Origin of the sequence: Martinezella lusitana (assembly GCF_014207095.1) — a bacterium.
In the GTDB taxonomy this organism is placed as follows: domain Bacteria; phylum Pseudomonadota; class Alphaproteobacteria; order Rhizobiales; family Rhizobiaceae; genus Rhizobium; species Rhizobium lusitanum_B.
Window position 1 is genome coordinate 54,735 of sequence record NZ_JACHBG010000008.1, and the last position, 111,196, is coordinate 165,930.

Annotated in this window: 114 protein-coding genes (2 of these 114 only partly in view); 63 read left to right on the forward strand and 51 right to left on the reverse strand. The window is 60.8% G+C overall.

The genetic code is table 11. The features are described 5' to 3' along the window. Positions 1-477 carry the 3' portion of a tRNA (N6-threonylcarbamoyladenosine(37)-N6)-methyltransferase TrmO gene (tsaA, locus tag GGD46_RS18105; RefSeq protein WP_184706372.1) on the forward strand. The gene continues 54 nt to the left of window position 1, outside the view, so the window shows 477 of its 531 coding nt (coding positions 55-531); its start codon lies beyond the left edge, outside the window; it ends in the stop codon at positions 475-477. A gap of 53 nt (positions 478-530) precedes the next feature. On the opposite strand, the gene GGD46_RS18110 is transcribed toward tsaA, so the two are convergent. The 3 genes from GGD46_RS18110 to GGD46_RS18120 all read right to left on the reverse strand — a co-directional run bounded on the left by GGD46_RS18110 (position 531) and on the right by GGD46_RS18120 (position 3,285). Beyond that, positions 531-740 carry a molybdopterin-binding protein gene (locus tag GGD46_RS18110; RefSeq protein WP_184706374.1) on the reverse strand — a complete coding sequence of 70 codons (210 nt, stop codon included), beginning with the start codon at positions 738-740 and terminating at the stop codon, positions 531-533. Between the two features lie 63 nt (positions 741-803). Further along, on the reverse strand, positions 804-2,318 hold the full coding sequence (gene betC, locus GGD46_RS18115) for a choline-sulfatase (protein ID WP_184706376.1): 1,515 nt from the start codon (positions 2,316-2,318) through the stop codon (positions 804-806). 19 nt (positions 2,319-2,337) lie between these two features. Continuing rightward, the gene (locus GGD46_RS18120; RefSeq protein ID WP_409527691.1) at positions 2,338-3,285 is read right to left on the reverse strand and encodes a choline ABC transporter substrate-binding protein; all 948 of its coding nucleotides are present in this window, start codon (positions 3,283-3,285) and stop codon (positions 2,338-2,340) included. Between the two features lie 99 nt (positions 3,286-3,384). Here GGD46_RS18120 and GGD46_RS18125 point away from each other — a divergent pair, with 99 nt between their 5' ends. After that, the gene (locus GGD46_RS18125) at positions 3,385-4,317 is read left to right on the forward strand and encodes a choline sulfate utilization transcriptional regulator (RefSeq protein WP_184706378.1); all 933 of its coding nucleotides are present in this window, start codon (positions 3,385-3,387) and stop codon (positions 4,315-4,317) included. On the opposite strand, the gene otsA is transcribed toward GGD46_RS18125, so the two are convergent. Continuing rightward, a complete protein-coding gene (gene otsA, locus GGD46_RS18130) occupies positions 4,295-5,671 on the reverse strand; it encodes an alpha,alpha-trehalose-phosphate synthase (UDP-forming) (RefSeq protein ID WP_184706380.1) in 1,377 nt (458 codons plus the stop codon). The genes GGD46_RS18125 and otsA overlap by 23 nt on opposite strands. 112 nt (positions 5,672-5,783) lie before the next feature. After that, positions 5,784-6,578, reverse strand: a complete 795-nt coding sequence (gene otsB / locus GGD46_RS18135; protein ID WP_184706382.1) for a trehalose-phosphatase — start codon at positions 6,576-6,578, stop codon at positions 5,784-5,786. Positions 6,579-7,127: 549 nt separating this feature from the next. Here otsB and GGD46_RS18140 point away from each other — a divergent pair. Then, positions 7,128-7,943: a class II glutamine amidotransferase gene (locus GGD46_RS18140; RefSeq protein WP_184706384.1), complete on the forward strand. Its 816-nt coding sequence runs from the start codon at positions 7,128-7,130 to the stop codon at positions 7,941-7,943. Here the strand turns inward: GGD46_RS18140 and coaBC are convergent. Continuing rightward, positions 7,930-9,141, reverse strand: coding sequence for a bifunctional phosphopantothenoylcysteine decarboxylase/phosphopantothenate--cysteine ligase CoaBC (coaBC, locus tag GGD46_RS18145; RefSeq protein ID WP_184706386.1), 1,212 nt, complete (start codon positions 9,139-9,141; stop codon positions 7,930-7,932). The genes GGD46_RS18140 and coaBC overlap by 14 nt on opposite strands. A 237-nt stretch (positions 9,142-9,378) precedes the next feature. Here coaBC and GGD46_RS18150 point away from each other — a divergent pair, with 237 nt between their 5' ends. Then, positions 9,379-9,825: an ester cyclase gene (locus GGD46_RS18150; protein WP_184706698.1), complete on the forward strand. Its 447-nt coding sequence runs from the start codon at positions 9,379-9,381 to the stop codon at positions 9,823-9,825. 160 nt (positions 9,826-9,985) lie between these two features. Here GGD46_RS18150 and GGD46_RS18155 read toward each other — a convergent pair whose 3' ends face one another. After that, the gene (locus tag GGD46_RS18155; protein WP_184706388.1) at positions 9,986-10,750 is read right to left on the reverse strand and encodes an SDR family oxidoreductase; all 765 of its coding nucleotides are present in this window, start codon (positions 10,748-10,750) and stop codon (positions 9,986-9,988) included. Positions 10,751-10,869: 119 nt separating this feature from the next. Here GGD46_RS18155 and GGD46_RS18160 point away from each other — a divergent pair, with 119 nt between their 5' ends. Continuing rightward, positions 10,870-11,793 (forward strand): LysR family transcriptional regulator, encoded by a 924-nt coding sequence (locus GGD46_RS18160; RefSeq protein ID WP_184706390.1) that lies wholly within the window; start codon positions 10,870-10,872, stop codon positions 11,791-11,793. A 44-nt stretch (positions 11,794-11,837) separates the two neighbouring features. On the opposite strand, the gene GGD46_RS18165 is transcribed toward GGD46_RS18160, so the two are convergent. Beyond that, positions 11,838-12,713 carry a LysR family transcriptional regulator gene (locus tag GGD46_RS18165; protein WP_184706392.1) on the reverse strand — a complete coding sequence of 292 codons (876 nt, stop codon included), beginning with the start codon at positions 12,711-12,713 and terminating at the stop codon, positions 11,838-11,840. 98 nt (positions 12,714-12,811) lie between these two features. On the opposite strand from GGD46_RS18165, the gene GGD46_RS18170 reads away from it, so the two are divergent. The 5 genes from GGD46_RS18170 to GGD46_RS18190 all read left to right on the forward strand — a co-directional run bounded on the left by GGD46_RS18170 (position 12,812) and on the right by GGD46_RS18190 (position 15,841). Further along, on the forward strand, positions 12,812-14,095 hold the full coding sequence (locus GGD46_RS18170; RefSeq protein WP_184706394.1) for an MFS transporter: 1,284 nt from the start codon (positions 12,812-12,814) through the stop codon (positions 14,093-14,095). 13 nt (positions 14,096-14,108) lie between these two features. Then, positions 14,109-14,495: a VOC family protein gene (locus GGD46_RS18175; RefSeq protein WP_184706396.1), complete on the forward strand. Its 387-nt coding sequence runs from the start codon at positions 14,109-14,111 to the stop codon at positions 14,493-14,495. A gap of 125 nt (positions 14,496-14,620) precedes the next feature. After that, positions 14,621-14,962, forward strand: a complete 342-nt coding sequence (locus GGD46_RS18180; protein WP_184706398.1) for an ArsR/SmtB family transcription factor — start codon at positions 14,621-14,623, stop codon at positions 14,960-14,962. After that, on the forward strand, positions 14,946-15,431 hold the full coding sequence (locus GGD46_RS18185; RefSeq protein ID WP_184706400.1) for an SRPBCC domain-containing protein: 486 nt from the start codon (positions 14,946-14,948) through the stop codon (positions 15,429-15,431). The genes GGD46_RS18180 and GGD46_RS18185 overlap by 17 nt, the downstream gene beginning before the upstream one ends. A 5-nt stretch (positions 15,432-15,436) precedes the next feature. Further along, complete coding sequence (locus GGD46_RS18190) at positions 15,437-15,841, forward strand: GFA family protein (RefSeq protein WP_184706402.1); 405 nt, start codon at positions 15,437-15,439, stop codon at positions 15,839-15,841. A gap of 8 nt (positions 15,842-15,849) precedes the next feature. Here the strand turns inward: GGD46_RS18190 and GGD46_RS18195 are convergent, their stop codons facing one another. The 9 genes from GGD46_RS18195 to ubiE form a co-directional block, all read right to left on the reverse strand. Next, complete coding sequence (locus tag GGD46_RS18195) at positions 15,850-16,518, reverse strand: spermidine synthase (RefSeq protein WP_184706404.1); 669 nt, start codon at positions 16,516-16,518, stop codon at positions 15,850-15,852. Positions 16,519-16,643: 125 nt separating this feature from the next. After that, positions 16,644-18,305: a urocanate hydratase gene (locus GGD46_RS18200; RefSeq protein WP_184706406.1), complete on the reverse strand. Its 1,662-nt coding sequence runs from the start codon at positions 18,303-18,305 to the stop codon at positions 16,644-16,646. Between the two features lie 42 nt (positions 18,306-18,347). Further along, the gene (locus GGD46_RS18205; RefSeq protein WP_184706408.1) at positions 18,348-18,677 is read right to left on the reverse strand and encodes a TfoX/Sxy family protein; all 330 of its coding nucleotides are present in this window, start codon (positions 18,675-18,677) and stop codon (positions 18,348-18,350) included. Positions 18,678-18,787: 110 nt separating this feature from the next. Beyond that, a complete protein-coding gene (locus tag GGD46_RS18210; RefSeq protein ID WP_184706410.1) occupies positions 18,788-19,909 on the reverse strand; it encodes a DUF917 family protein in 1,122 nt (373 codons plus the stop codon). A gap of 3 nt (positions 19,910-19,912) precedes the next feature. Continuing rightward, the gene (locus GGD46_RS18215) at positions 19,913-21,187 is read right to left on the reverse strand and encodes a Zn-dependent hydrolase (protein WP_184706412.1); all 1,275 of its coding nucleotides are present in this window, start codon (positions 21,185-21,187) and stop codon (positions 19,913-19,915) included. Further along, the gene (locus tag GGD46_RS18220; RefSeq protein WP_184706414.1) at positions 21,187-22,569 is read right to left on the reverse strand and encodes a dihydroorotase; all 1,383 of its coding nucleotides are present in this window, start codon (positions 22,567-22,569) and stop codon (positions 21,187-21,189) included. The genes GGD46_RS18215 and GGD46_RS18220 overlap by 1 nt, the downstream gene beginning before the upstream one ends. A 27-nt stretch (positions 22,570-22,596) precedes the next feature. Next, entirely contained in the window at positions 22,597-24,180 is a 1,584-nt protein-coding gene (locus tag GGD46_RS18225) for an aromatic amino acid lyase (RefSeq protein ID WP_184706416.1), read from the reverse strand. A gap of 338 nt (positions 24,181-24,518) precedes the next feature. Further along, on the reverse strand, positions 24,519-26,093 hold the full coding sequence (ubiB, locus tag GGD46_RS18230; protein ID WP_184706418.1) for a 2-polyprenylphenol 6-hydroxylase: 1,575 nt from the start codon (positions 26,091-26,093) through the stop codon (positions 24,519-24,521). A gap of 62 nt (positions 26,094-26,155) precedes the next feature. Then, positions 26,156-26,932, reverse strand: coding sequence for a bifunctional demethylmenaquinone methyltransferase/2-methoxy-6-polyprenyl-1,4-benzoquinol methylase UbiE (gene ubiE, locus GGD46_RS18235; protein ID WP_184706420.1), 777 nt, complete (start codon positions 26,930-26,932; stop codon positions 26,156-26,158). Between the two features lie 247 nt (positions 26,933-27,179). Between ubiE and mutM the strand changes: the two genes are divergently transcribed. The 3 genes from mutM (at position 27,180) to rpsT (ending at position 29,476) form a co-directional block, all read left to right on the forward strand. Further along, a complete protein-coding gene (gene mutM / locus GGD46_RS18240; RefSeq protein WP_184706422.1) occupies positions 27,180-28,070 on the forward strand; it encodes a bifunctional DNA-formamidopyrimidine glycosylase/DNA-(apurinic or apyrimidinic site) lyase in 891 nt (296 codons plus the stop codon). 52 nt (positions 28,071-28,122) lie between these two features. Continuing rightward, the gene (locus GGD46_RS18245; RefSeq protein ID WP_184706424.1) at positions 28,123-28,896 is read left to right on the forward strand and encodes an enoyl-CoA hydratase; all 774 of its coding nucleotides are present in this window, start codon (positions 28,123-28,125) and stop codon (positions 28,894-28,896) included. Positions 28,897-29,200: 304 nt separating this feature from the next. Continuing rightward, on the forward strand, positions 29,201-29,476 hold the full coding sequence (rpsT, locus tag GGD46_RS18250; RefSeq protein ID WP_184706426.1) for a 30S ribosomal protein S20: 276 nt from the start codon (positions 29,201-29,203) through the stop codon (positions 29,474-29,476). Between the two features lie 507 nt (positions 29,477-29,983). Here rpsT and GGD46_RS18255 read toward each other — a convergent pair. After that, on the reverse strand, positions 29,984-30,358 hold the full coding sequence (locus GGD46_RS18255; protein WP_184706428.1) for a hypothetical protein: 375 nt from the start codon (positions 30,356-30,358) through the stop codon (positions 29,984-29,986). On the opposite strand from GGD46_RS18255, the gene dnaA reads away from it, so the two are divergent. Further along, positions 30,347-31,897 carry a chromosomal replication initiator protein DnaA gene (gene dnaA, locus GGD46_RS18260; protein WP_184706430.1) on the forward strand — a complete coding sequence of 517 codons (1,551 nt, stop codon included), beginning with the start codon at positions 30,347-30,349 and terminating at the stop codon, positions 31,895-31,897. The two genes, GGD46_RS18255 and dnaA, sit on opposite strands and share 12 nt — an antisense overlap. Before the next feature lie 130 nt (positions 31,898-32,027). On the opposite strand, the gene gcvA is transcribed toward dnaA, so the two are convergent. Continuing rightward, a complete protein-coding gene (gcvA, locus tag GGD46_RS18265; protein ID WP_184706432.1) occupies positions 32,028-32,924 on the reverse strand; it encodes a transcriptional regulator GcvA in 897 nt (298 codons plus the stop codon). 155 nt (positions 32,925-33,079) lie between these two features. Between gcvA and GGD46_RS18270 the strand changes: the two genes are divergently transcribed. Then, a complete protein-coding gene (locus GGD46_RS18270) occupies positions 33,080-34,003 on the forward strand; it encodes a DMT family transporter (RefSeq protein WP_184706434.1) in 924 nt (307 codons plus the stop codon). A 15-nt stretch (positions 34,004-34,018) separates the two neighbouring features. Here the strand turns inward: GGD46_RS18270 and hemW are convergent, their stop codons facing one another. From hemW to rph, 4 genes are read right to left on the reverse strand one after another with little or no spacing between them, the layout of a single operon-like run. Beyond that, positions 34,019-35,194: a radical SAM family heme chaperone HemW gene (gene hemW, locus GGD46_RS18275; protein ID WP_184706700.1), complete on the reverse strand. Its 1,176-nt coding sequence runs from the start codon at positions 35,192-35,194 to the stop codon at positions 34,019-34,021. Positions 35,195-35,230: 36 nt separating this feature from the next. Further along, a complete protein-coding gene (rdgB, locus tag GGD46_RS18280) occupies positions 35,231-35,875 on the reverse strand; it encodes an RdgB/HAM1 family non-canonical purine NTP pyrophosphatase (protein ID WP_184706436.1) in 645 nt (214 codons plus the stop codon). An 11-nt stretch (positions 35,876-35,886) separates the two neighbouring features. After that, the gene (locus GGD46_RS18285) at positions 35,887-36,303 is read right to left on the reverse strand and encodes a VOC family protein (protein WP_184706438.1); all 417 of its coding nucleotides are present in this window, start codon (positions 36,301-36,303) and stop codon (positions 35,887-35,889) included. Positions 36,304-36,315: 12 nt separating this feature from the next. Continuing rightward, positions 36,316-37,032, reverse strand: coding sequence for a ribonuclease PH (rph, locus tag GGD46_RS18290; RefSeq protein ID WP_184706440.1), 717 nt, complete (start codon positions 37,030-37,032; stop codon positions 36,316-36,318). Positions 37,033-37,204: 172 nt separating this feature from the next. On the opposite strand from rph, the gene hrcA reads away from it, so the two are divergent. Beyond that, positions 37,205-38,293, forward strand: a complete 1,089-nt coding sequence (hrcA, locus tag GGD46_RS18295) for a heat-inducible transcriptional repressor HrcA (protein ID WP_184706442.1) — start codon at positions 37,205-37,207, stop codon at positions 38,291-38,293. 23 nt (positions 38,294-38,316) lie between these two features. Here hrcA and GGD46_RS18300 read toward each other — a convergent pair whose 3' ends face one another. Continuing rightward, entirely contained in the window at positions 38,317-38,751 is a 435-nt protein-coding gene (locus tag GGD46_RS18300) for a GFA family protein (protein ID WP_184706443.1), read from the reverse strand. A 216-nt stretch (positions 38,752-38,967) separates the two neighbouring features. Here GGD46_RS18300 and grpE point away from each other — a divergent pair, with 216 nt between their 5' ends. Then, entirely contained in the window at positions 38,968-39,609 is a 642-nt protein-coding gene (gene grpE, locus GGD46_RS18305) for a nucleotide exchange factor GrpE (RefSeq protein WP_184706445.1), read from the forward strand. Positions 39,610-39,790: 181 nt separating this feature from the next. Here grpE and ptsN read toward each other — a convergent pair whose 3' ends face one another. From ptsN to lptC, 6 genes are all read right to left on the reverse strand, one after another. Further along, complete coding sequence (gene ptsN, locus GGD46_RS18310; protein WP_184706447.1) at positions 39,791-40,255, reverse strand: PTS IIA-like nitrogen regulatory protein PtsN; 465 nt, start codon at positions 40,253-40,255, stop codon at positions 39,791-39,793. Positions 40,256-40,342: 87 nt separating this feature from the next. Further along, a complete protein-coding gene (gene hpf / locus GGD46_RS18315; RefSeq protein WP_004120733.1) occupies positions 40,343-40,918 on the reverse strand; it encodes a ribosome hibernation-promoting factor, HPF/YfiA family in 576 nt (191 codons plus the stop codon). Between the two features lie 250 nt (positions 40,919-41,168). Next, positions 41,169-42,737: an RNA polymerase factor sigma-54 gene (rpoN, locus tag GGD46_RS18320; protein ID WP_184706449.1), complete on the reverse strand. Its 1,569-nt coding sequence runs from the start codon at positions 42,735-42,737 to the stop codon at positions 41,169-41,171. A gap of 196 nt (positions 42,738-42,933) precedes the next feature. Then, positions 42,934-43,713 (reverse strand): LPS export ABC transporter ATP-binding protein, encoded by a 780-nt coding sequence (lptB, locus tag GGD46_RS18325; RefSeq protein WP_037152877.1) that lies wholly within the window; start codon positions 43,711-43,713, stop codon positions 42,934-42,936. A 43-nt stretch (positions 43,714-43,756) separates the two neighbouring features. Further along, positions 43,757-44,410, reverse strand: coding sequence for an LptA/OstA family protein (locus GGD46_RS18330; protein WP_184706451.1), 654 nt, complete (start codon positions 44,408-44,410; stop codon positions 43,757-43,759). Then, entirely contained in the window at positions 44,407-45,093 is a 687-nt protein-coding gene (gene lptC / locus GGD46_RS18335) for an LPS export ABC transporter periplasmic protein LptC (RefSeq protein ID WP_184706453.1), read from the reverse strand. Before lptC ends, GGD46_RS18330 begins: the two co-directional genes overlap by 4 nt. Positions 45,094-45,417: 324 nt before the next feature. Between lptC and sppA the strand changes: the two genes are divergently transcribed. From sppA to GGD46_RS18350, 3 genes are all read left to right on the forward strand, one after another. Continuing rightward, positions 45,418-46,374, forward strand: coding sequence for a signal peptide peptidase SppA (sppA, locus tag GGD46_RS18340; RefSeq protein ID WP_184706455.1), 957 nt, complete (start codon positions 45,418-45,420; stop codon positions 46,372-46,374). 27 nt (positions 46,375-46,401) lie between these two features. Further along, the gene (locus tag GGD46_RS18345) at positions 46,402-46,710 is read left to right on the forward strand and encodes an integration host factor subunit beta (RefSeq protein ID WP_007695350.1); all 309 of its coding nucleotides are present in this window, start codon (positions 46,402-46,404) and stop codon (positions 46,708-46,710) included. A gap of 157 nt (positions 46,711-46,867) precedes the next feature. Further along, entirely contained in the window at positions 46,868-47,200 is a 333-nt protein-coding gene (locus GGD46_RS18350; protein ID WP_184706457.1) for a lipopolysaccharide assembly protein LapA domain-containing protein, read from the forward strand. On the opposite strand, the gene GGD46_RS18355 is transcribed toward GGD46_RS18350, so the two are convergent. Beyond that, entirely contained in the window at positions 47,192-47,650 is a 459-nt protein-coding gene (locus tag GGD46_RS18355) for a GNAT family N-acetyltransferase (RefSeq protein ID WP_184706459.1), read from the reverse strand. The two genes, GGD46_RS18350 and GGD46_RS18355, sit on opposite strands and share 9 nt — an antisense overlap. Positions 47,651-47,685: 35 nt before the next feature. After that, positions 47,686-48,138 carry a carbon monoxide dehydrogenase subunit G gene (locus GGD46_RS18360; RefSeq protein WP_184706461.1) on the reverse strand — a complete coding sequence of 151 codons (453 nt, stop codon included), beginning with the start codon at positions 48,136-48,138 and terminating at the stop codon, positions 47,686-47,688. Positions 48,139-48,253: 115 nt separating this feature from the next. Between GGD46_RS18360 and GGD46_RS18365 the strand changes: the two genes are divergently transcribed. From GGD46_RS18365 to GGD46_RS18385, 5 genes are all read left to right on the forward strand, one after another. Next, positions 48,254-49,381, forward strand: a complete 1,128-nt coding sequence (locus GGD46_RS18365) for a class I SAM-dependent methyltransferase (protein ID WP_184706702.1) — start codon at positions 48,254-48,256, stop codon at positions 49,379-49,381. Next, on the forward strand, positions 49,378-50,238 hold the full coding sequence (locus GGD46_RS18370) for an RNA methyltransferase (protein ID WP_184706462.1): 861 nt from the start codon (positions 49,378-49,380) through the stop codon (positions 50,236-50,238). The genes GGD46_RS18365 and GGD46_RS18370 overlap by 4 nt, the downstream gene beginning before the upstream one ends. Next, on the forward strand, positions 50,235-50,753 hold the full coding sequence (lspA, locus tag GGD46_RS18375; RefSeq protein WP_184706464.1) for a signal peptidase II: 519 nt from the start codon (positions 50,235-50,237) through the stop codon (positions 50,751-50,753). The genes GGD46_RS18370 and lspA overlap by 4 nt, the downstream gene beginning before the upstream one ends. Before the next feature lie 55 nt (positions 50,754-50,808). Continuing rightward, entirely contained in the window at positions 50,809-53,100 is a 2,292-nt protein-coding gene (locus GGD46_RS18380; RefSeq protein ID WP_184706466.1) for a PAS domain-containing sensor histidine kinase, read from the forward strand. Between the two features lie 229 nt (positions 53,101-53,329). Next, the gene (locus GGD46_RS18385) at positions 53,330-54,208 is read left to right on the forward strand and encodes a GNAT family N-acetyltransferase (RefSeq protein ID WP_184706468.1); all 879 of its coding nucleotides are present in this window, start codon (positions 53,330-53,332) and stop codon (positions 54,206-54,208) included. A 69-nt stretch (positions 54,209-54,277) separates the two neighbouring features. On the opposite strand, the gene GGD46_RS18390 is transcribed toward GGD46_RS18385, so the two are convergent. Next, positions 54,278-55,687: an adenylate/guanylate cyclase domain-containing protein gene (locus GGD46_RS18390; protein WP_184706482.1), complete on the reverse strand. Its 1,410-nt coding sequence runs from the start codon at positions 55,685-55,687 to the stop codon at positions 54,278-54,280. Positions 55,688-55,756: 69 nt separating this feature from the next. Beyond that, positions 55,757-58,045: an NADP-dependent malic enzyme gene (locus GGD46_RS18395; RefSeq protein ID WP_184706484.1), complete on the reverse strand. Its 2,289-nt coding sequence runs from the start codon at positions 58,043-58,045 to the stop codon at positions 55,757-55,759. A gap of 112 nt (positions 58,046-58,157) precedes the next feature. Between GGD46_RS18395 and mutS the strand changes: the two genes are divergently transcribed. From mutS to GGD46_RS18505, 22 genes are all read left to right on the forward strand, one after another. Then, a complete protein-coding gene (mutS, locus tag GGD46_RS18400) occupies positions 58,158-60,899 on the forward strand; it encodes a DNA mismatch repair protein MutS (protein ID WP_184706486.1) in 2,742 nt (913 codons plus the stop codon). 27 nt (positions 60,900-60,926) lie between these two features. Beyond that, on the forward strand, positions 60,927-61,241 hold the full coding sequence (locus GGD46_RS18405) for a hypothetical protein (RefSeq protein WP_184706488.1): 315 nt from the start codon (positions 60,927-60,929) through the stop codon (positions 61,239-61,241). Between the two features lie 247 nt (positions 61,242-61,488). Beyond that, the gene (locus GGD46_RS18410; protein WP_184706490.1) at positions 61,489-64,404 is read left to right on the forward strand and encodes a [protein-PII] uridylyltransferase; all 2,916 of its coding nucleotides are present in this window, start codon (positions 61,489-61,491) and stop codon (positions 64,402-64,404) included. Then, positions 64,401-66,005 (forward strand): murein biosynthesis integral membrane protein MurJ, encoded by a 1,605-nt coding sequence (gene murJ, locus GGD46_RS18415; protein ID WP_184706492.1) that lies wholly within the window; start codon positions 64,401-64,403, stop codon positions 66,003-66,005. The genes GGD46_RS18410 and murJ overlap by 4 nt, the downstream gene beginning before the upstream one ends. A 55-nt stretch (positions 66,006-66,060) precedes the next feature. Beyond that, positions 66,061-66,525, forward strand: coding sequence for a GNAT family N-acetyltransferase (locus tag GGD46_RS18420; protein ID WP_184706494.1), 465 nt, complete (start codon positions 66,061-66,063; stop codon positions 66,523-66,525). A gap of 172 nt (positions 66,526-66,697) precedes the next feature. Then, a complete protein-coding gene (locus tag GGD46_RS18425; RefSeq protein WP_184706496.1) occupies positions 66,698-67,090 on the forward strand; it encodes a VOC family protein in 393 nt (130 codons plus the stop codon). 110 nt (positions 67,091-67,200) lie between these two features. Beyond that, on the forward strand, positions 67,201-68,265 hold the full coding sequence (gene trpS, locus GGD46_RS18430; protein WP_184706498.1) for a tryptophan--tRNA ligase: 1,065 nt from the start codon (positions 67,201-67,203) through the stop codon (positions 68,263-68,265). Between the two features lie 72 nt (positions 68,266-68,337). After that, positions 68,338-69,171 (forward strand): PhzF family phenazine biosynthesis protein, encoded by an 834-nt coding sequence (locus GGD46_RS18435; protein WP_184706500.1) that lies wholly within the window; start codon positions 68,338-68,340, stop codon positions 69,169-69,171. A 76-nt stretch (positions 69,172-69,247) separates the two neighbouring features. Then, a complete protein-coding gene (locus GGD46_RS18440) occupies positions 69,248-69,739 on the forward strand; it encodes a universal stress protein (protein WP_184706502.1) in 492 nt (163 codons plus the stop codon). 116 nt (positions 69,740-69,855) lie between these two features. After that, a complete protein-coding gene (locus tag GGD46_RS18445; protein ID WP_184706504.1) occupies positions 69,856-70,422 on the forward strand; it encodes a NifU family protein in 567 nt (188 codons plus the stop codon). A gap of 123 nt (positions 70,423-70,545) precedes the next feature. Further along, positions 70,546-71,202 (forward strand): tRNA (adenosine(37)-N6)-threonylcarbamoyltransferase complex dimerization subunit type 1 TsaB, encoded by a 657-nt coding sequence (tsaB, locus tag GGD46_RS18450; RefSeq protein ID WP_184706506.1) that lies wholly within the window; start codon positions 70,546-70,548, stop codon positions 71,200-71,202. Positions 71,203-71,204: 2 nt separating this feature from the next. Beyond that, positions 71,205-71,699, forward strand: a complete 495-nt coding sequence (locus tag GGD46_RS18455) for a GNAT family N-acetyltransferase (RefSeq protein WP_184706508.1) — start codon at positions 71,205-71,207, stop codon at positions 71,697-71,699. 120 nt (positions 71,700-71,819) lie between these two features. Continuing rightward, positions 71,820-72,248 (forward strand): Fur family transcriptional regulator, encoded by a 429-nt coding sequence (locus GGD46_RS18460; protein WP_037152890.1) that lies wholly within the window; start codon positions 71,820-71,822, stop codon positions 72,246-72,248. A gap of 30 nt (positions 72,249-72,278) precedes the next feature. Continuing rightward, positions 72,279-73,076 (forward strand): lysophospholipid acyltransferase family protein, encoded by a 798-nt coding sequence (locus tag GGD46_RS18465; RefSeq protein WP_184706510.1) that lies wholly within the window; start codon positions 72,279-72,281, stop codon positions 73,074-73,076. A 61-nt stretch (positions 73,077-73,137) separates the two neighbouring features. Continuing rightward, the gene (gene miaB / locus GGD46_RS18470) at positions 73,138-74,550 is read left to right on the forward strand and encodes a tRNA (N6-isopentenyl adenosine(37)-C2)-methylthiotransferase MiaB (RefSeq protein ID WP_184706512.1); all 1,413 of its coding nucleotides are present in this window, start codon (positions 73,138-73,140) and stop codon (positions 74,548-74,550) included. Between the two features lie 30 nt (positions 74,551-74,580). Continuing rightward, positions 74,581-75,633: a PhoH family protein gene (locus GGD46_RS18475; protein ID WP_184706514.1), complete on the forward strand. Its 1,053-nt coding sequence runs from the start codon at positions 74,581-74,583 to the stop codon at positions 75,631-75,633. 17 nt (positions 75,634-75,650) lie between these two features. Continuing rightward, complete coding sequence (gene ybeY / locus GGD46_RS18480) at positions 75,651-76,157, forward strand: rRNA maturation RNase YbeY (protein WP_184706516.1); 507 nt, start codon at positions 75,651-75,653, stop codon at positions 76,155-76,157. A 25-nt stretch (positions 76,158-76,182) separates the two neighbouring features. After that, the gene (locus GGD46_RS18485; RefSeq protein ID WP_184706518.1) at positions 76,183-77,355 is read left to right on the forward strand and encodes a hemolysin family protein; all 1,173 of its coding nucleotides are present in this window, start codon (positions 76,183-76,185) and stop codon (positions 77,353-77,355) included. A gap of 78 nt (positions 77,356-77,433) precedes the next feature. Next, on the forward strand, positions 77,434-79,035 hold the full coding sequence (lnt, locus tag GGD46_RS18490) for an apolipoprotein N-acyltransferase (protein ID WP_184706520.1): 1,602 nt from the start codon (positions 77,434-77,436) through the stop codon (positions 79,033-79,035). Positions 79,036-79,186: 151 nt separating this feature from the next. After that, the gene (locus tag GGD46_RS18495) at positions 79,187-79,606 is read left to right on the forward strand and encodes a helix-turn-helix domain-containing protein (protein ID WP_184706522.1); all 420 of its coding nucleotides are present in this window, start codon (positions 79,187-79,189) and stop codon (positions 79,604-79,606) included. Between the two features lie 190 nt (positions 79,607-79,796). After that, on the forward strand, positions 79,797-81,050 hold the full coding sequence (gene metK, locus GGD46_RS18500; RefSeq protein ID WP_184706524.1) for a methionine adenosyltransferase: 1,254 nt from the start codon (positions 79,797-79,799) through the stop codon (positions 81,048-81,050). Next, positions 81,047-81,748 (forward strand): tRNA (guanosine(46)-N(7))-methyltransferase TrmB, encoded by a 702-nt coding sequence (locus GGD46_RS18505; RefSeq protein ID WP_184706526.1) that lies wholly within the window; start codon positions 81,047-81,049, stop codon positions 81,746-81,748. Before metK ends, GGD46_RS18505 begins: the two co-directional genes overlap by 4 nt. A 261-nt stretch (positions 81,749-82,009) precedes the next feature. Here GGD46_RS18505 and GGD46_RS18510 read toward each other — a convergent pair whose 3' ends face one another. After that, complete coding sequence (locus tag GGD46_RS18510) at positions 82,010-82,267, reverse strand: DUF1150 family protein (protein WP_184706528.1); 258 nt, start codon at positions 82,265-82,267, stop codon at positions 82,010-82,012. 157 nt (positions 82,268-82,424) lie between these two features. Beyond that, positions 82,425-82,856 carry an Hsp20 family protein gene (locus GGD46_RS18515; RefSeq protein WP_004120834.1) on the reverse strand — a complete coding sequence of 144 codons (432 nt, stop codon included), beginning with the start codon at positions 82,854-82,856 and terminating at the stop codon, positions 82,425-82,427. A 225-nt stretch (positions 82,857-83,081) separates the two neighbouring features. Here GGD46_RS18515 and GGD46_RS18520 point away from each other — a divergent pair, with 225 nt between their 5' ends. Beyond that, the gene (locus GGD46_RS18520) at positions 83,082-84,026 is read left to right on the forward strand and encodes a nucleoside hydrolase (RefSeq protein ID WP_184706530.1); all 945 of its coding nucleotides are present in this window, start codon (positions 83,082-83,084) and stop codon (positions 84,024-84,026) included. Positions 84,027-84,095: 69 nt separating this feature from the next. On the opposite strand, the gene GGD46_RS18525 is transcribed toward GGD46_RS18520, so the two are convergent. From GGD46_RS18525 to GGD46_RS18535, 3 genes are all read right to left on the reverse strand, one after another. Beyond that, a complete protein-coding gene (locus tag GGD46_RS18525; protein WP_184706532.1) occupies positions 84,096-86,441 on the reverse strand; it encodes a methyl-accepting chemotaxis protein in 2,346 nt (781 codons plus the stop codon). A 193-nt stretch (positions 86,442-86,634) separates the two neighbouring features. Continuing rightward, positions 86,635-87,534: a ribokinase gene (locus tag GGD46_RS18530; RefSeq protein ID WP_184706534.1), complete on the reverse strand. Its 900-nt coding sequence runs from the start codon at positions 87,532-87,534 to the stop codon at positions 86,635-86,637. A gap of 101 nt (positions 87,535-87,635) precedes the next feature. Beyond that, the gene (locus GGD46_RS18535; protein ID WP_184706536.1) at positions 87,636-88,814 is read right to left on the reverse strand and encodes a DNA recombination protein RmuC; all 1,179 of its coding nucleotides are present in this window, start codon (positions 88,812-88,814) and stop codon (positions 87,636-87,638) included. 186 nt (positions 88,815-89,000) lie between these two features. Between GGD46_RS18535 and def the strand changes: the two genes are divergently transcribed. From def to arsC (GGD46_RS18555), 4 genes are all read left to right on the forward strand, one after another. Beyond that, entirely contained in the window at positions 89,001-89,516 is a 516-nt protein-coding gene (gene def / locus GGD46_RS18540; RefSeq protein WP_184706538.1) for a peptide deformylase, read from the forward strand. 183 nt (positions 89,517-89,699) lie between these two features. Beyond that, entirely contained in the window at positions 89,700-90,647 is a 948-nt protein-coding gene (gene fmt / locus GGD46_RS18545; RefSeq protein WP_184706540.1) for a methionyl-tRNA formyltransferase, read from the forward strand. Beyond that, positions 90,647-91,453, forward strand: a complete 807-nt coding sequence (gene truA / locus GGD46_RS18550) for a tRNA pseudouridine(38-40) synthase TruA (RefSeq protein WP_184706542.1) — start codon at positions 90,647-90,649, stop codon at positions 91,451-91,453. Before fmt ends, truA begins: the two co-directional genes overlap by 1 nt. Further along, a complete protein-coding gene (arsC, locus tag GGD46_RS18555; protein WP_184706544.1) occupies positions 91,431-91,832 on the forward strand; it encodes an arsenate reductase (glutaredoxin) in 402 nt (133 codons plus the stop codon). The genes truA and arsC (GGD46_RS18555) overlap by 23 nt, the downstream gene beginning before the upstream one ends. A 9-nt stretch (positions 91,833-91,841) precedes the next feature. Here arsC (GGD46_RS18555) and GGD46_RS18560 read toward each other — a convergent pair whose 3' ends face one another. The 3 genes from GGD46_RS18560 to dapD all read right to left on the reverse strand — a co-directional run bounded on the left by GGD46_RS18560 (position 91,842) and on the right by dapD (position 94,637). After that, a complete protein-coding gene (locus tag GGD46_RS18560; protein WP_184706546.1) occupies positions 91,842-92,441 on the reverse strand; it encodes a hypothetical protein in 600 nt (199 codons plus the stop codon). Next, positions 92,428-93,621 (reverse strand): succinyl-diaminopimelate desuccinylase, encoded by a 1,194-nt coding sequence (dapE, locus tag GGD46_RS18565; RefSeq protein ID WP_184706548.1) that lies wholly within the window; start codon positions 93,619-93,621, stop codon positions 92,428-92,430. Before dapE ends, GGD46_RS18560 begins: the two co-directional genes overlap by 14 nt. A gap of 158 nt (positions 93,622-93,779) precedes the next feature. Further along, positions 93,780-94,637, reverse strand: coding sequence for a 2,3,4,5-tetrahydropyridine-2,6-dicarboxylate N-succinyltransferase (gene dapD / locus GGD46_RS18570; protein WP_184706550.1), 858 nt, complete (start codon positions 94,635-94,637; stop codon positions 93,780-93,782). Positions 94,638-94,852: 215 nt separating this feature from the next. Here dapD and GGD46_RS18575 point away from each other — a divergent pair, with 215 nt between their 5' ends. Continuing rightward, on the forward strand, positions 94,853-95,740 hold the full coding sequence (locus tag GGD46_RS18575) for an LOG family protein (RefSeq protein ID WP_184706552.1): 888 nt from the start codon (positions 94,853-94,855) through the stop codon (positions 95,738-95,740). 116 nt (positions 95,741-95,856) lie between these two features. Here GGD46_RS18575 and GGD46_RS18580 read toward each other — a convergent pair whose 3' ends face one another. Both GGD46_RS18580 and GGD46_RS18585 read right to left on the reverse strand, forming a co-directional pair. Further along, on the reverse strand, positions 95,857-96,501 hold the full coding sequence (locus GGD46_RS18580) for an EF-hand domain-containing protein (protein ID WP_184706554.1): 645 nt from the start codon (positions 96,499-96,501) through the stop codon (positions 95,857-95,859). A gap of 113 nt (positions 96,502-96,614) precedes the next feature. Next, positions 96,615-97,319, reverse strand: coding sequence for a pyrimidine 5'-nucleotidase (locus tag GGD46_RS18585; protein WP_184706556.1), 705 nt, complete (start codon positions 97,317-97,319; stop codon positions 96,615-96,617). Between the two features lie 215 nt (positions 97,320-97,534). Here GGD46_RS18585 and GGD46_RS18590 point away from each other — a divergent pair, with 215 nt between their 5' ends. After that, positions 97,535-98,305: an isocitrate lyase/phosphoenolpyruvate mutase family protein gene (locus tag GGD46_RS18590; RefSeq protein WP_184706558.1), complete on the forward strand. Its 771-nt coding sequence runs from the start codon at positions 97,535-97,537 to the stop codon at positions 98,303-98,305. Here the strand turns inward: GGD46_RS18590 and GGD46_RS18595 are convergent, their stop codons facing one another. Next, positions 98,306-99,202, reverse strand: coding sequence for a LysR family transcriptional regulator (locus GGD46_RS18595; RefSeq protein ID WP_184706560.1), 897 nt, complete (start codon positions 99,200-99,202; stop codon positions 98,306-98,308). Between the two features lie 145 nt (positions 99,203-99,347). Between GGD46_RS18595 and GGD46_RS18600 the strand changes: the two genes are divergently transcribed. Next, positions 99,348-100,190 (forward strand): oxidoreductase, encoded by an 843-nt coding sequence (locus tag GGD46_RS18600; RefSeq protein WP_184706562.1) that lies wholly within the window; start codon positions 99,348-99,350, stop codon positions 100,188-100,190. Positions 100,191-100,252: 62 nt separating this feature from the next. Here GGD46_RS18600 and argB read toward each other — a convergent pair whose 3' ends face one another. Continuing rightward, entirely contained in the window at positions 100,253-101,140 is an 888-nt protein-coding gene (argB, locus tag GGD46_RS18605) for an acetylglutamate kinase (RefSeq protein ID WP_004120889.1), read from the reverse strand. 179 nt (positions 101,141-101,319) lie between these two features. Here argB and GGD46_RS18610 point away from each other — a divergent pair, with 179 nt between their 5' ends. The 3 genes from GGD46_RS18610 (at position 101,320) to GGD46_RS18620 (ending at position 103,236) form a co-directional block, all read left to right on the forward strand. Continuing rightward, entirely contained in the window at positions 101,320-101,862 is a 543-nt protein-coding gene (locus tag GGD46_RS18610) for a sigma-70 family RNA polymerase sigma factor (protein ID WP_184706564.1), read from the forward strand. Continuing rightward, a complete protein-coding gene (locus GGD46_RS18615; RefSeq protein ID WP_184706566.1) occupies positions 101,859-102,572 on the forward strand; it encodes an anti-sigma factor domain-containing protein in 714 nt (237 codons plus the stop codon). The genes GGD46_RS18610 and GGD46_RS18615 overlap by 4 nt, the downstream gene beginning before the upstream one ends. A 106-nt stretch (positions 102,573-102,678) precedes the next feature. Then, on the forward strand, positions 102,679-103,236 hold the full coding sequence (locus GGD46_RS18620; protein WP_184706568.1) for a fasciclin domain-containing protein: 558 nt from the start codon (positions 102,679-102,681) through the stop codon (positions 103,234-103,236). Positions 103,237-103,314: 78 nt separating this feature from the next. Here GGD46_RS18620 and yihA read toward each other — a convergent pair whose 3' ends face one another. Together yihA and GGD46_RS18630 are read right to left on the reverse strand one after the other, a co-directional pair. Further along, entirely contained in the window at positions 103,315-103,974 is a 660-nt protein-coding gene (gene yihA, locus GGD46_RS18625) for a ribosome biogenesis GTP-binding protein YihA/YsxC (protein ID WP_184706570.1), read from the reverse strand. 123 nt (positions 103,975-104,097) lie between these two features. After that, the gene (locus GGD46_RS18630) at positions 104,098-104,610 is read right to left on the reverse strand and encodes a DUF6428 family protein (RefSeq protein WP_184706572.1); all 513 of its coding nucleotides are present in this window, start codon (positions 104,608-104,610) and stop codon (positions 104,098-104,100) included. A gap of 42 nt (positions 104,611-104,652) precedes the next feature. Between GGD46_RS18630 and GGD46_RS18635 the strand changes: the two genes are divergently transcribed. Genes GGD46_RS18635 through arsK form a run of 4 tightly spaced genes read left to right on the forward strand, consistent with a single transcriptional unit; the run spans position 104,653 to position 107,335 of the window. After that, positions 104,653-105,006 carry an ArsR/SmtB family transcription factor gene (locus tag GGD46_RS18635; protein WP_184706573.1) on the forward strand — a complete coding sequence of 118 codons (354 nt, stop codon included), beginning with the start codon at positions 104,653-104,655 and terminating at the stop codon, positions 105,004-105,006. A gap of 25 nt (positions 105,007-105,031) precedes the next feature. Beyond that, positions 105,032-105,733, forward strand: a complete 702-nt coding sequence (locus tag GGD46_RS18640; protein ID WP_184706575.1) for an MIP/aquaporin family protein — start codon at positions 105,032-105,034, stop codon at positions 105,731-105,733. After that, positions 105,730-106,158: an arsenate reductase (glutaredoxin) gene (gene arsC, locus GGD46_RS18645; protein ID WP_184706577.1), complete on the forward strand. Its 429-nt coding sequence runs from the start codon at positions 105,730-105,732 to the stop codon at positions 106,156-106,158. The genes GGD46_RS18640 and arsC (GGD46_RS18645) overlap by 4 nt, the downstream gene beginning before the upstream one ends. Next, positions 106,115-107,335: an arsenite efflux MFS transporter ArsK gene (arsK, locus tag GGD46_RS18650; protein ID WP_184706580.1), complete on the forward strand. Its 1,221-nt coding sequence runs from the start codon at positions 106,115-106,117 to the stop codon at positions 107,333-107,335. The genes arsC (GGD46_RS18645) and arsK overlap by 44 nt, the downstream gene beginning before the upstream one ends. A 91-nt stretch (positions 107,336-107,426) precedes the next feature. Here arsK and yidC read toward each other — a convergent pair whose 3' ends face one another. The 3 genes from yidC to rpmH are packed head-to-tail and all read right to left on the reverse strand — an operon-like array spanning position 107,427 to position 109,790. Then, the gene (gene yidC, locus GGD46_RS18655) at positions 107,427-109,229 is read right to left on the reverse strand and encodes a membrane protein insertase YidC (protein ID WP_184706704.1); all 1,803 of its coding nucleotides are present in this window, start codon (positions 109,227-109,229) and stop codon (positions 107,427-107,429) included. Continuing rightward, positions 109,229-109,630, reverse strand: a complete 402-nt coding sequence (gene rnpA, locus GGD46_RS18660) for a ribonuclease P protein component (RefSeq protein WP_184706582.1) — start codon at positions 109,628-109,630, stop codon at positions 109,229-109,231. Before rnpA ends, yidC begins: the two co-directional genes overlap by 1 nt. A 25-nt stretch (positions 109,631-109,655) precedes the next feature. Further along, on the reverse strand, positions 109,656-109,790 hold the full coding sequence (gene rpmH / locus GGD46_RS18665) for a 50S ribosomal protein L34 (protein ID WP_041677194.1): 135 nt from the start codon (positions 109,788-109,790) through the stop codon (positions 109,656-109,658). Positions 109,791-110,192: 402 nt separating this feature from the next. On the opposite strand from rpmH, the gene GGD46_RS18670 reads away from it, so the two are divergent. Then, positions 110,193-111,196, forward strand: partial view of a methyl-accepting chemotaxis protein gene (locus GGD46_RS18670; protein ID WP_184706584.1) — the 5' end (the start) only. Its footprint extends 1,006 nt past the window's final position; the window shows 1,004 of its 2,010 coding nt (coding positions 1-1,004); it begins with the start codon at positions 110,193-110,195; its stop codon lies beyond the right edge, outside the window.

Genomic DNA, 111,196 nt, shown 5'->3' on the forward strand with positions numbered 1-111,196 from the left:
GCGTGCGATGCCGGTCTTACCTTTATCGGACGTATCTCGACGCCCTGGACATCGCGCATGGAAACGCCGCGCCAGGGCCGGCATGACGGCCCGCTCTGCCGGATCGAGATTTTCGAACCTTGGGTGGCGGCGTTGCAGGGCGTCGAAGCCTTTGAGCGGCTGGAAGTTCTTTATTGGCTGGATCGATCCCGGCGGGATCTCGTGCTGCAGAGCCCGGCCAACAGCGGCAAGGTACACGGCACCTTCTCGCTGCGCTCGCCGGTGCGGCCGAATCCCATCGGCACATCCATCGTCAAGCTGGAAGCCGTCGAGGGTGCGGTGCTTTTGGTGCGCGGCCTCGATTGTCTGGATGGCACGCCGCTGCTCGATCTGAAGCCGGACCGCACCCTGTTCAAACCGATCGCGCCGCCGCAGCCCGGAGATTTCCAGACCGGCGACGGCGAGACGGCGCATTATTGCCAGAAGCGGGATACCTAGACTGTTCACGCAGTTCCGGGCGGAAACCGCCTGGCAGTTTTCCTGGAACTGTTTCAGTCGACGGCGACCATGACGTCGGATGCCTTGATGACGGCATAGGCGGAAGAGCCCACCGTCAGGCCGAGTTCGTCAACCGCCTCATTGGTGATCGAGGAGGTGACGATGGAACCGTTGCCGATATCGATGCGGACATGCGCCGTCGTCGCGCCCTTGGTGACTTCGACGACCTTGCCCCTGAGGCGGTTTCTCGCGCTGATCTTCATGGATAGTCTCCCTTGTTGTCGGCGCGACAATACCGTCCTCCCCGGCGACGGGCCACCGAAATCCTATTCGCCTCGCGGATAGCGCTGGTTTTCCTCCAGCACGTTGAGGTCCATGTGGTTGCGCATGTAGCGCTCCGATGCCTTCTGCAGCGGCTGATAGTCCCACGGATAGTAAGCGCCGTTGCGCAGGGCGGCGTAGACGACCCATCGCCGTGCCTGGCTTTCGCGCACGGCGGCGTCGAAGCTCTCAAGGTTCCAGCGTTCCATGGCCTGTACCGTCAGGTGCTTCAGCGTTTCGGCATGGGCTGGATCGTGAGCGAGGTTGGTCAGTTCCTTCGGATCCGCGTCGATGTCGAAAAGCATCGGCGGATCCTTCTCGCAAAGGATCAGCTTGTAGCGGCCGTCGCGCAGACCCACGAGCGGCGCTTCCGAGCCCTCCGCCGCATATTCCATCGGCACGGCGCTGCGGCTTCCGGTGTTAAGAGCGAGCGGCGTCAAGTCCTCGCCATCGGTCCAGCGGCGCAGAGATGCGATGTCGATGCCGGCAAGGGCTGCCAGCGTCGGCGTCACGTCGAGCGTCGAAACCGGCTGGTCGATCCGCTTCGGCTGCCAGCCGGGGGCTGCGATCATCAGCGGCACGCGGGCGGAGCCTTCAAAGAAGTTCATCTTGAACCAGAGGCCGCGCTCGCCGAGCATGTCGCCGTGGTCGGAGACGAAAAGGATGATCGTGTTGTCGGCCATGCGACCGCGCTCGAGCGTTTCCAGGATCTCGCCGATCTTCTCGTCGACATAGGAGATATTGGCGAAATAGCCGCGCCGCGCCCGGCGGATCTGCTCAGGTGCGATGTCAAAGGCGGTGTGATCGCAGGCTTTCATCAGCCGCTGCGAGTGCGGATCCTGCTCATCAAAGGGGATTTCGCCCACTTCCGGGTCGAGCGCGGGGCAATCCTCATAGAGGTCCCAGAAGCGGCGGCGCGCGACGTAAGGGTCGTGCGGGTGCGTGAAACTGACCGTCAGGCACCAGGGCCGATCGTCTTGGCGGCGTGAGAGGTCGTAGAGTTTGCGGGTGGCGTGATAGGCGACCTCGTCGTCATATTCCATCTGGTTGGTGATCTCGGCAACGCCGGCCCCGGTCACTGAGCCGAGATTGTGATACCACCAGTCGATGCGCTCGCCGGGCTTGGTATAATCAGGCGTCCAGCCGAAATCGGCGGGATAGATGTCCGTCGTCAGGCGCTCCTCGAAGCCGTGCATCTGGTCCGGGCCGACGAAGTGCATCTTGCCCGATAGCGCCGTCTGGTAGCCGGCGGCGCGCAGGTGATGGGCAAAAGTCGGAATGTCCGAGCAGAACTCGGCCGCATTGTCATAGACGCGCGTTCGGCTCGGCAGCTGCCCGGACATGAAGGAAGCCCGCGCCGGTGCGCAGAGCGGGCTTGCCGTATAGCTGTTGGCAAAGCGCACCGAACGTTTCGCCAGGGCTTTCAGTACCGGCGCATGCAGGAACTCGGCCGGGCCGTCGGGAAAGAATGTCCCGTTGAACTGATCGACCATGAGGATGAGGATATTCGGACGGGACATGCGAGTCTGTTCCTTGAGATCAGAGGCCGATGGCGGCTTTGACGGCATCGAGGCCGGGTTTGCCGTCAATAGTGGTGACGCCGGCAAGCCAGGGCGTCAAGGCGTCCGGATGTGCCTTCAGCCAGGCGGTCGCTGCATCCTTGGCGCTCTCACCGCCGAGGATCGACCCCATCAGCGAATTCTCCATGCCGATGTCGAAGGTCAGATTATGGAAGAGCTTGGCAGCATTCGGGCATTGGGTGGCCCAGCCGGTGCGTGCCAACGTGTAGACCTCGGCGCCGCCATAGTTCGCGCCGAAATACGCATCGCCGCCGGAGAGATAGGCGATCTTGAAGCGTTCGTTCATGGGATGCGGCGCCCAGGCGAGGAAGACGATCGCCTGCTTGTCCTTTGAGGCGCGTTCCACCTGCGACAGCATCGCCTGCTCGCTCGATTCCACCAACTCCCAGCCTTTCAGGCCGAAGTCGTTGGCGTCAATCATCTTCTGGATATTGGTGTTGGCAGGCGCACCCGGCTCGATGCCATAGATCTTGTGGCCGAAATCGTCGCCATGCTTCTGCAGATCTGTGAAGTCCTTGATGCCCTTGTCGGCAGCATAGGTCGGCACTGCCAGAGTGAACTTCGCGCCCTGGAGATTGCGGTTCAACACTTCGGCGGCCTTCGCCTTGTTGAGATCGTCAACGAAAGCCTTTTGTGCCGGCATCCAGTTGCCGAGAAAGACGTCGATCTTGCCCGTCTTCATCGCCTGATAGCCGATCTGCACGGAAAGCGTCTTGATGTCGGGCTCGTAGCCGAGTGCGGTCAGCAATACGCCGGTTACGCCGTTAGTCGAGGTGATGTCGGTCCAGCCCGGGTCCGAGAGATGGATCGTCTTGCAGCTATCGTCATCGGCCCGGGCAATGCCGGCGAAGGAGAGGACGGAAAGAAGAGCGCCGGCGGTCAACCGACCCATTGCAGACACGCGCATGACTAAAGCTCCCTCTTGTTATTGGATTATTTTATTGAACATCACTAGAGTTCCTGCTGTGAAGCAGGCATTTTTCGATGGATGCCAAAAGGAAATTTTATGGCAGAACGTTTGGTCGATCTTGGCTGGCTGCGGATATTCATGGAAGTGGGGCGATCGGGCAGTCTCTCTGCCGCGGCCTCCGCGCTTGGCCTGACGCAGCCCGCCGTTAGCTATCAGATCCGCCGCATCGAAGAGCAGATGGGCGTCGCCCTGTTTCGGCGCCAGCATCGCGGTGTCGAGCTTTCGCCGGAGGGCCAGCGCCTGTTCGAGATCGTCGAGAAAGCAGTCGGTGGCGTCGATGGTCTGGTGCGCAGCTTCCGCGTCGAGGCGGAGCGACCGTCCGTCCGCTTGCGCACCGACTACGCCTTTTCCGCTCTCTGGCTGATACCCCGCATGCATGCCTTCAGGATTCTCCATCCGGAGGTGGATATCCAGATCGTCGCCACGCAGCGGCTTGATCGCGGCGCTCCGGAAAGTGGCGATATTGCCGTCTTTTTCGGCACGCGCGATGAGTTCGGCCCGGCTGCTACGCTGCTCCTGCCTGAGAAAGTCGTACCCATCTGCACCAGGGGTTTTGCGGAGCGTCAAGGCCCCTTTACCGATCCCGCGCAGCTGGCGCGCGCCACGCTGGTCCATCTCGATTCCGAAACGCCGTCGCCCTGGTTTGATTGGGAAAGCTATCTCTCCTCCTTCGGTATCGTCCGGGACACCTATGCCGGCCAAGGCGACCTGCGTTTCAATACCTATTCGCTGGTGGTGCAGGCCGCTCTCAGCGAGCAGGGGGTGGCGATCGGCTGGATGGGTCTCGTCGATACGTTGCTCGCGGCGCGCACTTTGGTCACTGCCGGTCCGATGCTGGAGGCGCCGGCGCGCGGCTACTGGCTGTTGCCTTCAGCCGCGCCAAGCCCGCATGCCGAGCGTTTGGCAGAGTGGCTGCTGGCGGAAGCCGCCGCCGAGCAAAGCTCATCTATTCCGCCATCAGGTCGTTGAGAAACGTCTCGCACCAATGCGATACGTCGTTCTCCAAAAGGTGATCCATCATGCCGCGCCAGCGTTCCTGCCGCTCCTGCAGTGGCATGTTGACGGCACGCGCCAGCGCATTGGCTGTGCCGTCGACGTCGTAAGGATTGACCAGCAAGGCGCCCTTGAGCTCGCGCGCAGCACCCGCAAAGCGCGATAACACCAGCACGCCGGGATCTTCCGGATCTTGAGCGGCAACGTATTCCTTGGCGACGAGGTTCATGCCGTCGCGCAACGGCGTCACCAGGCCTACCTTCGCGAGCCGGTAGAGGCCGGCCAGGATCGGGCGACTGATCGAGCGGTTGATGTAGCGGATGGGCACCCAGTCGACCGTGCCGATCGCGCCATTCACCCGGCCGGCCTGTTCGGCAACGGCATGCTGCATTGCCTCGTATTCCGGCACTTCGGAGCGCGACTTCGGGGTGATCTGCAGATAGGTGATGCTGCGCTGGTGCGCCGGATTGTTGGTGATGAAGCGTTCGAAGGCGTCGATGCGCTGCGTGATGCCCTTCGAATAATCGAGCCGGTCGACGCCGAGGATGAGGTCGCGCCCTTCGATGCTCTTCCGTACCTTCTGCACCATGCTGTGCGAAGCGGCCTTGCGGGCGAAGGCGGCAAAGCCTGCCGTTTCGATACCGATCGAATAGGCGCCGCCGCGAAAATCATGGCCATGCGCGCTGAAATGGCCGGGGCTCTTCTCGATGCCCATGCCTTCGCGTTTCAGGCAGCCCGCGAAATTTTCAAGGTCGTAGGCCGTCTGAAAGCCAAGCAGGTCGTAAGAGGAAAGGCCGCGCATGATCTCCTCATGCACCGGCATGGCCAGTACGACGTCGGCCGGCGGCCAGGGAATATGCAGGAAGAAACCGATGCGGTTCTTCAGGCCCATCTGCCGCAGCTCAGCCGCAAGCGGAATGAGATGATAGTCATGGACCCAGATGATGTCGTCCGGCTCGATGAACGGCGCCAACCGATGGGCAAAGAAGCGGTTGACCCGGAAATAGCCGGTCATTTCCTTGCGGGCATATTCCGCAAGATCGAGCCGGTAATGGCAGATCGGCCAGAGCACGCGGTTGGCAAAGCCCTGATAATATTCTTCGACATCCTTTTGCGTCAGATCCGTCAGGGCATAGGTGATATTGCCATCCTGCGTCATTTGCAGCGGCTCCGGCTCGACGTCGCCGCTCGATTGTCCGGACCAGCCCATCCAGATGCCGCCGCGCTCGGCAAGCGCAGCCTGCAGCGCCACCGCCAGACCGCCGGCGGCGGCTGCGCCCTTGTGATCGGGCACGGAAACACGATTGGAAACGATGACAAGACGACTCAACGAATTCTTCCTTTCGAGAAGACCAAAGCAACTCCGGGAAAAGCGCGCAGCCGTTTTCCGTTCGCAGTTGCGGCAAAACTAAAGGCTGGAGGGTGTCGAAGGGGTCGACGGATTACTTGACGAGAGTTTCCAGCACTTCTCTTAAACGCGCCGGCGAGCCAATGGATGCACGGGCCAGCGTTTTTCCATTGGCCTCACCAATGCGCACGGACTGGCCGCCGAGACGGTTTGCCGCGGCAAACATCGTCTCGTCGGTCACGTCATCGCCGATGGTGATCGGCCGTCGTCCTTCGAAAGGCGCTTCGGTCAGAAATGCCTCGATGGCATGCCCTTTGCTCGCATGAGCGGGGCAGATCTCGATCACCTTCTTGCCGTGTTGAAGATTCCAGTCGGGGCCGGCTTCCTCCAGATGGAACTGCATGGCTTCGCCGATCTCGACCTCGCTTGCGGGCGCGTGCCGGAAATGAACCGCGACAGCCGCTCCCTTGTCCTCGACAATGGCGCCGGGCCAAGCCAGAGCCTCCCGCTGGATGACTTGCTTCATTTCCTGGAAGGCGGGCGGAATATGCGCGCGCCGCAACCTTCCGGCGGCATCGCGCCGTTCCGCGCCGTGAAGACCGGCAACGGGGAAGCGGAAGGGAGCGAAGAGAGGATCGACAAATTCGATGGCGCGGCCCGTTACCAGTGCCAGTGCGCCGCCAAGCTGGCGCGAGAGCGTATGGAGTATACCGGGCAGATAGTCCGGAACGACGATCGCTTCCGGCGTTTCGGCAAGGTCGAGCAAGGTTCCGTCGATATCGAGGAACAAGGCCCAATCCTGCGGATACAATGAGAGTGCGGTAAGAGCCGGCTCTTTCAGCGGCCTCGGTTCGGCTTCGCCCTCGTTGGGCTGTTCCTGAGAAGACATGCAGGGTTAGCTAAGGCGCTCTTACCATTTGACAAGGCAAAAAACGAAAAGCTGAAAATCAAAAGGGGCCGCCTTAAGCGACCCCCCATGAGCTTTGGCCCGTAACTGGCCTGAAGCGAAGACCGCTTCGGGAAGGTGTTGATCAGAGCGAGGGCTGCCTCGCAACGTTCACGACCATTTCCATGCCGTATACCAAGACCGAAATCCCACTAGACATTGGATCACCTTCCTTTCGTTACGTTTCAGACCAGTGAAAGGTAGCTCAAATTCCGGCTGATGCAAGAGGCACCGTCCCAGAGAACTTCAAACTTATTATCGTTTTGAAATGTCCGGCCGCGCGAAATCTCGAGCAAAACTCGGTGGCGGCGGGGTTCACGAAGAAAACATGTCGATGACAAACGTGATCGGACGAAGCGTCAAATATCTGTCATCTTGCGCCGTACGGCATGGAAAATTAAGGCTTTATTACCCATTCCGAATAAACAATCGTCCAAGATTTGCCATTCTCCCGCGGGACAGGAAGACAGCGGGAATCGGAGTAAGAGACGCATGTGTCGTTGGGCAGCCTATCGTGGAGACCCCCTCTATCTGGAGGAGCTGGTGTCTTCGCCTGCCCACTCCCTGATCGAACAATCCCATTGCGCCACGCGCGCTAAGACGGCGACCAATGGCGATGGTTTCGGCATCGCCTGGTACGGTGACCGGCCGGAGCCAGGCCGTTATCGCGATATCCTGCCCGCCTGGTCCGATTGCAATCTGAAAAGCCTGGCGCGGCAGATCCGCTCGCCGCTCTTCCTCGCCCATGTCCGCGCCGCTACCGGCGGCGGCACGCGGCGCGACAATTGCCACCCCTTCGTCTTCGAGAACTGGTCGTTCCAGCACAATGGCCAGATTTCGAATTTCGATCGCCTGCGCCGGCCGATGGAAGCCATGCTCGACGACCGGCTGTTCCATGCCCGCAGCGGCACGACCGATTCAGAACTTCTTTTCCTGCTGGCCATGCAGTTCGGCATGGCGGTCAATCCGATCGCGGCGATGGCCGAAGCCATCGGCTTCGTCGAAGGCCTCTCGCTGCATCTGACAGGCTCGGTGCTGGTACGGTTCACATCAGCATTTTCCGATGGCAGGTCGCTCTATGCCATCCGCTATGCGACCGACCGCAAGGCTCCGACCCTCTATGCCTCGCCGGTCGGGTCAGGCAATTGCCTCGTGTCGGAGCCGCTGAACGACGATGTCGATGCGTGGCGTGAAATTCCCGATGGCAGCGCCGTCATGATCGACGATACCGGCGTGCATGTCAGCCCCTTCCAGCCGGAAGAGCGCGCCGCCGATGAGGCCCGGACGCCAGCCGCTATCTCTGCGTGATCTTCTCGGCGATCATGGCTGCAAGCCGTGTCGCCACCTCATCCTTATCGAGATCTGGCCATTGCTCGACACCGGCATGGCTGATGATCTTCACGCGGTTTCGCGTGCCTCCCATGATGCCGGTTGCCGGTGAGACGTCGTTGGCGACGATAAAGTCGGCGCCCTTGCGCTCCAGCTTCGCACGGGCATTGCTCTCGACATCCTGCGTTTCGGCGGCAAAGCCGATGACGAGTTTCGGCCGTTGGGTGTGGTGGCCGACGGTTTTCAATATGTCCGGGTTCTCGGTGAGCGCCAAAGTCGGGATCGACTCGCCTGGATGCTTCTTGATCTTCTGATCTGACGCGGAGGCGACCCGCCAGTCGGCGACGGCAGCGACCATCACGGCGACATCGGCGGGAAGGGCTGCCAGCACCGCATCGCGCATCTCGTCGGCTCGCTCGACATGCACGACCTTGAGGCCGGCCGGATCGGGTATCGTCACCGGGCCGGAGACGAGGGTAACATCGGCACCAAGCGCCGCAAGCGCTGCCGCAATGGCATGACCCTGCCGCCCTGAGGAGCGGTTGGCGATGTAGCGCACAGGGTCGATCGGCTCATGCGTCGGCCCGGAGGTGACGATCACCTTCTTGCCCGCAAGCGGCTTGGCGCCATTATCCAGTCGCATCTCTACGGCAGCCACGATATCGAGCGGTTCTGCCATCCGGCCGGCGCCGGCTTCTCCGCTTTCCGCCATCTCGCCGGTCATCGGCCCGATAAAGGCGATGCCGTCTCCACGCAGCGTCTCGACATTCCGCCTGGTCGCCGGATGCGCCCACATCTTCGGGTTCATGGCGGGAGCGGCGAGGACCGGCCGGTCCGTGGCAAGCAATATGGTCGAGGCAAGATCGTCCGCCAGCCCGTTTGCCATCTTGGCGAGCAGATCGGCGGTTGCCGGCGCGATCAGCACCAGGTCGCAGTCGCGCGCCAGCCTGATATGGCCGACATCCTGCTCGTCCTGGCGCGAAAACAGATCGGTGAAGACATGATCGGCGGCAAGCGCACCGACGGCGAGCGGCGTGATGAACTGTTGCGCGCCCGACGTCATGATGGGCCGCACCTTCGCGCCACGCTCGCGCAGCCGGCGGATGAGGTCGAGGCTCTTATAGGCCGCGATACCGCCGGAGATGATAAGAAGGATGCGCTTTCCTGCGAGAACCATGCCTGAACCCGTCGCCTGTTCTTTTGCACATAAGCCTAAGCCTTTGGCGGATAATAGGCAATCGCCGCATGCCCTCATGGCATCGATACCCCTGTGCGTGCAGCGCGGGCGAGCGGGCGCTTTCGTGTGGGCAAGCCGGGTGATCACATCGACATCAACTACTTGTCATTTGCGGGAGTCCCTCGGCTCGACAACATTGAACAGGTTAACGACCAAAGGAGTCTCGCCTTGAAACTGATGAAAGTCGCAATGATCGCCCTGCCAATCATGGCCGCCGCCATGCCGGCCTTTGCCGAGCGTGCCTATTCGCCGCAAGAGCTGAAGAACAAGGAGATCATTCTCGATTTCTACCAGAAGGCGCTGAACGACAAGGACTTCGATGGCGCTTCGAAGTATCTCGGCAAATACATCCAGCACAATCCGATGGCGGCCGATGGTCCGGAGGGGCTGCGCGGTTTCATCGATTATTTGAAGAAGAACTTTCCGCAGTCGAAGAGCGAGATCAAGCGCGTGATGGTCGACGGCGATTATGTGATCCTGCGCGTCCATGCCGTTCGTCAGCCTGGCGACCGCGGCAGCGCCATCGTCGATATCTTCCGCCTTGAAGACAACAAGATCCAGGAACATTGGGATTCGGTACAGCCGATCCCCGAGACGTCGAAGAACAAGAATACGATGTTCTAAGTGGACGAGCCGCAAGGGATGTAGATTCTGCTACGCGTCCTTATCCGTTCAAAGCAGTTCAACGACATGACCCCGCAACCAATTCATGCTGTGCGGGATCACGTCCGCGGTCCGAAGCCGCCGATGCTGGCAACGACAATCGAACCCTGAAAAGCGGCGATCAGGTACGCGTGATCGAGAGGCCGCCGTCGATGAGCGAAGCCGTGCCACTAACGAAGCTTGCGTCATCGGAGGCGAGGTAGAGAACCGAGCGCGCAATCTCTTCGGGGCGGGCGACGCGCTTCAGCGCATGCAGGTTGGTTATGAAAGCCTGCTTGTCGGACGTGTCGTTCATTTCGCGATACATGTCGGTATCAACAGCGCCCGGCAGTATGGCATTGACGCGCACATTCTGCGGACCAAATTCAGCGGCCAGCGTCTGCGTCAAGCCGATCAGGCCGGATTTGCTGGCGGCATAGGCGGCCACGCCCGGGAAGCTGACGGTATGGCCGACAAAGGTCGACGTGAAAATCACGGAGCCGCCGCCGTGCTTGATCATTTCGCCTATCTGGTGCTTGGCGGCTAGGAAGGATGCGGTGAGGTTGATTGCCAGCGCATCGGCAAAGCCAGCTTCAGAAACCCCGGTGCTGGGACCGGCTTCGCCGAGCGTACCGGCATTGTTGAAGGCGACATCGAGCTTGCCGTAGCGCTCGAGTGCAAGGGCAACCAGTGCCTTGTGGTAGTCTTCCGAGCGTACATCTCCGGCCAGTACGGCTGCTTCGCCGCCGGCGGCTTTGATCTCGGCGGCGAGGCTTTCCAATTCTGATGTGCGGCGAGCGCCGACGACAACCTTGGCGCCTTCGGCGGCGAAGAGCTTTGCTGTGACGCGGCCAATGCCGGAACTGGCGCCGGTAACGATTGCGACTTTTCCATTCAAGCGGTTCATTGTTCCATCTCCTGTGTGAGGACGTGTCTTTCGGTTTGTCCGATACGAGGAAGATGGTCTTTTCTCATCGTTCGGATTAGTCTGCAGATCATGGAATTCGAATTCGGAATTGCCGAACGATGTTGAAGATCGACGGGATCGTGACGTTCGTGACTGTAGCCGAGGCTGGCTCGATCAGCGAGGCGGCGCGACGCCTGCGCCTGTCGAAATCCGTGGTCAGCGAGCGCCTTTCGGAAATGGAGAAGGCGTTGGGGGCAACCCTTCTTCATCGCACGACCCGCAAGCTGACCCTGACAGAGGATGGCGCTGCCTTTCTGCAGCGTGCGACGCGCATCGCGCAGGAGGTTCGCGAAGCGGCCGCAGATCTCGCCGAGCGGCGCGGCACGCTGATGGGACCGCTGCGCATCGCCGCGCCCGTCACCTTCGGCCGCATGCATCTTGGCCCGGCTCTCTATCCGTTTTTGGCAGAGCATCCGGAGATTGAGTTGACGCTCGATCTCGACGACCGCCGGGTCGATGCCGCATCGGATGGCTATGATGCGATCATACGCCATGGCCTGATTGCCGACTCGCGCCTCATCGCATGGAAGCTCGCCCGCAGCCGCCGTCTTCTTGTGGCGTCGCCGGATTATCTCAGTCGCCACGGCAAGCCCGCCTCCTTGTCCGATCTTGAGGATCATCGCGGTATCTTCTACACCAATCGCGGCGTGGCCGACTGGCGTTTCCAGGGGCTGGATGGTGCTGTCGTCATCCGCGGGAAGCTGGCATTGGGTGTCAACAACGGTGATGTCCTTCACGATGCAGCCCTTGCCGGGCTCGGCATCGCCTTGCTGCCGGCCTTCATTGCAGGGCCTTCGGTGAGGGAAGGTCGGCTCGTCGAGATCGATGTCGGCTATCGGCCGGAGCCGGAATTCATCTTCATGGCTCACCCGGAAGGACGCAACCCATCGGCAAAGCTCCGCGCGATTGCCGACCACCTGAAGAAGGCATTCGGCGAGCCTCCCTATTGGGAGCTGGAGCAACCAACTCCAGCAAAAAGATGAAGCGGTTTCGCGTCGGGAATTGCTGGAAAGCAAATAGTTGCCGGCTAGGCAATCAGGTTCATGAGGTTGGCGATGACGGGTGATCGTTGCGCCTTGAGGCTGGCAAGCCCCAAGCGCGCCACGACCGGCGGCCCATCGATCGGCCGATAGGTGACACCGTCGAGCCTGATTTGCGCGACGGACGCCGGGACGATGGAAACGCCGAGATTGGCAGCAACGAGGTTGATGACGGAGGGGATCTGTGGCGCCTCCTGCGTCACCACAAGATCGAAGCCCGCTTCGCGGCAAGCTGCAACGATATCGTCGTAGAGGCTGAGCCCCACCGTGCGCGGGAAGAGAATGAAGGGCTCTCCCGCCAAGGCGCCGATCGGGACGCGCTCCTTTTTTGCCAACGGATGATGCGCTGGCAGCGCAATCAGCATCGGCTCGTCGGCAAAACGCTTCAGCCGCACATCACGCGGGTCTTCCAAGCCGGGACGAATGAAGGCAGCATCGATCTCGCCGCGCATCAGCCGCTCCATCAGCGCCTTGCTATTCATCTCCGTCAGTGACAGCCGCACTTCGGGCCAGTGGCCTCGAAATTCGCGAATGGTCGCCGTTACGATGGTGTTGAAGGCGGAAGAGGCCGTGAAGCCGAGCGAAAGACGGCCGATTTCGCCGCGATTGGCGCGCTGGGCGGCGAGCTTTGCCTTTTCCGCCGCATCAACGGCCAGTTTTGCCTCGGCAAGAAAAGCTTCTCCAGCCGCTGTCAGCTCCGCGCCGTGGGGTACGCGGTGGAACAGTTGTGCTCCGACCTCGTTCTCCAAGTCCCGTATCTGCTGGCTGAGCGGCGGCTGCCCGATGCCGAGAGTGGCGGCGGCGCGAGTAAAGTTCCCGGCTTCCGCAAGGGCCAGGAAATAGCGAATATGACGCAGCTCCAATGCTATCTCCAAAAGCTATTGAGATCGCCTGTTCCATATATTGGACTAATGGAGCTGACCTGACTAGATTTGTGGGCAAGAAAGATCGGGTGCCCATCATGTTCCGCGCCGCAAGCAAGCAGCAAACCACTGCCTCCGAAGTTCCGCCCCGCCCCGAATTGACGCTCGTCAAAAACGAACCGCCAAGCGAGCTCCGTCAGTTCCTCACGCGCGGCACGCCCGCTTTTCGCCGCGCGACGGTCGCTCTGTTTCTTTCCGGTTTTGCCACCTTCTCGCTGCTTTATTGCGTGCAGCCGCTGATGCCGATCTTCTCTCAGGATTTCGGCGTCACGCCGGCCGCAAGCTCCCTGTCTCTGTCGCTTTCGACCGGCTTCCTGGCCTTTGCGATCTTCGGTGCGGCTGCCGTTTCGGAGAGCCTCGGCCGCCGCAGCCTGATGTTCATCTCACTGCTGGGTGCGGCGATCTGTACGATCGTCTGCGCGGTGTCGCCGAGCTGGCATATGCTGCTTGCCGTTCGCGCGCTCGAGGGCTTTCTACTGGGCGGCGTACCGGCAGTCGCCATGACCTATCTCGCTGAAGAGATCGAGCCGCGCGGCCTTGGCGGCGCCATGGGTCTCTATATCGCCGGCAACGCTTTCGGCGGTATGGCTGGCCGCGTCGTGACGGGTACGATCGCCGAATATCTGAGCTGGCGGCCAGCGCTGGCAACCGTCGGCATTCTCGGCCTGATTGCTGCCGTCGGCTTCCTCTATCTGCTGCCGCCGTCGCGCAACTTTACGCCGCGCAAGGGTTTCGACGCCGCCTTCCACGTGAAGGCCTGGGGTGGTCACTTCGGCAATGCGGCTCTGCCTCTACTCTTTGCCATCGGCTTCCTGGTGATGGGCTCCTTCGTCACGGTCTATAACTATGCCGGCTTCCGCCTTGTTGCCGCTCCCTATAACCTCAGCCAGACCGAGCTAGGCCTGATCTTCACCGCCTATCTCTTCGGCATCGTTGCCTCCTGGGCTGCGGGCTTGCTTGGCGACCGCATCGGCCATTTCATCGTGCTGCCGATTGGCGTGCTGATTGCGGCACTCGGTGCAGCGGTGACGCTTTCCAGCTCCCTGCCGCTGATCATTCTCGGCATTGTTCTGGTGACGATCGGCTTCTTTGTGACCCATTCCGTTGCCAGCGCACTGGTCGGGCGGCTGGCACGCAGCTTCAAGGGGCATGCCTCCTCGCTCTATCTGCTCGCCTATTATCTGGGCTCCAGCATCGCCGGTTCGGTTGGCGGCTATTTCTGGCTTGCCGATGGCTGGAATGCCGTGGTTGCCTTCATCCTCGCCATGCTGGCACTATGTCTTATCAGTGCCCTTGCAGTCGCCAGACTGGCGCGTCGTTGAAACCGGAGCCGCTATGATCCTCATCGACCATCTCGATCATCTGGTGCTCACGGTGGAGAGCATCGATGCGAGCTGCGATTTCTACGCCCGCGTTCTCGGCATGGGTGTCGAAACCTTCGGGGGAGGCCGCAAGGCTCTCACCTTCGGCAATCAGAAGATCAATCTGCACCGTGCCGGCCATGAGTTCGAGCCCAAGGCCGATCGGCCGACGCCGGGTTCTGCCGATCTCTGCTTCATCAGCCACACGCCGCTGGATGACGTCGTCGCTCATCTCGAGACAGAGGGCGTCGCGATCGCGGAAGGCCCCGTTCGCCGCACCGGCGCCACCGGCCCCATTCTCTCGGTCTACTTCCGCGATCCGGACAACAATCTGATCGAAGTGTCCAACAACCTTTCCTGAGATGACATAAACGCATCGTCAGGCGTTTCCTCGCGGACCGGTCTCCGAATGTGGCCGCTTGACTTCCGAAAACTCGGCCTATATTAAACCTATAAGTTAATTAACTTTATGGTTTAGTGAATCGTATGGACACATTGAGCGCTACCCTTTCGGCTCTAGCCGATCCAACCCGCCGGGCAATCCTGGCGCGGTTGGCAAGCGGCGAGGCATCCGTCTCCGAACTGGCCGAACCTTTCGACATGTCGCTTGTCGCCGTTTCCAAGCATCTGAAGGTGCTGGAGAAGGCCGGGTTGATTTCGAAGGGCAGGGAAGCGCAGTGGCGTCCCTGCCGGCTGGAGCCGAAGCCGCTCCGGCAGGTGGACGACTGGCTGGAGAGTTACCGGCAGTTCTGGAACGACAATCTCGATCGTCTGGAAGCCTATGCAACGCTATTGCAACAAGGAGAGGTGGATGAACCAAGCAAATAACGATCGCAGCATGCGTATGCCGCGCGAGATCGTGCTGACCCGCGACATTGCAGCGCGACGTGCGTTGCTGTTTCGCCTTTGGACGGAGCCGGAGCATCTGATGCGCTGGTGGGGTCCGCAGAACATGACGGCGCCCTCCGTTTCCGTCGACCTGCGGGCAGGCGGCGCCTGGCGACACTGCATTCTGACACCGGAGGGCAAGGAATATTGGAGCCACGGCCGCTATCTGGAGATCGTCGCGCCCGAGCGTCTCGTCTTTTCCTTCGCCTGGGAAAACCAGGAGGGCAGGGCCGAGCATCCGATGCAGGTCACCGTGGAATTTCACGAGCTTGGCGAGAAGAAGACGCACCTCGTTTTCCGCAAGGTCGAGCTGCCCGACGATACCGAACTGAAGCTGCAGACCGGCGGTTGGGTGCAAGCCCTCGATAAATATGCCGCCTATGCGGAAGCAATCTCAAGGGAAGGATGAGAGTGATGAAGAAAACCTATCATGGAAGCTGCCATTGCGGCGCCGTCGCTTACGAAGCCGATCTCGATCTGCAGGCAGGCACCTTCAAATGCAATTGTTCGATCTGCAAGAAGAAGCGCAATTGGCTGACTGTCGCCACGCCTGCCGATTTCCGTCTGACCTCGGGTGAAGGCAATATCGGAGAATATCAGTTCGGGCCGCGCATCTTGCATCATCTCTTCTGCAAGACTTGCGGCATCAGCTCTTTCAACCAGGGTGAAAATCCCGCACTCGGCGGCAAGTTCTATGCGATCAGCATCAGCTGCTTGGACGATACCACCGACGACGAACTTGCCTCGCTTCCCGTGGGATATTTCGATGGTCGCGATGATCGCTTCGATCGGGCGCCGGAGGAAACGCGTTATCTTTAACGCGAGGCTTAGCCCTTGGTGGCGAGCCAGATCACGTGCCGCGCGCCCGTCTTGCCATTGGCGCGCGTATTGACCACCTCGGCGGTAAAGCCGCTGTCACGCAGGCGCTTTGTAAAACGCTCGTCAGGTCCCGAAGACCAGACCGCGAGCACGCCGCCGGAGCGCAGCGCATCGCGCGCTGCCTTGAGGCCCTGATAGTCGTAGAGCCCGTCATTGGCCTCTGACGTAATGCCATCGGGACCATTATCGACATCGAGCAGGATGGCATCGAAGGCCGCCTTGCGGGCACGGATGAGTGGACGCACGTCGCCCTTGTGAATGGCCACGCGCGGATCGTCGAGGCAGCCGTCGAAGATCGCCGCCATCGGCCCGCGTGCCCAGGTCACAACAGCCGGCACCAACTCCGCGACCGTGACCTTCGCGTCCGCACCGAGTTCACCGAGAGCCGCGCGCAAGGTAAAGCCCATGCCCAGGCCGCCGATCAGCATATGAGGCGTCTTCCGGCTCTTGATCTTTTCGCATGAAAGCGTGGCAAGCGCGCGCTCGGAGCCGCTCAGGCGGCTGTTCATCAGCTCGTTGGTGCCGAGCATGATGGAAAATTCCTGGCCGCGCTGCTTCAGGCGTAGCTCGCCGCCACCGGGGATTTTCGCAGTGTCGAGCAGGGTCCAGGGGATCACGGGCAATTCTCCAAAACAATTCCAGGAAAAGTGTGTAGCTGTTTTCCGTCCGGAATTGCGTATAGACAGGTCGTTTCGAACTGCCCGGGACCATAATCTCTAGACGCCGGTAAGAACAGACGCGCCTATCCCAAACGGATATAGGGCACATCCTTTTTCGCAACTTCGTCCAGCGCCTCCTCATAGCCGGCATCGGCATAACGCATGACGCCGAGCGCGGTGTCGTTGGTCAGCGCATGGTCCAGCCGTTCATCGGCTGCAGCCGTGCCGTCGGCGACAACTGTGACGCCGCAGCTTGTCATGTAGCCGGCATAGCCGCCGCCGCCGGAATGAACGACGACGAGATCTGCCATCGACGAGCAGAGCATCATGGCGTCGATCAGCGGCCAGTCGGCAATGGCGTCCGAGCCGTCCTTCATGCCTTCGGTCATGATGTTCGGATGCGCCATGGCGCCGGCATCGAGATGGTCGCGCGAGAAGGCGATCGGACCCTTCAGCTCGCCGCTTGCCACAAGCTCGTTGACGCGGCGGGCAAGCGCCGTGCGCTCGCCATGGCCGAGCCAGGCGATGCGCGCCGGAAGGCCTTCGAAGGGTACATGCTGGCGGGCAAGCCTGATCCAGTTGGTGATGATCTTGTTGTCCGGGAGCATTTCCAGCAGCAGATCGTCGATGCGGGCGATATCGCTTTCTTCGCCGGAGAGCGCCATCCAGCGGAACGGCCCGATGGCACGGCAGAAGAGCGGCCGTAGATAGGCCTCGGTGAAGATCGGAATATCGAAGGCGTTCGCCACGCCGCCTTCCTTCGCCTGGGTGCGGATAAGGTTGCCGTTGTCGAAGACTTCGGAGCCCTTTTTCTGGAAATCCAGCATGGCCTTAACATGCTCGACGATCGAGGCGCGGCTTGCCGCCATCAACTGGCCCTGGCCATCGTCGCGCAGGTCTTTGACCTGGGCGAGGCTCATGCCCTTCGGCACGTAGCCATAGACGAGATCGTGCGCCGAGGTCTGGTCGGTGACGATATCGGGCACGATGCCGCGCCGCGCGATCTCCGGATAGATCTCAGCCGCATTGCCGACGAGACCGACGGAAAGCGCCCGCTTCTCCTTGACGGCGGCGTCGATCATCGCCAGCGCGGAATCGAGGTCCGGCGCGATCTCCTGCAGATAGCCGATTTCCTGGCGCTTCCTGGCACGCTCCGCATCGATATCGACGCAGAGGATCGCGGCACCCGCCATGCGGCCGGCGAGCGGCTGCGCGCCGCCCATGCCGCCGAGGCCGGCGGTCAGAACGAAACGGCCGAAGAGATCGCCACCGAAGCGACGCTCGGCGATGCGCATGAAGATTTCGTAGGTGCCCTGGATCACGCCCTGGCTGCCGATATATTGCCAGGCGCCTGCCGTCAGCCCGCCCCAGCAGATCAGCCCCTTGCGCTGCAGCTCGTAGAACACCTCGGCCTTCGCCCACTGCCCGACGATGTTGCAATTCGCCATGATGACGAGCGGCGCCTTGTCATGCGTGCGAATGAGGCCGATCGGCTTGCCGGATTGAATGAGCAGGGTCTGGTTCTCATCCATTTCGGTGAGCGCCTTGACGATCCCCTTGTGTGCCGCCCAGTTACGCGCTGCCTTGCCGAGAGCGGCATAGACGACGAGATTGTCGGGATCTTCGCCGACCGACAGCACATTTTCGAGCAGGCGCAGCAATGCCTCCTGCCGCCAGCCCTTGGCGCGCAGCTCCGGGCCGCCCGGAATCGGGAATTTCGGATGACGTGGATTGGCTTTCGGCATGGAATTCCCTTCCCTGATATGATCTTTTGTGTCGGCTGCCAGCTACTTCGGCGGCAGGCCTTCGACGAAGTCCAGCGCGGCCAAAAGCAGCCGCTTGCGCAGCATGTCGTTGCCATAAGCTTCCGGCCCGGCGCGCATCCAGCCCTGCATTGTCCGGCCGCCCATCTGCATGCGGTTGACGTCGTGCTGTTGAACCGCCCAGCTATCGTTGCCCTTGCCGAGGCGGATCAGCATCCCGTCTTCGCGCGCGCCACACAGCAGATGGCCGTTGAGCAGAAAGGCCCAGCCGCCGAACATTCCTTTTTCGCTAAGCCCGGGCCGTGGTCCGAGCTCTTCTCTCAGCAATTCTTCGAGACCTGCGTCACGCGCCATCTGCGCCTCCCGCGCTTTTCAGCCTTTCTTGCCGGCCAGAGCGTGATGCCGAAAAGTGTAGGCGGTTTTCGGACGACATCACGCTCTACTTCTTTGTCTCTAGAGCGGATTCAGATTTTAGGTCGAACAGACCTAAAATCATCCGACTCTAGTACGTATTTCGCGATCTCGATCCCCATGGCCTTCTCGACGGAAGGATAGACTGTGGGGTCGAGCACGCTGGCGGACAGCGGAATGATGTCCATCGGCACATGCAGGATGAAGACGTTCATGCCCTCATGCAGCTGGCCGACGCTCAAGGGTTCGCCTTCCGGAGACAGCGTTGATATGACGGAGGGGAAGGTCGCGAGACGCTTGCCGCCGGTATCTTCGACAGCCATGTACTCGTTCATGACATGCATGATGACGGCCTTGTCGCCGCTGCCGACCGTGACGGTGCCGATGTCGAAGGCTTCCTTCGTGTAGACGACGTTCTTCTTCGTGATCGTGCCTTCGGCCAGGATATGACCGCCAGTCGTCTTGCAGATGGCGTCGATGACGGCGCTCCCGCCCTTCTTTTCCGCCTCGATGATCGCTTCACCGAGCGAAAGCGCCATGGAGATGCCGCCGAGCGCCGCGTGGGTGCGGACATAAGAAGTGCGCAAGGGATTGCGGCAGGAGGCGATGAAGCCGCCGGACTGGTCGGAGGCTGCGCGCAGGATCGGCGAGATCTTCGCCGTCGCGCCCTTCACGACCAGTTCGATATAGCGGTTCTCGGCGCGGTTGCCGCCGACGGCGGTCTGAATCATCTGCTCGGGCGAACCGGCCATGCCGATCGAGCCCATATCACCCGTCGGATGGGCGCGGATGTCGCCCACCGCGTCCACCACCTTCGTTCCGAGGATCGCCGATGGCAGCCAGCCGTTCAACGTCGAGGACTTGCCGTTCTGGCCGATGATCAGGCCGGAAAGCTTTTCGCCAAGCTCATCCTGCAGCAGCTGGGCTGCTTTCACGTAGTCGATGCCCTGCATTTCCCAGGGGGGCGTGGAGGCCGGCGCGCCGATGGCGGCGGCTGTCGCGATCCAGTCGTTGTCGTTGAGCTCGTCGATCGAGACCAGCTCCGGCTTGCCGACATTGACGGCCGCATAGCCGAGCATGCGGCCGTGATCGGCCCAGCCGCCACCGCCTGCGGCGTAAACGGAGCCGCCCTTGACGGCCGCTTCCACATCCTTGGCAACGAGTACGCGTCCCATTGGCTACTCCCGGTTCTGTTTGAGGTTCTTGTCCATGTCGCGCACCGCTTCGAAGAGCACGGCGGCGCCCATGGCGATGTCGTCATTCTCGGCCCACTCCTCGGCGCAATGGCTGCGGCCCTCCTTGCAGGGCACGAAGATCATGGCGGCAGGCGCGACCTTGGCGATCCAGGCCGTGTCGTGGCCGGCACCGGAGGCCATGCGACGATGCTTGGCACCGACAGTCTCGCAGGCGCGCTCGAGCGTTTCGAGCAGTACCGGCGCGCCCGGCGTCGGCATGTTGTCGGAGACGCGCACCGGCGGGTTGATCGTCACGCCATGATCGGCGGCAATGGTCTTCACTTCACCATCGATCCAGGCCAGAAAATCTTCCATGTCGCTGCGGATTTCGGCGCGGCCGTCGATCAGCAACACCACCTTCGAGGGCACGACGTTGGCGGCATTTGGCTCGATGCGGAATTCGCCGACGGTGGCAGCGAAATGGCCCGGCGTCTTTGCCTGCTCGGCAGCGCGTTGCCGAATATCGAGGACCAGCTGTGAAGCGGCCACCAGCGCATCCGCGCGGCGATCCATCGGCGTCGTGCCGGCATGGTCGGCGCGGCCTTCCACGATGATTTCGATGCGGGTGATGCCAGCGATCGCGGTGACGATGCCGATATCCTTGTTCTCGGCTTCCAGCACCGGACCCTGCTCGATATGCAGTTCCAGGAAGCCGGCAAGATCCGGCCGCTTCTGGGAGAGCAGCACGGAGGGATCGCCACCGACTTCGGCAATGCCCTGCGACAGCGTGCGGTCGCCGCTTACACGGGAAAGCCACGCCTCCGGGATCTGCCCGGTCATACCGCGGCTGCCGATGCAAGAAACGCCGAAGATGCTGACTTCTTCGGCGAGGAAATCGACGATCTCCAGATCATGGTCGAGTTCGATACCGCGATCCTTCAAGGAGCGTGCGACTTCAAGCGCCGCAATCGTACCGGCGATGCCGTCGAAGCGGCCGCCATCGGGAACGGTGTCGGAATGCGAACCGACAAGGATCGTGCCGAGGCCCGGCTTTGCGCCTGTGCGCCGGCCGATCAGATTGCCGGCGGCGTCGATGCGCGTCGTGAGGCCGGCGGCCTTCATCCGCGCCTCGATATAGGCACGCCCTTCGAGGAAGAGCGGCGAGAAGGCACGGCGCGTCCAGGGATGGCCGGGATCGGTGATGCCGGCCAGCGCGTCGATATCCTCGGCGATGCGATCGGCGTTTACGGGCAGGTTGTGGTGCTTGGGGTGTGTCATCAGGCTGCATCTCCGGCAATGATTTGGCGAGGCAAGGGGCGCACGAAGCTGCCTGAGCCGGGCTCGGCCAGCACCTTCTGTCCCTCGGTGATCTGCTTGCCTCTAAGATAGGCGGCCGACACAGTCCAGGGCAGGCGAATGCCATTGTAAGGGCTCCAGCCGACGACGTTGTTGCCGCTCGCGGCTGCGTCATAAACCATTTCGCGCGGCTCCAGCACGACGATATCGGCGTCCTTGCCCGGCGTCAGCGCACCCTTGATGTGATCGAGGCGGAAGTGCTTGGCCGGGTTTTCCGCCATCAGTTTCGCCGCCCAGGTCAGCGGCACGCCGCGTTCAAGCGCACCTTTGACGAAGAGCGGCACCATGACCTCCAGTCCCGGCACGCCGGAAGCGTTCGCCAGCATGTCCGGATTGGTTTTGCGGTTTTCCGACCAGCTGACGTGGTCGGTCGAGACGAGCCAGACATTGCCTTCCGCCACCTTGCGCCACAAGGTTTCCACTTCGGCGCGCGGGCGGATCGGCGGATTAATTTTCGCCTTGCCGCCGAGACGCCGAACATCGTTTTCCTCGTCGAGCGTCAGGTAGTGAATGCAGCATTCCACGGTCGCCTCGAAGCCGTCGCGGCGATAGGCGCGGGCGATGTCGTAGCCACGGCCGAGCGAGCAATGCACGACGTGGGCCGGGCAGCCGGTGTCGGCGCCCGTCTCGAAGATCGTGTGCATGGCGAGAAGCTCTGATATCGGCGGGCGGGACAGGCCGTGAGCGCGATAGTCGGTAACGCCGCTTGCCTTCACCTGCTCCATATAGGCGCGGACCGCTTCGTCATCCTCGTTATGGACGCCGGCGGTGAGGCCCGTCGGCGCAATAGCGGCAAAGCAGGCATCGAGCAGGGCAGGCGGGATGCGCGGGAAACGCTTGGGATCGGTGCCGAAGGTCGAGAATTTGAAGGCGGCAACGCCGGCTTCGACCATTTCGGCGATGCGCGCCGGACCTTCTTCCGGGTCGATCGTGCCGTAGAGGGCGAAATCGACGCGCGCCTGTGGAGAGGCATGGTCGATCTTCTTCTTGAGGGATTGAGCCGAGCAGACGAGATTGCCCTCGTCATAGGGCATGTCGACGATGGTGGTGACGCCACCGGCTGCTGCCGAGCGTGTCGACCAGATAAAGTCTTCCTGATCCTTCTGCGAGAGCGAATGCACCTGCGCATCGATCGCGCCGGGCAGGATCAGCGCCTTGCCAAGCAGATGCCGCTCGCGGGCCGCTGGCGGCACACCGATGCCGATTTCGGCGATCTTGCCGTCACGCACGGCGACATAGCCCGCTTCCACGATGCGCTCGGGCAAAACCACGGTGCCTTGCAGGACAAGATCGAAATCGGCCATGTGCATTTTCTCCGCTTTTCGGTTGGTTCAGATGGCGACGGTGTCGCGATAAAGCCGCTCCTCGACCCGCTCCAGCGAGCCGAGCGCGAAGAAATCATCATAGGCAACGATCGGCTTGTGGGCGATCATTTCCGAGATGAAGGCCTCGGATGCGAGTTCCTCTTCGATTGCCTCGACTTCGGCCGAAAGAGGGCGGTCGACGACATAGAAATCCGCATGCTTGCGCACGACGTCATAGAGCATGCGCGCCACGCCCTCCGGCTTGTCGCCGAGAATGTCCATTGCCTGTGCCGACAACAGGGCTTCCAGCGCCGCGAGGCGCTTGAGCGCACGCATCTGTCGCTCGAAGCGCTCGATGACCAGCGGCAGGAATGCGGCTTCGTCTTCCATGCCAGCCGCAACCACCAGCGATTGTGCAGAGACCGGGTTGGACATTGAGAGCACGCGCGAGAAGATCTCGCCGGCCAGCTTGATGATCGGGCCGAAGCCGGTGGCGATCCTGCCTTCCGGCACAAGATTGACTGGCAGGCCGCGTCGCTGGCCGTTGCCGAGCAGGACGCAGCGATTGAAAGAATTGCGGGCGGCATGCGCCATGCAGATGAGCGCGCCCTCAAGCAGAATGGTGACATCGAGTGGAAGAGAACCGCCTGATGTCATGACACGTCCGTCGACGATGACCGGGTTGTCGTCGGAGCGGCCGGTCGCGGCAAGGATCTTGTGACCGGCTGTCAGCAGGTTTTCGATGACGGCGCCGAAGACCTGGGCGATCATGCGCAGGCTCAGCGGGTCCTGCACATGGGTTGCCACCGGCCAGGGCCATTCGTCCGAGGCGTTGCAGAGCCACGCGCCGATCAACGCTTCGCGAGGAGTGCCGACATGGCGTACCGAGATCCAGGGATCGCGCGAGGTGCCGAGAGCGCCGGCCGCCATCATGCCGGTCGCAAGCAGCACTCGGATCGAGGCGGCGGCATTGCGGGTGGTTTCGGCCGCAGCGGCGAAGCTCACGGCGTTGACGCTGAGCGAGGCCAGGCTGTCGCGCGGCAGCATTTTCACGGCATCGATGCCGGCGGCGCTGAAAGCATCGGCCGCCTGCATGCGGCGGCCACGATAGACGGCTTCACCCACGCCGGTCAGAACCGCACCGATCTGACCCATCAGGCCGATATCGGCGCAGCCAATGGAGCCGGTGCGGCGTACCACAGGGATGACATCGGCGCTGAGCAGTTGCAGATAGGCGTCGATCAGCTCTTGGGAGCAGCCGACCTGCCCCGTCAGGGCGGTATTGACGCGGATAGCCATGGCGTTGCGCACGACCGACATGGAAAAGGGTGAGCCGGTGCCGAAATGATGGGCGCGCACGAGGCCGAGATTGAAGGCGTCGAGATCGTCGGTCGACCATTCGACATCCTTCATGGCGCCGACGCCGGTCGTAGAGCCGTAGACCGGCATGCCCGAGTGAATGGCTTTTTCGAGAACGTTGCGCGCCAGCCGCACCCGCGCCATGCCGTTTTCCGATGCCGAAGGCAGGGCGACACCTGCGCCGATCCGAACCAGGTCGCTGAACCCCAAGGGCTGCCCGGTGAGTTCGATGGCGGCTCTCTGACGCTCCATGTCTTTTGTTCTCCTTTTCCGCAAGGCTATGCGAGCCTTATCGCTAATGGGATATCCCAAATAGCGAACACTAGCGCCTTTCCGCTTTTCTTCGAAACGCGAAACCGCTCAATCCTTTCGCCGTTGCGCAATTCCGGACGAAAAGCCGCTATGCATTTTTCGCGGAATTGCGCCCGATAGCTGGCATGCGGCTGAATTTTGAGACCAGTCGGCCCGCCGCGCAACTCTGTGTTTGCTCGGGTATATAGCTTCGGGGAGATAAAAGGCAGGCTAGGCCGACCTTGCGAGACCGCATCAGCTCTTGTCGCCTCGGCTTATGCGGTCGCGAGCCGCGTCGATCAGCTCAGGTGCCAGGCGATGTAGAGAAGCGTCAGCGCGATCACCCACAGCGCGAGGCGGCCGGAACGGCTGTGCTTGGCCTCGGCCTTGCCGATCGCCTCTGCTGTCTGCGGGTCGAAGCGCAGGCCGTTTTCGCTCATATGCAGCAGTTCGTGGTGGAACTTCTCGGTCTTGGCGGCAATCTCGGGTGCCGCTTCGGCCAGCTTCACGGCTGCCTTCAGGCCGTCCTTCAGGTCAGTCATGATCCGCTTCGGTCCGAGATTGGTGCGAATCCAGTCGCCGACCACCGGTTCCGAAGCCTTCCACATGTTGAAGCGCGGATTGAGCATGCGCGACACACCCTCGACCACGACCATGGTCTTCTGCAGCATGACGAGCTCGGGTCGCGTCTCCATATCGAAGAGTTCGGTCACTTCGAAGAGCAGCGTCAGAAGCTTGCCCATCGAGATCGTCTCGGCTGGCTGGCCATGGATCGGCTCGCCGATGGCGCGGATCGCCTGGGCGAAGCTCTCCATATTATGATGGGAAGGGACGTAGCCCGCTTCGAAATGCACTTCTGCGACGCGAAGATAATCACGCGTGATGAAACCGTAGAGAATTTCGGCGAGGAAACGGCGTTCCTTCTTTCCCAGCCGCCCGACGATGCCCATGTCGACGGCGACGATCATGCCCGCGGCATCGACAAAGAGGTTGCCGGGGTGCATGTCCGCATGGAAAAAGCCGTCGCGCAGCGTATGGCGAAGGAATGACTGGATCAACGTATCGGCAAGCACATTGAGATCGTGTCCGGCAGCCTTCAGCCCCTCGACGTCGGACATCTTGACGCCGTCGATCCACTCCATGGTGATGACGTCGCGGCCGGTGCGCTCCCAGTCGACCTTCGGCACGCGGAAGCCCGGATCCTTCTCGGTATTCTCGGCAATTTCGGAGAGGGCCGCCGCTTCAAGCCGCAAATCCATCTCGACTTTCGTCGTCTGCTCGAGCGTCTTGGTCACTTCCACCGGACGAAGACGCCGGCTGGAGGGCATGAAGCGCTCCTGCAGCCCGGCAACGAGATACATTGCCTTGATATCGTTGACGAAACGCTGGCGAACGCCTGGGCGAACCACCTTGACGGCGACACGCTTGCGGCCCTCGGCCGTCTCGACTTCCGCGGGATGCACCTGCGCTATCGAAGCGGCGGCGATCGGCTCGCCGAAGCTGGCGTAGAGATCGTCGATCCGCCGGCCGAGTGAAGCCTCGATGGCGGCAGTAGCGGTCCCATGCGGGAAGAAGGCCATTCGGTCCTGTAACTGCGACAGATCGTTGGCCATGTCGACGCCGACCACATCAGGCCGTGTTGCCAGGAACTGGCCGATCTTCACATAGGATGGCCCAAGCCGTTCGACGGCCTTGGCGAGCCGGTCGCTGCGCGCTTGGCTCTTGGCCTTCCTGCGGGCGAAAATGCTGACGAAAGACTTCGCGAAGCTGACGGAAGGGGGCAATCCTTCGGAGGGGAGGGCAATCACCACGCCTTCGCGCACGAGTACCCAGCCGACCCGGACAAGGCCGAAATATGCGCTGAAAGCACTCATAGCGTCTCAAGGTCTCGGAACGTGGAGGCCATAAGCCGCATCGGGTGACTGGACATCATGCTTCAGAGCTTCCAGCCGGAGTGCAGCGCGGCGATGCCGCCGGTGTAATTGGTGAAGTTCACGCGCGAGAAGCCGGCCTCGCGGATCATCGTCGCGAAATCCTGCTGGTTCGGGAACTTGCGGATCGATTCCACCAGATACTGATAGGGTTCGGCGTCGCCTGTTATCGCCTTGCCGAATTTCGGAATGGCGTTGAAGGACCATGCGTCGTAAACGCGATCGAGCAGCGGCAGATCGACTTCGGAGAATTCGAGCACGAGCAGCCGGCCGCCGCGCTTCAGTACGCGATAGGCTTCCTTCAGCGCGACATCGATATGCGGCACGTTGCGGATGCCGAAAGCGATCGTATAGGCGTCGAAGGAGTTCGGCTCGAAGGGCAGCTCTTCGGCATTGGCCTCGACGAAAGTGAGATTGTCCGAGAGCTTCTTCTTCTCGGCACGCTCGGCGCCTACGCCGAGCATCGAGCCGTTGATATCGAGCACGGTGGCGTGTGCCAGCCGATTGGAAGCCTCGACGATGCGGAAGGCGATATCGCCCGTGCCGCCGGCAACGTCGAGCACCCTGTAGCCTGCTTCCTTGCGCGGATTGAGCGCTGATATCATCGCGTCTTTCCAGGCGCGGTGCATGCCCATGGACATGACGTCGTTCATCACGTCGTAGCGCTTGGCAACCTTATGGAACACCTCGTTGACGAGGCCCTGCTTTTCGCCATCGGCCACTTCGCGGAAGCCATAGGATGTTTCCATGCCGCCATCGGCGGAGGTGCGGCTGTCTGCCATCGGCTCAACTCCGTTACGCTACGGCGCCGCGCGTCATTTGTGCCGCGCTGAGGTCGCCGTACCACTTTAAATTTGCTGCATAATTTCATCCCCAAATCGAACCCGATCCAAGGAATTACGCAGTATTCAGCGGCGGACCATAGCGAAATCGCGTTTGCCACGCTATCTCATCAGCCAGATCACCAGCCGCAATGCCCCTGGGCTATAGCTCAGATCATAAGCGGTTGAAACATAAAGATGGATAGCCATGCCGGAATTACCAGAGGTCGAAACCGTCAGACGGGGCCTCGCGCCTTCCATGGAAGGCGCCGTTCTGAAGGAGCTGGAGCTGCGCCGCAAGGATTTGCGCTTTCCGTTCCCTGCAGATTTCGCACGGGTCGTTTCAGGGCGCGGCATCACGTCGCTGTCCCGCCGCGCCAAATATCTGCTGATCGACCTTGATGACGGCATGACCATTGTCTCGCATCTCGGCATGTCCGGTTCGTTCCGGGTAGAAGCCGATGCATTGGCGGAGACGCCGGGGGATTTTCATCATCCGCGTTCGAAGGACGAGAAGCACGATCACGTCGTCTTCCATCTGGCGGGCGTCGGCAAGGATGCGCGCGTGATCTACAATGACCCGCGCCGCTTCGGCTTCATGGACATCGTCAGGCGATCCGAGATCGCGAGCCATCCCTTCTTTCGGGATCTCGGCCCGGAACCCACAGGAAACGAGTTGAGCGCCGATTACCTGGCCGAGCGTTTCGCGGACAAGGCGCAGCCGCTGAAGAGCGCGCTGCTGGACCAGAAGAACATCGCGGGCCTCGGCAATATATATGTCTGCGAGGCGTTGTGGCGCTCGCATCTGTCGCCGCTGCGCGCTGCCGGCACGCTGGTCACCGATAGCGGCAAGCCGAGCGAGGCGCTGCAGAAGCTGGTCGTCGCCATTCGTGAGGTCATTGCCGATGCGATCGCGGCAGGCGGCTCGTCGCTGCGTGATCATATCCAGACCGACGGCTCGCTCGGCTATTTCCAGCATTCGTTTTCCGTCTACGATCGCGAGGCGCAGCCTTGCAGCACGCCGGGTTGCGGCGGTACGGTCGGTCGTATCGTCCAGGCGGGGCGCTCTTCTTTCTATTGTGCCGCCTGCCAAAGCTGATTGAAGGGCCACAGCTGTTCAAAGGGCCAAAGCCGATTAACGGGAGAGAGAAATGGCTTACGAAACCCTCATCGTCGAAACTCATGGGGCGGTCGGCCTCATCCGGCTCAATCGGCCGCAGGCGCTGAACGCGCTGAATTCCACGGTGCTCACCGAGTTGAAGCAGGCCTATGCGGCCTTTCACGCCGATGATGCCATCGGCGCGATTGTGCTCACGGGTTCGGAAAAGGCTTTTGCCGCTGGCGCCGATATCAAGGAAATGCAGGCGCTCGATTTCGTCGAGGCCTATAAGAACGATTTCTTCAGCGGTTGGGACGAGATCGCCAAGGCGCGCAAGCCGGTCATTGCCGCAGTCAGCGGTTTTGCGCTCGGCGGCGGCTGCGAGCTCGCCATGATGTGCGATTTCATCATCGCTTCCGAGACGGCGAAATTCGGCCAGCCCGAAATCACGCTCGGCGTCATTCCCGGCATGGGCGGCTCGCAGCGGTTGACGCGCGCCGTCGGCGGCGCGAAGGCAATGGATCTGGTATTGACGGGACGGATGATGGATGCGGCAGAAGCCGAGCGCGCAGGCTTGGTGGCGCGTGTCGTGCCCGCAGACAAGCTGCTGGACGAAGCCCTGACGGCAGCTGCCAAGATTGCATCCTATTCCCGCACCTCCGTGCTCATGGCCAAGGAAGCGGTCAATCGCGCTCAGGAAACCACGCTTGAGGAAGGCTTGCGTTTCGAGCGCCGCCTGTTCCATAGCCTCTTTGCCACGGAAGACCAGAAAGAGGGCATGGCCGCTTTTGTCGAGAAGCGCAAGCCGGTCTTCAAGAACAGGTAGAGCACGACGCCGAAAAGTGTAAGCGGTTTTCGGACGACATCGTGCTCATTTCTTTGATGTTAGGCCGGATTCAGATTTTAGGTCGTTTCGACCTGAAATCATCAAGGCCTAATGTCTGGATTCCGGAATTACGCGGGTTTGGCGAGAATCCGCGTTGACGCCGCGGCTCATTCCGGTTATATGCCCGCCACAGTTTGGAAAGCCGCTCTGGTTTTCCGCAATTGCTCCCGCATTGCTGGATGAAGTGGCCGCAGGGCCCGCGCTGCAACGATGGAGTTATGTTCGAATTCTAAGAGAGGCATACATGGCCAATACTACCTCGGCGAAAAAAGCGACCCGCAAGATCGCCCGCCGCACTGAAGTCAACAAGGCTCGTCGCTCGCGCGTTCGCACTTTCGTTCGCCAGGTCGAAGAAGCCATCGCATCGGGTGATGCGGATCGCGCAAAGGCAGCATTCATCGCTGCTCAGCCAGAACTGGCCCGCGCAGCTACCAAGGGCGTGCTTCACGCCAACACCGCTTCCCGCAAGGTTTCGCGTCTTGCTAAGCGTGTGAAGGCTCTGTCGGCACCGACCGCCTAACATTCTCTTAACGATTTCGTCGTTACACTTAAGCCCGGCCCTTGTGCCGGGCTTTTTGGATTCAGCCAAAAAAATGCCGCAATGCCAAAATCGACTAGCTGATCATGTCAGTGGCGTGACAGAAATATACCTTTGAAAACAAAGGGTTATGGCAGGATGTCTCAGCGCTGCGTGATCTGCGTGACGCGTTGCCGGCTCACAAGTGAGTCAAGGGATTTTTTATTTTTTTTGTTTTGAAAGCCACAAGAATCGCGCCGAACGGGAATCTCTTTGATTCAACAGCGATTCTTTTTTGAAGGGCTTGTGACAGTCAAAATTGACCTCCAGAGTCAATGGCTGCCTCTTAATTTTGTGTAAAATTCATCGTTGATATCTGCCGTCGATCCTGCCTAAATGCATTTCAACAAGGGGCGCGGATCTCACCTTAAACGGCTTTTGCGAACACCGTCACTAATGGCGGCGTGGGTGGTTTTGTCTCTTGTGACGGAGCGGTTCAGTTCCGTTTTTTCAAACAGTTGACGAGTTAAAGCCGGAAGCGGCAACGCTTGCGGAATGAGGTAGCTTGTCTGTCCTTTGCGGCCGGTCGATGACGTGGCTGCGGGGAGGGGAGAAAAGTTGACAGCCGTTGGGGTAGCCGGTCGGAATACGAGGACCGACTGATGCTCCATCTACAGACACCAGGACGAAGGCCGCATTGAAGCTCGGTTTCGCCACAGTGGTGATGTATAGCCCATTGGCTGGGCTCGGCTGATGAACCGGTATGCGGCGCTGCTTGGACAACGAGCGCGACCACCATGCCTTGGCGAAGACCCAGGGGCGATGGCGCTTTGCTGCCTTGCCCCATAAGAGACTGTGGAAGGCGGCATTATAATGCAGATACATACGAGAACGGCGGGTGCGTTGGAAAATGGGGACAATGCACCGGCGTTCGGCGCTGTTTGCCTGGATGCGGCGGGGGAAAAGGGAGACGTGGCGCAAAATGTTTTGTTCGAGCGCGTCAGCGCGCGCTTGAAGGCTCAGGTTGGCCCGGATGTCTATGCTAGCTGGTTTGCCCGGCTGAAGCTTCACTCGGTCTCCAAGAGCGTCGTTCGCCTTACCGTTCCGACGACCTTTCTGAAGTCGTGGATCAACAATCGCTATCTCGAGCTGATCACCGGCCTCTTTCAGGCTGAAGATGCGGAGATTTTGAAGGTCGAAATTCTGGTGCGCACCGCGGCTCGTCAGGGCGCGAAGCCTTCGGCTGAGGAACAGGCCGTGGTGCCGGATCAGGCTGCCGTCGCGCCGATCCGCCGTGCGGTTGCCCAGCCGGCTGGCCAGGCCGTTGCGCAGGCTGTGAGTGCTGCTGCTGCTGCCCGGCCGTCGACATCGGGTTCGCCGCTGTTCGGCTCTCCGCTCGACTCTCGGTTCACCTTTGATACCTTCGTCGAAGGCGGCTCGAACCGCGTCAGCCTTGCTGCCGCAAAGACCATCGCAGAGGCCGGTTCCGGCGCCGTGCGCTTCAACCCGCTCTTCGTTCATGCGACGGTCGGTCTCGGCAAGACGCACCTGCTGCAGGCGATTGCCAATGCGGCCGTTCAGAACCCGCGCGGCCTGCGCGTGGTCTATCTGACCGCCGAATACTTCATGTGGCGCTTCGCAACCGCGATCCGCGACAACGATGCGCTGACGCTGAAGGACTCGCTGCGCAACATCGATCTGCTCATCATCGACGACATGCAGTTCCTGCAGGGCAAGATGATCCAGCACGAATTCTGCCATCTGCTGAACATGCTGCTCGACAGCGCCAAGCAGGTCGTCGTTGCTGCCGACCGTGCTCCCTGGGAGCTGGAATCGCTCGATCCGCGTGTCCGTTCGCGTCTGCAGGGCGGTGTCGCGATCGAAGTCGAGGCGCCGGACTATGAAATGCGCCTCGAGATCCTCAAGCGCCGCCTGGATGCCGCCCGTCAGGACGATCCGTCGCTGGAAATCCCGGCCGAGCTTCTATCCCACGTCGCTCGCAATGTCACTGCAAGCGGCCGCGAACTGGAAGGCGCCTTCAACCAGCTCATCTTCCGTCGCTCGTTCGAGCCGAACCTGACGGTCGAACGCGTTGACGAACTGCTTGCGCATCTGGTCGGCTCCGGTGAGCCGCGCCGCGTCCGTATCGAAGACATCCAGCGCATCGTCGCACGCCACTACAACGTCTCGCGTCAGGAGCTGGTTTCCAACCGCCGCACGCGCGTCATCGTCAAGCCGCGCCAGATCGCCATGTATCTGTCGAAGACCCTGACGCCGCGTTCCTTCCCGGAGATCGGCCGTCGCTTCGGTGGCCGCGACCATACGACCGTGCTGCACGCCGTGCGCAAGATCGAGGAACTGATTGCCGGCGACAGCAAGCTGTCGCATGAGATCGAGCTGCTGAAGCGCCTTATCAACGAGTAAGCTTCGCGATCGGCATTTCATCATGTTTACGGCCGGCTCAAAAGCCGGCCGTTTCTTTTATGCTATTAGCCGGCTATGCGAAGACGCCGCAGTTCACCCTGCGCCCTGTCGTGTTTGAAGCGCGTGTCGCTCAAACCGGCGGTGTCGTGCGGGAAACCTCGGAAAGCAGCCAGGCACGCAGGGTCGCAATTGCCGGCCTTTCCAATGCGCCGGGCGGATAGACGAGATGATAGGCGAACGCGCTTGCAAGCCCGATGGGGAAGGGCGCGATGAGCGTCCCCTCGGCCAACTCCTGCTCCACGAAGGAGCGGCGCATCAGCGCAATCCCGAGCCCGGCTTTCATGGCGTGATAGGCGCCCATGCCGTCGGTAAAGACCGGGCCATGCGTGGCATCCACGCGGGTCGCGCCAGCCGCCTGCAGCCAAAGCTCCCAATCCCGCCGATAGACGTCGTGGATCAGCGTGAGATTTGCGAGAACGTCAGCCGTGGGTGAGGTACCCAGCGCCGCAGCCATCTCAGGCGTGCACATCGGCACATATTCGTCATCGAGCAGCCTTTCGCTCGCTAACCCCTCATAGCCGCCAAGGCCATGGCGAATGGCGATGTCTATTCCGTCCCGCTGGAAATCCATCATCCGATGCGAAGCGCTGATGCGAAGATCGATGTCGGGATGCGCCTCCTCGAAGCGCCTCAGCCGCGGCACCAGCCAGTGCGTGGCAAAGCCGGCCGTGCAGGTGAGGGTCAAGACAGTGTCTTTCGAGCGCATGGCCAGCGCCGCGGTCGCCTCGCGAATGAGCCGAAAGGCCGTCCGCATCGTCGCGAAATATTCAGCGCCATCCGTAGTCAGGGCAAGGCTGCGCGTTCGCCGCTCGAAGAGCCGCACACCGAGCGCGCTTTCAAGATCGCGGACCTGCAGGCTGATGGCGCCCGGCGTCACATGCAGCTCGCTCGCAGCCAGCGTCATGCTGAGGTGCCGGGCTGAAGCTTCGAAGGCGCGCAGGGCGGAAAGAGACGGCAGTTGATCCATGGCGATTGAGTTTAGCTAAACCATATTTCGAGAAAGACTCGTTTGTCAGAACGAGGGAGTTGGCAGATTATCTCAATAAATCGGCGCTTTGACAATATTATCCATTGATGTCAGTGATAAGCAAAACTCAACCATAAAATACCGGAGATGATCGCATGCCGCAGAAATCCATGGGCGCAGTCGAGTGGTGCATGCTGGTCGGGCTATCCATTCTTTGGGGCGGATCTTTCCTGTTCAACGGTATCCTGGTGCGCGAGCTTCCGCCATTCACCATCGTCGCGGCCCGGGTCGGGCTGGCGGCAATCGCCCTGAACATCATCGTGCGGGCAACAGGCCATTCCATGCCGCGAGACCGTCAGGCTTGGCTTGCCTTCTTCGGGATGGGCTTTCTCAATAACGTCATTCCCTTCCTGCTCATCGTTTGGGGGCAGACACACATTGCCAGCGGATTGGCGTCGATCCTCAACGCCACCACGCCGCTCTTTGCCGTCATTGTTGCACACTTGCTGACGACGGATGAGAAGATGACCGGCAATCGCCTGATCGGCGTCATTGTCGGCTTTGCCGGCGTGGCCTTGATGATCGGCCCCTCGGTGCTTGCAAGCCTCGGCTCGAATGTGCTGGCACAGCTAGCCGTGTTGGGCGCCGCTCTCAGCTACTCGCTGGCCGGCATATTCGGCCGCCGTTTCCGTCGCATGGGCCTGGCGCCGATCATTCCAGCCGCCGGCCAAGTCACAGCGTCGACAGTTCTGCTGCTGCCCATCGCGCTCATTGTCGATCGTCCCTGGACGCTCGCAGTACCGTCGGCGGAGACATGGCTTGCACTTGCCGGCCTCGCCATTCTGTCGACTGCCGTTGCCTATGTGTTGTTTTTCCGTATCCTCGCGACGGCGGGCGCCACCAACCTGATGCTGGTGACCTTCCTCATCCCCGTCAGCGCCATTCTGCTCGGCGCGCTCATCCTTGGCGAAGATCTGCAGCCGAAGCACTTCATCGGCATGGCGATGATCGCGCTCGGCCTTGCGGCGATCGATGGAAGGTTGCTTGCTCTCGGCAAAAGGCGGGCGGCGGCGCAATAGTGCGCCGCGCCAGCGTCAGCAGGCGAGATCGGCGACGACGGAGTCGAGAACCAGCATTCCCGCAGGCGTGCAGCGCAGGCGGGAATTGCCGATCCGCTCTATGAAACCGTGTTCCAGTAAAAATGCCTCGCGCTGCGGATCGGGATCGCGACCCGAAAGCTGCTGCCAGCGGGCGAGGTCGACGCCTTCGCGCAGCCGCAGCCCCATCAGCAGCAATTCGTCTGCCTGCTCGTCGAAGCCAAGCATCTCCTGGTCGATCATGCCGTGACCGTCACGCTCGACCATCTCGAGCCAGCTTTCCGGCTTGCGCTCTGTGGCGGTTGCCAGCTTCTGCGGTCCGTGGGTCAAGCGACCGTGAGCGCCGGGGCCAATGCCGGCATAGTCGCCATAGCGCCAATAGGTGAGATTGTGCCGGCTCTCGGCGCCGGGGCGCGCGTGGTTGGAAACCTCATAGGCCGGCATACCCTCACGCTCGGTAATCTCCTGCGTCGCTTCATAGAGCAGCGCCGATTGATCGCCGTCCGGCACGATCAGCTTGCCTGCCTTATGGAGGCCGAAAAAGGGTGTGCCCTCTTCGATCGTCAGCTGGTACAGTGAGAGATGGTCGACGGCATAGGAGATCGCCTCTTTCAGCTCGCGTTCCCATTCCTCTACGGTCTGGTTGGGGCGGGCATAGATAAGGTCGAAGGACATGCGCGGGAAGATCTCGCGCGCCAGCTTGATCGCCTTCAGCGCATCGGCAACGTCGTGCAGGCGCCCCAGGAATTTCAGGTCGCGATCGTTTAGGGCCTGCACGCCCATCGACACGCGGTTGACGCCAGCCGCGCGATAGCCGCGAAAGCGCTCCGCCTCGACGCTCGAGGGATTGGCTTCCATGGTGATTTCGATACCGTCAGGCATGTGCCAGGTCTTGGTAATGCCGTCGAGGATCGCGCCGACGGTTTCCGGCTTCATCAGCGAAGGCGTGCCGCCGCCGAGGAAGACGCTTGTCACCGTCTTCGGGCCGCTGAGCATCCGCATTGTCGCCATTTCCTTCAGGAAAGCGGCGGCGAAACGTTCTTGATCGACAGGCTGATGGCGGACATGGCTGTTGAAATCGCAATAGGGACATTTGGCCGCGCAAAACGGCCAATGGACATAGACCCCGAAACCGGGTTCGCCGGTATCGGGTAGCAATTGCGCTCCGCGCATCAAGTCCTGTGTGTCCACGATTTCCACGAAGTAAGCTTACGCCTCCAGACAGGTTTCGACAAAAATCTTGAAGGCGCGAGCGCGGTGGGACAACGCGTGCGAATCGCCATGCTTCCAGCCGTGCTTCTGGTCGGCGCTCATCTCGCCGAAGGTGGTGTCGTAGCCTTCAGGCTTGAAAACCGGATCGTAGCCGAAGCCCTGTGTCCCTCGCGGCGGCCAGACGACCGTGCCTTCCACTTCGCCGCGGAAGAGCTCGGTATGGCCGTCGGGCCATGCGAGGCAAAGTACGCTGACGAAGCGCGCCGTCCGGCTTTCCGGAGAGATGGCGCCGGCCCTTTCGAGCGCGGTTTCGACCTTCTGCATCGCCATCGCGAAATCACGGGTGCCGTCGGCGGTTTCCGCCCAGTTGGCGGTATAGACGCCCGGATCGCCGCCGAGTGCATCGATCACCAGACCGGAATCGTCCGATAGAGCCGGCAGGCCGGCGGCCTGGGCCGAGGCAAGTGCCTTGATCGTGGCGTTTTCCTCGAATGTCGTGCCGGTCTCATCCGGTTCGATGAAGTTGAGCTCGGCAGCCGATTTGGCGGTAAAGCCGAAGGGGCCGATCAGATCCTGTATCTCGCGGATCTTGCCGGCATTGTGGCTGGCGACGACGATGGTCTTGGTATCGAGCTTTCGCATGTCTTGTCCCGTCAAAGGCCCCAGATGCGGGGTTCGGCGCATTCCAGGCTGTTGCCGGCCGGATCGCGGAAGTAAATCGAACGGCCACCATTCGGCCAGTGAAAATCAGCTTCGATGGCGATGCCGGCAGCTTTCAGCTTCTGCGCCATCGTCTCGATCTCGTCGCCATCGACGCGGAAGCAGACGTGACCGGGACCCTTTGTGCCATGCGGCGGCACGGGCAGGGCGCCCGGTTCGTGCGGCTTCACGGTTTCCTCGCCGTTGAAGATCAGGAGCACGCCCGGTCCGCAACGATAAAACACATGGCGGTTGCCGCCACGTGAGATCTTCTCCAGCCCGAGAATACCTCCGTAAAAGGCTTCGGCAGCGTCGAGATTGTCTGCGTAGAGAGCCGTTTCAAGGATGCTTCCGAGGACCGCGTTTGCCATTGCGATATGCCCTTAGGCGATCGCCTGCTTCTGCAGTTCCACCAGCTCGGCAATGCCGTTCTTGGCAAGGCCCATCAGCGTCGCGAATTCCTCTTCGCTGAAAGGCGCGCCCTCAGCCGTTCCCTGGATCTCCACGATACCGCCCTTGCCCGTCATGACGAAGTTGGCATCGGTTTCGGCCGAGGAGTCCTCGAGATAGTCCAGATCGATCACCGGCTGATTGGCGAAGATGCCGCAGGAGATGGCTGCGATATGGTCCTTCAGCACGCGCTCGACCTTGACCATGTTGCGGCTTTCCATCCACTTCAGGCAGTCGTAGAGGGCGATCCAGCCACCTGTGATCGACGCCGTGCGGGTGCCGCCATCAGCCTGGATGACGTCGCAGTCGACGGTGATCTGCCGCTCGCCAAGTTCCTTCAGGTCGACGACGGCGCGAAGCGACCGGCCGATGAGGCGCTGAATTTCCTGCGTGCGGCCGCCCTGCTTGCCGGCGGCAGCTTCGCGCTTCATGCGCTCGCCCGTTGCACGCGGCAGCATGCCGTATTCGGCCGTAACCCAGCCCTTGCCGCTGTTGCGCAGCCACGGCGGCGTCTTGTCTTCCAGGCTGGCCGTGCAGAGCACATGCGTATCGCCGAACTTGACCAGGCACGAGCCTTCCGCATGCTTGGAAAAATTGCGCTCGAACGACACTTTGCGCATCTGGTCGGTTTTTCTACCTGAAGGCCGCATTCCACTCTCCTGAAAGTTTGTCGACCGCTTCTACGACCCGCGGCCGGGTTTTGCAAAGGAAAAGCAGGCTGAAAGGCCACGCTCCGGCGTCCACCGCATTTTTCCCTTTTGCGATTGCTAACTGAATGATTATATTTTCGCTAAGGCTCAACGGAACGGATTTGGCAGCGAAATGGTATTCACGACATCGTCGGTTTCGGATGTCATTGCTGCGCTTGACGAACGCTCCAAGGAAATATTCCGTCGCATCGTCGAAGGCTATCTGGAGAACGGCGAACCGCTGGGCTCGCGCAATCTCTCCCGTCTGCTGCCGATGTCGCTTTCGCCGGCCTCCGTGCGCAATGTCATGAGCGACCTCGAAGAGCTCGGGCTCATCTATTCGCCGCATATCAGTGCCGGTCGTCTGCCGACCCAGGTTGGTCTGCGCTTTTTCGTTGATGCCTTCATGCAGGTCGGCGATCTCTCCGCCGAGGATCGTGCCAGCATCGACCGTCAGGTGCGCGGCAGCCATCGCGACCAGCCGATGGAATCTGTGATGACCGAGGCGAGCCGCATGCTTTCGGGCATTTCGCGGGGCGCGGGTCTCGTCATCACCGCCAAGAGCGATCCCGTGCTGAAGCATGTGGAGTTCATCCGGTTGGAGGCGACCAAGGCGCTTGCCGTGCTGGTCGGCGATCACGATCAGGTCGAGAACCGCATCATCGAATTGCCAGCGGGCATCACCTCGTCGCAGCTGACGGAAGCCGCCAATTTCCTCAACGCACATATGACGGGTCAGACCTTGCCGGAGCTGCGCCGGCAGCTGCAAAATCTGAAGGACAGTGTGCGCAGCGAGCTGGATAGCCTGTCGCATCAGTTGGTCGAGCGCGGTATTGCCGTGCTGTCGGGCGATGATGACGATGGCAAGCCGACACAGCTTATCGTGCGCGGCCATGCCAATCTGCTGGCCGAGGTCGGCGGCGCGGAGGATCTGGATCGCCTACGCCTGCTATTCGACGATCTCGAAAAGAAGGACAGCCTCATCGAGATCCTGAACCTTGCCGAAAGCGGCCCCGGCGTGCGCATCTTCATCGGCTCGGAAAACAAGCTCTTCTCGCTGTCAGGCTCTTCGCTCATCGTCGCGCCCTATCGTGACGAGGATGACCGTATCGTCGGCGCAGTCGGCGTCATCGGTCCGACACGGCTGAACTATGCCCGTATCGTGCCCATGGTGGATTACACGGCGCAGCTCATCTCGAGACTGTCGCGGCCAGGAATGTGAGGAAGGCGATCCGACGGTAGCCGTCAATCGGGAAGCAGCGTTCCGGATCCGCCCATTTCGGCCGGAAAATCCTTCTGCTTCGGCAACCCGTCCTTCAGATGCAACACCGTGGTCTCATAGTTGACGTGCAGCACCGGCTGAAAGTCGAGGTCGGGAAGGACCGCGGCGTAGACGTCGGTGACGCCCCACAGCGGATGCTCGGTCAAGAGATGCCCGCCGCAGACCGTACACCATTTGCGCACGCTCTTCTCCGTTTTCTGGTAGCTGCCGATCTTGTTCGCGCCGCGGGTTATGTGAACGGCCTGCGGCGGCCAGAGCGAGAAGGCGTTGACCGGTCCCGCCGACCACTCCCGACACGAGTCGCAATGGCAGTAACCCATCGCCATTGGCTCGCCATCGACTGCAATTTCCACTGCGCCGCAGAAACATTTGCCTGAAAGGGATTTGCCACTCGACATCGATCTCACCTCACTCTGTGCTGAGATGCATTTCAGCATATCACCGGGGAGGGGGACTGAACAGGCGAAGTCCGGAGCGGCATCTCGCACGGATAGGCCATCTCGCCATGGCTGCAAAGCCGCGAATTGGCTCTTCTTCTCGACAAAGCCTTGATTTTTTCCGGCTAAACCTCGATATCGGGCACATCTAAAAGACAAAGCAATTCGGAGACCGTCATGACCGACGAAACAACGAAAACCGGACCTGACGCCACGGCGGCCGACACTTCAGCGGATTTTGCGCAGGATGCTGCGGAAACCGTTGAAACGGCGGAACCGTCTCAGCCGGATCCGGTTGAGCTGCTGAAGGCCGAGAATGGCGAACTTCGGGATCGTTACCTGCGCCTCGCCGCCGAGATGGACAATCTTCGTCGCCGCACCGAGCGCGATGTGAAGGATGCCAAGTCCTATTCCGTGGCAAGCTTCGCCCGAGACATGCTCTCGGTGGCGGATAATCTGCGTCGCACGCTGGATGCCATTCCTGCGGACGCACGCGCCAGCGGCGATGCCGGCCTGAACACGCTCATCGAAGGCGTTGAGATGACCGAGCGTTCGATGCTCTCGGCCCTGGAGCGCCATGGCGTGCGCCAGCTTGAGCCGGTTGGCCAGAAGTTCGACCCCAATTTCCACCAGGCCATGTTCGAAGTGCCGAACCCGGAAGTGCCGAACAACACGGTCGTCCAGGTGGTGCAGGCCGGCTTCGTCATTGGCGATCGCGTTCTGCGCCCGGCTATGGTCGGTGTCGCCAAGGGCGGCCCGAAGATCGTCGAGAACGCCGAGCAGGGCGCCAACAGCCCGCTGGATGAGAAGGACGCCTGATCCTTTAGGCGAAGCAATCGCGGAAGGCGCAAGACGCCTTCCTTGAGCAATCGCCTAAAAGCAGAAGCGCGGTTCGCAGCTTCCAGGAAGCGCCGAGCCGCCATGGGCATAAAAAATAAGAGCCGGACGATCTGAGATCATCCGGCTCTTATTTTTGCCTTGGTCCGATGCGATCCAGCCGTCAGGCGGCGTTGGAAGCCTGTTCTTCGTTGAGGAAGGCGTAGATTGCGGAGGCGGAATCTGTGGCGCGCAGCTTCGCGACCAAGTCCTGGTCTCGCAAAACGCGGGCGATGCGGGAGAGTGCCTTGAGGTGGTCTGCACCTGCGCCTTCAGGCGCCAGCAGCAGGAAGACGAGATCGACCGGCTGGTCGTCCAGCGCTTCGAAATCGACCGGCGCTTCCAGGCGTGCGAAAATTCCTGCGATGGATTTGATGCTGGCAAGCTTGCCGTGCGGAATGGCAATGCCGTTACCGACGCCGGTAGAGCCCAGACGCTCGCGCTGCAGCACGACGTCGAAGATCTCGCGCTCGGGCAGTCCGGTCAGTTTGGAGGCCTTGGCTGCCAGCTCCTGAAGCAGTTGTTTTTTGGAATTTGCCTTCAAGGCGGGGATGATCGCATCTTGGTGTAGCAAATCTGCCAATGCCATTCTCTTTATCCTTCGTGTCGCCGAGAACCGGTAAACGGGAGCGGCGGCCGGCTGACGTTACGCACAGTCGCCGCTCATCTTCTATTCTCAGCCTTTGATATTGGCCGCGTCTATCCAGCCAATGTTACCGTCCTGTCGACGGTAGACGATGTTGAGGTGTTCCTTGCCCGGGCTGCGGAAGAGCAGCAACGGCTCGTCTGTCATATCGAGCGCCATCACGGCGGTCGCGACCGACATGGTCTTCAATTGTTTCGTGCTTTCGGCAACGATCGCCGGCGCAAAATCGGCTGGGACCTCTTCGTCGTCATCCGGTACGCCGTCCATGACGGTGTAGGCGACTTCGATATGACCGTTTGCGTGATTGCTGGCCTGATGGTCCTTGAGTTTGCGCTTGTAGCGTCGCAGACGCTTTTCGATACGCTCGGACGCTGCGTCGAAAGCAAGCTGCGGGTCCATGGCTTCGCCGGCTGCATGCAATACGACACCGCTGTCGAGATGAAGCTTGCAATCGGCCGCAAAGCGCGAGCTGGACTTGTGCACAGTTACCTGACCCGAATACCCCCCGTCGAAGTATTTCGTCACGGCCATACCGATCTGGTCCTCGATCCGCTGACGGAAGGAGTCACCAATTTCCATATGTTTACCGGAGACACGCACACTCATGGAGTTTCCCTTCTTGTAGTGGTTATTGCGCGTACCAGTTTACGCCAAGCCTCAAGCTCATCCAAGCACTTCACGCGGTCAAAGACAAATTGCGTATATCGGCCGCCTTCGGGATGATGGGGATAAGTTTCATGGTCGTGCTGTCCTGCAGCGATTGCGGCGGGCTTCTAGCCCTGCCGCATGGGAAAGTCAACTGTATCTTAACGGACTGTTAGGAGATCGACAATCTGAGATTGAAGATCGTCAATCGTCAGAAACTGCCGACTTTTGCCAGCGCTCGCTTCTCTCGGCGTCGCTGTACGGACGAGGGGATGTTCATCGCTTCGCGGTATTTTGCAACCGTACGGCGAGCAAGCTCGATGCCGCCCTTCTTTAGCGTATCGACGATATCGTCGTCGGAAAGCACGGCATTCGGGCTCTCGTTCGATATCAGCAGGCGGATCTTGTGGCGCACGGCTTCCGCGGAATGGCCGTCGCCACCCTCGACGGAGTTGATCGAAACCGTGAAGAAATATTTGAGCTCGAACAGCCCGCGCGGCGTCAGCATATACTTGTTCGAGGTCACGCGGCTCACCGTCGACTCATGCATTTTGATGGCGTCGGCCACGGTTTTGAGGTTAAGCGGCCGCAAATGATCGACGCCGTTGATGAGGAAAGCATCCTGCTGCCGCACGATTTCGCTGGCAACTTTCATGATTGTCTTGGCACGCTGATCCAGGCTGCGGGTCAGCCAGTTGGCGTTCTGCAGGCATTCCGACAGGAAGGCGTGGTCCTGGCTGGTCTTTGATACGGAGGCGAAGTACGACTGGCTGACCAGCACGCGGGGCAGGGCATCGGGATTGAGCTCCACAAGCCAGCTGCCGTCCGCAGACGGGCGCACCACGATATCGGGCATGATCGCCTCGGATATGCCGGTTTCGAAGCCGCTGCCGGGCTTCGGGTTCAGCTGGCGGATTTCCGCCATCATGTCGAGAAGATCTTCCTCGTCGACGCCGCAGAGCCTTTTCAGCGTCGCAAAATCGCGCCGGGCAAGCAACTCCAGATTCTCGATCAGCCGCTCCATGGCCGGATCGAAGCGATCCTTCTGCCGGAGCTGGATTGCCAGGCATTCGCTGAGCGAACGAGCGAAAACACCGGGAGGATCGAGGAGCTGCAGCGTATTCAGCACGCGCTCCACCTCGCCGATGGTCGAGCCGAGGCGCTCGGCCGTTTCGCTGAGATCGGCGCGGAGATAGCCGGTCTCGTCCAGCTGGTCGACGAGATGCTGGGCGATCAGCCGGTCGGCCATCGCGGGAAGCGAGAAAGGGATTTGTTCGTTCAGGTGATCTCGCAGCGATACCTGGCCAGCGACGAAATCATCCAGATCGTAGCTTTCGCCCGCTTCGCCGCCGGGCATTGATTTCCATTGGCTGAGAAGCTCCGGCGCGTCGGCGCGCTGCGGGCTCGCATCGTCGGAAAAGACGTTGCCGAAATTCGTGTCGAGCTCGTTGTTCAGCCTGTCGGCGTGGCCGGTATTGTCGCTTTCGTACCAGTCGCTGGCAAGGTCGTCGCCGCCGCCTTCGAAACCGTCGTTGCGGGTATCGCCTGCGGGTTCCCCCGCCATTTCGAAGCGCTCGTCCTTTGCCTCGCGTTCGCTATAGCCGCCCAAATCCTCGTCATTTGACGCAAATTCCAGCAGCGGATTCTTCTCGACTTCCTGCGCGATGAACTGGTTCAGTTCAAAATGAGTCATCTGCAGCAACTGGATGGATTGCATCAGTTGCGGTGTCATCACCAGGCTTTGGCTTTGGCGCAGGAAAAGATTGGCCGATAATGCCATGGCGGACGCAGGACTCCCCTTGAATTCCTCCGGAATTCGCGGTCTTCGTCTCCAAGATCTTTGCGAAATTCCAACTGGCCCAAAAATTGCTTTTTTATAGGTTTTGGTCAAGCGGAACTATGCTGCCGAAAATAGATTTCGGCGGCGTGGCGTATCCTGACAATATCAACGGGCGAACTGGCCGAATTTCAGCCAATCAAAGGCTGAAATTGTCACCGAGATAGAGTTTGCGAACTTCGGGATTGCTGACGATGTCGTTGGCTCTGCCATGGGTCAGCACCTCACCCGCATGGATGATGTAGGCGCGGTCGATAAGGCCGAGCGTTTCGCGAACATTGTGGTCGGTGATCAGCACGCCGATGCCGCGTGCCGTCAGATGGTGCACGAGGTTCTGGATGTCGGCGACGGAGATCGGATCGACACCCGCGAAGGGTTCGTCGAGCAGCATGAATGTCGGGTCGGTCGCCAACGCGCGGGCGATTTCGAGGCGTCGCCGCTCGCCGCCCGAAAGCGCGATCGCAGGCACCGCGCGCAGATTGCGAATGTGGAACTCTTCCAGCAGCTCGTCGATCTTACGCTCGCGCTTCGTTTTGTCCTTCTCGTGGACTTCGAGAACGGCGCGGATGTTCTCCTCCACCGTCAGGCCGCGGAAGATCGACGCTTCCTGCGGCAAATAGCCGACGCCCAGGCGCGCGCGCCGGTACATCGGCATCGAGGTGACGTTGTTGCCATCGATCTCGATCGTGCCCTCATCGACCGGCACAAGGCCGGTGATCATGTAGAAGCAGGTGGTTTTGCCGGCACCGTTCGGTCCGAGCAGGCCAACTGCTTCACCGCGTCGCACCACCAGCGAGACGCCATTGACGACGCGCCGGGTACGATAGGTCTTTGTGAGGCCGCGCGCGATCAGGGTGCCCTGATAGCGTGCTTTATCCGCGGCCGGCGTGCCGGATGTCGCAGAAGACGGTCCGGGCATGCCGGGTAGGGTGGTGGTCGATATCGTCACGAGGGGGCCAGTATCAGTTTTTCTTTTGTTGCTGCTGCACTTGCTGAGACTTTGGGTCGAGCTGAATCTGAACGCGACCCCCACAGGAATCCAGTTGCGCTTCGCCGGTCGCCATATGAACGGTGAGCTGACAACCGGTGAAAACATTCGGTCCGTCCGTCAGCACAACCTTCTTGCCTTTGAGGACGGCGAGCTGGTTGGTCATGTCGAAGGAACCGTCGTCGGCGGTCGCCGTCTGCGTGCCGGAAACGAGGTAAACCTTGTCGGTGACCAGAATGTGGTCGATATTGGCGTTTCCGGAGACGAGCGACTCGTTCTGCTCCTTGGCGGCCTTGGCGACCGGATTGTCTGCCTGCTTGTTGGCGTCGCCCGCCTGCTTCTTTTTATAGAAGACGGTCATCTTGCCGGACTGCATCGTCGTGGTTCCCTGAACCACCTTGACGTTGCCGGTAAATACGGCCTGGTTTTCCTGATCGTGAATTTCCAGCTTGTCGCTTTCGATCTGGATCGGCTGATCCTTGGAAAGGGCAAGGCCCGGCATCGTGCTTGTCGTCGACTGCGCGCCTGCTTCCGCGGCTGCGAAGAATGCGAGCGCGCTAAAGGCGCACAGGAGGCCGGCCTTGCGTAAGCCGGAGTGGAAAATTGAATTTTGCCAATAATTTATCATGAACCGCCCGGCTTCTGTTCGCTAGATGAATTGTGGAGAGCGGACGGTTCGATATTCATCCGAACCTGCCCGTCGAACTGGATTACGCTACCCTTATCCGTCATCTTGAGCGAACGCGCAACAACCGACATGCCGCCTCGGGAGATGGCAACTTGGTCCTGGCTCGACAGGTCTCCCTTCTTGACATCCAGGAACGCGGTCTTGAATTCGGCGCGCAGGCCATTGTCCATTTGGATGACGAAGGGTTCCGTCAGCTTGAGCGTGTCGGCCTGGCGGTCGAAATCGGCGCTTTGGGCCGTTACATGGGCGATCACATCGGTATTGACGGGCATGGATGCCTTGATCGTCTTCAGCGTGATCATGTTCGGATTCTTGATGTCTTGCAGCGCCTTTTCCGCCAGCATCGAGTAATTGATGCCGTCCTTGTTGCGGCCGGCGATCGCCGGGCGTTCCATGACCACCTTCCCGTCTTCGATCTTGGCGCCTTCGATCTGAATTTCCGCCGGCAGATAGGCGCGGACGACCGAGACGACGACAAAGATAAGCGTGACGATCACCGCGGCGAGCGGCAACAGCACCTTCAGTCTCCTCACCCGCGCGGAATGGAAGATCGCATCCTTATACGCGCTGCGCTGCGGCAGCGAGCGATTAGTCTCGCCGGGGGTCTCGATCGTATTGAGCATGCAACAGGTCCGTCTTTGTCTGATCCGGAGAACCGCATTCACGCCATTCGGGGCCGCGTCAAAAAGCCTATCGGATCGTTTCGCATTATTGCACTGGCTTGCCAATATGGATTTTTTCCGCAGCCAGAGAAATTTGGCGGGAAAATATGCCATAAATCGGTTTCATCCGATGGGACGATATCCTATCTGATGAACCAGCAGAGCGACGTCCAGCCGGCGACATCGAAAATCGAGACGGCTTTTCTCTAAGGATTGTGCCAGTTTCAAGGTGTTGTAATCCGGTTGGTGTCGTATTCAGTTTATTTCAGGGAGAAATAAGGCGTGATGGACAGTTCTGCAATCGCGGATCGGCGACAATTGCGCCGCAAGCTTGGTTTCTGGCGCATTATTGCCGTTTTGCTACTCGTGATGCTCGGTTTTGCGTTCTATCGATTCTTTGCGAGCGACCTACCGGATACGCGCGGCCCGCAAATCGCCCGCGTCACGATTTCCGGGCTCATCCAGGACGATCCGGAGCTTCTCGAGCGGCTGAAAAAGATCCACGACAATGATCAGGTCAAGGCGCTGGTCGTATCCATCTCCTCGACCGGCGGGACGACCTATGGCGGCGAGCGCATCTTCAAGGCGATCCGCGCTGTTGCGGCCAACAAGCCTGTCGTGTCCGATATCCGCACCGTCGCCGCTTCCGCCGGCTATATGATTGCGGTTGCCGGCGATAATATCGTTGCCGGCGATACCTCGATCACCGGTTCGATCGGCGTCATCTTCCAATATCCGCAGCTCAAGGATCTGCTCGACAAGGTCGGCGTTTCCCTCGACGAGATCAAGTCGACGCCGCTGAAGGCCGAACCGTCCCCCTTCCATCCGGCCAGCGAAGACGCCAAGAACATGATCCGCAACATGGTCATGGACAGCTACGGCTGGTTCGTCGATCTCGTCGCCGATCGGCGCAAGCTGCCGCGCGAGCAGGTATTGAAGCTTGCCGACGGCAGCATTTTCACCGGCCGGCAGGCGCTTCAGAACAAGCTTATCGATACTTTGGGCGGCGAGGACGAGATCCGCGCCTACCTCGAAACGCGTAAGATCAAGAAGGATCTGCCGATCGTCGATTGGAAGCCGGAAGACAAGGCTTCATCCTTCTTTTGGCCGGCTGCGGCTTCCCGATTGCTCAACATGCTGGGTTATGATCCCTTTATTAAAGGAGATGCTCTGCAGAAGATCATGACAGAGAAGTTGTTTCTTGACGGCCTGCTTTCTGTTTGGCAGGGTGCAGCCGATTAATAAATCAATGATTTAAAGGGGGTAGCCGTGATCAAATCGGAATTGGTGCAGATTGTTGCCGCCCGCAACCCGCATCTCTATCACCGCGACGTCGAAAATATCGTCAACGCTGTCCTCGATGAGATCACCGATGCGCTCGCAGCCGGAAATCGGGTCGAACTTCGCGGCTTTGGCGCATTCTCCGTCAAGAACCGGCCTTCGCGCTCCGGCCGCAACCCGCGCACCGGCGACACGGTCTTCGTCGAGGAAAAATGGGTGCCCTTCTTCAAGACCGGCAAGGAGCTGCGCGAGCGGCTGAATCCGGGCGCCGGCGACGAAGACGACGACGACAATTGATTGGCCGTTTCGGCCGGATTTTTCCGTCCATGCCCCTTCGGACATGATTGTGCCGCGACGCCGTGGCACTTGAATTCATCAGCCTCTTTTCTATTCTGCGGCTGAGAGCAGCATGCTTGCAGCCACAGACATGCTTGCGATGATGAGGAGCTGCGCAATGGCCAAGAAGATCGTCAATCTACTGATATTGCTGCCGCTCGGCATCATTCTGATCGTATTCTGCGTGGCCAACCGGCAATCCGCGACGCTTGCGCTCAACCCCTTCAGGCCGGACGATCAGGTGCTGTCGCTGAATGCACCGCTGTTCGTATTGCTGTTTGCAGCGTTGATCCTCGGCATGGTCGTCGGAGCTGCTGTGACCTGGTTCAATCAGGGGAAGCATCGCAGGCGCGCCCGCAATCAGACCCAGGAAGCCGTGCGCTGGCAGGCGGAAGCCGACAAGCATCGGACACGCGCCGAACAGATCGCCGGCCAGCTTCCCTCACAATGAGTTGAGGTCGGCAAGCCGCATCTCCTTGTAATCGCCTTCCGGCGAGGCGCCGTTGCCGATGATCTCGAAACCGAGAGCCTCATAAAAGGATACAGCGCGCGCATTCCTGACCAGGCATTTCAGCCGGTAGCGGCGCGTCGGCCAATCCGGCAGCGCGGCAAGCAAGGCTTTGCCCGCGCCGCGCCCCTGAAAAGCGGGAAGAATGTAGAGCATATGGATGAAGTCATCCGGCTCCCAGATGGCCGCAAAGCCCGCGATCGTTCCATGCTGGTCTTCGCAGACGGATAAGCGCTCGCCATCCGCATGAGTGGCGAAATCTTCCAGAATGAAGTGATCGGGATCGACCCAGGAGAATGTTTGCCGCCGGACGTCGAGATAGATCTCGGCAAGATGCCGCATATCCTGTTCGCGTGCTGGCCGGATCGACCAGATATCGGAGTCCACTGTCATGTCTTTCATATGGGCGCGAAATGCCTTGGCGGCAATCAGGCGCTTGCCCGACCGTTGATCGCTGCGGTGAAATCGGCGAAAAACTGCTGAGCGAGCTTTTTCGCGCTGGAATCCACCAGGCGGGAACCGAGCTGCGCAATCTTGCCGCCGACCTGCGCCTTGGCTTCGTATTGTAGGATCGTATCGTTACCGTCTTCCTTGAGGACGACATCGGCACCGCCCTTGGCGAAGCCGGCAATTCCGCCCTTTCCTTCGCCCGATATCGTGTAGCTTTCCGGTGCATTGATATTGGAAAGCGTGACCTCGCCGTTAAAGGATGCGGAAACCGGGCCGATCTTCAGTTTCACGGTAGCGGTCAATTCCGTCGGAGAAATCCTCTCGAGACTTTGACAGCCGGGAATGCATTGCTTGAGGATTTCGGGATCGTTCAGTGCCGCCCAAACGGCGTCCCTGGGTGCTGCGATCCGCTCTTCGCCGGTCATATCCATACGCAATCCTCCCAATGTGACATTTTGTGTATGGATCATCGCAGATCGGAAAGCGCTTTGCCAAGTGGCGGCCAGATGCTATTTGCACGCACATATCAATTTTGAGACAAGCATGGTGAAACATAGGGAAAGCCGGTCCGGCCAGAAAGCTGCGGGCGGTCCAGGGGCAAAACCCCGGCGCGACATGCCCGGCAAGCTGCCGGCAAAGCCTGCGCGTGATTCAAGGCCAGCCAAGCCTTCGCGCGATCTCGGCGAACGCGTTGCCGAGCCGCGCACGGCTGCCCCTGCGGCCGCCACGCCTGAGCGCCCGCTGATCGCCCGAACCGGCGAACGCCCGACCGAGCGCGTGCCCGTCATTCTCGAGTCGCTTGGCGCCGGGGATTTCCACCTTATCGATAGCGGCAATGGGCTGAAACTCGAGCAGTACGGACCCTATCGCGTCGTCCGCCCGGAGGCGCAGGCGCTGTGGCCGCCGTCGCTTGCCTCGCATGTATGGGACAAAGCCGACGCCGTCTTCACCGGCGACACGGATGAGGACGGTATGGGCCGCTGGCGCTTCCCGCGCGAGGCGCTCGGCGAGACCTGGCCGCTGCAACTGCTCGGCGTCGATTTTCTTGGTCGCTTCACCGCGTTCCGCCACGTCGGCGTCTTCCCGGAGCAGATCGTGCACTGGGCCTGGATGAAGGAGCAGGCCGAGGCCGCGAAAAGGCCGCTGAAGGTCCTGAACCTTTTCGGCTATACCGGCGTCGCCTCGCTGGTGGCCGCCGCCGCCGGCGCTGAAGTGACCCATGTCGATGCCTCCAAGAAGGCGATCGGCTGGGCGCGCGAGAACCAAGCCCTGGGCCGCATGGAAAAGCTGCCGATCCGCTGGATCTGCGAGGATGCGATGAAGTTCATCCTGCGCGAAGAGCGGCGCGGCAACAAATATGATATCATTCTCACCGACCCGCCGAAGTTCGGCCGTGGTCCGAATGGCGAGGTCTGGCATCTGTTCGAGCACCTGCCGCTGATGCTCGATATCTGCCGCGAGATCCTGTCGCCGAAGGCGCTCGGCCTGGTGCTGACGGCCTATTCGATCCGCGCCAGCTTCTATTCGATCCATGAGCTGATGCGTGAGACCATGCGCGGTGCCGGCGGTGCGGTCGAGTCCGGCGAGCTCGTCATCCGCGAAGCGGGCCTCGACGGCCGCACGCCGGGCAGGGCGCTTTCCACTTCTCTCTTCAGCCGCTGGGTGCCGAAATGAACCAGGATTTCCGTAGTGACGGCCCGCGCAAGGTCGGACAGGTCAAGGAGGTCACCTCGCTTGCCAATCCGATAGTCAAGGATATCAAGGCGCTGACGGTCAAGAAGTCCCGCGAGGAAAGCGGTGCCTTTCTCGCCGAAGGCCTGAAGCTCGTCATCGATGCGCTCGAACTCGGCTGGACGATCCGCACGCTGGTTTATGCCAAGGCCGGCAAGGGCAAGCCCCTGGTCGAGCAGGTGGCCGCCAAGACGGTGGCAGCCGGTGGACTGGTGCTCGAGGTCAGCGAAAAGGTCATCGGCTCGATCACGCGCCGCGACAATCCGCAGATGGTAGTCGGCGTTTTCGAGCAGCGCTGGCGGCCGCTTCGGGACGTCAAGCCGAAAGCAGGCGAAACCTGGGTGGCGCTCGACCGCGTGCGCGATCCCGGCAATCTCGGCACCATCATCCGCACCGCCGATGCGGCCGGTGCTTCCGGTGTCATTCTAGTCGGGGAAACCACCGATCCGTTTTCGCTGGAAACCGTGCGTGCCACCATGGGTTCGGTCTTCGCCATGCCCGTCGTCAAGGCGACGCCGGAAGAGTTTATCGCCTGGAAGAAGAAGGCCGACGTCTCCGTCGTCGCCACGCATCTGGCCGGCGCGGTCGACTACCGCACCATCGATTACAAGAGGAAGCCTGTCGTGATCCTGATGGGCAACGAACAATCCGGCCTGCCGGATGTCCTGGCGAAAGAGGCCGATGCGCTTGCCCGCATCCCGCAGGCCGGCCGCGCCGACAGCCTCAATCTGGCTGTGGCGACCGCGGTCATGCTGTTCGAAGCCCGCCGCCACATTCTGACCCTTAGCGAGAGCCGATGATCGAGAGCGAGACCAATATGCAGCCGCCTGCAAAAGTGGCTCTGTTTTCCAGACCCTTGCCGATCCTGATCTTCATCGTCATCGCCGTCATTCTCGATCAGGCCGTGAAGATCATGGTGGATCACTGGCTGCCGTTGCAGGAAATGGTGCCGGTCGTTCCGATGCTGGCGCTTTATCGCACCTACAATCTCGGCGTCGCCTTTTCCATGCTGTCAGGCATGGATGGCTGGTTCATCGTTGGCATGCGGCTCGTTATCGTCGCCTTCGTGCTGTGGCTCTGGCGGCATACGCCCAATCACCGCTGGCTGGCCCATCTGGGCTTTGCGCTGATTATCGCCGGTGCGCTCGGCAACCTGATCGACCGCTTTCTCTACGGCCATGTGATCGACTACATCCTCTTTCACACCGAGACCTGGTCTTTCGCGGTGTTCAATCTGGCCGATAGTTTCATCACCGTCGGGGCTGCCTGCGTCATTCTCGATGAACTTCTGATGCCGAAAAAGGCCAAAGCGTAAAATTCTACCGAATCCCTGAAGGCATCAGGAACGGTGCCTATGCTAGCCAGATTGCATGAGCACTTTGGCAAAACTGCAGGGAACGCCTGCCGCTGATATCACTCGCGATGAAACACGATCGATCGAAGGGTTGACCGGGAACGGACTGCCCCGTGCAGAAACGACCGAGACCTCGCGAGAGGCGGAACGACGCCTGGCGCCGCCTGCACAGCCGCGATGGCTGCAACGCCATTGGCTGAATGGCGGCGGCCTGGTTGGCGGTATTGTGCTGCTTGCAATCGGCTTTGCCGGCGGTCCGCTGATGCTGGCCGGAGTTCTCGGCCTCGTGGCGTTTGCACTGGCAGTTGCCGGCTTCCTGAAGGTGTGGAAGGCAGAGGCGACGCCCGCTGTCTCCGTTGCCGATTTCAGCGAGAGCGACCATGACCGTCTTTGGGAGCGCAAGGAAAGCAATAGCCTGCTTGCCACCATCCATGATGCGCTTGGCGACATCACCGTCATCCGCAGCATCGACCGGCAGATTCTCGACGCCAATGCCACCTTTCGCAAGCTGACGGGAAAGTCCAGCCCCGAGGGCTTGACGCTGGAAGAGACCGGCATCGTCTTCCGCGCCGTCACCGATGCCAAGCATCAGGATGCCGAGATCGAGACGCCCGAAGGCCGCCGCATCTTTGCCTGGCACGATGTCATATTTCGCGATCCGTCGAGCGGCCTGCTGTGCATACAAAGCGTTGCCCGCGACGTCACGGAAGAGCGGCAGACGGCGCGCAATCGCGAAGATGCCAGGCTGAAAGCGGAATATAACAGCGCCGCGAAATCCAGGCTGCTGGCTACCGTCAGCCACGAGATCCGCACGCCTCTCTCGGGCATCCTCGGCATGAACCATCTGCTTGCCCAGACGCCGCTGACGCTGGAGCAAGCCAATTACCTCACGGGCATCCGTCAATCGGGCCACGCGCTGGTCCAACTGGTGGAGGACCTTCTTGATTTCTCCACGATCGAAGTAGGGCGCTTCCAGCTGCATCCGCGCAAGGAAGCCCTGCGGCCGCTGCTCGAAGGCGTCGTCGAGATGCTTGCTCATCGCGCCCATGAAAAAGGCATCGAAATCGCCGCGACAGTCGCTGCCGATGTTCCCGAGACGATGGAATTTGATCCTGCGCGGTTGCGCCAGGTTCTGTTCAATGTCCTTGGCAATGCGGTGAAGTTCACCCAGACGGGCGGTGTTCTCGTTCGCGCCAACCTGGAAGGAAACGACCTGTCGATATCCGTGCGGGACACTGGTCCCGGCATGACGGAAGAGGAGCAGGCTCGCATTTTCGGCGAATTCGAACAAGCCGGTACCGTTGTCGAAAGAAGCGCCGGCACCGGGCTTGGGCTCGCGATCTCCGCGCGGATATTGCGTGAGTTCGGCGGCAGGCTCAAGGTTGCCAGCGAACGCGGCAAGGGCACCGAGTTCACCATCAGCTTTCCGATCGGCCTGGCTGACGATGACGCCGGTGCCAGCCAACGCAAAGATGTGCTCAAGGGCGCGCATGTGCTGCTGCTCGCGCCCGAAGGGCCGGCAAGCTCCGCCATCGCGCAGACCATCCGCACTCTTGGTGGCGACTGCCACCTGGCCGGTGCCGGCGACATCGATGTCCTGATGCGATCCTCCGAGGGCAGCGAGGCTGGACGGTGGACCGATCTGATCGTCGATCATCGTATGGCTCCGCTCTACTTCCGCGAGGGAAATGAGCTGGCGATACCGACACTGCGCAAGATCTTCCTCGTCAATCCGGAAGAGCGCAACACGCATCCGCTCGATCTCTTCGACGCCTGGCTCATCCGGCCGCTGCGGGAGCAATCGCTGATCGACGTGCTGAGCGGTCGCATGCGCGGCATGGAAAAGCGCGACACGATGCTCGACGGCGTCTCCGAGATCGGCATCACGACGCCCGAGGCAGACGATCCCGTGCTTGAGATCCTGCTTGGCGAGGATGATCCGGTCAACGGCATGCTGGTTCGCGCCATGCTTGCCAAGGCCGGCCACAGGGTTCGTCTGGTCGAGGATTTCGATGGCCTGCGCGCCCGTGCGGAGAATGCCGAAGCGCGGCCGGACGTGATCGTCACCGATTTCAACATGCCCGGCGGCGCCGGCGCTGCCGTGCTTGCGCAATTGCGCGCACAGGAACGCCGACAGGGATTGCCGGCACTGCCAATCATCGTGTTGACCGCCGACAGCCGCGACTCGATCCGTCGGCAGGCGTTGCTCGCGGGAGCCGACGCCGTCATCGTTAAGCCGGTCGATCCCGAGCGGCTGATGACTACCGTCCAGAGTCTTTCAAGGCTGGCCTTCGAACGGGCCGTGTAGAGCCCATTCCGTTTTCGCGCCGAGATTGCCGATGCCGGCTCGCCAATGTATGATGGTGAGCCGCTGTCATATTCAACCAGTGGCTATCGCAACGCTAAACTGGGGACGGTTTGTTCATTCGAAAATTTGCAATGGGCACGCTTCTTGCTTTTAGCCAAGCCGCGTGTCACTTTCCTGTCGCACGAATTTGGTTTATGGCGCTATATCGGCCCGCAGGGGGAGAGTCGCCATGTCCATCGAAATTTTGAATCGCGAAGCTCAGGGCGAAATGGTTCAGTCTTCAAAGGCAACGGTCGAACCGGTTGCCAGCGATGTGCTTGGACGCATCGGAAATTTAGAAACGCGCCTTGCACGCTCGGCGCGCGAAATTGATGCCGCTCAGGCTGTTCGCTACCGCGTTTTCGTCGAGGAGATGAACGCGCAGCTACCGGTCGACGCCATGCGTCGGCAGCGTGATATCGATAGCTGGGACGCAATTTGCGACCATCTTCTGGTGCTGGACCGTTCGCTCGAAGGCGACACGGAAGACCAGATTGTCGGCACCTATCGCCTGCTGCGCCAGGAGGTGGCCATGGCCAATGGCGGCTTCTATTCTTCCTCGGAATTCGACATCGACGCACTGCTTGCCCGCCATCCCGACAAGCGCTTCATGGAACTCGGCCGCTCCTGCGTCCTGCCGAATTACCGTACCAAGCGCACGGTCGAGCTGCTGTGGCAGGGCAACTGGGCCTATGCGCTGAAGCATGGCATGGGCGCGATGTTCGGTTGCGCCTCCTTCCCCGGCGTTCTTCCGGAGCAGCATGCGTTGGCCTTGTCCTTCCTCTATCATAATGTAGTCGCCAAGGATGAATGGGCTGTCGGCGCTCTGCCGTCGCTTGCCCGCACCATGGATCTGATGCCGGTCGAAGCCGTCAACCCGAAGAAGGCGTTGATGGCGTTGCCGCCGCTGATCAAGGGCTATCTGCGCCTCGGCGCCATGGTCGGTTCCACGGCCGTCGTCGATCAGGCTTTCAACACGACCGATGTCCTGATCGTTCTGCCGATCGCCAGCATTTCCGATCGCTACGTCAATTATTACGGCGCGGACGCCGGTCGCTTCGCAAGCTGACACTATTAGAGCGGCTCAGCGTTTCATGGAGACGCCAAGCCGCTCTATCTGTCTTGTGGATCAACTGTCCTAGGGAATCGCAAAAATATCGATTGCGTCTGTGATGCCGCGCAGCGAGACGTGGTGCGATTGCGGCTTCAGGCCGCGCGTTGTCAGCAGCTCGGCGGCACGGATGTTTTCCAGCACCGCGCTCGTTGCGAATATCTCGCTCGATGTTGCCAAGTGTTGGACGCGTGAGGCGATATTGACCGTCTGTCCGAAATAATCCTGCCTCTCGTTGAGACTGACGGCGATGCACGGCCCCTCATGGATGCCGATTTTCAGAAGAAGATCGTCATTGCCACGTTCCTTGTTGAGGCTCGACATGGCGTCGCGCATCCGCATCGCTGCGGCTAGCGCCCGGTCTGGGGTCGGGAAGGTGGCCATCACGGCGTCGCCGATGGTTTTGACGACGGCGCCGGCCTCTGCCCCCACGATTTCATGCAGGATACTGAAGTGGGTTTTGACGAGGTCGAAGGCCGCAAGATCGCCAACCCGCTCGTAGAGTTCCGTCGAGCCGCGCAGATCGGTGAAAAGGAAGGTAAGGCTGGCGATCTTCAGCCTCTGATTGATGTCGATGGTGTCCGTTCGATAGATGTCGCGGAAGGTCTGGTTGGAGAGCAGCCGCTTGGCGGTCAGGAATGGCCGACGATTGCCGAGCACACCATGAAGTGCGTCGTTGGCGATGCAGACCGATGGTAGCGTGCGAACCTGGGTATGATTTTCGATGACGATGCGCAGCGGACCCGGTCTGAGTTCCACCGTTTCGCTGAGCCGATGCATGCGATCGAGCACCAGCGATATGCTCTGCCGTTCCTTGGATGGCTCGCCCTTCACATCGAGGAATTGAGCACTGTGGGTAACCGGATCGAAGATAATGACGAATTCGGCCGGCAGCTGCAGCGATACGACAGCCTTTTCGCCCGGCGGCAGCTCCAGGGCTTCGATGACGAACTGGTCGATCTTCTCCTCGTAACCCTCGTCCGGAAGATCGATGCCTGAACTCCAGTAGATCTGGCGAAAATACTCCAGAGGCGACAAATGATGCGGATTATGGGCAGCGATGTGGCGTATGCGTGGACTGACGGTGAAGGTCACTTCGACCATCTCGTCGAGCGTCGGCTCATAGCCGGCAGCGCATAAAGTGCAGCTGTAGGATTCGCTCTGGACGGTTCGCAGCGACGTGTTGACGTCCAGCACGCCGCCGCATCCCGGGCACAGCACATTCCAGGACATCTCGAACAGACCGAGCCGCGCCGCATGCAGGAAAGTGCTGATCGTTTGTTCTTCGTCGAAACCATGGTCGGCAGCGAAGGCGAGGGCATTCACGCGATTGAGCTTGCGGTCAGGTGCCTCAAGAACCATCCGCTCGATTGCATCGACGATTTCAGGCCGCGCTGAATGGCGCAGCGCTTCGAATAGGGGCTGAGCTTCACTCATGCCCCTATCCTACACTCATTTTACCGGCCAGCCATCATCTTTGTTCGGCTCTCGGGCCGCCAGCAGGAATTAAGCGCCGGCACCATAGGCGGCGATTGCGGCCATGTTGACGATGTCGGAATCCTTGGCGCCCATCGACGTAATCTGCACCGGCTTGTCGAGGCCGACGAGAAGCGGTCCGATCACCGTGGAGCCGCCGAGCTCCTGCAGCATCTTGGTGGAGATCGCCGCGGAGTGGAAGGCCGGCATGATCAGGACGTTGGCCGGACCTGAGAGCCGCGAGAACGGGTAGAGGCTCTCCATGATCTTGCGGTTCAGGGCCACATCGGCTGCCATTTCGCCATCGAATTCGAAGTTCACATGGCGCTTGTCGAGGATGTTGACGGCTTCGCGCACGCGCTCGGACCGCTCGCCTGATGGATGGCCGAAGGTGGAATAGGCGAGCATGGCAACGCGCGGCTCGTAGCCCATGCGACGGGCGAAACCGGCGGCTTCTTCGGCAATCTCTGCCAGCTCCTCGGCGCTCGGCATATCATGGACGGCCGTGTCGGCGACGAAGACGGTGCGGCCGCGGGCAAGCACGATCGACACGCCGATGACACGATGTCCCGGCTTGGCATCGATGCAGCGGCGCACGTCGCCAAGCGCGGTCGAGTAGTTGCGCGTCACGCCCGTCACCATGCCGTCGGCGTCTCCCAAAGCTACCATGCAGGCGGCGAAGTGATTACGGTCGTTATGGATCAGGCGCGTCACGTCGCGGTGCAGATAGCCGTCACGCTGCAGCCGGGCATAGAGATAGTCGATATAGGTGTCCACGCGCTTGGAAATACGGGCATTGACGATTTCGAGGCCTGGGCGGTTGAGGTCGATGCCGGCGCGCTCTGCCGTGGAGTGAATCAAATCCTCGCGGCCGAGCAGGATGGCGGTGCCCAGCCCCTGATTGGCATAGGAGAGCGCGGCGCGCATGACCTGTTCTTCCTCCGCTTCCGCGAAGACGATGCGCTTCTGGTGCCGGCGCACGCGTTCATAGAGCTGCGACAGCGTCGAGGCGATCGGGTCGCGCCGGGCCGAAAGTTCGCGGGCATAGGCCTCCATATCAGCCATTTCGCGGCGGGCGACGCCGCTTTCGATCGCCGCCTTGGCGACGGCAACCGGAATGGCCGAGATCAGGCGCGGGTCGAACGGCACGGGGATGATGTATTGCGGGCCGAAACGCGGGCGCGCGCCCTGATAGGCGGCCACAACATCGTCAGGCACGTCTTCGCGCGCCAGGCTTGCCAGTGCGTTGACGGCTGCGATCTTCATCTCGTCGTTGATGGTCGTGGCGCGCACGTCGAGTGCGCCGCGGAAGATATAGGGAAAGCCGAGAACGTTGTTGACCTGGTTCGGATAGTCCGAACGCCCCGTCGCCATGATGGCGTCGTCGCGGATGCGGGCCACTTCCTCCGGCGTGATTTCCGGATCGGGGTTGGCCATGGCAAAGATGATCGGCTTGTCGGCCAGCGAGCGGATCATGTCTTCGGAGAAGGCATCCTTCTGCGAAAGGCCGAGAACCACGTCGGCACCCTTCATCGCTTCCGCCAGCGTGCGCTTGTCGGTCTTGACCGCATGCGCCGACTTCCACTGGTTCATGCCTTCGCTGCGGCCCTGGTAGATCACGCCCTTGGTGTCGCAAAGGATGATGTTTTCCGGGTTGAAGCCCATGGACTTGATCAGCTCGATGCAGGCGATTGCGGCGGCGCCTGCGCCGTTGCAGACCAGCTGCGTGGTCTTGAGATCGCGGCCGGTCAGTTCCAGCGCGTTGATCAGGCCGGCGGCGGCAATGATGGCGGTGCCGTGCTGGTCGTCGTGGAAGACGGGGATGTCCATCAGCTCGCGCAGCCGCTGCTCGATGATGAAGCAGTCGGGCGCCTTGATATCCTCAAGATTGATGCCGCCGAAGGAGGGGCCGAGATAGCGCACGCAATTGATGAATTCGTCGACATTCTCGGTGTCGATCTCAAGGTCGATCGAATCGACATCTGCGAAGCGCTTGAAGAGAACGGATTTGCCTTCCATGACCGGCTTGGAGGCGAGCGCGCCGAGATTGCCGAGGCCGAGAATAGCCGTGCCGTTCGAGATGACGGCGACCATGTTGCCGCGCGACGTGTAGTCGTAGGCCGTGGCCGGATCGGCGGCAATCGCCTTCACGGGAACGGCCACGCCGGGCGAGTAGGCAAGGGAAAGATCGCGTTGCGTCGCCATCGGCTTGGTGGGGTTGATCTCGAGCTTGCCGGGGCGGCCCTGCTTGTGGAAGTCCAGTGCTTCCTGATCCGTGATCCCCGTTCCCGGACGCGACTTGCTCTTGCTGTCAGCCATTGTTCCTCCAAACCTCCTGTGGGCGACCGGTCCCTCTTGCCCGATAGCTGTTGTCTTCTATACCGGCGCGCGGATAGGGTGACACCTCATTTTTTGGAAAAACTGCACCTCCGTGAACGAACGTATAAACACCAGCATCGATGCTTTCTCGGCCGCCGAGCTTGCCTCGGAGGAAAGCCGCGCTTCGGCAACTCCGATGATGGAGCAATATATCGAGATCAAGGCGAACAATCCCGGTTCGCTTTTGTTCTATCGCATGGGCGATTTCTACGAATTGTTCTTCGAGGACGCCATCGATGCGTCGCGCGCGCTTGGCATCACGCTGACGAAGCGCGGCCAGCACATGGGGCAGGATATCCCGATGTGCGGCGTGCCCGTTCATGCCGCCGACGACTATCTGCAGAAGCTGATCGCGCTTGGCTTCCGCGTCGCCGTCTGCGAGCAGGTGGAAGACCCGGCCGAGGCGAAGAAGCGCGGCGGCAAATCGGTTGTTCGCCGCGACGTCGTGCGCCTGGTGACCCCAGGCACGATTACCGAAGAAAAACTGCTTTCGCCTTCGGAATCCAACTACCTGATGACGCTGACCCGCATTCGCGGTGGTGCCGAGCCGCAGCTTGCGCTCGCCTGGATCGATATCTCAACGGGTGTCTTTCGTCTCGCCGAGACGGAAGCTTCGCGACTGCTCGCCGATATCCTGCGCATCGATCCGAGAGAGCTGATCCTGCCGGATACGATGTTCCACGATCCGGAACTGAAGCCGATTTTCGATATTCTCGGGCGCACCGCTGTTCCGCAGCCGGCCGTGCTGTTCGACAGCGCCAGCGCTGAGGGGCGCATCACCCGTTACTTCGGCGTGTCGACGCTCGACGGTTTCGGCACCTTCAGTCGCGCCGAACTGGCAGCAGCTGCTGCTGCCATCGCCTATGTCGAAAAGACCCAGCTTGCCGAACGGCCGCCGCTCGGCCTGCCGGAGCGCGAAAGCGGCGCTTCGACACTCTTCATCGATCCCGCCACCCGCGCCAATCTCGAACTGGTGCGAACGCTTTCCGGCGATCGCAATGGTTCGCTCCTGAAGGCGATCGATCGCACCGTGACCGGCGGTGGCGCTCGCCTCCTCGCCGAACGGTTGATGTCGCCGCTTACCGATCCCCAGCGCATCAACGAACGTCTGGATTCGATCGGCTTCCTGGCTGACGAGCCATCACTTTCAAGCGATCTGCGAGCTGCCCTGAAGCATGTGCCCGATATGCCGCGCGCCTTGTCGCGCCTTGCGCTCGACCGCGGCGGCCCGCGTGATCTCTGGGCGATCCGTCAGGGATTGGCAGCCGCGACTGACGTTGCCCGCATGCTCGGAGCGGCGCTCCTGCCTGAGGAGTTGAAGGCAGCACTCACCGGGCTCAGCGCCTTGCCCGCCGATCTCGAAGCGATGCTCGCCGCGACCCTGGCCGACGAATTGCCCTTGCTGAAGCGTGACGGCGGCTTCCTGCGGGAAGGCGCGAATGCCGAGCTCGACGAAGTGCGGGCACTCCGCGACCAGTCGCGCCGCGTCATCGCCGGCCTGCAGCTGCAATATGCCGAGGAAACCGGTATCAAGTCGCTGAAGATCAAGCATAACAACGTGCTCGGTTATTTCATCGAAGTGACGGCCGGCAATGCCGGGCCGATGACGGATACGAGCGAAGCCAAGGCGCGCTTCATCCATCGCCAGACCATGGCGAATGCCATGCGCTTCACCACCACGGAACTCGCCGATCTCGAAAGCCGCATCGCCAATGCGGCCGACAAGGCGCTCGCCATCGAGCTCGAAGCCTTCGATCGCATGGTCGCGGCCGTCGTGGCTGCGGCCGAGGCGATCAAGGCCGGTGCCCGTGCGCTCTCGGTGATCGACGTCGCGGCCGGACTGGCGCTGCTTGCCGAAGAGCAGGCCTATTGCCGGCCCGTCGTCGATGGCAGCCGAATGTTTGCGATCGAAGGCGGTCGCCATCCGGTGGTCGAGCAGGCATTGCGGCGTCAGGCCGGCGGCCCGTTCGTCGCCAACAATTGCGATCTCTCGCCGAAGTCCGACGGCAAGGACGGCGCTATCTGGCTGCTGACCGGCCCGAACATGGGCGGTAAATCGACTTTTCTGCGCCAGAACGCGCTGATTGCCATTCTCGCGCAGATGGGCTCCTTCGTGCCCGCAGCATCAGCCCATATCGGCATTGTCGACCGCCTCTTCTCGCGCGTTGGCGCTTCTGACGATCTGGCGCGGGGACGATCGACCTTCATGGTCGAGATGGTCGAGACGGCGGCGATCCTCAATCAGGCGACCGAACGTTCCCTCGTCATCCTCGACGAGATCGGTCGCGGCACCGCGACCTTCGATGGCCTCTCCATAGCCTGGGCCGCCGTCGAGCATCTGCATGAGGCCAACCGCTGCCGTGGCCTCTTCGCCACGCATTTCCATGAGTTGACGGTTCTGTCGGAGAAGCTCGGCCGGCTTTCCAACGCTACCATGCGCGTCAAGGAATGGGATGGCGACGTCATCTTCCTGCATGAGGTCGGGCCGGGGGCTGCCGACCGCTCCTATGGTATCCAGGTGGCGCGTCTCGCCGGCCTGCCGGCTTCCGTGGTGGCGCGTGCCCGCGACGTTCTGACGCGCCTCGAAGATGCGGACCGCAAGAATCCGGCAAGCCAACTCATCGATGATCTGCCTCTCTTCCAGGTCGCGGTTCGCCGCGAGGAGGCCGTCGGGCGGCGTGAGCCGTCAAAGGTCGAAGAGAGGTTGAAGACGCTCGACCTCGATGACCTTACGCCGCGAGCCGCCCTCGATGTGCTCTACGAGCTGAAGAAAACCCTGAACAAAGCCGGCTGATCGAAGGCGACTTCCAAGGATAAAAGCATGCATCTCGAAAATCTTCTCGCCGAAGTCCGGATTCTGGCCGAGCGCTTTTCTCCGATCGCCGCGCGCGGCAAGATCTGCGGCGAGGGCGAAGCACCGGATTGCGAGTCCGATCGCGGCCTTCTCAATATCACCTTGTCGTGTAGCCGCATTTCCGACATCTGTTCCAGCATTGCCAAGGCCGGTTACTGGGAGTGCGAGCGCGAAATGGTGATGCAGATCGGTGCCCAGTCGCGCAACATCCTTCATAGCTTGAACGAGCTTAGGCGGACGCTTGAGATGCCCAAAGTGGATTCAGACCTAAGGTCAATTTGACTTGAAGTCTGAATCAATTTTGGAATCAAGGAATTAGAGCATGATATCGGTCGAAAGCCGCTGACACCTTTCGGCATCATGCTCTCGCCCTAAAACCGCCGATTTCTGCGTTGATTGCCGTCACGCTTCATCAACCTTGACCCGATAAAATGCCGAGATTGTCGGCTCGACGGGCTTGGCTCACGCCGGATGATGAATGCGGGCGCAGATTGCCTGTGTCAATCGCCCGGCAAAGAGGCTATAGCGCATGCAGACAAAAGGACAGGCGCGCCGGCGGCGGCCCGCCGTCAAAGAACAGGAATCCGGTCGGCAGAGCATGGAAATGCATGACATCGATTTTCCGGCTGTTCTCGACGTTTCCGCACTTAGGGCGGAATGCGAGGCACTTGCCAAGCGCCATCTGGACAAGAACGATGAACGGTCAGCGCTGCTCGCTCTTCTGAAAAGGGCGAGCCAGGAAGGGCGCGAAGAGGCCCGGCGTCTACTGGATGCTCAGGGCGGCGGCCTGGATTGCGCGCACCGTATATCCTGGCTGCAGGACCAGATCATTACGGTTCTCTACGATTTCACGGTCCAGCACGTTTATCCGAAGCAGGCCGGCAGTTTCTCCGTCACAGCCGTTGGCGGCTATGGGCGCGATACGCTGGCGCCGGGTTCGGATATCGATCTTCTTTTTCTGTTCCACCCGAAGCCGGACGGCGAGACCCACAAGGCTGTCGAGTTCATTCTCTACATGCTCTGGGACATGGGCTTCAAAGTCGGCCACGCCACGCGGACTGTCGAGGAGTGTATCCGTCAGGCCAAATCCGACATGACGGTGCGCACCGCGGTTCTCGAAACCCGCTATATCTGCGGCAACGAGCCCCTGACCCGTGAGCTGCAGGCGCGTTTCGACAAGGAAATCGTCACCAATACCGGCCCGGAATTCATCGCCGCCAAGCTTGCCGAGCGTGACGAGCGCCATCGCAAGGCCGGTGATACCCGCTATCTGGTCGAGCCGAACGTCAAGGAAGGCAAGGGCGGTCTGCGCGACCTGCACACGCTGTTCTGGATCTCTAAATATTATTACCATGTCCGCGATCCGGTCGAACTGGTGAAGCTCGGGGTCCTCTCGAAGCAGGAATACCGCCTCTTCGAGAAGGCGGAGGATTTCCTCTGGGCCGTGCGTTGCCACATGCATTTCCTGACCGGCAAGGCGGAGGAGCGGCTCTCCTTCGATATCCAGCGCGATATCGCGGCAGCGCTCGACTATCACGCTCGCCCCGGCCTTTCCGCCGTCGAGCGCTTCATGAAGCACTACTTCCTTGTCGCCAAGGATGTCGGCGATCTCACGCGCATCCTCTGCGCCGCGCTCGAGGACCAGCAGGCGAAGGCCACGCCGGGGCTTACCGGCGTCATCAGCCGCTTTGCCAATCGCTCGCGCAAGATCCCCGGCACCGTCGAATTCGTCGAGGATCGCGGCCGTATCGCGCTCGCCAATCCCGATGTCTTCAAGCGCGACCCTGTCAGCCTGATCCGGCTGTTTTTCGTCGCCGATATCAACGGGCTGGAATTCCACCCGGATGCCCTGAAGCGCGTCACGCGCTCGCTGAATCTGATCGACAACGATCTGCGCGAGAACGAGGAGGCGAACCGGCTTTTCCTTTCCATTCTGACGTCGAAACGCGATCCGGCCCTGATCCTCCGCCGCATGAACGAGGCCGGCGTGCTCGGCCGCTTCATCCCGGAATTTGGCAAGATCGTCTCGATGATGCAGTTCAACATGTATCACCACTATACGGTGGATGAGCATCTGATCCGCGCCGTCGAGGTGCTGTCGGAGATCGACAGGGGCAAGGTTGAGGATATCCATCCGCTGACCAACAAGCTGATGCCCGGCATCGAGGATCGTGACGCCCTCTATGTTGCAGTCCTTCTACACGATATCGCCAAGGGCCGTGAAGAGGACCATTCGGAAGCCGGCGCCAAGGTGGCACGCAAGCTTTGCCCGCGCTTCGGTCTTTCGCCGAAGCAGACGGAGCTTGTGGTCTGGTTGATCGCCGAGCATCTCACAATGTCGATGGTCGCTCAGACCCGCGATTTGACGGACCGCAAGACGATCATCGATTTTGCCGACCGCGTGCAGTCGCTCGACCGGTTGAAGATGCTGCTGATCCTGACGGTCTGCGATATTCGCGCCGTCGGCCCCGGCGTCTGGAACGGCTGGAAGGGTCAGCTGCTGCGCACCCTCTATTATGAGACCGAGCTGCTGCTGGCCGGCGGCTTCTCCGAAGTGTCGCGCAAGGAGCGCGCAGAGGCCGCTGCTCAGGCGCTCGACGAGGCGCTTGCCGACTGGAGCAGGAAGGACCGGGACAACTACGTCAAGCTGCACTATCAGCCCTATCTGCTATCGGTGCCGCTGGAAGATCAGGTTCGGCATACGAAGTTCATCCGTCAGACGGATAAAGCGGGCAAGGTGCTCGCCACCATGGTCCGCACCGACAGCTTCCATGCCATTACCGAGATCACCGTGCTCTCGCCCGACCATCCGCGCCTGTTGACCGTCATCGCCGGCGCGTGCGCTGCGGCCGGCGCCAATATTGCCGACGCGCAGATCTTCACGACATCCGACGGCCGCGCTCTCGACACCATCCATGTCAGCCGCGAATTTGCCGACGATGCCGACGAGCTGCGCCGTGCCGGCACCATCGGCAAGATGATCGAGGATGTGTTGGCCGGTCGCAAGCGGTTGCCGGAAGTCATTGCGACACGTTCGAAGAACCGGCGCAAGAACAAGGCCTTCGTCATCCCGCCATCGGTGATCATCACCAACAGCCTCTCCAACAAGTTCACGGTCATTGAGGTCGAATGTCTCGACCGCACCGGCCTCTTGTCGGAGATAACGGCCGTCCTCTCGGATCTGTCGCTCGATATTCAATCTGCCCGTATCACCACCTTTGGTGAGAAGGTGATCGACACCTTCTACGTCACCGATCTGGTCGGGCAGAAGATCGCCAACGAAAACAAGCGGGCCAACATTACCGCGCGCCTGAAGGCTGTGATGGCGGGTGAGGAGGACGAAATGCGCGAGCGCATGCCGTCCGGCATCATCGCGCCGGCCGCCACGCGTGCCGTTGCCGCCGAAACCCCAGACACTGAAAAGAAAGCCGGTTCAGCCGTATGAGCCTAGTCAAGAAATTCATCACGGTCGGTGGCGCGACGCTCGGCAGCCGCATCTTCGGCTTTGCTCGCGAAACGCTGATGGCCGCAGCCCTCGGCACCGGCCCGATGGCTGACGTCTTCTACGCCGCCTTCCGCTTTCCGAATCTCTTCCGCCGCCTGTTTGCCGAGGGCGCCTTCAATGCCGCCTTCGTGCCGCTCTTTGCCAAGGAGATCGAGGCGAACGGTATCGAGGGCGCGAAACGCTTCTCGGAAGAGGTGTTCGGCGTTCTCTTCTCGGTCCTGTTCCTGATCACCGTCGTGATGGAACTGGGCATGCCGCTGATCGTGCGCTGGATCATCGCGCCCGGTTTTGCCGATGATCCAGACAAGTTCACGATCACGGTGCGCATGGCGGCCGTGATGTTCCCCTATCTCATGTGCATGTCGCTGACGGCGATGATGAGCGGCATGCTGAATTCGCTGCATCATTTCTTCGCGGCGGCCGTGGCGCCCGTCTTCCTTAACGTCGTGATGATCGGCGCGCTGTTTTATTCGCTCTATTTCGGCGCTCTGCCGCTACAGACCGCCTGGTATCTCTCCTGGGGCGTGCTTGTTGCGGGTGTCCTGCAATTGCTCGTCGTCTATATCGGCGTGCGGTTTGCCGGCATCAATATCGGTTTCCGCTGGCCGCACTTTACGCCGAACGTCAAGCGCCTGCTGATCCTCGCCATTCCGGCAGCCGTCACCGGCGGCATCACCCAGATCAATCAGATGATCGGCCAGGCGATTGCGTCGAGCCGCGAAGGCGCGATTGCAGCCCTGCAATATGCTGATCGCATCTATCAGCTGCCGCTCGGTGTTGTCGGCGTCGCCGTCGGTGTCGTGCTCCTGCCGGAGCTGGCGCGCGCCCTGAAGTCGGGTCATGTGAAGGAAGCCGGCAATCTGCAGAACCGCTCGATCGAATTCGTGCTGTTCCTGACCTTGCCGGCCGCCATGGCGCTCTGGGTTCTCTCTGACGATATCATCCGCGTGCTCTACGAGCGCCGCGCCTTCCATCAGGAAAACACCATCATCGTCGGCTCGATCCTGGCGATCTACGGTTTGGGCTTGCCGGCCTTCGTGCTGATCAAGGCGCTGCAGCCGGGCTTCTATGCCCGCGAGGACACGAAGACGCCGATGCGCTTCTCCGCCGTCGCCGTCGCCACCAATTGCGCGATCGCGCTCAGCCTCTTCCCCTATCTTGGGGCGCCCGGCATCGCAGTCGCCGAGGCGACGGCCGGCTGGATCAGCACGGTCCTGCTCTTCACGACGCTTTTGCGCCGGGGTCATCTTGCCTGGGAATGGGCCCTTGCCCGTCGCACCGCTCTGCTGCTCGTTGCGGCTGGCGTCATGACCGGAGTCATCATCTATCTCCAGCACCGCTGGGGAGAATATCTGGCGTCTGGCACAACTCTCGTCAGCAAGGTCAGCACGCTCGGCTTGCTGATCGCCATCGCCATGGCAGTCTATTTCGTTGTTGCCTTCCTGATCGGCGGCGCCGATCTCGGCATGATCCGCCGCAACATCAACCGCAAGCGTCCGGCAGCCGCCGCTCCCGATGCGAAGACGGTGAATGGCGAATGAGCAAGCCTCTTGGCGGCCCGACGCGGCAACCGAGCAGCAAGGAAGCCGTCGCCGCATGAAGATGCAGATTCATCTGCGTGAGGCACGCGAGGCCGATCTCACCGAGCTTGGCGAGCTGAAGTTTCGTGCGTCGGTCGCGTGGGGAGACTTTGTCGAGGAACTGCAGAACTTGCCGGATGCACGGCAGGTCTCGCAGGAGCATCTGCCGCACATCATCGTCGCGGAGCTAGAGGGAACAATCGCGGGATTTGTAACCATACTGCCCGGAGATGATGCTTCTCAGGCTGAGTTGGAAGACCTCTTCGTAGCTCCCTCACTTTGGCGAAATGGCGTCGGAGCCCAGCTGCTGGCAGCAGCCGAAGCCCGTGCGGTAGTATTGGGAGCCGCTCGGATGCACGTCGTTGCCAATGAGAGGGCGCGCCTTTTTTATGAGGCTGCGGGTTATCGTCTGATTGGCATGGTCCAGACGGATTTCGCCTCGGCGCCGGAGCTGGCCAAGTCGCTTCGTCCGGTCCAATAAAGGCGGTTCTCCGAAGCGTTTGCGGGCAGGATGCATCATCGCGCAGACCTTAAGAGCAAGAACACGATCAATCCGGTTTGCTGCGCGCGCGCTCTTTGTCCATAGTCGCCTGTCTGTGCTCTCTCCCTGCAAGCTCGGCGGGAGGTGATTTCATCACATGCGGAGTTATCCAATGCCTCAGTCCCTCTTTCTGGTTGCCCTCGTCGTCGACGACTATGATCGTGCCAAGGCCTTCTATTGCGATTGCCTCGGTTTCGATTGTCTCCACGATGAGGTGCAGCCGACGGGCAAGCGCTGGGTCGTCGTCAGGCCGAAGGGCGCGGAAGGGGCGGCCTTATTGCTCGCCCAGGCGGCAGGCGACAGCCAGCGCGCCGCGATCGGCAACCAGACCGGCGGCCGCGTCGGCTTCTTTCTCAAGACCGATAATTTCGCCCGCGATCACGCCGCGATGCTGGCCAAAGGCGTCAAGTTCCGGGAGGAGCCGCGCCATGAGGTCTATGGCACGGTGGCCGTCTTTGCCGATCCCTATGGCAACACCTGGGACCTGATCCAGCATTCTTCCTGAGGCTGTGGCACATAGCCTCTTGATCCCTGTCGATACCGCGTGCATAAGCCGCTCGAACCAAGGGTTGAGCGCCGCTCACCCGGGCCCTCCACAAGCCTTTTGAGGATGACATGACCGAATTCAAGCCGCTCGTATTCTCCGGCGTTCAGCCTACCGGCAACCTCCACCTCGGCAACTATCTCGGCGCGATCCGCAAGTTCGTGGCCCTGCAGGCCAACAACGACTGCATCTATTGCGTCGTCGACATGCACGCGCTGACGGCTCAGCTCGTGCATGAGGACATGCCGAACCAGACGCGCTCGATCACCGCGGCCTTCCTCGCCGCCGGCATCGACCCGGAAAAGCATATCGTCTTCAATCAGTCGGCCGTGCCGGGCCATGCCGAGCTTGCCTGGATCTTCAACTGCGTTGCCCGCATCGGCTGGATGAACCGCATGACGCAGTTCAAGGACAAGGCCGGCAAGGACCGCGAGCAGGCCTCGCTCGGCCTCTACGCCTATCCGAGCCTGATGGCCGCAGACATCCTGCTTTATCGTGCCACGCATGTTCCTGTCGGAGACGACCAGAAGCAGCATCTGGAGCTGACCCGCGACATCGCCATGAAGTTCAATCTGGATTACATGGAGCATATCCGCCGCACAGGCTATGGCATCGACATCACCGTTGGCGATGAGCCGGTGCATGCCTATTTCCCGATGGTCGAGCCGCTGATCGATGGCCCGGCGCCGCGCGTCATGTCGCTGCGCGACGGCACCAAGAAGATGTCGAAGTCAGACGCTTCCGACCTCTCGCGCATCAACCTGCTCGACGACGAGGAGAACATTTCCAAGAAGATCCGTAAGGCAAAGACCGATCCGGATGGCTTGCCGAGCGAAATCGCCGGTCTTGCGGGCCGCCCGGAAGCCGACAATCTGGTCGGCATCTACGCAGCTCTTGCCGACAAGTCGAAGGCTGACGTTCTCGCGGAGTTCGGCGGCCAGCAGTTCTCGGTGTTCAAGCCGGCGCTGGTTGATCTTGCCGTGCACGCGCTCTCGCCGATCACGACGGAAATGCGTCGCCTGATGGCAGACCCGGGCCATATCGACGCCGTTCTGCGCGACGGCAGCGCCCGCGCTCGTGCCCGCGCCGACGTCACCATGAAGCAGGTTCGCGACATTATCGGCTTTCTCTATTGAGACTTTTGATATCTTATCGGTTGGCGCGTTACCTAAGTGGCGCGCCAAGACCAGCGAACGGATGGGCCGATTTTGAATATTCTGCGGATTGCTTCTTTTTCGGAAAATGGAGCTGGCGGTAATCCCGCCGGCGTCTTGATAGCCGATGTCCTGCCTGAGGCCGCCGAGATGCAACGCATCGCAGCCGAGGTCGGGTTCTCCGAAACCGCTTTTGCCTGCCCCGAAGGGCAAGGCTGGAGAGTGCGCTATTTTTCTCCTCAGTCGGAGGTTCCATTCTGCGGTCATGCGACGATCGCGCTTGGTGCGGCCTTTGCGTTGCAGGAGGGGGACGGAATTTTTGCGCTCGCGCTCAACGAGGCCAATATCACCGTCGAAGGGCACCGGAAAGGCGATGTGCTCACGGCGGCCTTACAGTCGCCGCCCACGCGAAGCAAGGCGCCGACGCCCGAGCTGGTGTCGGAAGTGCTGGCACTGTTCGGCTATTCGACCGACGACTTGGATCCGGCCATTCCCGCAGCGCTGATCCACGGCGGCGCCGATCACTTCATGCTGGCCCTGAAATCCCGCGATGCGCTTGCCGCCATGGCCTACGATCTTGATGCCGGCCGCACTTTGATGGTCCGCGAAGGTTTGGTCACGATCCTCCTTGCCTACGCCGAAACGCGGCAATTGTTCCATACACGCAATGCCTTTGCGTCGGGCGGTGTCTATGAGGACCCCGCGACCGGGGCTTCAACGGCGGCCTTTGCCGGATATCTGCGCGACATTGCCTGGCCGCATGGCGGATCCATCGAGGTCATCCAGGGTGAGGATATGGGAATGCGATCCCGCCTGCATGCCGATATCCCGACCGCGGTTGGAAGCTCCATCCGAGTGTCGGGTGAGGCAAGGCTCATGGACTTTTAGGTCACTGAACGGCAACCGCCATTGGGTCTAAAAACGGGGCTTGCCACGGCACGGACTTCGATGTCAGAGTCGTCTCATGGTATCCACACGACTTTCACGACTAGAAGGCCATCGCCGCAAGTTCATGGCGGTCATTGACGGCACTCCCGAATGCCAGCGCGCCGTTCACTATGCCGGCCGGCGCGCCAAGAATTCCAATGGCGGCCTCGTGTTGCTCTATGTGATCCCCGAGGGCGATTTCCAACAATGGCTCGGCGTCGAAGAGATCATGCGGGCGGAAGCGCGTGAGGAGGCCGAGGCGGCGACCGCCAAGGCAGCCCAGAGTGTCCGCGAGAATGTCGGCATCGATCCCGAAATCGTCATTCGCGAGGGGGCTTCGGCCGAACAGATCAATGCAGTGATCGAAGAGGATCGGGACATCGCGCTGCTCGTTCTGGCCGCCGGCTCCGCCAAGGAAGGGCCAGGCCCACTTGTTTCGTCGATCGCCGGCCGCGCCGCCGCTTTTCCGATCCCGGTCACCGTGCTGCCGGATACGCTGACGAACGAGGAAATCGACGCGCTCAGCTGATAAAAGCCAGCCATTTCTTGAGAAACACTCTCTTGAATTGAGCGGCCAAAAGGCCTATTTCTTTTGAAATATTCTAAAGTTGGGACCGGGTTTGTGCCCGCCGCATGGAGATCAAGATGTTCATTCAGACCGAAGCGACACCGAACCCCGCGACCCTGAAGTTTCTGCCGGGCAAGGTGGTGATGGAAAGCGGTACGGCTGAATTCCGCAGCGCCGAGGAAGCTGAGGCTTCGCCGCTTGCTGCCCGCCTCTTCGAAATCCAGGGCGTTACCGGCGTGTATTTCGGCTACGACTTCATCTCCGTCTCCAAGGAAAGTCAGGAATGGCAGCATCTGAAGCCTGCCATCCTTGGTTCGATCATGGAGCATTTCATGTCCGGCAAGCCTGTCATGGGCTCCAGCTCGGTTCTGTCCGAAGCGCGGGATGCCGGCGGCGAATTCTTCGATGAAGGCGATGAATCCATCGTGCTGACCATCAAGGAACTGCTCGATACCCGCGTCCGTCCTGCCGTTGCCCAGGATGGCGGCGATATCACCTTCCGCGGCTTCCGCGACGGCAAGGTCTATCTCAATATGAAGGGATCCTGCGCAGGCTGCCCGTCTTCGACGGCGACGCTGAAGCATGGCGTGCAGAACCTGCTGCGCCACTTCGTGCCCGAGGTGCAGGAAGTCGAAGCCGTCTAAGCATGGTTCCAAAGGTGCGCGGCGGTTTTTGGATAGGATTATGCCAGAACGTCGCGATGCCATACTGGAGCATTTTAAGACAAGCCAACCGCGCCTCAGGCGCGGCTTTTCGGAAAAATTGATATGATCGTACTGGCGCTCGACACGGCAGGTGTGGATTGCGCTGCCGCTGTGTATGATAGCGGCAGTGATTCTGTGATGGGGGAGGTCACGGAAACGATCGGACGGGGGCATGCCGAACATTTGATGCACGTCGTCGACGAAGCGCTGGCGAAAGCCAACACGGCGCTTTCGGCCGTCGAACGTGTCGTCGTGACCGTCGGTCCCGGTTCCTTCACCGGCATCCGCATCGGCGTTGCAGCCGCCCGCGGCTTTGCGCTTTCCCTCAACGTTCCAGCAATCGGCGTCACGACCCTCGAGGTCATGGCTGCGACTGCCAGAACACAGAATCCGGGCAAGTCGGTTCTGGCTGCGATCGATGCCAAGCGCGAGGAGATTTATCTCCAGAGCTTCGATGTCGACGGCAACCCGCTGGACGAGGCTCGGGCCGTGACGATCGACGAAGCGCAGGCAATTGCCGCTGCCTTCGACGGCGTCGTCACCGGAACGGCTGTCGCCCGGTTGAGCGACGCGCCGCCGGCGGAGCGGCCAGACGCATTTCCGATTGCCATCGTCGCCCGGCTGGGCGCTGGCAAACCTGCCGGCGAAAAGCCGAAGCCGCTTTATCTTCGCGGACCCGATGCCAGACCGCAGGCCGGATACGCAGTTGCCAGGCAGTAGAAATGCTCGAATCCTATCTGACCCTCAAAGCCGAATACGAAATCATCCCGATGGACTTGAAGGATTGCGCCGAAGTGGCGCTCCTGCATGGCGAACGTTTTCCGCGGGTCTGGGACGAGTCCGAGTTTCAGGATCTCCTCTCACAGGAGACCACCTTCGGCTTCGTTGCCCGCCAGACCAATGCCATCCTGAAGAAAGCGCTCCCGGGCTTCGTGCTCGCACGGCATGTGGCGGGCGAGGGCGAAATCCTGACGATCGCCGTCAATGCCAAGCTCGGACGCGCCGGTCTCGGATGGCGGTTGATGCAGGCGGCGCTTCGCGAGGCTCGCAATCGTGGCGGCGAAACCATGTTCCTCGAGGTCGACGGTGGCAACCAGCCGGCGCTCGGCCTTTACCGCAAGCTTGGTTTCGAGACGGTTGGCGAACGCAAGGCCTACTATGTCGGCGATAATGGCGCGAAATCGACGGCGCTTGTCATGAGCCGCGTTCTTCGCTAGAGCATTTTGCAGCCAGGTGGCATCACTTGGCGTCGCACAAATGCGGCAAAACAAGCAGATAGGGCGGCAATCCGGCGCGCTATCCGTTGTCACAGTGCAATAGGCCGAAGACAGTAATTGATGGATGATGCCGTAAAATCCCTTGAGGAGCTTTGCGCCGAGCGCGGTATGCGCATGACGGAGCAGCGCCGGATCATCGCGCGCATCATCGAGAGCTCCGAGGACCATCCCGACGTCGAGGAGCTCTATAGACGCTCCGTGCAGGTGGATGCGAAAATCTCGATCTCCACCGTGTACCGCACGGTTAAACTGTTCGAGGATGCCGGCCTTCTTGCCCGCCATGATTTCCGCGACGGGCGCTCACGCTACGAAACCGTACCGGAAGAGCATCACGACCATCTGATCGACTTGAAAAGCGGCGAGGTGATCGAATTTCACTCGCCGGAGATCGAAGCGCTGCAGGAGCGCATCGCCCGCGAACACGGCTTCAAACTCGTCGACCACCGGCTGGAGCTTTACGGCATCCCGCTGAAGAAGGACGAAGCTTGACGTGAAGCCTTTCATGCAGGAGCGAATGATTTGATGACCTGGCTGCGCATCGGCTGTGCTGCCGTGGTCATCTGCGCCGTCAGCGCCGTGATGCTGCCTCTGCAGATCCTTTGCCTGCGCTTTGACTGGAAGCTCCGGCGCTATCTGCCGCGCTACTGGCACCGCATTGTCTGCTATTGGCTTGGCGTACGCATTCATGTCGTCGGCAAGATGGAGACGAGCCGGCCATTGATGTTGGCCTCCAACCATTCGTCCTGGCTCGATATTCTCGTGCTCTCGGCAGTGGCCGACGTCTCCTTCATCGCCAAATCGGAAGTGCGGGATTGGCCGATCTTCGGCCAGTTTGCACAATGGCAGAAGAGCGTCTTCGTCGAGCGCGAGCAGAAACGCAAGACGGGCGAGCAGGTGAACGAGATCGCCGACCGCATGGCCGATGGCGAAATCATGGTGTTGTTTCCTGAGGGAACGACCTCCGACGGCAATCGGCTGCTCGAGGTCAAATCCTCGCTGTTTGGTGCCGCCGCTGCGGCCCTGCCGAAAGCGCCGGATGCCGTTGTGCATGTTCAGCCCGTTGCTGTCGCCTATACCCGGGTTCATGGCACGCCCATGGGCCGCTATTATCGCCCGCTGACGGCATGGCCTGGCGATATCGAGCTCGTGCCGCATCTGAAGGGTATCGTCCAGTGCGGCGCCATCGATGTCGACGTCTGCTTTGGCGAAGCTGTCGATTATCGCGCTGGCACCAACCGCAAGGAAGTCAGCGCCACCATCGCGCGGCGCATCCGCAATTTGCTCGCCAGCCGCCTGCTCGGCCGCGAGATCGCTTGATTTCCAGGTGATTCCAACTTTTCCATTTTCTCCGAAGGCAAAAGCCACTACATAGCGGCCCATGACCAAGGACAGCCTGACCCTCGATGCCCCGGCGACCGACGCTTTGCAGCTCGGCACCCGCGATGGCTCCAACAGCCGCAAGGTTTTCATCAAGACCTACGGCTGCCAGATGAACGTCTATGATTCCACGCGGATGAGCGATGCGCTCTCCCGCGACGGCTATGAGCCGACCGAGGACATGGAAGAGGCCGATCTCGTCCTTTTGAACACCTGTCACATCCGCGAGAAGGCGGCCGAAAAAGTCTATTCCGCGCTCGGTCGCCTGCGCGAGATGAAGAAGCGCAAGGCTGCGGACGGCCGCGAGATGATGATCGGCGTCACCGGCTGCGTGGCGCAGGCCGAGGGCGAGGAGATTCTTCGCCGCGCGCCGGCCGTCGATGTCGTCATCGGCCCGCAGACCTATCATCGCCTGCCGGACGCGCTTCGCCGCGCCAAGGAAGGCCAGCGCGTCGTCGATACCGAATATGCGATCGAGGACAAGTTCGAGCATCTGCCGATCGCCGAGAAGGCAAAGATCCGCGCCCGCGGTGTCACCGCCTTCCTGACGGTGCAGGAAGGGTGCGACAAGTTCTGCACTTTCTGTGTTGTGCCCTATACGCGCGGCTCCGAAGTCTCCCGTCCGGTCTCTCAGATCGTCGAGGAGGCGCAAAAACTTGTGGATGGCGGAGTGCGCGAAATCACGCTGCTCGGCCAGAATGTCAACGCCTGGCACGGTGCAGGCCCCACCGGCGAAGCCTGGAGCTTGGGTGACTTGCTCTATCGCCTGGCCGAGATCCCCGGTCTTGCCCGCCTGCGTTACACCACCAGTCACCCCCGCGACATGGATGATCGCCTGATCGGCGCGCACCGCGATCTGCGCACGCTGATGCCCTATCTGCACCTGCCGGTTCAGGCCGGTTCGGACCGGATCCTGAAGGCGATGAACCGCCGGCACACGGCTGCGGAATACTTGGCATTGATCGAGAAAATCCGGGTTGCACGGCCGGATATCGCACTTTCTGGCGACTTCATCGTCGGTTTCCCGGGGGAGACAGACCAGGATTTTGAGGATACATTGAAGCTAATCGAGGAGGTGAATTATGCACAGGCCTTCTCGTTTAAATATTCCACGCGGCCGGGCACGCCCGGCGCGGAGCTGAAGGATCAGGTGCCCGAAGAGGTCAAGACCGAGCGTTTGGAGCGATTGCAGGCATTGCTGCTGAAGCAGCAGCATGCGTTTGCAGAGGCCTGCGTGGGCAAAACAGTGGATATCCTTCTGGAAAAGCCGGGCCGGATGCCGGGCCAGTTGATTGGACGCTCTCCCTGGCTGCAATCTGTGAATGTTGATGCAAAAGCATCGCAAATCGGTGACATTATTAACGTACGAATCACCGGAACCAGCACCAACAGCCTTTTTGCTGAATTGCTCTAGGTTCCGGACGGATCAAAGGAGCCGCACCGCTTGAACGGACAGGAATTGGTTTCTTCTTCATCGCGCCAGCCCCGCACCGCGAGCGACGCCAATCACTTCACCCTGACGTTCGAGAATAATCGGTTCGCCAGCGAACTTTTCGGGCAGTTCGATCAGAATTTGAAGCTGCTTGAGGAACGCCTCGGCATCGATGCTCGCGCCCGCGGCAATTCCGTCGTCATCACCGGAGACGTCCTCGCCACCAATCAGGCGCGCCGCACGCTCGATTACCTCTATGACAAGCTGCAAAAAGGCGGCAATGTAGAGCGTTCCGACGTGGAAGGGGCAATCCGCATGGCGGTTGCCGCCGACGACCAATTGACGCTGCCGACCATGGAGAGAAAAGCAAAGTTGACGATGGCGCAGATTTCGACGCGCAAGAAGACCATCATTGCGCGTACGCCGACGCAGGATGCTTATATTAGGGCGCTGGAGCGCTCCGAAATGGTCTTCGGCGTTGGTCCCGCCGGTACCGGCAAGACCTATCTTGCCGTCGCGCATGCTGCCCAGCTTCTGGAGCGCGGCGCCGTGGAAAAGATCATCCTGTCGCGTCCGGCTGTCGAAGCCGGCGAGCGTCTGGGCTTCCTGCCCGGCGATATGAAGGAAAAGGTCGATCCCTATCTGCGTCCGCTCTATGACGCGCTCTACGACATGATGCCGGGCGACAAGGTCGAGCGCGCTATCACCGCAGGCGTCATCGAGATCGCGCCGCTCGCCTTCATGCGCGGTCGCACGCTCGCCAACGCCGCCGTCATCCTCGACGAGGCACAGAACACGACATCCATGCAGATGAAGATGTTCCTGACGCGTCTCGGCGAGAATTCGCGGATGATCATAACGGGCGATCCGAGCCAGATCGACTTGCCGCGCGGCGTCAAGTCCGGCCTGGTCGAGGCGCTGGATCTGCTGAACGGTGTCGAAGGCATTACCATCGTCCGCTTCAAGGATACCGACGTCGTACGTCACGCCTTGGTGGCGCGCATCGTTCGGGCCTATGACTCGACCTATGCGGCTCAAGCCGAGGAAAGCAATCCGCAGATCTGATCTGCGGCGCAACACTCATGGCAGAACTCGACATACAGATCAGCGTGGAGGAGGGCGATTGGCCCTCCGAGGAAGAGTTGCAGTCGCTTGCCGAGCGCGTGCTGGGCGAGGCTGCAGCCTATCTGAAGAAACACGAAAAGCAGCCCTTTCCGAAAATGGCGCCCGAATTGTCGCTGGTATTCACCGACGACGCCTCGATCCGCGAGATCAATGCTGAATGGCGCTCGCAGGACAAGGCGACAAATGTTCTTTCGTTCCCTGCTTTCCCGCTCGAACCCGGCGGCAGGCCCGGTCCGATGCTCGGCGATATCATTATTGCCAGGGAGACCGTTGAGCGCGAGGCGATCGATCTCGAGAAGAGTTTTAACGACCATTTGACCCATTTGATGGTCCATGGTTTCTTGCATCTCTTCGGCTACGACCATATGAATAATAGCGAAGCCGAAAGAATGGAGGGGCTGGAGACTCGCATTTTGGCTAGTCTTGGCCTATCTGATCCCTATGCGGGACAAGACCCCATTTGATTTGAACCCTGCCTGACCAGGAACAATGAGCGACTTTACGACAAGACCGGCCCCCGAGGCCAAAGATGGAGCCGATGCAGCCTCCTCCGATGAGGCAGGCAGTAGTAGCAGCGGCAAGCGATCTCAATCTTCATTCTGGGCGCGTGCAGCGCGCATCCTCCGCCCGGCGCAGGGCGCTGCGCGGCTGCGCGAGGATCTCGCCGACGCGTTGATGACCAACGCAGCCGATGACGACGCCTTTTCGCCCGACGAGCGGGCGATGTTGCACAACATCTTGCGCTTCCGCGAAGTCCGCGTCGAAGACGTCATGGTGCCGCGCGCCGATATCGAAGCCGTGGATCAGAACATCACCATCGGTGAGCTGATGATCCTGTTCGAGGAAAGCGGCCGTTCGCGTATGCCCGTCTATGCCGAAACGCTGGATGATCCGCGCGGCATGGTGCATATCCGCGACCTCCTGTCCTATGTCGCCAAGCAGGCCCGCAACAAGCGTCGCGCCGGCAGCGCCAAGACGGCCGCCGCCGCCACGACCGGTGCCGCCACCGAAAAGGCGCCGCGCTCGGCCAAGCCGAATTTCGATCTTTCGCGCGTCGATCTGCAGAAGACGCTGGCCGAGGCCGGCATCATCCGCAAGATTCTGTTCGTTCCGCCATCCATGCTGGCGTCCGACCTCCTGCGCCGCATGCAGGTCAACCGCACGCAGATGGCGCTTGTCATCGACGAATATGGCGGTACGGATGGACTGGCCTCGCATGAGGACATCGTCGAGATGGTCGTTGGTGACATCGACGACGAGCATGATGACGACGAAGTCATGTTCAAGCGTGTCTCGGAAGATGTTTTCGTCGCCGACGCCCGTGTCGAGCTGGAGGAGATCGCCGAGGCGATCGGTCCGGATTTCGACATCAGCGAGCAGGTGGACGAGGTGGACACGCTCGGCGGCCTGATCTTCTCGGCGCTCGGCCGCATTCCGGTGCGGGGCGAAGTCGTGCAGGCGCTGCCGGGCTTCGAGTTCCACATCCTTGATGCCGATCCGCGCCGTATCAAGCGCGTACGCATCACCCGCAAGCGCCATGCTGCGCGTCGGCGCCCGACGGTCAAGCTTGAAGGCGAGGCCGCAGGGGGCGAGCGTGACTTGCTGCCACCGGAAGCCATTGCCGAGGAAACATCGTCCGAACGCAACGCAGCCCGCCAATAAATGCCGCTTCGGCGGGACAAATCGTCAATTCTTTGAAAGACTGCCGCCAGTTGATTCGAAGTTTGACGGAGCTGGCGCATGGAATGGCTTTCGGGCAGGGTGATCCTCGTCTGGGGTTTCAAACGTGCGTTGCTTGCGATTCTAGCTGGTGCCATCGGCGTGCTGGCCTTGCCGCCGTTTGGCTTCTTTGCGGCAATGTTCATCTCCTTTACGCTGCTGGTTTGGCTGCTCGACGGTGTCGCGGCCAGCCCTGATAGCGGCGTTTTCGGTCGGCTATGGCCGGCCTTCTTCACCGGCTGGCTGTTCGGCGTCGGTTATTTCGTTGCTGGTCTTTGGTGGCTCGGACATGCATTGTTGATCGATGCCGAGGAGTTTGCCTGGGCCCTGCCGTTGGCAATTCTCGGCCTGCCGGCCTTCCTGGCAATCTTCTACGGTGCCGCGACCGTGCTTGCCCGGATACTGTGGTCCGACGGCGTAGGCCGCATCGCGGCGCTCGCTTTCAGTTTCGGCATTCTCGAATGGCTGCGGAGCTTCCTCTTCACCGGTTTTCCTTGGAATGCCATCGGCTATGGCGCCATGCCCATTCCGCTGATGATGCAGTCCGCACATGTGATCGGCGTGCTTGGTGTTACCGTGCTTGCCGTCTTCGTCTTCGCCGCGCCGGCTTTGCTCGGCACGCGGCAAGGGCGGGTCCCCGGCATCGGGCTTGCGATCCTTGTTGCCACAGCCCATGTGGGTTACGGTTACTACGTGCTGCATCTGCCGGAGGCGCCGGCCGTGAGCGGCAAAACGGCACCTGTCGTGCGCATCGTTCAGCCTTCCATCGATCAGCAGGCGAAGATGGATACGGATGCCGATCGCACCGCCATCTTCGACAAGCATCTGGCGCTCTCCGTGCAGCCGCCGGCAAATGGCGGCAAGCGCCCCGATATCATCGTCTGGCCGGAGACGGCCGTTCCGTTCATCCTGACCGATAACAGGGATGCGCTCGCGCGCATCGCCGATCAGTTGGAGGACGATCAGGTTCTGATCACCGGCGCCGTCCGCGTCGAAGACATGGGACCAGGCACCCCGCCACGCTATTACAATTCGATCTACGTCATCGATGGCCGCGGCCAGATCATCGACGCCTCGGACAAGACCCATCTCGTGCCTTTCGGCGAGTATGTGCCCTTCGAGCACATTCTGAGCTACCTCGGCATCGAGAACGTCGTCGAGTTGCCGGGTGGGTTTTCAGCCGCCACCAAGCGGCGGCTGTTGACCATGCCCAACGGCATCAAATTCTACCCGCTGATCTGTTACGAGATCATTTTCCCGAATGAGATGACTCAGGAGATTCGACAGGCAGATGCCATTTTGAACGTTACGAATGACGGTTGGTTCGGAGATACGCCTGGTCCCTATCAACATTTCCTGCAGGCCAGGGTGAGGGCGGTAGAGCAGGGGCTTCCTCTGATTCGCAGTGCCAATACGGGCATTTCAGCCTTCGTCGATCCGCGGGGGCGCGTACTCTCCGGCATCGGCTATAATCAGCAAGGGTTCATAGATGCTACCCTGGGTGGTGCGTCCGTCTCGAGCGTCGACGGTAAGGCCCGGAAAACATACTTTTGGTTGATTGTCGGCCTGGTCGGCCTCGTTGCTGCCATTTCACGCATGGGTTTTATTCCAAGGGTGAATTGACCAAAAAACCCTAAAATTGCATAGTGCTAGCTATCCGCCTTTTAAACGTAGACTGGAGGCCTTGGGGGCGTCGGCTGCAACGTGGCGTTATAGGGGTGGAGAAGGGTACCGGGTGGCAGGTCCTGAATTCAACCTATGTTAGGGTAAAATGATGATTGAAAACAAAAAGAAGCCGAACCCCATCGACATTCATGTCGGTAGCCGCATACGCCTCCGCCGCACGATGCTTGGCATGAGCCAGGAAAAGCTCGGCGAAAGCCTCGGAATTACGTTTCAGCAGATCCAGAAATATGAAAAGGGCACCAACCGCGTTGGCGCTAGTCGTCTCCAGAACATCTCCAGCATCCTCAATGTCCCGGTTTCCTTCTTCTTCGAAGATGCCCCGGGTGAGCACGCGGCCAATGCGGGTGGCATGGCCGAAGCATCCAGCTCCAACTATGTCGTCGATTTTCTGTCCTCTTCCGAGGGGTTGCAGCTTAATCGTGCCTTCGTGAAAATCTCCGATGGCAAGGTCCGGCGCAAGGTCGTCGAGCTGGTCAAGGCGCTTGCCGCGGAAGCGGACGCTGAATAGGCATTTCGAGGGGGCATCGGAATGCTGAAGTCGAAAGGCGGTCGTTTTGGCCGCCTTTTGTGCGTTTACGGCAAAATTTTATCACTTCAGCCGAGATATAAAGATATATTTATGTCCTTGTTCGTCTTGTTTTTCGAGGCGGAGGCGAATATCAAATGCAGAGATTTTTGTTCTTTGAGGGGAATCCCGCATGCGCGCGAATTATCTGTTTACGAGTGAGTCTGTTGCCGAAGGTCACCCGGATAAAGTTTGTGACCGCATTTCCGACGAAATCGTCGATCTGGTTTACCGCGAGGCCGCAAAGACCGGCGTAAACCCATGGGGCGTGCGCATTGCCTGCGAGACCCTTGCCACCACCAACCGCGTCGTCATCGCCGGCGAAGTTCGTCTGCCGCCGAGCCTGATGAAGAAGGACAAGGACGGCAACGACGTCATCAATCCTTCGAAGTTCAAGGCCGCCGCTCGTCGCGCCATCAAGGATATCGGCTACGAACAGGACGGCTTCCATTGGAAGAAGGCGCGTATCGACGTCCTCCTGCACTCGCAGTCCGCCGATATCGCCCAGGGCGTCGACAATGCCGCCGACCAGCAGGGTGACGAAGGTGCCGGCGACCAGGGCATCATGTTCGGTTACGCCTGCAAGGAAACGCCCGATCTCATGCCGGCGCCGATCTACTATTCGCACAAGATCCTGCAGCTCCTCGCTACCGCCCGCAAGAAGGGCGAGGGCGAAGTTGCCAAGCTCGGCCCGGATGCCAAGAGCCAGGTGACGGTTCGCTACGTCGACGGCAAGCCGTCCGAAGTGACCTCGATCGTGCTTTCGACCCAGCATCTGGACGACAGCTGGGATTCGAAGAAGGTTCGCGCCGTTGTCGAGCCCTACATCATTGAAGCTCTCGGCGACCTGAAGATTGCCTCCGATTGCAAGTGGTACATCAACCCCACGGGCAAGTTCGTCATCGGTGGTCCTGACGGCGACGCCGGCCTGACCGGTCGCAAGATCATCGTCGACACCTACGGCGGCGCAGCCCCGCACGGCGGCGGTGCTTTCTCGGGCAAGGACACGACCAAGGTAGACCGTTCCGCTGCCTATGCTGCCCGCTACCTCGCAAAGAACGTCGTTGCCGCCGGCCTTTCCGACCGCTGCACGATCCAGCTGTCCTACGCCATCGGCGTCGCTCAGCCGCTGTCGATCTATGTCGATCTGCACGGCACGGGCAAGGGCGTCACTGAGGACCAGGTCGAAGCGGCTATCCGCAAGAACATGGACCTCTCGCCGACCGGCATCCGTCGTCACCTCGACCTCAACAAGCCGATCTACGCCAAGACCTCGGCCTATGGTCATTTCGGCCGCAAGGCCGGCCGTGACGGTTCTTTCTCCTGGGAGCGCACGGATCTGGTGAAGGCCCTCAAGGAAGCCGTGAAGGTCAAGGAAGCTGCATGATCGACGTCGAGCGCCGGTCGCGGGCGACGGAAGCATTCTTCGGGCGGCGCAAGGGTAAGGCCTTGCGCGGCCAGCAGGCGGAAACGCTGGAAGCCTTGCTGCCGCAATATATCGTCGATCTCTCCGCTCCGGCGCCGCAGCCGCTGAATGATCTCTTCCCGGTGCAGACCGAGCGTCTGCGCCTGGAGATCGGTTTCGGCGGTGGCGAGCATCTGATCCACAGGGCACTGGAACAGCCGACGACCGGTTTCATCGGCGTCGAGCCCTTTGTCAATTCGATGCAGAAGCTGCTTGCGCGTGTCGGCGAGACCGGTGCGCGCAATATTCGTGTTTACAACGACGACGCTACCCAGCTTCTGGATTGGCTGCCGGATGACTGCCTGGATCAGATCGATCTGCTTTATCCTGATCCCTGGCCGAAGAAGAAGCACTGGAAACGCCGTTTCGTCTCGCAGGTCAACCTCACGCGCTTCCATCGCGTGCTGAAGCCGGGCGCTCTCTTCTGTTTTGCCTCCGATATCGACACCTATGTCAACTGGACGCTGCAGCACTGCCAAACGCATGGCGGCTTCGAGTGGACAGCGCGTAACGCCGCCGACTGGCTGACCCCCTATGAGGGCTGGCCGAGCACCCGCTATGAGGCCAAGGCCCGTCGCGAAGGACGTTCGTCCGCCTATCTGACCTTCAGGAAAATCTGATAGTTTGCTATCAGGCTGAGATAGTAAACCTCAGATCGCGCATCATGCCTTTTCGGACCGCCATGCAAGGCGGTCTGGATGATGCGCATGCATCGGGCGGCAAAATTCCGCGCAGTCGATGCGAACGGCGAGCGCCACCGTTGAGCGATACCTGCGATAAAGTGCGTCGCAATCGTTCAGACGCGGCTCCTGCGCTTTAAGCCTTATTGGCTTTGCGCATCTCGTTTTCGCAAAACCGCCGCGCACTTTTGCGCGATATGCTTAGTGCAGGCTGACGGTCTTCAGTTCATCTTCTGCAGCACGGTAGAAAGTGCTGGAGCGATTGTCCGTCAGTAAGATCGGTGTGCCGTCGGCACCGAAAAGCGCCCACAGGTCAACCTCCGGATCAATATCGGGTGCTTCAGGGAAGCAGCGCGATACTTCGTTCCAGTCCATTTTTCTGATGTAGGCAACCTCACCGGCGCCGATATTGGCAAGCTCGGATTGGGTCAGGCGGGCGGTAGCTTCTTTCATCAACATGCTCGTACCTCCAGTATGAGGAACCAACGGCCCAGAGCATGGTGCGGAAAAGTGTCAGTGGCTTTCAGCCGACATCATGCTCTAGTTATCTGATTCTAGAGCGGATTTTGCTTCCAGGCCGATTCGACGTGAAATCATCCGGCTCCAGGCCGTTGTCCTACTGTGAGACCGAAATGTTAATTTTCTTTACTATGCGATCCGGTTCCGGTCGAATGAGATCGACCGAGAGGAGGCCGTTTTTCAGGACGGCGCCGAGAACCTGCATGCCGTCGGCAAGCACGAAGACGCGCTGGAACTGACGGGCTGCAATGCCGCGATAGAGGTAATCGCGCTCGCCTTGTTCGATCTGGCGACCGCGAATCAGAAGCTGATTCTCTTCTGTCGTCACATCGAGTTCGTCTTCGGAAAAACCGGCCACCGCAAGCGTGATACGCAGTCGCTCCGGCTCGCCGGAGAGCCGGTCTGCCCGCATGCGCTCGATATTGTAGGGAGGATAGCCGTCGCTGGCTTTGGAAATACGCTCCAGCGTCTTTTCCATAGTGTCGAAGCCCAGAAGCAACGGGCTGGCAAAGGGAGTCGTCCGGCTCATCGTCAAGTCCTTGGTATCAAGCGACTGTTCCGGGCCTGATCTTCAGCACCCGGTTGTCCTAATATGGGAGTGCGCGGCGATCAGTGCAAGGCATCATCTCTTCGCATCCGCGAGATCGGATTCATCCGCGAAAATCGTTCGATGACACGGCATGCGAGCGCTTGACAAAGCCGGACCGGACCCGCGACAAAGCCTCTCAATCTGCACCGGAGGAAAGTTACAGATATGACCGAACCCAGAAAAATCATTATCGATACCGATCCTGGTCAGGACGATGCCGCAGCGATCTTCCTCGCCTTCGGCAGCCGCGAGGAGATCGATGTTCTCGGCATTACCACCGTCGCAGGCAACGTGCCGCTGCGGCTGACGAGCCGCAATGCCCGCATCGTCTGCGAGCTCTGCAATCGCCGCGACGTCAAGGTGTTTGCCGGCGCCGACGCCCCGCTGAAGCGCAAACTGGTGACCGCCGAACATGTGCACGGCAAGACCGGCCTCGACGGTCCGGAACTGTCCGAGCCGACGATGGAACTGCAGCCGGGCCATGCCGTCGATTTCATCATCGACACGCTGCGCAACGAGCCGGAAGGCGCCGTCACGCTCTGCACGCTCGGGCCGTTGACCAATATCGCAATGGCCTTCCAGAAGGCGCCTGATATCGTCGGGCGCGTGCGCGAACTCGTCATGATGGGCGGCGGCTTCTTCGAAGGCGGCAACATCACGCCGGCCGCCGAATTCAATATCTATGTCGACCCGGAAGCGGCCGATGTCGTGTTTCGTTCGGGCGTACCGATCGTCATGATGCCGCTCGACGTCACCCATAAGCTGCTCACCCGCAAGGATCGCGTCGCCCGTATGGCCGCCGTCGGCACGCCGCCGGCCAAGGCCATGGTCGAAATGCTGGAGTTCTTCGAGCGCTTCGATATCGAGAAATACGGCTCGGATGGCGGCCCGCTGCACGACCCCACGGTCATTGCTTACCTCTTGAAGCCGGAACTCTTCAAGGGCCGCGAGTGCAACGTCGAAATCGAAGTGACCTCCGAACTGACGGTCGGTATGACCGTGGTCGACTGGTGGCATGTTACCGACCGCAAGCGCAACGCCAAGGTCATGCGCGATGTCGATGCCGATGGCTTCTTCGCGCTGCTGACGGAACGCTTTGCCCGCATCTGATCGTCACGGCAAATGAAGAAGGCCGCCGGATCGCTCCGGCGGCCTTCTTATTGATTAAATTCAGGCGGCTCAGAATTCCTCCCAGTCGTCCTGTGCAAGGGCCGTGGCGCCATGCGTCTGTGGCTGAGCCCGGCGTACCGGAGCCGGAGCAGGGGCTGCCGCTCTGCGTGACGAGACCGGGGCGCGCATCTGCTGGGCCGCAGCTCTCAACGCACCTGCATTGTCCTGCGCGCTGTGCGACGTGCGGAAGCGTGCGACCAGGCCCCGAAGGGTCTGGGCTTCTTCGGCAAGGGTGACGCTGGAGGCCGTGGTCTCCTCGACCATTGCCGCGTTCTGCTGCGTCACCTGGTCCATCTGGTTCATGGCCGAGTTGATTTCCTTGAGGCCGATGGCCTGCTCGCTTGCCGAGGCGGAAATCTGGCGAATGAGACCGTTGATCTCCATCACCTGCTGGGCGATCTTGTGCAGGGCATCGCCCGCGCGACCGACCAGGTCGACACCTTCCTTGACCTGACCTGCCGAGGTGTTGATCAGCGTTTTGATCTCCTTGGCGGCATTGGCCGAACGCTGCGCCAGCTCGCGCACTTCCTGCGCGACGACTGCAAAGCCCTTGCCGGCTTCGCCTGCACGGGCAGCTTCCACGCCGGCGTTGAGCGCCAACAGGTTGGTCTGGAAGGCAATCTCGTCGATGACGCCGATGATGCGCGAGACTTCCAGAGAAGACTGTTCGATGCCGTGCATGGAGGCGATAGCCTTCTGCACGACCTCGCCGGAATGCTCGGCATCCTGAGACGCTGCATTGACGCTGCTTGCTGCCGTGCGGGCATTTTCGGCACTGGAGTTGACCTGTGCGGTCAGCTGGTTGAGGGCGGCCGCGGTCTCTTCTAGGCTCGCGGCCTGCTGCTCCGTGCGGCGGGCAAGGTCGGAGGCGCTGTTGCTGATCTCGCCGGTACCACTGCCGATGTTGCCGACGCTGACATTGACCGTGTGCACGGTCTCTTCGATGCTGGCCAGCGCGGCGTTGAAGTCCTGCTTCAGCTGGGCATATTCGCCGGGGAAGTCGTCGGTGATGCGCTGGCTGAGATTGCCCTTCGACAGCTCAGCCAGGTTGTGGCCGAGAATGCCGACGATGTGACGCTGGAGGGCGACGCTCTCATTGCGCTCGCTTTCGGAGCGGCGGCGTTCGCCTTCGGCAGCTTGGCGCTGATCGTTTGCCTCGCCTTCGAGGCGCTTGGTATCGGCAAGCGCGAAGCGGAAGCCTTCCAACGCCTTGGCGACGGAGCCGACTTCGTCAGCCCGGTCCTGACCGACGATCGGATCGGCGTAGTTACCGGCGCTGAGGCCCTTGACGCTGGCAACGAGACCGGCAAGCGGCTTCTGCACGAAGCCGCGAACGGCCGCGTAGAGAGCGAGCATGACGGCGATCAGTACCAGAATGCCGGAGACCACCATCGTGAAGGTTTGGTCACGCACTGGCGCTGCAATCGCACTGCGCGGTACGTCGATGAGAACGACCCAGGTGGCGTTCAGACCCGGAACGGCGAACGGATAGACGACGCGGTCGAATTCTTCGCCGCCCTTTTCCGAGAGGTTCTTGAGGATGCTGGCGGAAGAGGAGGTCAGCGCGGCCTTGATGACGCTTGCGCCGGAACCGTCATATTCCTTCATCAGCTGATCGGCGGTCGGCGCGACCAGCCATTTGTTATCCTGGGAAACCAGCAGGACGCGACCCGAACCGAACGGATGTAGCTTCTGAAGTTTCGTGTAGAGCGAGGAGAGGGAGATATCGACGCCCGCGACGCCGATCATCTTGCCGCCGGACATGACCGGATAGGCGATAGAGCTCATGGTCGTCGGAACGTCCGTGCCCTGTGCGAGGTAGGGCGGCGTGATCGCGCCCTTGCCGCTGTCGGCGGCGAGCTTCCACCAGGCAGCCGTATAATCGTTGTCGAAGGTCGAGAACTGGATGCCGCCATCCTTTGTCTTCGACCAGTAGGGCGCGAAGGCACCCTTTTCGTTGACGCCCTGATCCTTGTTGTTGGCAAGTTCGGTCGTCTTGCCGTCGAGTGCGCCGAGCTGCTCGCAGAACCAGCTGCCGAAAGCAAAGACGTTCTGCTCAACGTTCGCCTTGAGGATATTCATCATACCCTTGCGGTCGAGGTTGTGGCCTTCATGTGCGCGGCCGATAACGGCGGCCATGGAACGGGCGGCGCTGGCCATTTCGCCGAGATTGGCAGCGATTTCGTTGGAAATAGATTTGGCTTCGGTATTGGCCTGATCCATCGTCAAGGCCTCGACGCGGTCACGCGTCTGCGAGATCAGCAGGAAGTTGGAGACCAGCAGGACGAGTGCAATCGCCAGCCCGGTGACCAAGATCAGCTTGGCCGCAAGCGACTTCATACGAAAGATGAACATCATTTCCTCAAAAAGCGATGCGTGGGATGCACATTATCCGCATGCAAAGTCGGCGCAGGATGGCCCTGTCATAGAGCCGCCGTGAGAATTGCCGCCGCGGCCGGAAGGGTATACGCGCCAGGCCAGAGGAGAATGATATGGAAGCGCAAAAATTTAATTAATTGCGCTCCACTGTATTTAGGAGGTTTTATACTTAGAGCTTCTCGGCGACTTCGCTGGCGACCGGAATGGATGGCTGAGCGCCCGGCTTGAGGCAGGCGAGCGAACCGGCGACCGCCGCGCGGCGAAGGCTGGCCTGAAAGTCCATACCCTGATCGAGGCTTGCCGCGAAATAGCCGCAGAACGTATCGCCGGCGCCAACCGTGTCGACCGGTTCGATTACCAGGCCCTTGGCGCGGGAAACCTCGCCGTCGCGAATGGCAATGACGCCGTCGCCGCCGAGTGTCACGATCAGCGTCTGGCCAGTCTCGCCGTGCAAGCGAACGAGAGCCTTCTCGCGCTCTGCTGCGGACATGTTGTCCTGACCGGCCAGTCTCTCGAATTCCGTCTCGTTGGCGATGACGATGTCGGCGAGCCGGCCAAGGCGCGCGGCCTCGGGGATCAGGGGGGCGAGGTTGAGCACGGTCCGCACACCCTTGGCCTTGGCGGCACCGAGGGCCGTCTCGACGGCGGCAACCGGAATTTCGAGCTGCAGTATCAGCGTATCGCCGGGGTTCAGCGCGGCGACGGCGGCAGTTGCGTGTTCGGCCGTATTCGTGCCGTTGGCGCCAGGAACGACGGCGATCATGTTTTCTCCGTCGCCGCCTACGAGGATCAGTGCCGTGCCTGTGGGCTCGGAGACGTGCTTGACGGTCGAAAGATCGGTGCCGGCAGCGTCGAGCAAGGCGAGTGCCGGTTCGGCAAAGCTGTCATTGCCGACCGCGCCGCTGAGCCGCACCGTTGCCCCTGCACGGCGCGCGGCAAGCGCCTGATTGGCACCCTTGCCGCCGGCTGCGGTGGCAAAGCCGTTACCGGCGACGGTTTCTCCCGGCTTCGGCAAGCGATCCGTGGTGGCGATAAGGTCCATATTGATGGAGCCGAAGATAGTGATCATGCGATATCCTGCCCTGGGTTCTGTCCTGCACGATCCTGCCTGGAGGCCATCTTATCTCTTTTGAGATCGTGCATCGATTGGGCGCGACACTGCCGAAGCGATCAGTCTTCGTCAACCACCCTCAGCTTGAGTTGGCTCGTGCGGTTGTCGACCGGCTTGGGTCTTTCCTCCGGCCGCGTCTTGGCAGGCTCTTTCGCGGCCTCGAATTCCAGCGCCTCGATCCGCTCGCCGCGTCTTGCCAGCTTGTCGGCGGAGGTGACGATCATGTCGACATCCTTCTGTGCCATGGCGAAATGGCCCTGCAGCTTGCGCACGCGCTCGTCGAGCCGCGAGAGATCGTCCATCAAATGCGCCACTTCGCTCTGGATGACGTGAGCCTGCTCGCGCATGCGCTGGTCCTTCAGCACTGCCTGGATGACCTGGATCGACAGCATGAGCAGCGAGGGCGAGACGATGACGATGCGGGCACGCTGCGCCTTTTGCACGATCGCCTCGAAATTCTCGTGGATCTCGGCAAAGATCGACTCGGACGGCACGAAGAGGAAGGCCGTGTCCTGCGTTTCGCTCGGTATGAGATACTTCTCTGAGATGTCGCGGATATGCAGTTCCAGATCCCGGCGAAACTGCTGAGCGGCGATCTTGCCATGTTCGGGGCTTGCCGCAGCGCGAATGGCGTTCCAGGCTTCCAGCGGAAACTTGGCATCGATGACAAGCGGCGGCGAACCGTTCGGCATGCGAATGGTGCAATCCGGCCGCGAACCGTTCGATAGCGTCGCCTGAAACGCATAGGCGCCCATTGGCAGTCCATCGGCGATGATAGTTTCCATGCGGGCCTGGCCGAAGGCGCCGCGCGTCTGCTTGTTGGACAGAATAGCCTGCAGGCCGACGACATCTTTCGCCAGCGTCTGGATATTGGTCTGCGCGGCATCGATGACGGCAAGCCTCTCCTGAAGGCGGCGCAGGTTTTCATGCGTCGAGCGCGTCTGCTCGCCGATCGTCGCCGTCACGCGCTGTGACATGCCGTCTAACCGCTGGCCGATGGCCTGATTGAGCTCGGCCTGCCTGGAGCCGAAGACTTCGGCCATGGTGGCGAGCCGTCCCTGCATCTCCGCCTGCGACCGTAGCAGCGCGGCCATCGTGTGCTCGGCGTCGAGCGCATCGTCTTCCGCCCGTGCCTTGCTGCGGACGAAGAGGACGATTACCGCGATAGCAAGCAGAATGACGAGGCCGGTCAGAAGCTGGACCGTGGAAATGGCTTGGCCGAAGAGGATGAAGGACATGAAACCTGGCGCGCTCGTGGAAGTCTTCTCGGCACCATAACAAAATCGTGGCGAATATCCAGATCAAACCGTGAACAAAATTTCGAGGCGGCCTGCGAGTGCCTAGATCGCCGTCGACGAAAAAACACAACGCCACCACCATCTTGGCGATTCCATCGCACCGCAAGATGCGTTATGGGAGACGTCATGACGATCAAGCCACTCATCATTTTGCCCGATCCGCTGCTCCGTCAGGCTTCAAAGCCTGTCGAGCAGATCGATACCGAAATTCAGCGTCTCGCCGACGATATGCTGGAAACCATGTATGATGCGCCCGGCATCGGCCTTGCGGCGATCCAGATCGGCGTTCCCCGCCGTCTCCTGGTCATCGACGTTGCGCGCGAAGGCGAAGAGAAGAAGCCGCTCGTGTTCATCAATCCGGAAATCGTCGCTTCGTCCGACGAGCGTTCGGTCTATGAGGAAGGCTGCCTTTCCATTCCGGATTACTATGCCGAAGTGGAGCGCCCGGCGCGCGTCACCGTCAAGCATCTGGACCGCAACGGCAAGGAGCAGCTCACCGAGGCTGACGGCCTGCTGGCGACCTGCGTGCAGCACGAGATCGACCACCTGAACGGCGTGCTGTTCATCGACCATATTTCGCGCCTGAAGCGCGAGATGGTGATCAAGAAGTTCACCAAGGCCGCCAAGGCCAAGGCTCTCTGAGGCATTTCCTGGCAAAGGCCGCTTCATTTGGTGCTGCGGCCTTTGTTCGCTACGATGCGGAGACCGGAACGATCGATCATCGCGCCTGACCTGTCCGATGGCGGCTAGCGTTTGACCCATATGGCGCAAAGGCCGCCGGAATCCGGTCGCTCGAACCTTCATACTTTAAGCCGGATGGATCGCATGTCGCTCAACATCATTTTCATGGGAACGCCCGAATTCTCCGTACCGACATTGCGGTCCTTGATCGATGCCGGGCATAAGGTTCGTGCGGTCTATACGCAGCCGCCGCGCCCAGGTGGCCGGCGCGGGCTTGATCTGCAGAAGTCGCCGGTTCATCAGGCGGCCGAGTTGCTGGGCCTGCCTGTTTTCACTCCAGTCAACTTCAAGGATCCGGACGAGCGCCAGCGTTTTCGCGATCTGGATGCGGATGTCGCTGTCGTCGTGGCTTACGGCCTGCTGCTGCCGGAGGCGATTCTGTCAGGCACGCGCCTTGGTTGCTACAACGGCCATGCCTCGCTGCTGCCGCGTTGGCGCGGTGCGGCCCCCATCCAGCGGGCGATTATGGCTGGTGACGCCAAGACCGGCATGATGGTCATGAAGATGGATAAGGGGCTCGATACCGGCCCGGTTGCGCTCACACGCGAAGTCGAGATCGGCGACACCATGACTGCAGGCGAACTGCACGACAGGCTGATGCTCGTGGGCGCGAAAGCCATGGCCGAGGCCATGAACAAGCTGGAGCATGACGAGCTGCCGCTGACGGCTCAGCCGTCCGAAGGCGTTCTTTATGCTGCCAAGATCGACAAGGCCGAGACGCGCATCGATTTCGGCAAGCCGGCGGCTGATGTCCATAATCACATTCGCGGCTTGTCGCCTTTCCCCGGCGCCTGGTTCGAAGCCGATATCGCCGGTCGCCCGGAGCGCGTCAAGGTGCTGGGCTCGGAACTGGCCGAGGGCAATGGAGAGCTCGGCAAAGTGCTGACGGACGATCTCGTCATTGCCTGCGCCACTGGCGCCGTTAGGCTCACCAAGCTGCAGAAGGCGGGCGGCAAGCCCTTGGCTGCAGCCGATTTCCTGCGCGGTACGCCGATTGCGCCAGGCACCCTGCTTGCCTCGGAGCAAGCCTGATGCCGCGTTACAAAATGACCGTCGAATATGACGGCATTCCCTATGTCGGTTGGCAGCGCCAGGAGAACGGCCCTTCCGTGCAGGGGGCGATCGAGGGTGCCATCCGGTCTTTGACCGGCGAAACGGTCTCGATCCGCGGCGCGGGACGCACCGATTCCGGTGTGCATGCCATGGGACAGGTGATGCATGCCGATCTTTCCAAGGAGTGGAAGATCTACACGCTGCGCAACGCACTCAACGCCCATTTGCGGATGGCCGGCGATCGTGTTGCCATTCTCGATATCGAAGAGGTCGATGCGAGCTTCGACGCGCGTTTTTCGGCCATTCGCCGCCATTACCTCTATCGCATCATCACCCGCCGGGCGCCTTTGGCACTGGAAGCCGGACGCGCGTGGTGGGTGCCGAAGGATATGGATCACGAGGTCATGCATGCCGCCGCGCAGACCCTTGTCGGCCAGCATGATTTCACCACCTTCCGCTCGGCGCATTGTCAGGCAAACAGTCCGGTGCGTACGCTCGACCGGCTGGATGTGACGCGCAACGGCGAGCTGATCGAGATCCGCGCCACAGCGCAGAGCTTCCTGCACAATCAGATCCGCTCCTTCGCCGGCACGCTGAAGCTTGCGGGCGAGGGCAAATGGACGCCCGACGATGTGCGTACGGCACTGGAGGCTCGGGATCGCAAGGCCTGCGGCCCCGTCGCCCCGCCGGACGGGCTTTATTTCATGCAGGTGGACTATCGCGATGGCGCCGGTGCTGCCGGCGGCGAAGGGGAGAATGCCGGTGACGGTGAAGATCTATCATAATCCTGCCTGCGGCACCTCGCGCAACACGCTGGCGATGATCCGCCAGTCCGGCGAGGAGCCTGTCGTTGTCGAATACCTGAAGACGCCGCCCAGTCGTGAAGAACTGGTGGAGCTGATCGCTGCCATGGGCCTTCCGGTTCGCGATCTGCTTCGGCAAAAGGGAACGCCCTATGACGAACTCGGCCTCGGCAGTCCCGATCTCACCGACGATCAGCTGCTCGACCGGATGATCGAACACCCGATCCTGATCAATCGTCCGATCGTGGTGACCGAGAAGGGCGTGCGCCTCTGCCGTCCCTCTGAGCTCGTACTGGATATCCTGCCGAATCCGGATATCGGTCCGTTCACGAAAGAAGACGGCGAAGTGGTGACACGATAGGCGCCGGCCTCAACCCGGCGGATAGACGCCGAGGAAGCGCTGGAGGAAGTCCGTCAGCAGCATGCTGGGGATCATCAGCACCAGCGTCAGCGCACCGATGAAGAGCGGATGAGCGCCGCAGATCATTCTGAGAACTCGCGCCAGCGAGAAGATCGTCGCCGCCATCAGCATCAGCGATAGAAGCGCCAGTAATCCTTTGGAACCGGGGACGAAGGCGATCAGCGCGATGAGCAGTGCGTTCAGATAGGACGTTGGCACCCAGAGCCAGTTCACCGTGACGACGATCGGCGCGAACTTGTCGCCGAATCGGAAGATGAGCAGCAGCACGCCGGCGAGAACGAGCGGGATCACCCAGTTTGTGGCTTCGACCAGCGCCAGCCGCAGGAAGAAGGCAAGGCCCGTCGACGTTTCGGGCGGCATGGCGATCAGATAGGCCTGTCGCCACCACAGCCAGGAAATGCCGATCGGCGGCAGGCTCCAGACGATGGCCCAGAAGGAGCGGAGCATGCCGCGGTCCGATATGTCGAGATACTGGAAGCCGCGCGCATCCATGCGGATCAGCAGCCACAGGCCGGACAGGTAATATTGGACTTCCTTAAAGGTCGGCATTCTCGAACCAGCGCTTGATGAAGGTCTGGTAGATCCCGGTCAGCGTTTCGAGATCCGAGACTGCGACGCGTTCATCCACCATATGCATGGTCTTGCCGACCAGCCCGAACTCCACCACCGGGCAATAGTCCTTGATGAAGCGGGCGTCCGAAGTGCCTCCCGTCGTCGAAAGCACAGGCCTTTGACCCGTCGTGTTCTCGATGGCGGAAGAGAGCGAGGCGATCAGCGCGTTGTTGCGCGTCAGGAAGACGTGGCTGGGCCGTTCCGACCAGGTGATGTCGTACTTTGCCGGCGCCCGCCCGGGGCGCAGCGTTTCATCGGCGGCTGCCGCGTCGAGACGGGCGATAATCTCGGCCTTCAACGTCTCGGCCGTCCAGGTGTCGTTGAAACGGATGTTGAAAGCAGCGGTCGCCCTGGCGGGGATGACGTTGGTGGCGGCGTTGCCGACATCGATCGTCGTCACTTCGAGGTTGGACGGCTGGAAATTGTCCGTGCCGGCATCGAAGGGCGGGTCGAGCAGCGCCTCGGTCAGCTTGATGATGCTGCGCACCGGGTTATCGGCAAGATGTGGGTAAGCCGCATGACCCTGAACGCCGTGAGCCGTAATGAAGCCGGAGATCGAGCCGCGGCGGCCGATCTTGATCATGTCGCCCAGCCGGTCCGGATTGGTCGGTTCGCCGACGAGCGATGCATCCCAAGTCTCGCCGCGTTCGGCGGCCCATTGCAGCAGTTTGACTGTGCCGTTGATCGCCGGCCCTTCTTCATCGCCCGTTATCAAAAAGGAAATCGAGCCGGCGGGTTTGCCGTGCTTTTCGATATGACGCGCCACGGCGGCCACGAAGCAGGCAATACCGCCCTTCATGTCGACGGCGCCGCGGCCGAAAAGCTCACCATCTGCTATGTCGGCGGCAAAGGGCGGATGGCTCCAGGAGGCGGCATCACCGACCGGGACGACATCCGTATGTCCGGCAAACATCAGATGCGGCCCGTCCGTGCCGAGGCGTGCATAGAGGTTTTCGATATCGGGCGTTCCCGGTTCGGTCGCCGTCATGCGGTCGACTTTGAAGCCGAGCGGCGCCAGCATGTCGGCAAGTGCGGTCAGCGCCCCGCCTTCGGCAGGCGTGACGGAAGCACAGCGAATGAGGGTCTGCAGATTGGTGACGGGATCGGTAACGGTCATCGGGGGTAATTTATCCGGCGGGAAATGGCAAAGCGATGGCAAAGGGTCGACGACGAGTCGAAATTCTTTGCCGCGATTCCAGCAATCGCACAGGCATGCTTACCCGGCAAGCATAAGGGAAGCGCGATGTGGCAACCGCGCTTCCAAAAGTTTCAAGATCAGTCGCGCAACAGCTCGTTGATGCCGGTCTTCGAGCGGGTCTTTTCATCGACGCGCTTGACGATGACGGCGCAATAGAGGCTCGGGGCCGGCTGGCCGTTTGCCATGGTGTTGCCGCTCGGCAGCGAGCCGGCGACGACCACCGAGTAAGGCGGAACTTCGCCATAGGTGATCTCGCCGGTGGCGCGATCGACGATCTTCGTCGACTTGCCGATGAAGACGCCCATGCCAAGCACCGAACCTTCGCGGACGATGCAGCCTTCGACGACTTCCGAGCGGGCGCCGATGAAGCAATTGTCCTCGATGATTGTCGGGCCGGCCTGCATCGGTTCCAGCACGCCGCCAATGCCGACGCCGCCGGAGAGATGCACATGCTTGCCGATCTGAGCGCAGGAGCCGACGGTCGCCCAGGTGTCGACCATGGTGCCTTCGCCGACATAGGCGCCGAGATTGACGAAGGACGGCATCAGGATGGCGTTGGGAGCGATATAGGCGGAATGACGCACGACCGCGTTCGGCACGGCGCGGAAGCCGGCTTCGCGGAAGCGGTTCTCGCCCCAGCCTTCGAATTTCGAGGGAACCTTGTCCCACCAGGTCGCATTGCCCGGGCCGCCTTCGACGACCTTCATGTCGTTCAGGCGGAAGGAGAGCAGAACCGCTTTCTTGAGCCACTGATTGACGGTCCAGTTGCCGTCCGCACCGCGCTCGGCGACGCGAACCTTGCCGCTATCGAGGAGGTTGAGCGCCGACTCGACGGCGTCGCGGACTTCGCCGCGCGTCGACGTGTTCACATTGTCGCGATTGTCGAAGGCGGCCTCGATGGACTTTTCGAGGGAGGCGAGATCGTTAGCGCTCATGGGAATTCCTTAAAACGTCAGTGCCTATCGTGTTTTCCGGCAACGGCTCCGGATATGGTCGATTGGTCCTATAGCATGGAGCCTGAAAATGGAATGTCTTTTCCGCGCCGATTGAGCTTGGAATCAAGGCGTTGTAGGGGCATATGCAAGAGCTTGGCTATTCGCGCCTTCGGGCGGGAATGGCTCGTCATGATCGATTCGAAAGGCATGAATAGATGAGCAAGTCGAAGAACGGCAGGCTGCGGCGCAAGGATGGGGTATGGGACCCCTTGAAGACGAGCTCGGCGGACAAGAAGCGCGCGGAATCCGTGCCGCGCACGCCGCAGTCGATGTCGCCCTCCTACCGGCTTGCCTATGCCGATGAGGATTTTCTGTGCCGCGAGGAGTTGCGGCCGATCCGTCTGCAGCTGGAATTGCTGAAGACCGAGATGTCTTTGACCGAGAAGGGCATCAAGTCGACCGTCGTGATGTTCGGCGGCGCCCGTATTCCGGCACCCGGCACTAATGCCTGGGCCGCGCGCAACGACGTGCAGCGCGCCAATCTCGAGGCCGCATCGGTCTACTACGAAGAGGCGCGCAAGTTCGCGCGGCTTTGCTCCCGCTATTCGGCCGGCTTCGATTTCCATGAATATGTCGTCGTCACCGGCGGCGGCCCGGGCGTGATGGAAGCCGGCAATCGCGGCGCGGCCGAAGAAGGCGCCCCTTCGATCGGCCTCAACATCGTCCTGCCGCACGAGCAGGCGCCGAATGTCTACGTAACGCCGGAACTGAGTTTCAACTTCCACTATTTCGCGATCCGCAAGATGCATTTCATGGTGCGCGCCAAGGCGATCGCGGTGTTCCCGGGCGGCTTCGGCACGATGGACGAGCTGTTCGAATGCCTGACGCTCATCCAGACCGGCCGGATGGAGCGCCTGCCGCTCATTCTCTTCGGCGAAAAATTCTGGCGCAGCATCATCAATTTCGATGCGCTTGCCGAATTCGGCACCATCGCCCCCGACGACGTCAACCTGATCAGTTTCGTCGATACGGCGGAGGAAGCCTGGAAGATCGTCGCGGATTTCTACGAGCACGACAACGGCCACAACGAAAACGGCCATTGAAAACGAAAGGCCCGCCGTCGCATGAGCGAGGGCGGGCCTTCGCTATGACATTTCGGTCAACGCGCGAGCCGTGAAATGCGATGGCATTCATTTCGGATCGCTAGAGATCAGTCGGCCTACAGCAGCGGCCGGTTCGGCATATCGTCCAGCGAGATCACACCGTCATGGTTGCGGTCCATTCGGTCGAAGAGCTTGTTGGCCGCATCTTCGGCTTCCTGCTTGCTGATCTGGCCGTTTTCATCCTTGTCGATGCGGTGGAACACCATCAGACCGCGCATCATGCCTGCTTCGTGCATGAAGCGGCCACGCGGCCCGTGGTGATGCCGTCCGCCATCGTTGTCCTTGCTGTCGGCATCGGCCTGATCGCCGTTTGCCTGATCCGGCTTGGTTTGGTCGGTCTTGGCCTGATCGTTGCCGTCGGCCTTGGCGCGTTCGGCCTTCCACTCCTTGAAGCGTTCCTGACGATAGGAGCGCAGTTCGCCGGGCGTTATCTGACCGTCATGGTTGGTGTCGATCTGGTCGAAGAGCTTGTCGACGCCGGCCTTGACCTCATCCCGCGTGACCTTGGTGTCACCGGGCTGGCCGAATTGCTTCAGCATGCGCACATAGACGATTTCCGGTGAAAAGCGGGGGCCATGCCAGTGTCTGCCGTGATGACCGCCTCTTGCTTCATCGCCTTGGGCAGCGAAGCTAGCCTGAGCGGCACCGCCCACCAGAAGGGCTGCGGAAAGCCCTGCAAGAAGAATTTTTTTCCCGTTCATCGTTTTTCCTTTCGTGTCGAGGAATGGTCAAACGATACGGCTGGCCGTCAAAAACGACCAATTAAACCTCTGTAACGCTGATGAAACTTTCGTAACCCCAGCCTTATGAATGGTTAGATCAGCGCCTTGAGGAAGGTCGTGAGGTCGTCGGTCACATAGTCGATGTGGTCGTCTTCGCCGGTCGTGCGCTCCCACCATTCGACATTGGTCGCCTCGATGTTTTGCGGCACGAGCAGCACCGTCTTCATGCCGAGCGCCTTGGGCACGGTGAGGTTGCGCGGCAGATCCTCGAACATCGCCGCCTTCTTGGTATCGACGTGATTGAGGCTCATGAACTTGTCGTAGGTGCTGCCAGCAGGCTTCGGCACGTAATCGGCAGCGACGATATCGAAGATGCCGTCGAAATTGTCGAGAATGCCCAGCGCGCCGGCGGTTGTCTCGGCATGCTTCACGCTGCCGTTGGTGAAGATGAATTTGCGCCCCGGCAGCGCCTTGATGGCGGCGGCCAGCTCCGGCTGCGGCGTCAGTGCCGAATAGTCGATCGCATGTGCCCGCTCGAGAAAATCAATGGGGTCGATGCCGTGATGGATCATCAGCCCCTGCAGGGTCGTGCCATGCTCAAGATAATATTGCTTCTGCAGCCTGCGCGCATCTTCTCGCTCCATCTGCAGCAGGGCCGAGACATAGGCGGTCATGTTCTTGTCGATCTGCGCGAAGAGATCGACATGATGCGGATAGAGCGTGTTGTCGAGATCGAACACCCAGTCACGGATGTCGGAGAAATCTGACGGCTCAGATAGCGTTTTTGGCTGGCTCATGGTCGCGGTTATGACACGCCGCCTCGGCCAAGGAAAAGGAAAATATTCATGCTGTGGCATATAGGCCTTGCGGACATTGCCGGTTGATCCAATGCCGGCTATGATTCCACCATTGATTTCCGGGGTTTTGCTCTATTTGCTGGTGAGGGAGGGCTTGAGCCCTTTCGGGTGATGGAGAGGAAATTGCCCGGCCGGGCTTTTCGGAAGGGGATGCGATGAGTCAGGTGGAAAAGGCGCAGGAGTTTGCGCGGCTGCACAAGAAGGGCGAGCCGCTGATCCTTTTCAATATTTGGGATGCCGGTTCGGCCAAGGCGGTTACGGAGGCGGGTGCGAAAGCGCTGGCCACGGGCAGCTGGGCAGTTGCTGCGGCCAACGGCTTCGGGGACGGGCAGGCTATTCCGCTGTCGCTGCTGGCGGTCACCGCCAAGCTGATTTCGGTGACGAGCCACTTGCCTCTGTCGGTCGATTTCGAGGGCGGCTATGCCGTCGAACCAGAGGAAGTCGCTGCCAATGTCGAAAAGATCGTCGATCATGGCGCCATCGGCATTAATTTCGAGGACCAGGTGATCGGCGGGCACGGCGTTCATCCGATCGAGACCCAGGTCGCCCGCATTCGCGCTATCAGGGAGATGGCCGACCGGCGCGAACTTCCGTTGTTTATCAATGCGCGCACGGATCTTTTCCTTCAAGAAAGCGATACGGCCCACCATCAGATCCTGCTCGACGATGCCTTCAAGCGCGCCGACGCTTTTGCAGAGGCAGGAGCGAGCGGCTTCTTTGCGCCAGGCCTAGTCGACCCGGAACTGATTGGCGCCCTCTGCGAGCGCTCGCCCCTGCCTGTTAACATCATGGTGCGCCCGACGACACCGGATAACCAGACCATGGCCGATCTGGGTGTCAGCCGCATCAGCTATGGCGCCGCGCCTTATCGCTCCATCATGGGAATGCTGAAGAGCGAGGCCGAGGCGGTTTATCGGCAGGAATGATCAGCCGAGTTCGGCCTTTGCGGCCAGCACGCGCGCGATGAAATTCTGCACGACGGCGGAGCGTTCATCGCGGCGTGTTGCCAGCGTCAACCGTGCGATCGGCGCGTTGCCGGAGATGGGAACATAGGCGACGCCGGGAACCCGGATTTGAGCTATTGCCGACGGCACCACCGAAACGCCGAGTTCCACGGCGATCAGATTGGCGATCGAGGTGATCTCCGGCGCGACCTGCCCGAGGGCGGGTTCGAAGCCTGCTTGCCTGCAGGCGGCGATGATCCCGTCGAACAGGCTCGGCCCGGCGATGCGCGGAAACAGCACGAAGGGCTCTCCAGACAGGGCAGATAGAGGCAGACTCGCCGCCCCCGCCAGCGGATGGCCTGAGGGCAGGGCAATCATCATGGCCTCTTCTGCAAGTGCGTGCGACCGGAAAGAGGGTGGATCCGCGTCGCCCGGCCGGATGAAGACTGCATCCAGCTCCTCCGCCTCAAGCCGCTCCAGCAGTCGGGTCGTATGAGCCTCTTCCAATGTCAGATCGATTTCCGGATAGGCGCGGCGAAAACTGCGCACGGATGACGGCACGATCGGACTGAAGGCCGCCGAACCGGTAAAGCCGATCCGCAATCGCCCGAGCTCGCCGCGCGCTGCCCTCAATGCCAAAGCCTTCGCCTGTTCGGCCCTGGCCACGATCGCTTGGGCTTCCGGCAGGAAGACCTGCCCTGCCTCGCTCAGTTCAACGCCATGCGGCAAACGGCGAAACAGCGGCGCACCGATCTCGTCTTCCAGATCGCGGATCTGGTTGCTGAGTGGCGGCTGCCCGATACCTATCCGTCGCGCGGCTCTGGTGAAATTCAACTCCTCGGCGACGGCGAGAAAATATCTGATGTGGCGCAGTTCCATCCGTACTCTTCCAAACTGAGGCGATATATCTTTAAGATATGAACAAAGCCACCGCAATATATTGGACTGGCTGTCGCATCGTCTCCACTTAGGCGGAGCGCAACCGCTCATCCAGCGTGAGCGTGTCAACAGCCAGGAGCCTCCCATGAGTTCGAAACACAGCAAACTATTCCTGATCACCGGCGTCAGCTCCGGCTTCGGTCGAGCCTTCGCCGAAGCGGCGCTCGCCGCCGGCCATCGCGTCGTCGGCACGGTGCGCAATGCCGATGGCAAAGCAGATTTCGAAGTGATCGCGCCGGAGCGGGCCAAAGCCGTGCTTCTCGATGTAACCGATTTCGATGCGATCGAGCCTGCGGTTGCCCGTATCGAGGCGGAGACGGGGCCGATCGACGTCTTGATCAACAACGCCGGCTACGGCCACGAAGGTATGCTTGAGGAATCGCCGCTTGGCGAGATGCGGCGCCAGTTCGATGTCAACGTTTTCGGAGCCGTTGCGATGATCAAGGCGGTATTGCCCTTCATGCGCCGCCGTCGTGCCGGGCACATCATCAATATCACTTCGATGGGCGGTTTCATCACCATGCCCGGCATTGCCTATTACTGCGGCAGCAAATTCGCGCTGGAGGGCATCAGCGAGGTGTTGGCGAAAGAGGTGAAGGGCTTCGGCATCGACGTGACCGCTGTCGCGCCCGGATCGTTCCGCACCGATTGGGCTGGGCGCTCCATGGTGCGCTCCGGCCGCAGCATCGCCGACTACGATGAGCTGTTCGATCCGATCCGGAAGGCACGCGAGGAAAAGAGCGGCAATCAGGCCGGCGACCCGCATAAGGCAGCTGCCGCCATATTGGCGCTGGTCGCGTCCGAAAACCCGCCGGTCCATCTGCTGCTCGGGACCGACGCGCTGAATTTGGTGCGGGGGAAGCTCGCTGCCTTCAGCGAGGAGATCGCTGCCTGGGAAGATCTGACCCGCTCAACCGATTTCGGTTGAGCGCATCGCATCGGGCAATGAAAAGATACGCCCTTACCCCGCTCGGGAAGGGCGTATTGTCCTTAAGGAACGATCAGCGTACCGGCGCCGCGCTCGGTGAAGATTTCGAGCAGTACCGAGTGGGCCGTCTTGCCGTTGAGGATGACGACGCCCTGAACACCGGCCTTGATGGCGTCGATGCAGGTCTCGACCTTCGGGATCATGCCGCCGGAAATCGTGCCGTCGGCGATCAGGGCATGCGCCTGCGCGACCGAAAGCTCCTTGATGAGCTGGCCCTGCTTGTCGAGCACGCCCGGGACATCCGTCAGGAACAGCAGGCGCGTGGCGCTGAGCGCACCGGCGATCGCACCGGCAAAGGTATCGGCATTGATGTTGTAGGTGGCGCCGTCGCGGCCTGGAGCGACCGGGGCGATGACGGGGATCATCTCCGACTTGGCAAGCAGGTCGAGCAGCGTGCGGTCGACTTCGACCACTTCGCCGACGAAGCCGAGATCGAGCACGCGCTCGATGTTGGAATCCGGATCCTTGATGGTCTTGTGCGCCTTTTCGGCGAAGACCATGTTGCCATCTTTGCCGCAAAGGCCGATCGCCCATTCGCCGGTCTGGTTGATCAGCGCGACGATTTCCTTGTTGATCGAGCCGGCGAGCACCATCTCGACGATCTCGACCGTCTTAGCGTCGGTGACGCGCAAGCCGCCTTCGAATTTCGATTCGATACCCATCTTCGTTAGCATGGCGCCGATCTGCGGGCCGCCGCCGTGGACGACGATCGGGTTGACGCCCGACTGCTTCAACAGGGCGATGTCGGCTGCGAACGCCTTGCCGAGCTCGACGTTGCCCATGGCGTGACCACCGTATTTCACCACGATGGTCTTGTTTTCGTAACGCTGCATGTAGGGCAGCGCCTGTGCGAGCAGGCTGGCTTGAAGTTCGCTGTGGGCTTCGGACATGGTGCACCCTTCGAAAATGTTCGCGGCCTTTTATCTCAAGTTTTTGACAGAGGGAATAATGATGTCGGCATAAGTTGATGCTGTGTCACAATAGCACTGTCAAAATTGATCGCGTCGGCGAGCTTGCCTGGGCGCACTTTTGTCTTAATGTTGGGCCAGGCGTCTGAGTGGGGTGTCGGATGGCGGCGAGCGAGGAGACGGAAGCGCTGATCGGCCGTGTCGCCATGCGCGACCAAAAGGCCTTCGCAGTGCTCTACAAACGCACCAGTCCAAAACTCTATGGTGTTTGCCTGCGTATCATAGGCAATAGAACAGACGCGGAAGAAGTCTTGCAGGAAGTCTACGTCAAGATATGGCAGCGTGCCGAGCAGTTTGCCCCTTCCGAGGGGCGGGCTATGCCCTGGCTGGCGGCGATTGCGCGCAATCGATCCATCGATTTCGTTCGTGCCCGCAAGCCGGTTGCTGACGAAATCGACAGCGCATACGATCTTGCCGACACAGAACCGGACCCGGAAGAGCAAGCAATCGTTAAGGGAGAGGGCAGGCGGATTGACAGGTGCATGGAAGAGTTGGAAGCTGATCGCGCCCGGGCTGTTCGCAGCGCCTATGTCGAGGGTTTGAGCTACCAGGAACTCGCCGATCAACACTCGGTACCTTTGAATACCATGCGCACCTGGCTGCGCCGGAGCCTGATCAGACTAAGAGAGTGCATGGACCGATGAGTACGCCCGATCAAAGCAAGGGAGGCCGCTCCCGCGACGAAGTCCTGGCCGGAGAATACGTGCTTGGCGTGCTCTCGCTGGAGGATCGGCAGAAGGTCGAGAGACGCATGCGCAGCGACCGCCAATTCGCGGCCATCGTCAGCCGCTGGGAGCAGAATCTCTCGGAATTCAACGAGGAATACGAATCGGCAACGCCCGCGAAAGCGGTGTTTCCGAAGATCGAAAAGCGGATTTTCGGGGAGGCCGCGCTTGGCGCCCACCTGTGGAAGTCGCTCGTACTCTGGCGCTCGGTTGCCTTCGGCTCGCTGTTTCTGGCGGCCGGTGTTCTGGTCTTCGCCATTACGAACGAAGCGGGTCCCCGTCCCGTTCAGGGCAAGCAGCTCACCGCATCCCTTTCTGGCCAGAACAGCTCCGTCAATCTCCTTGCCAATTACGATGTCGCCAATGGCCGCTTGAAGGTGACGCCGGTCGCTGCCGGCAAGCCGGATGAGAAGTCGCTGGAACTCTGGCTGATTCGCGGCAGCGATCCTGCCGAGGCTCTGGGTATCCTGCCGCAGACCGGTGAGGGCGAGATCAGCCTGCCGCCGGAGCTTCACAGCAAATTGACGGAAGGCGCGATTATCGCCATCAGCGTCGAGCCTTTCGGGGGCTCGCCGACAGGCAAACCAACGGGCAACGTAATTGCCTCCGGCACGATCCAACTGCCCTGACGAATTCCTCTCCAGAAAACATCATCGGCTGAAACTCTTCTCCATACGCCTGCGTACCTTCCTTTGACCCCGACCGATCGGGGCAAAAAGAGGAAGAGGACAAGTCATGATCAAGACCGTGATTCGCATCGGCGCGATGGCAGCAATGGTTTCGGCCGGAGCGAGCCTGGCCTACGCCAAGGACCCCATGGTGGGCGGGGCGGCGATGTACGCAAGCAAGAATATCATCCAGAATGCCGTGAATTCGAAAGACCACACGACGCTGGTCGCCGCCGTGAAGGCAGCAGGGCTTGTGGACACGCTCGAAGGCAAAGGCCCCTTCACCGTTTTCGCGCCGACCAATGAAGCCTTCAAGCAACTGCCTCCGGGCACGGTCGACACCCTGCTGAAGCCGGAGAACAACGCAACGCTGGTCAAGGTGCTGACCTGCCATGTCGTCGCCGGTGACGATATGGCCGCCGCCCTCAAGAAATGGGCGATGAGCAAGGGTGGCGAGTACGATTTGAAAACAGTCGGCGGCTGCACCATCAAGGCCATGGAAAAGGGCGGCAAGCTGACGCTGACCGACGAGGCCGGCGGCACTGCTCACATCACCATCGCCGACGTCAAGCAGTCGAACGGCGTCATCCACGTCGTCGACAAGGTGCTGTTGCCGAAGATGTGATCCTCCGCGGCAACACGGCCGTCGCTCTCGCCAAGCGGCATAGAGCGGCGGCCTCATCGCAGAGATTGATTTAATTGCTCAAACGTCGATGCCGACCGTCAGCCCAATGGCCTCGCGCAACTCCTGAAGGCCGGCGCCCTTTTCCGAGGAAGTGGCGAGAATGCCGGGATAGGCGGCCGGGCGCTTGCGGATTTTCTCCGCTGTGTCGGCGAGCAGTTTCGGCAGGCCCGCTTCCTTGATCTTGTCGGTCTTGGTGAGCACGATCTGGTAGGACACGGCGGCCTTGTCGAGCAGGTCCAGAACCTCCGCATCGTTCTTCTTGATGCCATGGCGGCTGTCGATCAGCACGTAGACGCGCTTCAGCGTCGTGCGCCCGCGCAGATAGTCGAACACCAGCTTGGTCCAGGCGTCGACCTGATCCTTCGGCGCTTCGGCATAGCCGTAGCCGGGCATGTCGACCAGCGCCATCGGCGGCAGGTCGCCGCCTTCGCCGGAAAAGCCGTCTGGAACGAAATAGTTGAGCTCCTGGGTACGCCCCGGCGTATTCGAGGTACGCGCCAGGCCCTTATGTCCGACCAGCGCATTGATCAGCGACGACTTGCCGACATTCGAGCGTCCGGCGAAGGCCACTTCGAACGGCCCTTCCGGCGGCAGGAACTTCATCGACGGCACGCCGCGGATGAAGATCCACGGGCGCCCGAAAAGTGGCTTGTCGTCTTTTGTCGTCTGGTCGGCCATGCTCTCGGTCTTTTGCTTGAATGAGTGCATTGGCTTCGGGGTTTTATCCGCGAAAGTCAAGTTTTGATCGGCATTGGGCGTCGTACGCCGAGCTTCGATGCCACCTCAAAGAGTCGGTAATAGCTAACCGCAACACGTGACGGCATTTGCTGGCCCACAGCAAGCGGCTGCTTGAGCTTGCTCGACCAGCCACCGGTCACGTGGCTTGCAGCTAGCCGCGCGGGGAATGAGGTCGACATGCACCGCCCCGTTACGGATAGCGGGAGCCGATGCGCAGTAGAGCTGCATCGGCTGCACCCCGTCGCTTACCTCAAAGGTCAGCCTTGCGGCACCATCGAGCTGCACGTGCTCGGAAACTTTGCGGATGATAGCGGCGAACTTGCCCGCCGGCATATGCATGCGGTCGCCTTCCTCGATATCCCAAAGCTGCACGAAGATCTCAGCCCATGTTTCGGGGTTGGCCCCACAGTCCAGTGCCGAAAACTGCCCGGCTTTAACTTCCGTGACATGATAGCCCGGCCTCACGGGCCGGCCGTCATAGCGGAATATAAGGGGCAGATCGCGGGCTCCGGCCAAGGTCTCAAGCAGAAGGCCTAGGTTGATATCCGAAGCCAGGCTCTTGTCGATCGCGTTCATTTGAGGTACTCCATATTTCAACATTTCAAGGATTGTTGAAATATGGATGAAGGTCAAGCCCTCGCTTCATTCGGCGCACTCTCTCAGGAGACCCGTCTGCAGATCGTTCGCATGCTCGTCGTTGCCGGTCCTGATGGCATGGCTGCGGGCGCGATTGCAGAGAAGCTCGACGTATCGCCCTCGAATGTCTCGTTCCACCTGAAGGAATTGGATCGGGCCGGCCTCATTGGCCAGCAACGGGAATCCCGCTCTATCGTCTACACCGCCAACTTCCATGTGCTCGGAGGTCTCGTCCGCTTCCTGATGGAAGACTGCTGCGCGGGGCACCCGGAGGTCTGCGCGTCGGCGACGCAAGTCGCTGCCTGCTGTGCACCCGCTGCGAGAAACGTTCCATGAACATGCTGATCTCGGGCTTGAAGCCATGACATCTTTTCCGCTTTCGCGCCGCCTTGTCTCGGAGGCCTTGGGCGCGAGCCTTCTGGTTACGACGGTCGTCGGTTCGGGCATGATGGCGGACAGGCTGACGACCGATGCGGCGCTTGCGCTGCTCGCCAATACGTTGCCTACGGGTGCGATACTTATCGTGCTGATCATCGTCCTGGGGCCGATATCCGGCGCTCACTTCAACCCGGTCGTATCGCTGGCCTTCACGCTGCGCCGCGAGCTGACCGCCATGTCGGCTTTGGGCTATATCGTTGCGCAGATCCTCGGCGGCATTGCCGGAACATTCCTTGCGCATGCCATGTTCGAACTGCCGTTGTTGCAGGCGTCGACGACCATTCGCAGCGGCGGCGCGCAATGGCTGGCCGAGGTGACGGCCACGTTCGGCCTTGTTTTCGTCATCCTCGCGGGCCGGCGGTTTCGCACCGACGCCGTGTCATGGCTGGTTGGCCTCTATATCACGGCTGCATACTGGTTTTCAGCTTCCACCTCTTTCGCCAATCCGGCTGTCGCAATCGCCCGCGCACTGACGAACACCTTCGCCGGCATTCGTCCTGTCGATCTGCCGGGTTTTATTGTCGCGGAAGTCCTCGGTGCATTGCTGGCGGTATTGCTTGTCAGCTGGCTGCTGATGGAAGCCAGCGATCCTCAACCTCTTGCTGAAACGGAAACCGCCCCATGACCACGGATGTTACAATCTACCACAATCCCGATTGCGGCACTTCGCGCAACACGCTGGCGATGATCCGCAATGCCGGTATCGAGCCGACCGTCATCGAATATTTGCGCAATCCGCCAACTCGGGATGATCTCGTCAAGATGATTGCCGATGCGGGTTTGACTGTTCGGCAGGCGATCCGCGAAAAGGGCACGCCCTATGCCGAGCTCGGCCTCCACAATCCGGACTTGACCGATGCCCAATTGCTTGATGCCATGTTGAAGGATCCGATCCTGATCAACCGCCCCTTCGTCGTCACTCCCATGGGCACGCGTCTGGCCCGGCCTTCGGAAATCGTCCTGGATATCCTACCTGATACGCATAGAGGCCCGTTCGCCAAAGAAGATGGCGAGCGGGTTCTCGGCGCTGACGGCAAGCGCCTTGTCTGAACGGGTGCCACTTCTTGCCGTGCTCGCGCTCGGCGTCACGCAGATCATTGGATACGGTACCCTCTATTACAGCTTCAGCATCCTCGCGCCTAATATGGCCGCGCAGTTCGCATGGTCGAGCGAATGGGTTTTCGGCGCGCTGTCGGCCGCGCTTCTGATTGGCGGCCTCACTGCCCCATGGCTGGGCGTGCTGTTCGACAGGATCGGCGCCGCCCGGGTGATGACGATCGGCTCCTTCGCGGCGGCTGTCGCTCTGGCCGCCTGTGCCCTTGCGCCCAACAAGGCAGCCTACGTCGCAGCACTTGTTGCGATCGAAGCTTCCGCCAATCTGGTCCAGTATGGCGCGGCCTTTGCGCTGCTCGTGCAAATCCGACCGCAGGTCGCCTCCCGCAGTATCGCCTATCTGACGCTGATCGGTGGATTTGCCTCGACAATCTTCTGGCCGATAACCACGGCACTTCATGCGCATCTCACATGGCAGAACGTCTATTTGGTTTTCGCCGTCCTCAACCTCTGTATCTGCCTGCCAATCCACGCCTGGTTGTCGCGTCAGGGAACCATGCACCGGGCGAGGGCATCGACCGTCGCCCCGCTTGTCGAGGGTGTGTTGCCACCTGCTCGCCGTCGCCTTGGCTTTGCGATCATGGTTACGGGTTTTTCGCTGATGTCGCTCGTCAGTTCGGCTATTCTGGTGCATCTGGTGCATCTGGTGCCGCTACTGTCCGGTCTCGGTCTTGGCGCGACCGCCGCTCTCGTAGGGACGCTCTTCGGCCCGTCGCAGGTCGGCAGCCGCCTCGCCAATATGGTGTTCGGCAAGAACCTGCCCGCCCTCCATCTGGCCGTGATCTCTTCGACGCTGATTCCGGGTGGAGTGCTGGTGCTTCTGCTTTCGGCTCCCTCCGTGCCCGGCGCCATGGCCTTCGCGATGATCTTCGGCATGGGCAACGGCCTCCTCAGTATCGTCACCGGGACGCTGCCTCTGCATCTTTTCGGCAGTGACGGCTACGGGAAGCTTCAGGGGAAGATGATGGCGGCGCGGCTGACCCTTTCAGCTTTTGCCCCGTTCATCCTGGCCTTCGCTATGGAGAACATCGGCATCACGCCCTCAGTCGCCGTCACGGCCGCTCTGGGCGGGCTTTCCATCGTTGCCCTATTCTCCATCGCTGCGTTGCGATGACCGTTGTGGGCGGCGCATTAATGCCGGAGTTCCCGTCGGTCGCACCTGCTGCCAAATAACGAAAAGCCCCGCCGAAGCGGGGCTTTTGCATTTATTTCGATGGCGCCGGTTTTCGTTTGAAGAGGCCCTTCAGATTGTCGAAGAGCTCTACCTTCACACCATGGCGCTTCATGATGATCGACTGCTGGATCACCGAGAGGGTGTTGTTCCAGGCCCAGTAGATCACGAGGCCGGCCGGGAAGCTTGCCAGCATGAACATGAATACCAGCGGCATCCAGTTAAAGATCATCGCCTGGGTTGGGTCCGGCGGCGTCGGGTTCATGCGCATCTGGAAGAACATGGTAACGCCCATGATCAGCGGCCAGACGCCGAGATGCAGGAAGGTCGGAGCCGCAAAGGGCAGCAGGCCGAAGAGGTTGACGATCGACGTCGGATCTGGAGCGGAAAGGTCCTGAATCCAGCCGAAGAACGCCGCGTGACGCATCTCGATGGTGATGTAGATCACCTTGTAGAGCGAGAAGAAGATCGGGATCTGCAGGAGCACCGGCCAGCAGCCCGCGATCGGATTGATCTTCTCTTCCTTGTAAAGCTGCATGGTCGCCTGCTGCAGGCCCATGCGGTCGTCGCCGAACTTCGCCTTCAGCTCCTCCATCTTCGGCTGCATGCGCTTCATGTTCGCCATGGAGGCATATTGCCGGCTGGCGAGCGGGAAGAAGAGCGCCTTGACGACGATGGTCGTGCAGAGGATGGCGACGCCGAAATTACCGAAGAAGCGGAAGAAGAAATCCATCAGCTTGAACATCGGCTTGGTGATGAAATAGAACCAGCCCCAGTCGATCAGGCGGTCGAAGCGCGGGATCGAATAGCTGGTTTCATAGCGATCGATGACCGGAACTTCCTTGGCGCCGGCGAAGACGAGGTTCTTCAGCTCGATCGACTGGCTGGGAGCGACCGTGATCGCATCCTGCTTGTAATCGGCCTGATAACGTGGCGTGCCGTCGGCGAAATGCGAGAAGCGGGCGTCATAGGCCGTCGACTGCGGCGGCACGACGGTTGCGGCCCAGTACTTGTCGGTCATGCCGAGCCAGCCGCCGGTCGACTTTGCCGGTGTCGTTGCTTCCTTCTCGGTCGAGGCATATTTGGTCTCGATCAGGCCATCGTCGCCAATAACGCCGATGAAGCCTTCGTGCAGAACGTATGCGGAGGGCGTCTCAGGCTTGTTGTAGCGCGTAACGCGGCCATAGCTCGACAGAGAAACCGGAGCCTGGCTGCTGTTGGCGATCTTGTCGGTGATCGTGAACATATAGCGATCGTCGACGGAGATCGTGCGCGAGAAGGTGACGCCCTTGTCGTTGGTATAGGACAGCGTGACCGGCGTCTTATCCGTCAGCTTGTCGCCGCCTGCGAGCTTCCACACGGTCGAAGGACCGGGAACCGCGCCGGTCGCGTCGTTGCCGACATAGCCGAGTTCGGTGAAGTAGCCGTCCTTGGTGTCGGCAGGGCTGAACAGCGTGATGATCGGGCTGCTCTTGTCGACGGTCTCGTGATAGCTCTTCAGACGCAGGTCATCGAGGCGAGCGCCTTCCAGGTTGATGGAACCGGCAAGCGCGGGCGTATCGATGACAACGCGCGAGGCTGCAGTCTTTTCGACCGACTGCTCACGGGTAAGGACCGTCGACGTCGTCTGGCCGTTTGCCGGCAGCGCACCGTTCACTGCGGTCCCTGCGGCCGGAGACTGGGTCGTCTGAGCCTGCTGGGTCTGCTGATGCTGCTTGGCGGCCTGTTCGGCCTGGCGCTGCGCCTCAAGGCGCGGGTTCATATAGAAAAACTGCCAGCCGAGAACAATCAGCACGGACAGTGCAATTGCTATGAAGTAATTGCGGTTGTTTTCCATCATACTTTCCTGGAGCGGTCCGTTTCCGACCGCCGATGTTTCGGCCTGTTTTCGATGCGGCTTACGAGTTCGCTTGCCAGTTTTTCGAAAGGTGCGGTCAGCACATCGCGCCGCGCGACAACCACATAGTCGTGTCCGGGCTGCATTGCAAACCCGGCATGAAGACGCACGGCTTCTTTCAGCCTGCGCCGCATGCGATTGCGCTCCACTGCGTTGCCATGTTTTTTGGTAACAGTAAAACCAACGCGGGGGTCGGCGTCGGCAAGCTTGCGGTCCAGCATCTCTAGGAGAAAGAAGCCGCCCTTGCGCTTCTCGCCTTCACGGACTGCAAGAAACTGCGGCCGGCTTTTCAGCCGCCCGACAGTCTTTTTGGGTCGTTCATTCGTCAATTTGCCCGCCATCCTGGATCATCGGGCACTTCGGCCGTTAGGCCGAAAGACGCTTGCGGCCGCGGTTACGGCGAGCGGAAAGAACCGCACGGCCGCCCTTGGTAGCCATACGGGCACGGAAGCCGTGACGACGCTTGCGAACAAGCTTGGATGGTTGATAGGTACGCTTCATTTATTTAAACACCGCGGAGTGCGGCCCTTCTTGAGCTTTGCTTCAATAGCAAGGAGCGTTGTTGATTATGACGAACGGACTTGGCCCGCAAATGCAGGCTCCATGACCGAACGTGCGCGGGCTTATAAGGATCGAGGCCCCTAAAGTCAATTATACCGGCGCAGATTCCTTGAAATCCGGGATTTCCGCCTGTTGACGCAGCATCCCGACAGCGTCGGGTCGATTGACGGCGCGCGCACAGAAATATTCGAAAATGCTGAAATAGGACGAAAGAACAAGTATTGATCCACGCATTTTGACTAAAATTGCAGCAAGATAACATTAATGAATTTGGCCGATATCTGGATCCTACTGGCAAAACTCGCCCATTTCCGGCGATGCTGACGGCCTTTGGGGGATATCTTGAAAATACGCGGCAAAGTAAATCTGCTTGTACTCGTCATGACCGGGGCGGCGCTGCTGATCGGCGCCACCACTCTTTATGCTTTGCGTCGATATGACCAGAGACTGCAGAGTTACGAGCAGACTGCCAGCCGCGCCTATATGGGCGAGCGTCTCAACCGCTATGTAACCGCGGTGGTCATGGAGGCGCGCGGCATTTATGCGGCCGCTTCGGCCAAGGATTCCAAGAGCTTCGCCGATGGGTTGATGTCCGATCTCGACGAAATCGACAAGGTCCTGGCCTCCTGGTCACCCCTGGTGCCGGAAGCGCAGAAAGCCGACTTCGCCAAATTGCAGGCCCGCGCCCAGGAGTTTCGCGGCTTTCGCACGGAAACGGCCCGTCTCGGCGTGACCGAGGGTCCGGACGCTGCCGGCAAGCAGGGCAACAACGAGGCCAACCGCGCCAATCGCAAAGCCTTCCAGGCTGAGATCGACGCCGTCGTTCAGGCCGACAAGGCGGAACTTGCAAAGGCGGAAGCCGAGATCGCCGTCTTCCACAAGAACATCCTGTGGGTCGTTCTCAGCATCATGGTCGTCGGCATCGGCGCCGGCGTCGGTCTAGGCGCCTATATCGGTACGGTTCACCTGAGCCGCCCGATCCGCAAGGTCACTGACGCGATCAAGAAGGTGGCCGACGGCCAGTTCGATATCGAGGTGCCGTTTGCGGGACGCGGCGACGAAATCGGTGAGATGGCCGCCGCTGTCGACGTCTTCAAGGAAAACGGCAATGCCGTGCGCCGCATGAATGCCGAAGAAATGGCGATGCGCGCCAGAAGCGACGAACTACAGTCCAGTATGTCGCTCGCCGTTTCGGCTGCAGCGGCCGGCGATTTCAGCCGCCGCATCGACAAGGATTACGGCGACGCCAATCTCAATCGCTTCGCCACCAATGTGAACGAGCTGCTTGTCAGCGTTGATGTCGGCATCGGCGAAGTCCGCCGCGTCATCGCAAGCCTGGCCGAAGG

Bases quoted from the DNA above. Each gene is read 5' to 3' on its own strand.
- GGD46_RS18110 (WP_184706374.1), bottom strand. From the start codon at position 740: ATGAAGATCAGCGCGAGAAACCGCCTCAGGGGCAAGGTCGTCGAAGTC.
- betC (WP_184706376.1), bottom strand. From the start codon at position 2,318: ATGTCCCGTCCGAATATCCTCATCCTCATGGTCGATCAGTTCAACGGG.
- GGD46_RS18120 (WP_409527691.1), bottom strand. From the start codon at position 3,285: ATGCGCGTGTCTGCAATGGGTCGGTTGACCGCCGGCGCTCTTCTTTCC.
- GGD46_RS18125 (WP_184706378.1), top strand. From the start codon at position 3,385: ATGGCAGAACGTTTGGTCGATCTTGGCTGGCTGCGGATATTCATGGAA.
- otsB (WP_184706382.1), bottom strand. From the start codon at position 6,578: ATGTCTTCTCAGGAACAGCCCAACGAGGGCGAAGCCGAACCGAGGCCG.
- GGD46_RS18140 (WP_184706384.1), top strand. From the start codon at position 7,128: ATGTGTCGTTGGGCAGCCTATCGTGGAGACCCCCTCTATCTGGAGGAG.
- coaBC (WP_184706386.1), bottom strand. From the start codon at position 9,141: ATGGTTCTCGCAGGAAAGCGCATCCTTCTTATCATCTCCGGCGGTATC.
- GGD46_RS18150 (WP_184706698.1), top strand. From the start codon at position 9,379: ATGAAAGTCGCAATGATCGCCCTGCCAATCATGGCCGCCGCCATGCCG.
- GGD46_RS18155 (WP_184706388.1), bottom strand. From the start codon at position 10,750: ATGAACCGCTTGAATGGAAAAGTCGCAATCGTTACCGGCGCCAGTTCC.
- GGD46_RS18160 (WP_184706390.1), top strand. From the start codon at position 10,870: ATGTTGAAGATCGACGGGATCGTGACGTTCGTGACTGTAGCCGAGGCT.
- GGD46_RS18170 (WP_184706394.1), top strand. From the start codon at position 12,812: ATGTTCCGCGCCGCAAGCAAGCAGCAAACCACTGCCTCCGAAGTTCCG.
- GGD46_RS18175 (WP_184706396.1), top strand. From the start codon at position 14,109: ATGATCCTCATCGACCATCTCGATCATCTGGTGCTCACGGTGGAGAGC.
- GGD46_RS18180 (WP_184706398.1), top strand. From the start codon at position 14,621: ATGGACACATTGAGCGCTACCCTTTCGGCTCTAGCCGATCCAACCCGC.
- GGD46_RS18185 (WP_184706400.1), top strand. From the start codon at position 14,946: ATGAACCAAGCAAATAACGATCGCAGCATGCGTATGCCGCGCGAGATC.
- GGD46_RS18190 (WP_184706402.1), top strand. From the start codon at position 15,437: ATGAAGAAAACCTATCATGGAAGCTGCCATTGCGGCGCCGTCGCTTAC.
- GGD46_RS18200 (WP_184706406.1), bottom strand. From the start codon at position 18,305: ATGCCGAAAGCCAATCCACGTCATCCGAAATTCCCGATTCCGGGCGGC.
- GGD46_RS18205 (WP_184706408.1), bottom strand. From the start codon at position 18,677: ATGGCGCGTGACGCAGGTCTCGAAGAATTGCTGAGAGAAGAGCTCGGA.
- GGD46_RS18210 (WP_184706410.1), bottom strand. From the start codon at position 19,909: ATGGGACGCGTACTCGTTGCCAAGGATGTGGAAGCGGCCGTCAAGGGC.
- GGD46_RS18215 (WP_184706412.1), bottom strand. From the start codon at position 21,187: ATGACACACCCCAAGCACCACAACCTGCCCGTAAACGCCGATCGCATC.
- GGD46_RS18220 (WP_184706414.1), bottom strand. From the start codon at position 22,569: ATGGCCGATTTCGATCTTGTCCTGCAAGGCACCGTGGTTTTGCCCGAG.
- GGD46_RS18225 (WP_184706416.1), bottom strand. From the start codon at position 24,180: ATGGAGCGTCAGAGAGCCGCCATCGAACTCACCGGGCAGCCCTTGGGG.
- ubiB (WP_184706418.1), bottom strand. From the start codon at position 26,093: ATGAGTGCTTTCAGCGCATATTTCGGCCTTGTCCGGGTCGGCTGGGTA.
- ubiE (WP_184706420.1), bottom strand. From the start codon at position 26,932: ATGGCAGACAGCCGCACCTCCGCCGATGGCGGCATGGAAACATCCTAT.
- mutM (WP_184706422.1), top strand. From the start codon at position 27,180: ATGCCGGAATTACCAGAGGTCGAAACCGTCAGACGGGGCCTCGCGCCT.
- GGD46_RS18245 (WP_184706424.1), top strand. From the start codon at position 28,123: ATGGCTTACGAAACCCTCATCGTCGAAACTCATGGGGCGGTCGGCCTC.
- rpsT (WP_184706426.1), top strand. From the start codon at position 29,201: ATGGCCAATACTACCTCGGCGAAAAAAGCGACCCGCAAGATCGCCCGC.
- dnaA (WP_184706430.1), top strand. From the start codon at position 30,347: ATGCAGATACATACGAGAACGGCGGGTGCGTTGGAAAATGGGGACAAT.
- GGD46_RS18255 (WP_184706428.1), bottom strand. From the start codon at position 30,358: ATGTATCTGCATTATAATGCCGCCTTCCACAGTCTCTTATGGGGCAAG.
- gcvA (WP_184706432.1), bottom strand. From the start codon at position 32,924: ATGGATCAACTGCCGTCTCTTTCCGCCCTGCGCGCCTTCGAAGCTTCA.
- GGD46_RS18270 (WP_184706434.1), top strand. From the start codon at position 33,080: ATGCCGCAGAAATCCATGGGCGCAGTCGAGTGGTGCATGCTGGTCGGG.
- hemW (WP_184706700.1), bottom strand. From the start codon at position 35,194: ATGCGCGGAGCGCAATTGCTACCCGATACCGGCGAACCCGGTTTCGGG.
- rdgB (WP_184706436.1), bottom strand. From the start codon at position 35,875: ATGCGAAAGCTCGATACCAAGACCATCGTCGTCGCCAGCCACAATGCC.
- GGD46_RS18285 (WP_184706438.1), bottom strand. From the start codon at position 36,303: ATGGCAAACGCGGTCCTCGGAAGCATCCTTGAAACGGCTCTCTACGCA.
- rph (WP_184706440.1), bottom strand. From the start codon at position 37,032: ATGCGGCCTTCAGGTAGAAAAACCGACCAGATGCGCAAAGTGTCGTTC.
- hrcA (WP_184706442.1), top strand. From the start codon at position 37,205: ATGGTATTCACGACATCGTCGGTTTCGGATGTCATTGCTGCGCTTGAC.
- GGD46_RS18300 (WP_184706443.1), bottom strand. From the start codon at position 38,751: ATGTCGAGTGGCAAATCCCTTTCAGGCAAATGTTTCTGCGGCGCAGTG.
- grpE (WP_184706445.1), top strand. From the start codon at position 38,968: ATGACCGACGAAACAACGAAAACCGGACCTGACGCCACGGCGGCCGAC.
- ptsN (WP_184706447.1), bottom strand. From the start codon at position 40,255: ATGGCATTGGCAGATTTGCTACACCAAGATGCGATCATCCCCGCCTTG.
- hpf (WP_004120733.1), bottom strand. From the start codon at position 40,918: ATGAGTGTGCGTGTCTCCGGTAAACATATGGAAATTGGTGACTCCTTC.
- rpoN (WP_184706449.1), bottom strand. From the start codon at position 42,737: ATGGCATTATCGGCCAATCTTTTCCTGCGCCAAAGCCAAAGCCTGGTG.
- lptB (WP_037152877.1), bottom strand. From the start codon at position 43,713: ATGCCCGGACCGTCTTCTGCGACATCCGGCACGCCGGCCGCGGATAAA.
- GGD46_RS18330 (WP_184706451.1), bottom strand. From the start codon at position 44,410: ATGATAAATTATTGGCAAAATTCAATTTTCCACTCCGGCTTACGCAAG.
- lptC (WP_184706453.1), bottom strand. From the start codon at position 45,093: ATGCTCAATACGATCGAGACCCCCGGCGAGACTAATCGCTCGCTGCCG.
- sppA (WP_184706455.1), top strand. From the start codon at position 45,418: ATGGACAGTTCTGCAATCGCGGATCGGCGACAATTGCGCCGCAAGCTT.
- GGD46_RS18350 (WP_184706457.1), top strand. From the start codon at position 46,868: ATGGCCAAGAAGATCGTCAATCTACTGATATTGCTGCCGCTCGGCATC.
- GGD46_RS18355 (WP_184706459.1), bottom strand. From the start codon at position 47,650: ATGACAGTGGACTCCGATATCTGGTCGATCCGGCCAGCACGCGAACAG.
- GGD46_RS18360 (WP_184706461.1), bottom strand. From the start codon at position 48,138: ATGGATATGACCGGCGAAGAGCGGATCGCAGCACCCAGGGACGCCGTT.
- GGD46_RS18370 (WP_184706462.1), top strand. From the start codon at position 49,378: ATGAACCAGGATTTCCGTAGTGACGGCCCGCGCAAGGTCGGACAGGTC.
- lspA (WP_184706464.1), top strand. From the start codon at position 50,235: ATGATCGAGAGCGAGACCAATATGCAGCCGCCTGCAAAAGTGGCTCTG.
- GGD46_RS18380 (WP_184706466.1), top strand. From the start codon at position 50,809: ATGAGCACTTTGGCAAAACTGCAGGGAACGCCTGCCGCTGATATCACT.
- GGD46_RS18385 (WP_184706468.1), top strand. From the start codon at position 53,330: ATGTCCATCGAAATTTTGAATCGCGAAGCTCAGGGCGAAATGGTTCAG.
- GGD46_RS18390 (WP_184706482.1), bottom strand. From the start codon at position 55,687: ATGAGTGAAGCTCAGCCCCTATTCGAAGCGCTGCGCCATTCAGCGCGG.
- GGD46_RS18395 (WP_184706484.1), bottom strand. From the start codon at position 58,045: ATGGCTGACAGCAAGAGCAAGTCGCGTCCGGGAACGGGGATCACGGAT.
- GGD46_RS18405 (WP_184706488.1), top strand. From the start codon at position 60,927: ATGCATCTCGAAAATCTTCTCGCCGAAGTCCGGATTCTGGCCGAGCGC.
- GGD46_RS18410 (WP_184706490.1), top strand. From the start codon at position 61,489: ATGCAGACAAAAGGACAGGCGCGCCGGCGGCGGCCCGCCGTCAAAGAA.
- murJ (WP_184706492.1), top strand. From the start codon at position 64,401: ATGAGCCTAGTCAAGAAATTCATCACGGTCGGTGGCGCGACGCTCGGC.
- GGD46_RS18420 (WP_184706494.1), top strand. From the start codon at position 66,061: ATGAAGATGCAGATTCATCTGCGTGAGGCACGCGAGGCCGATCTCACC.
- GGD46_RS18425 (WP_184706496.1), top strand. From the start codon at position 66,698: ATGCCTCAGTCCCTCTTTCTGGTTGCCCTCGTCGTCGACGACTATGAT.
- trpS (WP_184706498.1), top strand. From the start codon at position 67,201: ATGACCGAATTCAAGCCGCTCGTATTCTCCGGCGTTCAGCCTACCGGC.
- GGD46_RS18440 (WP_184706502.1), top strand. From the start codon at position 69,248: ATGGTATCCACACGACTTTCACGACTAGAAGGCCATCGCCGCAAGTTC.
- GGD46_RS18445 (WP_184706504.1), top strand. From the start codon at position 69,856: ATGTTCATTCAGACCGAAGCGACACCGAACCCCGCGACCCTGAAGTTT.
- tsaB (WP_184706506.1), top strand. From the start codon at position 70,546: ATGATCGTACTGGCGCTCGACACGGCAGGTGTGGATTGCGCTGCCGCT.
- GGD46_RS18455 (WP_184706508.1), top strand. From the start codon at position 71,205: ATGCTCGAATCCTATCTGACCCTCAAAGCCGAATACGAAATCATCCCG.
- GGD46_RS18460 (WP_037152890.1), top strand. From the start codon at position 71,820: ATGGATGATGCCGTAAAATCCCTTGAGGAGCTTTGCGCCGAGCGCGGT.
- miaB (WP_184706512.1), top strand. From the start codon at position 73,138: ATGACCAAGGACAGCCTGACCCTCGATGCCCCGGCGACCGACGCTTTG.
- ybeY (WP_184706516.1), top strand. From the start codon at position 75,651: ATGGCAGAACTCGACATACAGATCAGCGTGGAGGAGGGCGATTGGCCC.
- GGD46_RS18485 (WP_184706518.1), top strand. From the start codon at position 76,183: ATGAGCGACTTTACGACAAGACCGGCCCCCGAGGCCAAAGATGGAGCC.
- lnt (WP_184706520.1), top strand. From the start codon at position 77,434: ATGGAATGGCTTTCGGGCAGGGTGATCCTCGTCTGGGGTTTCAAACGT.
- GGD46_RS18495 (WP_184706522.1), top strand. From the start codon at position 79,187: ATGATTGAAAACAAAAAGAAGCCGAACCCCATCGACATTCATGTCGGT.
- metK (WP_184706524.1), top strand. From the start codon at position 79,797: ATGCGCGCGAATTATCTGTTTACGAGTGAGTCTGTTGCCGAAGGTCAC.
- GGD46_RS18505 (WP_184706526.1), top strand. From the start codon at position 81,047: ATGATCGACGTCGAGCGCCGGTCGCGGGCGACGGAAGCATTCTTCGGG.
- GGD46_RS18510 (WP_184706528.1), bottom strand. From the start codon at position 82,267: ATGTTGATGAAAGAAGCTACCGCCCGCCTGACCCAATCCGAGCTTGCC.
- GGD46_RS18515 (WP_004120834.1), bottom strand. From the start codon at position 82,856: ATGAGCCGGACGACTCCCTTTGCCAGCCCGTTGCTTCTGGGCTTCGAC.
- GGD46_RS18520 (WP_184706530.1), top strand. From the start codon at position 83,082: ATGACCGAACCCAGAAAAATCATTATCGATACCGATCCTGGTCAGGAC.
- GGD46_RS18525 (WP_184706532.1), bottom strand. From the start codon at position 86,441: ATGTTCATCTTTCGTATGAAGTCGCTTGCGGCCAAGCTGATCTTGGTC.
- GGD46_RS18530 (WP_184706534.1), bottom strand. From the start codon at position 87,534: ATGATCACTATCTTCGGCTCCATCAATATGGACCTTATCGCCACCACG.
- GGD46_RS18535 (WP_184706536.1), bottom strand. From the start codon at position 88,814: ATGTCCTTCATCCTCTTCGGCCAAGCCATTTCCACGGTCCAGCTTCTG.
- def (WP_184706538.1), top strand. From the start codon at position 89,001: ATGACGATCAAGCCACTCATCATTTTGCCCGATCCGCTGCTCCGTCAG.
- fmt (WP_184706540.1), top strand. From the start codon at position 89,700: ATGTCGCTCAACATCATTTTCATGGGAACGCCCGAATTCTCCGTACCG.
- truA (WP_184706542.1), top strand. From the start codon at position 90,647: ATGCCGCGTTACAAAATGACCGTCGAATATGACGGCATTCCCTATGTC.
- GGD46_RS18560 (WP_184706546.1), bottom strand. From the start codon at position 92,441: ATGCCGACCTTTAAGGAAGTCCAATATTACCTGTCCGGCCTGTGGCTG.
- dapE (WP_184706548.1), bottom strand. From the start codon at position 93,621: ATGACCGTTACCGATCCCGTCACCAATCTGCAGACCCTCATTCGCTGT.
- dapD (WP_184706550.1), bottom strand. From the start codon at position 94,637: ATGAGCGCTAACGATCTCGCCTCCCTCGAAAAGTCCATCGAGGCCGCC.
- GGD46_RS18575 (WP_184706552.1), top strand. From the start codon at position 94,853: ATGAGCAAGTCGAAGAACGGCAGGCTGCGGCGCAAGGATGGGGTATGG.
- GGD46_RS18580 (WP_184706554.1), bottom strand. From the start codon at position 96,501: ATGAACGGGAAAAAAATTCTTCTTGCAGGGCTTTCCGCAGCCCTTCTG.
- GGD46_RS18585 (WP_184706556.1), bottom strand. From the start codon at position 97,319: ATGAGCCAGCCAAAAACGCTATCTGAGCCGTCAGATTTCTCCGACATC.
- GGD46_RS18590 (WP_184706558.1), top strand. From the start codon at position 97,535: ATGAGTCAGGTGGAAAAGGCGCAGGAGTTTGCGCGGCTGCACAAGAAG.
- GGD46_RS18595 (WP_184706560.1), bottom strand. From the start codon at position 99,202: ATGGAACTGCGCCACATCAGATATTTTCTCGCCGTCGCCGAGGAGTTG.
- GGD46_RS18600 (WP_184706562.1), top strand. From the start codon at position 99,348: ATGAGTTCGAAACACAGCAAACTATTCCTGATCACCGGCGTCAGCTCC.
- argB (WP_004120889.1), bottom strand. From the start codon at position 101,140: ATGTCCGAAGCCCACAGCGAACTTCAAGCCAGCCTGCTCGCACAGGCG.
- GGD46_RS18610 (WP_184706564.1), top strand. From the start codon at position 101,320: ATGGCGGCGAGCGAGGAGACGGAAGCGCTGATCGGCCGTGTCGCCATG.
- GGD46_RS18615 (WP_184706566.1), top strand. From the start codon at position 101,859: ATGAGTACGCCCGATCAAAGCAAGGGAGGCCGCTCCCGCGACGAAGTC.
- GGD46_RS18620 (WP_184706568.1), top strand. From the start codon at position 102,679: ATGATCAAGACCGTGATTCGCATCGGCGCGATGGCAGCAATGGTTTCG.
- yihA (WP_184706570.1), bottom strand. From the start codon at position 103,974: ATGGCCGACCAGACGACAAAAGACGACAAGCCACTTTTCGGGCGCCCG.
- GGD46_RS18630 (WP_184706572.1), bottom strand. From the start codon at position 104,610: ATGAACGCGATCGACAAGAGCCTGGCTTCGGATATCAACCTAGGCCTT.
- GGD46_RS18635 (WP_184706573.1), top strand. From the start codon at position 104,653: ATGGATGAAGGTCAAGCCCTCGCTTCATTCGGCGCACTCTCTCAGGAG.
- GGD46_RS18640 (WP_184706575.1), top strand. From the start codon at position 105,032: ATGACATCTTTTCCGCTTTCGCGCCGCCTTGTCTCGGAGGCCTTGGGC.
- arsC (WP_184706577.1), top strand. From the start codon at position 105,730: ATGACCACGGATGTTACAATCTACCACAATCCCGATTGCGGCACTTCG.
- arsK (WP_184706580.1), top strand. From the start codon at position 106,115: ATGGCGAGCGGGTTCTCGGCGCTGACGGCAAGCGCCTTGTCTGAACGG.
- yidC (WP_184706704.1), bottom strand. From the start codon at position 109,229: ATGGAAAACAACCGCAATTACTTCATAGCAATTGCACTGTCCGTGCTG.
- rnpA (WP_184706582.1), bottom strand. From the start codon at position 109,630: ATGGCGGGCAAATTGACGAATGAACGACCCAAAAAGACTGTCGGGCGG.
- rpmH (WP_041677194.1), bottom strand. From the start codon at position 109,790: ATGAAGCGTACCTATCAACCATCCAAGCTTGTTCGCAAGCGTCGTCAC.